This is a genomic window from Bradyrhizobium sp. Arg816 (assembly GCF_029989365.1).
In the GTDB taxonomy this organism is placed as follows: domain Bacteria; phylum Pseudomonadota; class Alphaproteobacteria; order Rhizobiales; family Xanthobacteraceae; genus Bradyrhizobium.
Genome location: NZ_JAPRAQ010000022.1, coordinates 1 through 112,774, shown reverse-complemented (window position 1 = coordinate 112,774; position 112,774 = coordinate 1). Strand labels below are relative to the sequence as shown.

Genomic DNA, 112,774 nt, shown 5'->3' with positions numbered 1-112,774 from the left:
TCCTTGCCCTTTTTCTTGCCGTTCTCAGTCAAATCCCGGTCTTTTCCGTTGCCGTTGTCCTTGCGGCGGTTGGTGAAGCGGGCATTGCCGAGCCCGGTGCCGATGGTCAGCACGCCCCAGCGATCGACGTCCTGCATGAACGGCACCTCGGAGAGGCCCTGAACCACGCCGTCATTGTGCATCAGGATCGCGGTGTCGTGCTCGCCGATCACGGGGATGCCCTCGATCAGGCTCGCCGGCAGGTTGAACTTGCTGCTCTCCCAATTGCCCGGCAGGTTCTGTGCGCCCTTCTCGATCGAGCCGTCCGCGTTGATAACGCCGGGACAGGCGATGCCGATGAACGGCGCGAGCTTGAAGCCCTCTTTCTCGGCCTCGGTGATCAGCCCCTTCAGCATCTTGATGAGCCGCTTCACCGCGCCCTCGCGGGTCGGCTCGTCATCGGCATGACGCCACAGCTCGGATTTCACGACCTTGGCCTTCGAGAGGTCCTTGGCCTTCTTCCAGCCGGTCTCCACCAGGCCGCAGCGGATGTTGGTGCCGCCGATGTCGACGGCGAGGATGCTGTCATGGGCCTCGAAGATCCATGACGGCGCCAGATGCAGCGTGCCGAGCAGGCCGGCTTCGTCGGGGTGATGGCGGATCGGCACCATGTCGATCTTGAAGTCCTCGGCCTTGAGGATGATCTCGGTGCGCGCGATCGCGAGCTCGCCGAGCCGGGAATCGCGGAAGCCGCCGCCGACGACGATGCGCTCGGTCTTGGCCCAGGCCTTGCTCTTGAGGAAGCGACGGGTGACGTAAGCGAGCTCCTGGGCAAAGTCCTCGATGGCGCTATGCACCACGGCCCAGGCCTCGGTGTCGTCGCCGACCAGGATGGCGTCCAGCGTCTTCTTGCTGATGTTTTCCGAGGGCTCCTTGCCGAACGGGTCCTCCCCGGTCTTGCGCAAGGGCTTGCGCCAGCGCTCGAGGATCTCGCGAAACGCGCCCTTGCTGGCGCGGTCGCCGAGGAAGCCGTCCTCGTCCTTCATCTCGATGTTGAAACTGTCGACGTTCACCGAGGGCAGCCGCTCGGCGCCGTGGAGCGCGATGCCCGTCGTCTTGACCAACTCGTCCGTTGCCATGGAAAGCCCTTGCCCGTGTGCCAATTCGAGCGGGATAACGGCGCGGGAACCCGTAAGTTGCAAACCGGCTGCAGATTCGCCGGAGGGCCGGGAAGATGCCAAATCCTTCAAATCCGGGCCGTTTCCGGTGGTTTTCCTTGACTTGCAGCGTCCGGCGGCTATAAGTCCCACAACCGGCGCGGGGCGTTTCTCGCGCTGTTTGTTTTTGCGTGGGTTTTCAAAGGGATAACTCCCGCCCGCACAAAACGCGCATAAACCCATAGCGACTGACAAAAAGCCGGCCCGGACGATTCTCGTCGCGAGGCCGGGATTTGAACACGGAGAAAAAACGATGTTCGCAGTCATCAAAACCGGCGGCAAGCAATACCGCGTCGTGCCGGATGATGTTCTCGAAGTAGGCAAGATCGAAGGCGAAGTCGGCTCGATCATACAGCTGAATGAAGTTCTGGTGGTCGGCGGCGACACGCCGGTCCTGGGCATTCCGACGGTCGCCGGTGCGTCCGTTGCGGTCGAGGTGCTTGACCACAAGCGCGGACCCAAGGTCATCGCGTTCAAGAAGCGCCGCCGCAAGAATTCGCGCCGCAAGCGCGGCTATCGCGACGAGATTACGGTCCTCCGCATCTCCGAGATCCTGACGGACGGCGCCAAGCCCACCAAGGGCCCGCGTCCGAAGCGGGAGAAGGTCGCGAAGGAAGCCGACAAGGAAGCCGACGCCGCATAAAATCGATCACGCCAATTCACGAATTGATGCGTGACAGATTTTGAAATGATTCCGTCAAGGAATTGACCTAGAACTACGTAGGATTTCGGAGACGAGCTATGGCTCACAAAAAAGCAGGCGGTTCATCGCGCAACGGTCGCGATTCCAAGGGTAAGCGCCTCGGCATCAAGGCGTTCGGCGGGGAAGTTGTGATTCCCGGCAACATCATTGCGCGTCAGCGCGGCACCACTTGGCATCCCGGCCTCAATGTCGGCATGGGCACGGACCACACTCTGTTCGCCAAGATCGAGGGTCGCGTCACGTTCCAGGCCAAAGCCAACGGCCGCACCTTCGTATCGGTGCTCCCGCTCGCCGAGGCGGCTGAATAGACGGTGGACCAAATTTGGAGTCCGCCGGGTCCTTGACCGAACCGGCGGAGTCCACAAGACGGCTCCAGGGGAGGCAGGGAAACCGGCCTCCCCTTTCGTTTGACTTGCTCACTTTTCACTTAGTGACTTTGACGGAGCCGGACATGTTGCAGGATTTCTCGAGCGCGACCTTGCGGGAGGCGAGACCTGATGTCGTCGCCACCGAGCGGCTGACGTTGCGGCGCCCGACTCTCGCCGACGTCAGGACCATCGCCCACCTCGCCAACGACCGCCGTGTCGCGGAAAACACCCGCCGCCTTCCCCACCCCTATTCGCAGGACGACGCCGTCGAATTCGTCCGCGCCACCGCCGCGCTCGGCAGCGAGACCGTGTTCCTGATCGAGCACGACACCGGGCCGGTCGGCATCGTCGGCATCGACCGCTCCACGCCCGACAATGCCGAGCTCGGCTACTGGCTCGGCGTCGAGCATTGGGGCCAGGGCTTTGCCACCGAGGCCGCGCGCGGCGCGATCGACTTCTTCTTCGAGGAGTTCGAGGAGGATAATCTCTATGCGGGCGCGCGCGTCACCAATCCGGCCTCGCGCAACGTGCTGGAGAAGTGCGGCTTCCAGTGGAGCGGCGTCCAGCTGCATCGCTTCCTCGCGCTGGGCTCGTCCACGCCGGTCGATTGCTTCCGCCTGTCGCGCGGCGTGTGGTCGTCGCTGAAGAACTGGAGCAGTGCGCGACGGATGAGGTAGGGCGCGGTGACACCCTCCCCTGGAGGGGTCCGAGACGAGCGTAGCTCGCTCGTGGGTCGATGCGCATGCAGCGAAGCGGAATGCGCAGCGGGGTGGGGTGCAGCCACAGCAATGGTCTCACCCTATCACTGCCGACCGAAACACCATCTTCGCGGAGAGACCGTCACCCCACCCCGCTCGCGCTTCGCGCGCGCGACCCTCCCCCTCCAGGGGAGGGTAAGGGCTACGCCGGCGGATTGACCTCAGCGCTCGGGCGGCCGAGATCGCGTTCGCGCAGGTAAATGTAGAACCCGGCGCCGATGATGATGGCGGCGCCGATGATGGTGGCAATCGACGGCACGTCGCCGAACACGACGAAGCCGAAGATCACGGCCCAGACGATCATCGAATATTGGTAGGGCACCACGACGCTGGCCGGTGCCAGCTTGAGCGAGCGGTTGACGCAGAACAGCGCCGTCACCGAGACGCAACCCGCCATTGCGAAGATCACGAGGCTGCCCGGTGTCGGCGGCACCCAGTGGAATGCCGACAGCACAGCACCCAGCGAGAACGTGCCGATGAATTGCGACGACGCCATCACGATGTCGGGCGTCTTGCGCAGGCTGCGCGTGATCAGCATCAGCGTCGCAAACGACAGACTGCCGCCGAGCGCAATCAGCGCCGGCAGGCTGACCGTCTGCGCCGACGGCCGCAGCGCGATCAGCACGCCGCAGAAGCCGATCAGGATCGCCGTCCAGCGCCGCCAGCCGACCTTCTCGCCCAGAAAGATCGCCGACATCGCGGTGACGAAAATGGGGCCCGCGAGATAATAGGTGATGACGTCGGCGAGCGGCAGATAGACTGCCGCGAGGAAGAAGGCGGCCACTTCCAGCGTCGACAGCACGACGCGAAACAGCTGCAGGCCCGGCCGCTCCAGATGCAGGAACTGGTGACGCTGCCGCCAGACCAGCGGCGACAGCAGCAGCAGCGCCGCGCAGGCGCGCAGGAACAAGAGCTGCCCCACGGAATACGTCCCGACCAGGAACTTGCCCATGGCGTCGCCGAACGAGAACATGAAGATCGACAGCACCATCAGCGCGATGCCGGCAAGGCGCGCGGAGCGATCGTCATAGGCGGAGAGATTCTTGAAGAAGGGCATCGGCGTCGTTTTAATCACGTGGGCGCGCCGGACAAGCCCGCATCTGCAGATTGAACGGATTGTCGCACTCTTCGCGGCGCGATAGCGATAGGCGCCTCCCCAACGAAAGAGCACGGACATGACCGACTTCGACCCGACCCGGCATCGCATGATCCCCGCGCAACGCTGGTTTGAGGATTTCGTGGTCGGCGAGCGCTTCGTGCTGCCGAGCCGCACCCAGACCTCGGCGGTGTTCGCCGCGTTCCAGACCGCGAGCGGCGACACCCATCCCGTGCATTACGACGTGGAATATTGCCGCAGCCGCGGCATGCCGCATCTGCTCGCCCATGGCTTCCAGACCTTGATCCACACGGCACCCGGCGCAGGCCTGTTTCCGTTCATGGTCGAGGACTCCCTGGTCGGCTTCCTCGAGCAATCGAGCCGGTTCCTCAAACCGGTGTTCGCCGACGACACCATCTATCCCGCGCTCGAGGTCACCGAGCTCGTGCCGGGTCGCACGACCGGCGTGGTGACGCTCAAAAGCACCGTATTCAACCAGCGCAAGGAGCTGGTGCTGGAGGGGATGCAGAAATTCCTGATCCGGAGACGGCCTGCAGGTTAAGCACGGGGCCAAATTCGCAGGATTTCGGCCGATTCAGGGATAAGTCCGGGTTGCCGCGCGGGACCGCCTGCCCTACCTATGGCCCATGAAATTCCTCGACGAAGCAAAGGTCTATATCCGCTCCGGTGACGGCGGGAACGGCTGCGTGGCGTTCCGCCGCGAGAAGTTCATCGAATTCGGCGGTCCTTCCGGCGGCAATGGCGGCCGCGGCGGCAATGTGATCATCGAGGTCGCCGACGGCCTCAACACGCTGATCGACTACCGCTACCAGCAGCATTTCAAGGCCCAGAAGGGCGAGAACGGCTCGGGCTCGGACCGCCATGGCGCCAACGGCAAGGCGATCGTGCTGAAGGTGCCCGTGGGCACGCAGATCTTCGATGAGGATCGCGAGACCCTGATCCACGACTTCACCAATGTCGGCGAAAAATTCGTGCTGGCCGAGGGCGGCAATGGCGGCTTCGGCAATGCGCATTTCAAGTCCTCGACCAATCGCGCGCCGCGCAACGCCAATCCCGGCCAGCCCGGCGAGGAGCGCTGGATCTGGCTGCGGCTGAAACTGATCGCGGATGCCGGTCTTGTCGGCATGCCCAATGCCGGCAAGTCGACCTTCCTTTCCAAAGTCAGCGCGGCGCGGCCCAAGATCGCCGACTATCCCTTCACCACGCTGCATCCGCAGCTCGGCGTCGTGAACGCCGACGGTCGCGAATTCGTGCTGGCGGACATTCCGGGTCTCATCGAAGGCGCGCATGAAGGCACAGGTCTCGGCGATCGCTTCCTCGGCCATGTCGAGCGCTGCCGCGTGCTGCTGCATCTGATCGACGCAACCTGCGAGCATGCCGGCAAGGCGTACAAGACCGTGCGCAAGGAGCTCGACGCCTATGGCGGGCTGCTCACCGACAAGATCGAGATCGTCGCGCTGAACAAGATCGACGCGGTCGAGCCGGACGAGTTGAAGAAGCAGAAGGACCGACTGAAGCGCGCCGCCAAGAAGACACCGCTGCTGCTCTCCGGCATCACCGGCGACGGCGTGAAGGAAGCGTTGCGCGCGCTCGTCGAAGTGATCGGCGAGGCCCCGGTATCGGCCAAGGCGAAGAGCGCGGCCGAAGCGGAGCCGTGGTCGGCGTAATCCGACCCGCTCACGCGGCCCGCTTGTCTTCGCTGGCGCGATAGCGCAGCATCAAAAGATCAAGAAACGGCAGGGGCGAAGCATGGCGCGCGCGAAGAACGTTCTCTGGATCATGTGCGACCAGCTTCGCTACGACTATCTCGGCTGCACCGGCCATCCCACGCTGAGAACGCCCAACATCGACGCCATGGCCAAGCGTGGCGTGCTGTTCAGCAAGGCGTATGTGCAATCGCCGATCTGCGGCCCGTCGCGGATGTCGTTCTACACCGGACGCTACATGCGCTCGCACGGCTCGCACTGGAACGGCTGGCCGCTGCGCGTCGGCGAGCCCACGCTCGGCGACCACCTCAAGAAGATCGGCGTGCGCAACGTGCTGGTCGGCAAGACCCACATGGCGCCCGACCTCGAGGGCATGAAGGCGCTCGGCATCCCGCCGGAATCGATGATCGGCGTGCACGTCGCCGAATGCGGGTTCGAGCCTTATGAGCGTGACGACGGCCTGCACCCGACGGGACGGCCGCGCCCGAAATACGATGAATATCTGCGCCAGCAAGGTTTTGAAGCGACCAATCCCTGGGAGCATTGGGCCAATTCGGGCGCAGCGGACGACGGCTCGCTGCAGAACGGCTGGCTCCTGGTGCATGCCGACAAGGCCGCGCGCGTGCCGGACGAGCATTCCGAGACGCCCTACATGACGCGGCGCGCGATGGACTTCATCAGCGAGGCCGAGACCGACGGCAGGCCGTGGTGCCTGCATCTGTCCTACATCAAGCCGCACTGGCCCTATATCGCGCCCGAGCCCTATGCCAGCATGTATTCGACCGATGACATGATCCCGGCGATCCGCTCCGCGCGCGAACGCCAGAATCCGCATCCGGTGTTCGGCGCCTACATGGACATGCGCTACTCCCGCAACATGGCGCGCGACGAGGCCCGCGAGAAGGTGATCCCGACCTATATGGGCCTGATCACCCAGATCGACGACCAGATGGGCGTGCTGATGAAGTTTTTGGAGGAGCGCGGCCTGCTGGACACCACCATGATCGTGTTCACCTCCGATCACGGCGACTATCTCGGCGATCACTGGATGGGCGAGAAGGATCTGTTCCACGAGCAGTCGGCGAAAATTCCGCTGATCGTCATCGATCCGTCGAAGGAAGCTGACACCACGCGCGGCACGCGCAACGACGCGCTGGTGGAAGGCATCGATCTCGCGCCGACCTTCGTCGATTATTTCGGCGGCAAGGTGCCGGGCCACATTCTCGAAGGACGTTCGCTGCTGCCGCTGCTGCGCGGGCCGACACCGAGCGATTGGCGCAAGGTGGCGTTCTCCGAATACGACTACGCCATGCAGGACGTCCGGCTGAAGCTGCACCAGCCGATCGAGCGCTGCCGCTTGTTCATGGCGTTCGACGGCCGCTGGAAATACATCCACGCCTCCGGCTTCCGCCCGATGCTGTACGACCTCGAAACCGATCCGGAAGAGTTTTTGGATCGCGGCGACGATCCGGAGTGTGCCGGCATCATCGCACGGTTGCAGGCGGAGCTGTTCGACTGGGCGCTGCATCCCAACGACCACATCACGACGCCGCGCGAGAAGATCGCGAGCTATGCCGACAACCAGCTCCAGGTGAAGGGCGGGATCCTGATCGGTGTCTGGGACGAAGCCGAGCTTGCGGCGATTAAGGACGGCATCGCGCAGCGCGCGAAGCTCTAGAACCCTCATGGTGAGGAGGCGCGCAAGCGCCGTCTCGAACCATGAAGGCCCCGCTGCTACAGCCGGGCCTTTCATCCTTCGAGATGCCGCTCCGCGGCTCCTCAGGATGAGGGGATAGAGTAGCGCGCGGCGTTCAATTCTCGATCTTGTACCCCGTCGCCTTCACGATCGGCTGCCAGAACGCCGTGTTCGCGGCGAGCTCCTTGGTCAGCCCATCCGCGGTGCTGCCGACCGGAATCAGCCCGATCGCGGTGAGCTTCTCCTTCACCTCCGGCTTCGCAAGCGCAGCGCTTGCGGCGGCGCCGAGCTTGCTCGCGAACTCCGGCGGGCTGCCGGCGGGAAGCCACATGCCGTACCAGGCATCCGCAACGAGATCGATGCCGCTCTCCCTCAGCGTCGGGACCTCGGGCGCGAACGGCGAACGCTCGGCGCTCGCGACCGCGATGATCTTCACGCCCTTGGCGCGATGCTGCGGCAGCGCATCGGCCAATGTCACGATGCCGAACGACAGATGGCCGCCGATGAGATCGTTGAGGATAGGCGCGCTCCCGCGATAGGGCACGCGGGTCAAGGGAATGCCGAGATCCTTCTCCAGTTTGGAGCCGGCGAAATGCGGAATGGTGCCGTTGCTCGGCACGCCGAACGACGTCTTGTCCGGATGCGCCTTCAGCCACGCCACGAATGACTTGAAATCCGCGGCATCGATCCCCGGACCGATCACCAGCGCGAATTCGAACCGCGCCAACAGCGACACCGGCATAAAATCCTTGGCCGTGTCGAAGCTCGGAATCGTCTCCACCATCGGCAGTAGGTACATGGTCGGCCCGGTCGTCACCAGCACCATGCTGCCGTCGGCACTCGCGCCCTTCACGGCCTTGATACCGATCAGGCCGTCGCCGCCGGTACGGTTCTCGACCACGATGGTCCGCTGCAGCGCCGGCGCCATCTCCTGCGCGATCAGCCGGCACAGCGTGTCGCCGCCCGCGCCCGCGGCGAACGGGAAGATCATCTTTGTCAGCCCGGCCTGCGCTTGCGATCCGCCCGCCTGCGCCGACAGCGGCAACCCCAGACACCCGGCGATGAAGTTGCGACGATCCATCGGTTTCCTCTTTGAGCCCGTTATAGTTGGCAACAGTTAGAGCCAGGCGAGCGTCCCGGACAAGCACCGTTTACCATGCCCGCCGCCTTGCGCCGGCCATCGTCCTGCTGCAAAAGCAGGCCTTAACCGGCGCCGCTTATTTGCTCCGCCGTTCCCGAGCCCGAGCAATTCGTCACACGCGCCAACACATACTCACATGGCCAGCCCCGAACTCAGTCAATTCCGCCGCATCGTCGTCAAGGTCGGCTCCGCCCTGCTGGTCGATTCCGACAAGGGCGAGGTGCGCGCCTCCTGGCTCGCCGCGCTCGCCGACGACATGGCCAAGCTGCATCGCGAAGGACGCGATGTGCTCGTGGTGTCCTCGGGCTCGATCGCACTCGGCCGCAGCCGCCTCAAGCTGCCGCGCGGCCCGCTGAAGCTGGAGGAGAGCCAGGCCGCCGCCGCCGTCGGCCAGATCGCACTGGCGCGGATCTGGTCGGAGGTGCTCGGCGCCCACGGCATCGGTGCGGGGCAGATCCTGGTGACGCTCCAGGACACCGAGGAGCGCCGCCGCTATCTCAATGCGCGCTCCACCATCGGCAAGCTGCTGGAATGGCGCGCGATCCCCGTCATCAACGAGAACGACACGGTCGCCACCAACGAGATCCGCTACGGCGACAATGACCGCCTCGCCGCGCGCGTCGCCACCATGGCGAGCGCCGATTTGCTGGTGCTGCTGTCCGACATCGACGGGCTCTACGACGCCCCGCCGAAGAACAATCCGAACGCAAAACTCATTCCCGTGGTCGACAGCATTTCCTCGGAGATCGAGGCCGTGGCAGGCGACGCCGAGTCCGAGCTGTCGCGCGGCGGCATGCGCACCAAGGTCGAGGCCGCGAAGATCGCCACGACGGGCGGCACCCATATGCTGATCGCCTCCGGCAAGATCGAGCATCCCCTGCAGGCGATCGCGGACGGCGGCCGCTGCACCTGGTTCCTGACGCCGGCCAACCCCATCACCTCGCGCAAGCGCTGGATTGCGGGCACGCTGGAGCCGAAGGGCACCCTGACCATCGATGCCGGCGCCGTGACGGCGCTGCGTGCCGGCGCCAGCCTGCTGCCGGCAGGCGTGATCAAGGTGGAAGGCCAGTTCGCCCGCGGCGATGCCGTGGTTGTGCGTGGTCCTGATACCAGCGAGGTCGGCCGCGGCTTGATCGCCTACGATGCCGAGGTCGCCGAGCGGATCAAGGGCCGCTCCTCCCCGGACGTGATGGCCATCTTGGGCATCAGCGGGAGGTCCGAGATGATCCACCGCGACGATCTGGTGGTGGGCGGGTAAGGGCCGCGCCGGCCCTTTTCGCTGAATTTGCTGGGCCAATGACCCAACCGGCGCCTCGCCGGAGAGACCAGCCATACCCTCCCGACCCTTCGCAGACGCGGGATTTCCATGCTAGGACATCGCCTTAGCAGAAGGTTGAACTCCCCATGGCCGCCCCCCTCAAAGCCGTCGACGGCAACGCCGATCTCCAGGCGCTGATGTCCGATCTCGCCGCCCGTGCCCGCGCTGCCGCGCGCGTGCTGGCGCAGGCGCCGCCGGAGCAGAAGAACCGGGCGCTCGAAGCCATGGAGCGGGCGATCCGCGCGAACTCTGCCGCGATCCTTGCCGCCAATGCCGAGGACGTCGCGGAGGCCCGCGCCTCCGGCAATGCCACCTCCTCCTTCATCGACCGCCTGACCCTGACGCCGGCGCGCGTCGAAGCCATGGCCGAGGGCATCGGCATCGTGCGCGGCATCGCCGATCCGGTTGGCATCGTCACCGAGAGCTGGCAGCGGCCGAACGGCATGACCATCGAGCGCGTGCGCGTGCCGCTCGGTGTCGTCGGCGTGATCTTCGAGAGCCGGCCGAACGTTGCGGCGGATGCCGGCGTGCTGTGCCTGAAATCCGGCAATGCCGTGATCCTGCGCGGCGGCTCCGACAGTTTTCGTTCGTGCCGCGCGATCCATGAATGTCTGGTGCAGGGCCTGCGTGAAGCCGGGCTCCCCGAAGCGGCGATCACGCTGGTGCCGACGCGCGACCGCGCGGCGGTCGGCATGATGCTGTCAGGGTTGAACGGCGCCATCGACGTGATCGTGCCGCGCGGAGGCAAGAGCCTCGTCGCGCGCGTCGAGCAGGAAGCCCGCGTGCCCGTGTTCGCACATCTCGAAGGCGTCAACCACGTCTATATCGATGCCAGCGCCGACCTCGCCATGGCGAAGTCGATCGTACTCAACGCCAAGATGCGCCGCACCGGCGTCTGCGGCGCGGCCGAGACGCTGCTAGTCGATCGCGCCGCCGCCGCCAAGAACCTGAAGCCGCTGGTCGAGATGCTGATCGAGGCCGGCTGCGAAGTGCGCGGCGACGACGCCGTGCAGAAGACCGATGCGCGCGTCAAGCCTGCCAACGAGGATGATTGGGACACCGAATATCTCGACGCGATCATCGCGGCGAAGGTGGTGGACGGTATCGACGGCGCGATCGCGCATATCCAGAACCACGGCTCGCATCACACCGACGCGATCGTGAGCGCGGATGAGGCGAACGCGAAGAAATTCCTGAGCGAGGTCGATTCCGCGATCGTGCTGCACAATGCCTCGACACAGTTCGCCGATGGCGGCGAGTTCGGTTTCGGCGCCGAGATCGGCATCGCCACCGGCCGATTCCACGCCCGTGGTCCTGTTGGCGCCGAGCAGCTCACGAGCTTCAAATATCGCGTCCACGGCACAGGTCAGACGCGGCCGTAAGTCATGTCGCGAGGCGTGGGGCATTGAGTAACAATTTCGTCGCGCCACGTTTCTTCGCGCAGGCCATTCCGCCCTACACCGAAGGCATGCGCATCGGCCTGCTCGGCGGCTCGTTCAATCCGCCGCACGAGGCGCATCGCGCCATCAGCCAGTTCGCACTGAAACGCCTCCAACTCGACCGCGTGTGGTGGCTTGTGACGCCGGGCAATCCGCTGAAGGAGAACGGCACGCTGCATGAGCTCGGCGCGCGCATGCAGGCCGCGCGCGACGTTGCCGACGATCCCAGGATCGAGGTGAGCTGTCTCGAATCCGTCATTCGTACGCGCTACACTATAGACACGATCAACACCCTGCGCCGCCGTCTCAGTGGCTTGCGCTTTGTCTGGATCATGGGCGCCGACAATCTCGCTCAATTCCATCGTTGGCAGCACTGGCGGCGCATCGCCGACCAGGTGCCGATTGCGGTCATCGATCGCCCGCCGCAGAGTTTTCGCGCCCTCGCCTCGCCCGCTGCCCAGGCCCTCGCACGTTACCGCGTGCCCGAGACGGACGCGGCATTGCTTCCGGATCGCCCGGCGCCGGCCTGGGTCTTTCTGACGGGATTGAAACTGAACCTGTCCTCGACCGGCTTGCGGAACCCGGACGGGAGCTGGAAAGGTCCGAAGTGAGACGGAGTGTGTGAACGTTGTGGGGATTTCGGGCTGTCTGGCATATTGAAACCCTTAACCCCACATGATGTAGTGTAACCAGTGAGCGTCGGATTCGGCGTTCGCGATACAGTGAAAGGAATGGTCCCTGACCACATCTGTATTGTCCAAGTCTGTTTTACCCAAGGTAGCGAAACCGGCGCGTAAAACATCGACCAAAGCTGCGGCCTTGAAGGCGCAACCCGACGCCGACAAGACGCTGAGCCTGATCCTCTCCCGCCTCGACGACATGAAGGCGGAAGAGACGGTCACCATCGACCTTCGCGGCAAATCGGCGTACTCCGACTACATGATCGTCACCACCGGCCGGGTGAACCGGCACGTCGGCGCGATCGCGGACAACGTCGCCAAGGGCCTCAAGGAAAACGGCATCAAGAACATCCACGTCGAGGGCTTGCCCAATTGCGACTGGGTGCTGATCGATTCCGGCGATGTGATCGTGCACGTGTTCAGACCCGAGGTCCGCGAGTTCTACAATCTCGAGAGATTGTACACGCAGGGCCCAGGGGCGGCGAAGGCGATCTAGGCTCATCGAGCCGATTTCGAATCGGCTGACGCGCATGCTAGCGTCGTGCGCGCGCATATTGCGCGCGGTCTCGAAACACGACCTGAAGATATCATGCGCGTTGCTGTCATTGCGGTGGGCCGGCTGAAGCAGGGCCCCGAACGGGAACTTGCCGACCGCTATTTCGAGCGGTTCGACGAAGCCGGCCGCAAGCTCGGATTCCGCGAGCTCACCATCCACGAAATCCCCGAAAGCCGCGCGCGCGACACCGCGACCAGGATGGCCGAAGAGGCCGCGGCGATCGGTGCGCACATCCCGGAAAAATCGATCCTGGTGGCGCTGGACGAGCGCGGCCAGAATCTCGACTCCACCGTATTCGCACGGCACCTCGGGCGCTGGCGCGACGAGGGTGCCGGACATACTATCTTCGTGATCGGAGGGGCGGACGGACTTTCGCCCGAATTGCGCCGTAAGGCCAAGCTCGCGATCGCGTTCGGCTCTGCGACCTGGCCGCACCAAATGGTCCGCGTCATGCTTCTGGAACAGCTTTATCGGGCCGCCACCATTCTGGCCGGCCACCCCTATCACCGCGCGTGATGCGCGCACAACGAGCACCTTTGCGTAAAGCGATGCGAGCGCCGATCCTCAACCTGCTGCTGATCGCCGGCGTTACGGGCGCAAGCCTCGCGCAAGGTCAGACGCAAGGTCAGACAATTGCGCCCGCGCCACAGACGGCGGCCGTCTCGCCCGATGCGATCAAGCAGCGCGAGCAGGAGCTCGAGGCCGCCCGCGCGAGGCAGAAGAGCGCCGAGGAAGCGCAGGCCAAGCTCAAGGCCGAGATCACCTCGCTCGGCCAGGACCGTACCCAGCTCAATCAGCAGCTGATCGATACCGCAGCCAATGTGCGGACCGTCGAGACCAAGATCGACGAAGCCGAAGCGCGACTGCGCTCGCTCAACGGTCGCGAGCAACAGATGCGCACCTCGCTGGAGTCGCGCCGCGCCGACATCGTCGAGGTGCTGGCAGCCTTGCAGCGCGCCGGCCGGCGCACGCCGCCGGCGCTCTTGGTGCGGCCCGAGGATGCGCTGCAATCACTGCGCACCGCCATGCTGCTCGGCGCCGTGGTGCCGGAATTGCGCGGCCGCGCCGAGAAGCTCGCGGGCGACCTCGGCGAGCTCGTGGCCTTGCGCAGGAACATCGCCGCCGAACGCGACCAGCTTGCCACCGACCGCGACAAGGTCCGCAACGACCAGACCCGGCTCACCGCCCTGGTCGACGAGCGGCAGCGCCAGCAGGCGTCGCGCGAGAAAGACCTCGACGCCGAGAACTCGCGCGCCATCGCGCTCTCCAGGCAGGTCGGCGATCTCCAGGGGCTGATCACCAAGATGGAGCAGGATCTGCAGAGCGCCGCCAAGGCCGCCGAGAAGGCGGCTGAGGCCGCCAAACAGGCCGAGGCCAAGGCGGCCGCCAGCGCCAAGCCCGGTCCGGGCACTTTCAAGGACCGGTCCCGGACCACCCCGGCGATCGCCTTCGCGTCGGCCAAGGGGCTCCTGCCGCTGCCGGTTAACGGTAACAAGATCAGGGATTTTGGCGGTTCCGACGGGGTCGGCGGTGTCCAGAAGGGCATTTCGCTGGCAAGTCGGCCCGGCTCCCAGGTCACGACGCCGTGTGATGGCTGGGTTGTCTATTCCGGCCCGTTCCGCAGCTATGGACAACTCTTGATCCTCAACGCCGGGGGCGGGTATCATGTCCTGATCGCCGGGATGGAGCACATTTCGGTTAACATCGGTCAGTTTGTGCTCACGGGGGAGCCGGTCGCGACCATGGGGTCGACCTCTCAAGTCGCCTCCATTCTCGCCACGAACGCGAGTCAACCTGTGCTCTATGTCGAGTTCCGTAAGGACGGCACTCCAATCGATCCAGGCCCATGGTGGGCCGCAAATGAAGGCGAGAAGGTTCGCGGATGATGCGCAAGACTTCAGTTATCCTCCTCAGCGCGGCCACCGGTGCTGCGCTGACGCTGTTCGTGACCCAGCCGCGCGCGGTCTTCATGGGCTCCAGCGCGCGAGCCGCAACTGCAGACACCTATCGCCAGCTCAATCTGTTCGGCGATGTGTTCGAGCGCGTGCGCTCGGACTATGTCGAGAAGCCCGATGACACCAAGCTGATCGAATCCGCGATCAGCGGCATGCTCACCGGCCTCGATCCGCATTCGAGCTACATGGACGCGAAGAGCTTCCGCGACATGCAGGTGCAGACCCGCGGTGAGTTCGGCGGCCTCGGCATCGAGGTCACGATGGAGGACGGCCTGATCAAGGTGGTCTCGCCGATCGACGACACCCCCGCTTCGCGCGCCGGCGTCATGGCCAACGACATCATCACCAATCTCGACGACGAAGCCGTGCAGGGCCTGACCCTGAACCAGGCGGTCGAGAAGATGCGCGGTCCGGTCAACACTAAGATCAAGCTCAAGATCATCCGCAAGGGCCAGGACAATCCGATCGACGTCACCCTGGTGCGTGACAACATTCGCGTCCGCTCGGTGCGCGCGCGCATCGAGGCCGACGACATCGCCTATATCCGCATCACCACCTTCAACGAGCAGACCACCGAAGGCCTGAAGCGCGAGGTTGCCAACCTCTCGAATCAGATCGGCGACAAGTTGAAGGGCTACATCATCGACCTCCGCAACAACCCGGGCGGCCTGCTCGAGGAAGCGGTGACGGTCTCCGACTCGTTCCTGGAGAAGGGCGAGATCGTCTCGACCCGCGGCCGCAATGCCGAGGAGACCCAGCGCCGCACCGCGCATGCGGGCGACCTGACCAAGGGCAAGCCTGTCATCGTGCTGGTCAATGGCGGTTCGGCCTCGGCGTCGGAAATCGTCGCCGGCGCGCTGCAGGACCACAAGCGCGCGACCATCGTCGGCACGCGCTCGTTCGGCAAGGGCTCGGTGCAGACCATCATTCCGCTCGGCTCGGGCAACGGCGCACTGCGTCTGACCACGGCGCGCTACTACACGCCGTCGGGCAAGTCGATCCAGGCCAAGGGCATCGTGCCCGACATCGAAGTGCTCCAGGACGTGCCGGACGAGCTGAAGTCGCGCACCGACACCAAGGGCGAGGCTTCGCTGCGCGGCCATCTCAAGAACGACGGCGACGAGAAGACCGGCTCGCAGTCCTACGTCCCGCCGGACGCCAAGGACGACAAGGCGCTCAAGCTCGCGGACGACCTGCTCCACGGGATCAAGAACAGCGCCTCCGCGGCGCCGACGCCGGGCGACAACAAGGCCACGACCGACAAGCCCAAAGCGGCGAACTAAGTCGGCGCGTCACCTCATCTCTCGAAAAGGGCGGCTCCGGGAGCCGCCCTTTTTGCTTGGGGCTCCTGCTACCCCGGCCTATCCCGGCCTGCCGCCGCTTGACCTCGGCGTGGTATCGTCGGCGGGAGTGATTCGGGATCTCGCATGACTGAAACGGCCGATGATCTGAGCGCCCCGCTCGGACAGGACAAGCCGCGCCGGAAACGGCGGCTGCGGCTGCCGTTCACAGCCATGCAGGCCGTCGCTGTCATGCTCGGCCTGTTCTTGGTCGCCTTCGCCGGCTTCGCCATCTTCAACAAGGATCCGCTCGGCGGTGAGCCGATGACGCGGATTGCGATCCGTGAACCCAGGGCCACCGACGAGAAGCCGGCCGCCGCGGGCCATGGCCAGGACAGCAAGCAAGAGAGCAAGCACGAGGCCAAGGAAGCGCCGAAGCAGGCGGGCGAGCAGAAGACCGTCACCATGATCGACGGTTCCACCGGCACGCGCCACGACGTGGTGATCGGCGGCGGCGATGCCGCCGACAAGGGCGACGCGGCGGCCGCCTCCGCGCCACCGCCCGTGATGGCCGGGATCGACCCAAAGCTGCTGGAAAAATCGCGCTACGGCATGATCCCCGTGACGGTCGAGGGCGCGAAGCCGTTCAACGTCTACGCGGCGGATGCCGACCGCGCCAAGGCGGCAAAAATGCCCGTGGTCGCGATCCTGATCGGCGGCCTCGGCGTCGGCGCGGCCAAGACCACCGACGCGATCATGCGGCTGCCGCCGGCGGTGACGCTGGCCTTCACGCCCTATGGCGCCGACCCCGGCAAGCTCGCCGAGCGGGCCCGCGCCCAGCGCCACGAGATCTTCCTCCAGATCCCGATGGAGCCCTACGATTTCCCGGACAACGACCCGGGCCCGCAGACGCTGCTGACTTCGCTCACCGCCGACCAGAACATGGACCGCCTGTACTGGCACCTGAGCCGGATGCAAGGCTATGCCGGCCTCACCAATTTCATGGGCGCCCGCTTCGTGGCGACCGACGCCGCGATGCAGCCGATCATCCGCGAGGCGGCCAAGCGCGGCCTCGGCTTCTTCGACGACGGCTCCTCGCCGCGCAGCATCGCGCCCCAGGCCGCGGCCAGCCAGGCGATGCCGTTCGGCAAGGGCGACATCGCGATCGACGTGGTGCCGACCCCGGCGGAGATCGACCGCGCCCTGAACAAGCTCGAATCGACGGCGCGCGAGCGCGGCGTCGCAATCGGCACCGCGTCCGCCCTGCCGGTCTCGATCGAGCGCATCGGCAGCTGGACCAAGACATTGAGCGACCGTGGTATCCTTTTGGTGCCATTGACAACCGCGATGCTGAAATCAAGATCCAGCTAAATCAACGGATTGGTACGGCACTGGCCCTCGAGGCCGGCATACCCACCAAAAGCACGCGAGAGGTCTGGCGGAATGGCGCGTTACGAGGATCTGCCCTACCGTACTTGCGTCGGTGTAATGCTGATCAACACGAAGGGTCTGGTGTTCATCGGCCGACGCGCCGGCGGCATCGAGCATGTCGACGACGCCCATGTCTGGCAGATGCCGCAGGGCGGCGTCGATCCCGGTGAGGACACCTGGGAGGCCGCCAAGCGCGAGCTCTATGAGGAGACCAGCGTGCGCTCGGTCGAGCGGCTCGGCGAGGTCCCGGACTGGCTCGTCTACGACATTCCGCGCACGGTTGCAGGGCGCGCCTGGAAGGGCCGCTATCGCGGCCAGCGCCAGAAATGGTTCGCGGTCCGGTTCACCGGCAAGGACAGCGAGATCAATGTCGAGAAACCCGGCGGCGGCCACAAGGCCGAGTTCGTGAGCTGGCGCTGGGAGCCGATGAAGAACCTGACCGGGCTGATCATCCCGTTCAAGCGCCCGGTCTATGAGCGCGTGGTGAAGGAATTTTCCACGCTGGCGGAGGAATAAATCAAATCGTCATCCCGGGTTCGGTGCTAATGCATCGCCGGAAATGACGATGAAAGACGCGCGCGTGACCAACCAGAAGCCCTACCGTCCCAACGTGGGGATCGCCCTCTTCAATGCCGATGGCCGCGTGCTGATCGGCCACCGCTTCAAGGGCGATGGCCCCGAGATCATCCTGCCGGGCCTCGACTGGCAGATGCCGCAAGGCGGTGTCGATGAGGGCGAGAACCTGCGCGATGCGGCGCTGCGCGAGCTTTGGGAAGAGACCAGCGTCAAGAGTGCGGACTATCTCGGCGAGACAGACTGGTTGACTTACGAGTTCCCGCCCTATGACGGGCCGCAGACGCACCGGCTGGCGAAATTCCGCGGGCAGCGCCAGAAATGGTTCGCGCTGCGCTTCACCGGCCGCGACGACGAGATCGATCCGCTGACGCCGCGCAACGAACAGCCCGCGGAGTTCGACGCCTGGCGTTGGGAGCGGCTCGACCGCGTCGCCGATCTCGTGGTGCCGTTCCGCCGCGACGTCTACCGCGCGGTCGCGCAGCAGTTTGCGGCGTTCGGAGACTAAAACTGCGAAAACAACCCCATGCACAGTAGAACGGGGTTGAATTCATGAGAGATTTTTCGTCGGAATTTTGCGTGTGAGGAGCCGTTCTCGTCAGCGGGAACGTCACCGCTTGCTCCGCTGCGCTCCCTCCCCCCTTGCGGGGGAGGGTTGGGGAGAGGGGTGGCTCCGGGCGAGGTCTGAGTTCGTGGCTACCCCTCTCCCTAAAGCGCGATGAGATTGAGATGAATCGTCATCGCGCTTTAGGTTGCTGTTTGAGCATGATCTTTTCGGAAAACCGCTACGCACTTTTCCGGATCATGCTTTAGTCCTCCCCCGCAAGAGGGGAGGGAACCGACCTCCGTCGGGGCGCTAGTGAAGTCTCATTGCCTCAGTTCGTCGGTCCCACCGTGAACGGGCCGACCGCGATGACGTGGCAATCGCGGTCGCGCTTGGCGCAGTCGGCGAGCGCGGAGTTGACGGCGGTCTGCTCGTCCGCGGCCTTCAGGCCGAGGCCCGGCCGGCCCGCGGTCCCGACCGCGACTGCGTTCCAGCCCATGCCATCGGCGAGCTTGCGCACGACCTCGGCGCGCGCGTCGGCGACGATCGAGGCGTTGGACGCCGCATGGAAGAAGCCGGTGATCCTGAGCAGGGTCGGGATCGGCACGACGAAATTGTCGTCGACTGCGACGATCAGACAGGCCACGCCGGCGATGGCGCCGCACGATTCCAGCGAGCGCCGCGCCGAATCGTCGACGGATGACGCGCCCAGCACCATGAAATATTGACCGCCCGGGCCGAGCGCGATCGCGCGGGATTTCGCCGCCGGCACGAACATGTTCTCGAGCCGGACCTTTGCCGGATCGCGCACCATCGGAAAATCTTTCGGCGCGAAGGCCCGCTCGGTCATGGCGTCGTGGCGCACCCAGGGCTGCGGCGGCATCGGCGGCTTGCCGTGCGTGTAGACGACGTCGTTGCCGACCGCATAGAGCTCGCAGCGCCGCGGCGATTGCGCGGCATCGGCGCGCTTCTGGCACTGCTCGAGCGCCATGTTGCGCGCGGCTTCCTCGGTCGGCTGGTTCAACGCCGCGCCTGTGAAGCCGCCGATATTGAGCGCGAAGGCCTTGTAGTCGCCGGAGGCGGAATAGTCGCCGGCCAGATAGCTGCGGATGCGCTCGTTGATGAAGGGCACGCTATCGGCGGCAAGCTTGCCCGATAGCGGCGCGGCGGATGGTGAGGGCGCGGGCATCGGTGCCATCGCGGCGGCGGCTGGGCTCATCGGAGCCATCGGCGCTTTTGCCATCTGGGTCGGCATCGGGCTCGGCGCCACGGCATTTGCCGCTGGCGCAGCACTTGGTATTGCAGCACTTGGCGTCGCAGCCGGCGCGACTGCGGCGGTGACCGTCTGCTTGAGCTTGGTGTTGTAGAGGAAGCCGGTGACAAGGATGGCGACGACCGAGACGACGGCGACCACCAGCGGCCACATCCAGACCGGTGCCGCGGCCAGCTTGGAGGCGGGCTTCTTCACTTTCGGCGTTGCGTAAGTGCCGTCCTCGCGCCGCATCGCCACCATGTAGGCGTGCACCGGCGTCGGGATGTTCTTGACCTCCTGCGCGCCGATGTCGGCGAACTGCACCGACAGCTTGTTGGCGACCTGCTCGTGCACGGCGCGGGAAACGCAGATGCCGCCGACCTCGGCGAGGCCTTCGAGCCGGGCGGCGATATTGACGCCGTCACCGAGCAGATCGCCGTTGCGCTCGACTACGTCACCGATGGTGATGCCGATACGGAACGACATCTGCCGGCTCGGCGGATAGGCCATGTTGCGGGTTCGCAGGGATTCCTGGATGTCGATCGCGCAGCGCACCGCATCGACCGCGCTCGGAAATTCCGCGAGCACGGCGTCGCCCGCCGTATTGAAGATGCGTCCGTTGGCCTTCGCGATGAAGTCGTCGATGACCTCGCGATAGGAGGCGAGACGCCGCAGCGTCTCCTCTTCGTCTTCCGCGACCAGTCTTGAATAACCGGCAATATCGGCTGCGAAAATCGCTGCGATCTTGCGTTTCATCTGCTGCCAGCCCCGAAACAAATTCGCGGGCGCAGAATGCCGCTATCGGCGGCGCGGTGCAACAAAGTTTCAGCGCCCGCCACTTCCGTGACGAGCGCTGAACCTGTTCAGGAATTTGTAGCTTGAGCCCCGGAGCGGTGCCCCGGGGCTTAGTGCATCGCCGTCGTATTGAGCTCGTGCTGGATGCTCTTGTAGTTGTCGAGCCGCGTGATCGCGAGGTCGAGTTCGTGACCTTCCTTCTCGGACAACTTTTCCTCCATCTCAGCGACGGTATCAGCAAACTGGGTCCGATCGATCTCCTCGATCGAGGTGGCGACGTCTGCAAGAACCGTCAGGCGATTGTCAGAGACTTCCGCCAGTCCACCGAGCACGATGACCTTCTGCTTCTGGCCGCCCGCAATGATGGTGAGAATACCCGGCCGCACCGCGGCGACGACGGGCGCATGCCCGGCGAGCACACCGAAATCACCTTCCCAGCCAGGAATGTCGACCTGATCGACCTCGCCGGAGAACGCGAGCTTTTCGGGAGAGACGAGATCGAAGTGGAAGGTGGCCATGGAGAACCTGCGAATGGTGAGTGGCGAATGGCGAGGAGCGAGGACTGGGAGCAGCTATTCGCCACTCCCTATTCGCTAATCGCTAGCTTAGGCGGCCTCGGCCGCCAGCTTCTTGCCCTTCTCGACCGCCTCTTCGATGGTGCCGACCATGTAGAAGGCGGCTTCCGGCAGGTGGTCATACTTGCCTTCGCAGAGGCCGCGGAAGCCCTTGATGGTGTCCGCGAGGTCGACGAACTTGCCGGGCGAGCCGGTGAAGATTTCGGCGACGTGGAACGGCTGCGACAGGAAGCGCTCGATCTTGCGGGCGCGGGCCACCGTCAGCTTGTCCTCTTCCGAAAGCTCGTCCATGCCGAGAATGGCGATGATGTCCTGGAGCGACTTGTAGCGCTGCAGCACCTGCTGGACCTGACGCGCAGTGTCGTAGTGCTCCTGACCGACGACGAGCGGCGAGAGCATGCGCGAGGTCGAGTCGAGCGGATCAACCGCCGGGTAGATGCCCTTTTCCGAGATCGCGCGGTTCAACACCGTGGTCGCGTCCAAATGCGCGAACGAGGTCGCGGGCGCCGGGTCGGTCAAGTCGTCGGCCGGAACGTAGATGGCCTGCACCGAGGTGATCGAGCCCTTCTGCGTGGTGGTGATGCGCTCCTGGAGCGCGCCCATGTCGGTGGCGAGCGTCGGCTGATAACCCACCGCCGAAGGAATACGGCCGAGCAGCGCCGACACTTCCGAGCCTGCCTGGGTGAAGCGGAAGATGTTGTCGACGAAGAACAGCACGTCCTGGCCCTGGTCGCGGAAGTGCTCGGCGACGGTGAGACCGGTGAGGCCGACGCGGGCGCGCGCGCCCGGCGGCTCGTTCATCTGGCCGAACACCAGCGCGCACTTGGACTTCACGCTCGGATCCGGATTGTGCGGATCGGCGTTGACCTTGGACTCGATGAACTCGTGATAGAGGTCGTTGCCTTCGCGGGTGCGCTCGCCGACGCCGGCGAACACGGAGTAACCACCGTGCGCCTTCGCGACGTTGTTGATGAGCTCCTGAATCAGCACGGTCTTGCCGACGCCGGCGCCGCCGAACAGGCCGATCTTGCCGCCCTTCGCATACGGAGCAAGAAGATCGACGACCTTGATGCCGGTGACGAGAATTTCGGCTTCGGTCGACTGGTCGGTGTAGGTCGGCGCTTCCTGGTGGATGGCGCGCAAGCCTTCGGACTTGATCGGACCGGCTTCGTCGATCGGCTCGCCGATCACGTTCATGATGCGGCCGAGCGTACCGTCGCCCACCGGAACCGCGATCGGCTGGCCGGTGTCGGTCACTTCCTGGCCGCGCACCAGACCTTCGGTCACGTCCATCGCGATCGTGCGCACGGTGGACTCACCGAGATGCTGCGCAACTTCCAGCACGAGGCGGATGTTGCCGTTCCGGGTTTCCAGCGAATTGAGAATGGCGGGCAGGTGACCCTCGAACTGCACGTCGACGACGGCGCCCATGACCTGGGTAACGCGACCGACCTGCTTAGCTGCTGTAGCCATGAATAGCTCTCCTTCGAAATTCTGGACTTGAACGACCGTCGTTTGGTTCGTGCGTCAGACCGCCTCGGCGCCGGAGATGATCTCGATCAGCTCCTTGGTGATCTGGGCTTGACGGGTTCGGTTGTAGATCTGGGTTTGCTTGCGAATCATTTCACCCGCGTTGCGGGTGGCGTTGTCCATCGAGCTCATCTGCGCGCCATAGAACGACGCGTTGTTTTCCAGCAGCGCGCGGAAGATCTGCACCGCGACATTGCGCGGCAACAGGCGGGGAAGGAGCTCGTCCTCCTCCGGCTCGTATTCGTAGGACGTCGTCGGCGCGTTCGCCGCCTTTTCCTCGACGACCAGCGGGATGATCTGCTGCGCGGTCGGGATCTGGGCGATCACCGACTTGAACTGCGCGTAGAACAGCGTGCAGACGTCGAACTCACCGTTGTCGAAACGGGCCAGCACCTTCTTGGCGATGTCCTCGGCGTTGACAAAGCCGAGCTGGCGAACGCTGCGCAGGTCGAGATGCTCGACGATCTGCTTGTCGAACAGACGGCGGAGCTGCTCGTAGCCCTTGCGGCCGACGCAGAAGAATTTGACTTCCTTGCCCTGCGCGATCAGCGCCTGGGCGCGCTCGCGGGCGAGGCGCACGATCGAGGAGTTGAAAGCGCCGGACAGGCCGCGCTCGCCGGTGCAGACCAGCAGTAGGTGGACCTGGTCCCTGCCGGTGCCGGCCAGCAACCCGGGCGCGCCGGGCGAACCCGCGGCAGCGCTGGCGATGTTGGAGATCACCGCGCTCATCTTGTCGGCGTAGGGCCGCGCCGCCTCGGCCGCTTGCTGGGCACGGCGCAATCTCGACGCCGCGACCATCTGCATCGCCTTGGTGATCTTCTGCGTCGCCTTGGTGGAGGCGATGCGGACGCGCATGTCTTTAAGTGACGCCATTCTTCGTCCCCGACGATCCGACCCTTTGGCCTGATCGCAAACCTATCCAGTCGTCATGCCCGGGCTCGTCCCGGGCATCCACGTGGTACCTCACACGCCGATAGACGTGGATGGCCGGGACGAGCCCGGCCATGACGGCACTTACGCGAAGCTCTTCGCGAAGCCTTCGACCACCGACTTCAGCTTGGCGGCGCTGTCGTCGGAGAGATCGCGGCTGTCGCGGATCGCGTTGAGGATCTCGGCGTTCTTGCCGCGCAGCAGCGACAGCAGACCGTCCTCGAACGCGCGCACCTTGTTGAGCGGGAGCGGATCGAGATAGCCGTTGGTGCCGGCCCAGATCACGCAGACCTGCTCTTCCATCTTCAGCGGCGCGAACTGCGGCTGCTTCAGCAGCTCGGTCAGGCGCGAACCGCGGTTGAGCAGGCGCTGGGTCGAGGCATCGAGATCGGAGCCGAACTGCGCGAACGCCGCCATTTCGCGGTACTGCGCGAGCTCGCCCTTGATCTTGCCGGCGACCTTCTTGGTGGCCTTGGTCTGCGCGGACGAACCGACGCGCGACACCGACAGACCGACGTTCACCGCGGGGCGGATGCCCTGGAAGAACAGGTCGGTTTCCAGGAAGATCTGGCCGTCGGTGATCGAGATGACGTTTGTCGGAATGTAGGCCGACACGTCGTTGGCCTGGGTTTCGATGACCGGCAGCGCCGTCAGCGAGCCCGAGCCCTGGTCCTTGTTCAGCTTCGCCGCGCGCTCGAGCAGGCGGGAGTGCAGATAGAACACGTCGCCCGGATAGGCTTCGCGGCCCGGCGGGCGGCGCAGCAGCAGCGACATCTGGCGGTAAGCGACGGCCTGTTTGGACAGATCGTCATAGATGATGACCGCGTGCATGCCGTTGTCGCGGAAGTACTCGCCCATGGTGCAGCCGGTGAACGGCGCGATGTACTGCATCGGCGCCGGGTCCGAGGCGGTGGCGGCGACGATGATCGAGTATTCGAGCGCGCCCTGCTCTTCCAGCACCTTCACGAACTGGGCGACGGTCGAACGCTTCTGGCCGATCGCGACGTAGACGCAATACAGCTTGATGTTCTCGTCCGGCTGCGCGTTGAGCGGCTTCTGATTCAGGATGGTGTCGAGCGCGATCGCGGTCTTGCCGGTCTGACGGTCGCCGATGATCAGCTCGCGCTGGCCACGGCCAATCGGGATCAGGGCGTCGATCGCCTTGAGGCCGGTCGCCATCGGCTCGCTCACCGACTTGCGCGGAATGATGCCGGGCGCCTTGACGTCGACGCGCATGCGCTTGTCGGCCTGAATCGGGCCCTTGCCGTCGATCGGGTTGCCGAGCGCGTCGACGACGCGGCCGAGCAGGCCCTTGCCGACCGGCGCGTCCACGATGGCGCGGGTGCGCTTGACGGTCTGGCCTTCCTTGATCTCGCGGTCGGCGCCGAAAATAACGATACCGACGTTGTCGGTCTCGAGGTTCAGCGCCATGCCGCGGGTGCCGTTCTCGAACTCGACCATTTCACCGGCCTGGACGTTGTCCAGACCGTAGACGCGGGCAATACCGTCGCCGACGGACAGCACCTGTCCGACTTCGGAGACTTCAGCTTCCTGGCCGAAATTCTTGATCTGGTCCTTGAGGATCGCGGAAATTTCCGCGGCGCGGATGTCCATCAGCCTGCCTCTTTCATCGCGTGCTTGATCGAATTGAGTTTGGTGCGAAGCGAACTATCGATCATGCGGCTGCCGAGCTTGACGACGAGGCCACCGATGATCGAGGGATCGACATTCACGTTGAGCGCGACGTCCTTGCCGGTCACCGACTTCAGGGCAACCTTGAGGGCGTCGAGATTCTTGTCCGAAAGCGCTTCCGCCACGGTGACGTCGGCCGTCACCTCGCCCTTGAGCCTGGCGACGAGGGCGCGATAGGCACGAATGACGTCGGCCACCGCGAACAGGCGGCGGTTGGCGGTCAGGACTTTCAGGAAATTGGCGGAGATGCCAGCGATGCCCGCCTTGTCCAGCACGGCCGAGAGGGCCCTGGATTGAGTATCGGCCGCGAACACCGGGCTGCGGACGAGGCGCTTCAGATCGGCGCTTTCGTTCAGCAACCCCTCGAATTTGTCGAGATCGGCTTTGACCTCGTCGACCACATTCTGGTCGCGGGCCAGTTCAAACAAGGCCGTTGCATAACGGCCCGACACACCGGAAACGGACGTATCTTCTGCAGCCACAGACGCGCTCTTTTTGCTGTCAAACTCGCAAGGGAAAAACCGTCGCCACAAAGCGGCGCCAAGCGATCCAAGCCCTTGGAATTCAAGCGGGACTTCGATTTTCGGCCGACACGGGAGGTGCCGGGTCCGTTAAAATCGCGGCTTTGCTAACATAGCAGGCGCGCACGTGCAACATGACGCCAAATTAAAGGCACGACCTTCTGTCGCCAGTTCGTCGCAGCCGACGGCGCCGCGATAGCGGCCTGCCACGTCGCGGAATGACGCGCCGCCTCGGCGGCATCTCGACCTTTCGTTCCTGCCCTCAGCGCATAGCGGCCATGAACACGGCTCGCTGAGGCGTGAGTTCGACGTGACGAGCGGCCTCCCCTGAATACTTTCCTAATTCTAAACACGAAGTATAATGACCTCGTTTTACAGTATTAATGAGTAATAAGATAGTTAAAGAATTGTTAAAGCGAAAGACTCCAGAACATTGGCTGCAACATTGATGCCAATCACAGAATATTTCATGACGACACAGAACGGATTTACTGCCTAATTCACGCCTCATTAGGAATCGAAACGCGATCCCGCTCACAAACTTACGGGGGCTGAACTTGCCACATATGTGGCAATACTAGATTAGGGACCACTAAATGCTGTCTTTGAAAACGCTGGGCTCCGTGACCCGGCCGCGCACGGCGATCGCTTTCGTTGCCGCCACTCTCCTCGTCGGGGGAACCGCCACCGAAGCTTCCGCCAAATCCCGGCATCACCAACGGCACCATCATCACCGCCACCACGCCCTGAACGATGCCAACACGACCTCCGATTGGCGCAACGCCAACGCGTCGATGACGCCGTCGTCGGGCACGGGTCGCAGCTTCTCCGGCATGGCCTCCTATTATGGCAACGAGTCCGGCAGCCGGACTGCGTCGGGCCAGCGCTTCAACCAGAACGCCATGACCGCAGCACACCGTTCGCTGCCGTTCGGCACCAAGCTGCGCGTCACCCATGGCGGCTCGAGCGTCATCGTCACCATCAATGACCGTGGCCCGTTCATTCGCGGCCGTGTTCTCGACCTCTCCACGGGCGCTGCCCGTGCCATCGGCCTCACCGGCGCCGGTGTCGGCCGCGTCACCGCGGAAGTGGTCTCGTAAGGCGCGACCAGCGCCTCACCGCACAAGCGCAGTTCCCGTCAGCGTCCGCATGGACCTGTGAGCGGCGGGATCAGCGCAGGTGAAGCAAGCCCGCTGTCTTGGGGGACAGCGGGCTTTTTGCTGCCCCGTCATTGCGAGCGCAGCGAAGCAATCCAGAATCTTTCCTCGGATAGACTCTGGATTGCTTCGTCGCTTTGCTCCTCGCAATGACGTGGATGGAGGGTACGCTGTGTTCCCTCCCCCCTTGCGGGGGAGGGAGCGCAGGGTGCCTTGTGGCACCAGCCTTACAAGAAGCTCTGCGGATCGACGTCGACTTCGAGCTTTTGATTGCCCTTCGGCTTCGGACACACCGCCAGCCAGTTCCGCAAATAGTCCGACAGATCAAACCCGCGCGCCGATTTCACCAGGATGCGGAAACGGTAGCGGCCCTTGATCACGGCGAGCGGGGCCTCCGCCGGTCCCAGCACCACGACGCGCTCGTCGCGCGGTGCGAGCGCAACGAGGCGGCGGCCCAAACCTTCGGCACTCGGACGGTCGCCCGCCGAAATGATCAGGCTCGCGAGCCGGCCGAACGGCGGATAGAGCGTGCGCTCGCGAAGATCGATCTCGCTGTCGTAGAAGGCCTCGCGGTCGCAGGCGATCAGCGCCTTCATCACGGGATGATCGGGCTGATGGGTCTGGAGATAGCCGACGCCGCGGCCCTGCTCGCGCCCGGCACGGCCGATCACCTGGTTGAGCAGCTGCCAGGTGCGTTCCGACGCGCGCGGATCGCCGTTGGACAGGCCCAGATCCGCATCGACCACGCCGACGAGATTGAGCCGCGGAAAGTTGTGGCCCTTGGCGACGAGCTGCGTGCCGATGATGATGTCGACGCGGCCCTCCGCGATCTCGGCGAGTTCGGAGCGCATCGTCTCGATCGAGGTGATGAGATCGCTCGACAGCACCATGGTGCGCGCCTCGGGGAACAGCGCGGCCGCCTCCTCCTGCAAGCGCTCGACGCCCGGCCCGACCGCGACCAGCGATTCCTCCGCCGCGCAGTGCGGGCAGGTCTGCGGGCGCGGCATCGAGAAGCCGCAATGGTGGCAGACGAGGCGCTGGCGAAAGCGGTGATCGACCAGCCAGGCATCGCAGATGGTGCAGGCGAAGCGATGGCCGCAAGCACGGCACAGCGTCAGCGGCGCATAGCCGCGGCGATTGAGGAACAGCAGCGCCTGCTCGCGCTTTTCAATCGCTTTTCTGATCTCGGAAGCCAGCCGCGGCGAGATGAAGCGGCCGCGCGCCGGCGGCTCGCGGCGCATGTCGATCGCCTCGATATGCGGCATGTGCTGGCCGCCGAAGCGCGAGGGCAGCGCGATGCGCTGATAGCGGTTCTTGCGCGCATTGACCTCGGACTCGACCGACGGCGTGGCGGAGGCCAGCACGATCGGGATCTTTGCGATATGCGCGCGCACCACCGCCATGTCGCGGGCATGATAATGCACGCCCTCGTCCTGCTTGTAGGCCTGGTCGTGCTCTTCATCGACCACGATGAGGCCGAGATTGGCGTAGGGCAGAAACAGCGCCGAGCGCGCGCCGACCACGACCGGCGCACTGCCTTCGGAGATCGCCGCCCAGTTGCGTGCGCGGGTGCGCGGCGTCAGCTCGGAGTGCCATTCCAGCGGCCGCACGCCAAAGCGCTGCGCGAAGCGGTCGAGGAACTGGCCAGTGAGCGCGATCTCCGGCATCAGGATCAGAGTCTGCTTGCCGCGGCGGATGGTCTCTGCAATCGCCTCGAAATAGACCTCGGTTTTGCCCGAGCCGGTGACGCCGTCGAGCAGCGCAACGTGAAAGGTGCCGTTGGCGGCGAGCGCGCGCATTGCATCCACCCCGGCGCGCTGGAGCGGTGAAAAATCCGGCTGGCCAAAATCCGGATCCGGTGCCGGCGGCGGCGGAGGCGGCGGCATCGGCTCAACCGTGAGCGTGCCTTCGTCGACGAGGCCGTCGATCACGCCGGCCGAGACCCCTGCTTCCTTCGCCGCCTCGGACTTGCCGTGCAGCAGCCGATCCGACAGCAGCTCGATCACGCGCTGCCGCGCCGGCGTCAGCCGCCGCGGCGGATCGCCGACCAGGCGCACGCCGGCGCGCACCCGCTCCGGGCCGAGATTCTCGCCCATGCGCAGGCACATCCGCAGCACCATGCCGCGCGGGCTCAACGTGTAATTGGCGACCCAGTCGACGACCGAGCGCAGCTCAGGCTTCAGCGGAGGAAGATCGAGCTTTTCGCTGACCTCCTTGAGCCGGTTGTGCAGGCGCGGGTCGGGATTGGCGTTCTCCGCCCAGACCACGGCCAGCACCTCGCGCGGGCCGAGCGGCACGCCGACGAGATCGCCCGCCTTCAGCTCCATCCCGCGCGGCACCTTGTAGGAATAGGTCTGGTCGAGCGCGACCGGCACCAGCACGTCGACCATGCGGGTCGCGTTGGCGGGGGTGGTCGTGCTGCGCGACGAATGATCCATCAAAGGTCTTTGGAGGGAGAATCGGAACCTTGGGGCCTTGAAGCTAACGCCCCCGGGCGGCCTTAGCTAAGAGTAAACGAGTGTGATGCGATATACTGAGTGGAATCACCACGTCCAGAGCGCATGAGCAAAGCGGCCGTACCCCAAATCGAGCTCGCCAGCGCCGATCCTGACATCGCGCAGGAGATGACGCGCTGGCTGTCGCATCTCGGCGCCGAGCGGCGGCTGTCGCCGAAGACGCTGGAGGCCTATGGCCGCGACTTGCGGCAATGCCTGGATTTCCTTTGCAATCATTGGGGCGAGCGCGTGACGCTGGCGCGCTTTGCCGCGCTGGAAGCCACCGACGTCCGCGCCTTCATGGCGATGCGCCGCGCCGACGACATCGCCGGCCGCTCGCTGATGCGCGCGCTGGCGGGCCTGCGCTCGTTCGGCCGTTTCCTCGAACGCGAAGGCAAGGGCAAGGTCGGCGCCTTGTCGGCGATCCGCGCGCCGAAAGTCGCAAAAAGCCTGCCGAAGCCGCTGCCGATGGCGTCGGCCAAACGCCTTGCCGACGCCGACGAGCGCGCCGGCGAGGAACGCGAGACCTGGGTTCTGGCCCGCGACGCCGCGGTGATGGCGCTCTTGTATGGCTCGGGCCTGCGCATCTCCGAAGCGCTGGGGTTGAAGCGCCGCGAGGTGCCGCGTCCCGGCGAGGGCGACGTGCTGATCGTGACAGGCAAAGGCAACAAGACCCGCATGGTGCCGGTGCTCCAGAACGTGCTCGCGCTCGTGCAGGAATACGTTGCGATGTGCCCCTATGCGCTGCCGGCGGACGGCCCGATCTTCCTCGGCGCGCGCGGCGGTCCCTTGAGCCCGCGCATCATCCAGCTCGCGATGGAGCGGCTGCGCGGCGCGCTCGGCCTGCCCGACAGCGCCACGCCGCATGCGCTGCGGCACTCCTTCGCCACGCATCTGCTCTCGCGTGGCGGCGATCTGCGCGCGATCCAGGAATTGCTCGGCCATTCCTCGCTCTCGACCACCCAGATCTACACCGGCATCGATTCGGAGCGGCTGCTCGAAGTGTATGCGAGCGCGCATCCGCGGCGGTGAAGCTGACATGAAGCTGTCATAGCGCGCGTGCCTCTTGCGCGGCGCCCGCGGTTCGGTCAATCGTTGGGAACCACAGCAGGAGGGGTTTATGAGCGCACATGAAAGCATGGAGCATGCCGAGCACGCCGAGCACGCGTCCGGCTCGAACAAGAAGATTGCCCTCCTGATCGCCGTGCTGGCTCTGTTCCTGGCGATCTCCGAGACGCTCGGCAAGGGCGCCCAGACCGAATCGATCAGCAAGAACGTCGAGTCCGCCAATCTCTGGGCGTTCTTCCAGGCCAAGACCATCCGCCGCACCGTGGTGCTGACCGCATCCGAGCAGGGCAAGCTCACGCTCGCCGCCGCCGACGAGGCTCAGAAGCCGGCGGTGCAGAAGCAGGTCGACGACTGGACCAAGACCGCGCAGCGCTACCGCTCCGAGCCCGAGACCGGCGAAGGCACCGAGCAGCTTGCCGAGAAGGCCAAGCACGCCGAGCACGAGCGCGACGAGGCGACCGCGAAATATCATCATTTCGAGCTGGCCTCCGCCGCCTTCCAGATCGGCATCGTGCTGGCCTCGGCCACCATCATCACCGGCATCATCGCGCTCGCTTATGTCGGCGGCATCCTGACGCTGGCCGGCCTCCTCATGACCGCGCTCGGCCTGTGGTGGCCGCATCTGGTGCATCTGCATTGAGGGGCTGATGCGGGGCGCATAAGGCCAACAACATCGACGGTGTCATGCCCCGCGAAAGCGGGGCATCCAGTACGCCGCAGCTTCTCCGTATTCGATTGACGTCTCTGGAATACTGGATCGCCCGGTCAAGCCGGGCGATGACACCAAGTATGCGGCGCCGTCACCACCGCGTTCAGCGCGCCTGGTGCACGCTCTTGCGAAAGCGCTGGATCAGGCGGAGCGTGCGGACGGACCAGCCCTCGCCGTTGCCGGCGATCAGCTCGCGGATGCGGTGCTTGATCGGGTCGACCAGCTCGGCGGCCCTGGCGCGCAGCTTCATCACGAGATCGTAGAGCCGCTCGAACCAGTGCATCTCCATCAGCTTGTCGCGCGTCACGTCGAACACGAACGCAGTGACGCCGACGCCGAGCAGCTTTGCGAACAGAAACGTGGATACGCCGGTCAGCCAGTATTCATGCGTGAGCAGATACAGGCCGATCAGCTTGAGCGGAAACAGCGGGATGATCGGCACCGCGAACACGATCAGCGTCATGGCCGGCGGCAGCGCATCGACGCGCTCCGTCAACCATTGCTTGAAACGTGCGAGCGGGATGGCTGCGACAACCCGCGCGACGATCGGCTCGAGATGGTCCCACAGCCAAGCTTCGATCAGGAAGATGATCGCCAGCAGGACCCAGACCGGTTGAAGTAGGCGGCGCAGCATGTGTTTCCCGCCCGATTCGGCTAGGCGCGTCGCCTACATATGGATGGCCCGCTTGCCCACCGCAAGCGCGGCTTCCTTGATGGCCTCCGAGCGGGTCGGATGCGCGTGGCAGGTGCGCGCGAGATCTTCCGCGCTGCCGCCAAACTCCATGAGAACGCAGGCTTCATGGATCATTTCGCCGGCTTCGATGCCGATAATGTGCACGCCGAGCACGCGATCGGTCTTCGCATCTGCGAGAATCTTCACGAAGCCGTCGGTGGTCTGGTTGACCTTGGAGCGGCCGTTGGCGGTAAAGGGAAACTTCCCGACGGTATACGCCTGACCGGCCTGCTTCAGCTCCTCCTCGGTCTTGCCGACGGAGGATACTTCCGGTGTGGTATACACGACGCCTGGGATAACGTCGTAGTTCACGTGGCCGGCCTGCCCTGCGATGATCTCCGCAACGGCTACGCCTTCATCCTCGGCCTTGTGCGCGAGCATCGGGCCCGCGACGACGTCGCCGATGGCATAGACGCCCTTCACGCTGGTGGCGAAATGCGGATCGATCTGCACGCGGCCGCGATTGTCCAGCGCCACGCCAGCTTCCTTCAGGCCGAGCCCATCCGTGTACGGCACGCGGCCGATGCAGACGAGAACGACGTCGGCTTCCAGTGTCTCCGCGGCTCCGCCGGCCGCGGGCTCGATGGTTGCCTTCAGCGACTTACCGGAAGTGTCGACGGCCGTGACCTTGGCGCCAAGCTTGAACGCAAAGCCCTGCTTTTCAAGGATGCGCTGGAATTGCTTGGCGATTTCGCCGTCCATGCCGGGCAGGATGCGATCGAGGAATTCGACGACGACGACTTCAGCGCCGAGCCGCTTCCACACCGAGCCGAGCTCGAGGCCGATCACGCCGGCGCCGACGATCAAGAGCTTGCCGGGGACCTTGTCCAGCGACAGCGCGCCGGTCGACGACACGATGCGCTTCTCGTCGATCTCGATGCCCTTGAGGCGCGCGATGTCGGAGCCGGTCGCAATCACGATGCTCTTCGTGTCGACCACCTGCGATTTGCCATCGGCGGACACTTCGACCTTGCCGGTGCCCAAAATCTTGCCGGTGCCCTTGAGCACGTCGATCTTGTTCTTCTTCATCAGGAACTCGACGCCCTTGACGTTGCCGTCGATGCCCTGCTGCTTGAAGTTCATCATCGCTGGAAGCTCGAGCTTCGGCGCGGAAACGGAAACACCCATCTTGGCGAAGGAGTGCCCGGCTTCCTCGAACATTTCGGACGCGTGCAGCAGCGCCTTCGACGGCATGCAGCCGACATTGAGACAGGTGCCGCCGAGCGTGGCGTTCTTTTCGACCACGGCGACCTTCATGCCGAGCTGGCTTGCGCGCACCGCGCAGACATAACCGCCCGGTCCGGTGCCGATGACGACGAGATCGTAGGTAGCCATGAGAGAAAGTCCCGTGAGTTTAGCGTGATGGGGATGTGTCAGCGTCCGCGCGGCGCGTCAGCGTCCACCGGACACATCGAGAATGGCCGAGGTGACATAGGAGGCTTCGTCCGACATCAGCCAGACGATGGCATTGGCGATTTCGTCGGCGGTACCGACGCGCTTCATCGGCACCATATGGGCCAGACGATGGGCGCGGTCGGGCTCGCCTCCGGCGGCGTGGATTTCGGTGTCGATCAGGCCTGGGCGGATGCCCGCGACACGAATGCCTTCGCCTGCGACCTCATAGCCGAGGCCGACGGTGAAGGAATCGATCGCGCCCTTGGACGCCGCGTAGTCGACATAGGTATTCGGCGCACCAAGTCTGGCAGCGACTGATGACAGATTGACGATGACGCCGCCCTGGCCGCCGTGCTTGGTCGACATCCGCTTCACCGCTTCGCGCGCGCAGAGGATCGAGCCGGTGACGTTGACCGCCATCACGCGCCGGATGCGCTCCGCCGACATCTCGTCGACGCGCACGCCACTCTGGCCGACGATGCCGCCATTGTTGACGAGCGCACCGAGCGTGCCGAACTTGTCGGCAGCCTTGAACAGCTCGATGATGTCGCTTTCCTCGGCGACATCGCATTTCACCGCGATGGCCTTGCCGTTGCTGGCGGCGATCTGCGCGACGACCTCGTCGGCGGCGGTCTTGTTGCTGGCATAGCCGACCACGACGCGAAAGCCGCGCGCGGCTGCCGCGATCGCGGTCGCCCGCCCGATGCCGCGGCTGCCGCCGGTGATGACAACGACTTTATCGGTCACGCGCGCCTCCATGGTTCGAGACGCGCCGTCGCACGATAAGGCGACGGCGCTCGCAGAGCTTTAGGGATCAGAGATCGAGCACCAGGCGCGCCGGATCTTCCAGGCTCTCCTTGACGCGGACCAGGAAGGTGACGGCTTCCTTGCCGTCGATGACGCGGTGATCGTAGGACAGCGCCAGATACATCATCGGGCGCACCTCGATCTTGCCGGCGACGACCATCGGCCGCTCCTGGATCTTGTGCATGCCGAGGATGCCGGACTGCGGCGCGTTCAGGATCGGGGTCGACATCAGCGAGCCGTAGATGCCGCCATTGGTGATGGTGAAGGTGCCGCCCTGCATCTCGTCGATCTTGAGCTGGCCGTCACGGGCGCGGCGGCCGAAATCGGCGATGCCCTTCTCGATGTCGGCGATCGACTTGTTGTCGCAGTCGCGCACCACGGGCACGACGAGGCCCTTGTCGGTGCCGACGGCGACGCCGATGTGGTAGTAGTTCTTGTAGATCAGATCGGTGCCGTCGATCTCGGCGTTGACCGCCGGGATATCCTTCAGCGCCTGCACGACGGCCTTGGTGAAGAAGCCCATGAAGCCGAGCTTCGAGCCGTGCTTCTTCTCGAACGCATCCTTGTAGTGGGCGCGCAGTGCCATGACGTTGGTCATGTCGACCTCGTTGAAGGTCGTCAGCATGGCCGCGGTGTTCTGCACGTCCTTGAGGCGGCGCGCGATGGTCTGGCGCAGGCGGGTCATCTTGACGCGCTCTTCGCGGGCGGCGTCATCGGCCGGCGACGGCGCGCGGACCTGGACGGCGGCGGCGGGCTGGTTGACCGGGGTCGGCGCCGAGGCCGCACGCTCGATCGCGGCGAGCATGTCGCCCTTGGTGACGCGACCGTCCTTGCCGGAGCCCGGAACGGTCGAAGCGTCGATGCCGGTCTCGGCCGACAGCTTTCGCACGGACGGGGCCAGCGGGGCGTCAGCCGGCGCCGCCTTCGCAGCAGCGGGAGCCGGCGCGGGAGCAGCTGCGGCCGGAGCGGCGGCGGGCTTCGCGGGAGCAGCAGCGGGCTTCGCAGCACCGGCACCATCCGTGATCTGGCCGAGCAGCGCGCCCACAGCAACGGTCGCGCCATCGGCGGCAACGATCTCGCTCAGCGTGCCGGCGGAGGGCGCCGGGACCTCGATGGTGACCTTGTCGGTCTCGAGCTCCACCAAGGGCTCGTCGACGGCGACGGGATCGCCGGCCTTCTTGAACCAGCGGCCGATGGTGGCCTCGGTGACGGATTCGCCGAGCGTCGGCACACGAATTTCAGTCATGGTCTTTTCCTTAAGGGATCGCCGGTGCGGTCAAAAATTCGGTCGTCATCGGCCTGCGAAAGGCAAGCCATCCAGCAAGCCGGACGTTCGTACTCTGCACGGACGTCGCGGCGTACCGGATGCCCCGCTCCAGTGCGCAATTGCGCACGAGGCGGGGCATGACGCGGTTCAGAAAGATCAGCTCAGTGCTTCGTCCAGGAACGCCTTCAACTGCGCCTGATGCTTGGACATCAGACCAGTGGCGGTCGCGGCGGAAGCGGCGCGGCCGACATAACGCGGACGCCGGCTCACACCGTTCACCTGGTTCAGCACCCATTCCAGATAGGGCTCGATGAAGTGCCAGGCACCCATGTTGCGGGGCTCTTCCTGGCACCACACCACTTCAGCCTTCTTGAAGCGCGACAGCTCGGCTACCAGCGCCTTCAGCGGCACCGGATAAAGCTGCTCGACGCGCATCAGGTAGATGTCGTCGATGCCGCGCTTCTCGCGCTCCTCGTAGAGGTCGTAATAGACCTTGCCGGAGCAGAGCACGATGCGGCGGACCTTCTCGTCGGGGACGAGCTTGATCGCCTCGTTCGGCAGCATCTGGGCGTCATCATAGAGGATGCGGTGGAAGGTCGTTCCCTTCGCGAGCTCCTCGAGACGCGACACCGCCCGCTTGTGGCGCAGCAGCGACTTCGGCGTCATCAGGATCAGCGGCTTGCGGATCTCGCGATGAAGCTGGCGGCGCAGCACGTGGAAGTAGTTCGCCGGCGTGGTCGGGTAGACCACCTGCATGTTGTCTTCGGCACACATCTGCAGATAACGCTCCAGACGCGCGGAGGAGTGCTCCGGTCCCTGACCCTCATAGCCATGCGGCAAGAGGCAGACGAGGCCGGACATGCGCAGCCATTTGCGCTCGCCCGAGGAGATGAACTGGTCGAACACGACCTGCGCACCGTTGGCGAAGTCGCCGAACTGGGCTTCCCACAGGGTCAGCGTGTTCGGCTCGGCGAGCGAGTAGCCGTATTCGAAGCCGAGCACGGCTTCTTCCGACAGCAGCGAGTTGATGACCTCGTAATGGCCCTGCTCGTGGCCGAGATGGTTGAACGGCGTGTAGCGGCTCTCGTCTTCCTGGTCGATCAGCACCGAATGGCGCTGCGAGAAGGTGCCGCGCTCGGAATCCTGACCCGACAGGCGGACATGGTGGTTCTCGTTGAGCAGCGTGCAGAACGCCAGTGCCTCGCCGGTCGCCCAATCGATGCCGGCGCCGGTGTCGATTGCCTTGGCGCGGTTGTCGAGGAAGCGCTGGATGGTGCGGTGGACGCGGAAGCCATCCGGCACCTTGGTGATCTTGCGGCCGATTTCCTTCAGCTCGGCGGTGTCGACGCCGGTGACGCCGCGGCGCGCATCCTCTTCCTGGTCGGCGATCTTGAAGCCGGACCACTTGCCGTCGAGCCAGTCGGCCTTGTTCGGCTTGTAGGAGGTGCCGGCCTCGAACTCGGCATCGAGGCGCGCGCGCCAGTCGGCCTTGGCCTTGTCGACCTCGCCCTCAGTCATCACGCCTTCGCTGATCAGGCGGCGGGCGTAGAGCTCGAGCGTCGACGGATGCGCCGCGATCCTCTTGTACATCACCGGCTGGGTGAAAGCCGGCTCGTCGCCTTCGTTATGGCCATGCCTGCGGTAGCAGAACATGTCGATGACGACGGGCTTGTGGAATTTCTGCCGGAATTCGGTCGCGACCTTGGCCGCGAACACGACGGCTTCCGGATCGTCGCCGTTCACGTGGAAGATCGGCGCGTCGATCATCTTCGCCACGTCAGACGGATAGGGCGAGGAGCGCGAGTAACGCGGATAGGTGGTGAAGCCGATCTGGTTGTTGACGATGAAGTGCACGGAGCCGCCGGTGCGGTAGCCCTTCAGGTCCGACAGGCCGAAGCATTCCGCGACCACGCCCTGGCCGGCGAACGCCGCGTCGCCATGCATCAGCAGCGGCATCACCGAGATACGCTGGTCCGGCGGATCGCCGTGCTGGTCCTGCTTGGCGCGGACCTTGCCGAGCACCACGGGATCGACGATCTCGAGATGCGAGGGGTTGGCGGTCAGCGACAGATGGATGCGGTTGCCGTCGAACTCGCGGTCCGAGGACGCGCCGAGGTGATATTTGACGTCGCCGGAGCCTTCGACCGCATCGGGGTTGGCCGAGCCGCCCTTGAATTCATGGAACAGCGCGCGGTGCGCCTTGCCCATCACCTGGGTCAGCACGTTGAGGCGGCCGCGATGCGGCATGCCGAGCACGACTTCCTTCACGCCGAGATTGCCGCCGCGCTTGATGATCTGCTCGAGCGCGGGAATCAGCGATTCACCGCCGTCGAGGCCAAAGCGCTTGGTGCCGGTGAACTTGGTGTCGCAGAACTTCTCGAAGCCTTCGGCTTCGACCAGCTTCGTCAGGATCGCGCGCCGGCCTTCGCGGGTGAACGAGATTTCCTTGTCCGGTCCCTCGATGCGCTCCTGGATCCACGCCTTCTGCGCGGCGTTGCTGATGTGCATGAACTCGACGCCGAGCGTCTGGCAGTAGGTGCGCTCGCAAATCGCAGTGATCTCGCGCAGCGTGGCGTATTCGAGACCCAGCACATGATCGAGGAAGATCTTGCGGTCGAAATCGGCTTCGCTGAAGCCGTAGGTGCGCGGGTCGAGCTCTTCGCGGTTGCGCGGGGCTTCGATGCCGAGCGGATCGAGCTTGGCGTGGAAGTGGCCGCGCATGCGGTAGGAGCGGATCAGCATCAGCGCGCGGACGGAGTCGCGCGTGGCCTGGAGCACGTCGGCGGACGAGAAATCAGCGCCCTTGTTGCCGGCCTGGGCCTGCGCCTTGGCGGCGATCTTGGCACCGACCGCCTTCTCGACCTGGGCCCAGTTGCCGTCGAGGGCGGAGGTGAGGTCGTCCTGCGGGGTCAGCGGCCAGTTGGCGCGCTCCCAGGACGGGCCTTCGGCGTTCTTGCTGATATCGCCGGGCTGGTCGTTGAGGCTCTTGAAGAACTCCTGCCACTCGGCGTCGACCGAGGACGGGTCCTTCTCGTAGCGGGCGTAGATTTCGTCGATGTAGGTGGCGTTGGTGCCCTGCAAAAAGGAGGAGAGGGCAAAGGCTGCGTTCGCGTCCTGGCGAGACATACTTGAGTTCCTGGCGATTTCGGTTCGCGCATAACAAACGGCGCTGGCGCTGAGCTCCCCGGCAGAGGCCCAGCGCGACAGGCACCATTTATCCTATTTGCTACGAAACTTCGCCCGGAAAAGTACGAAGAAGTGAATTAGCCTTTCAACTTTTCGGCAAGCGTGTGACCGAGGCGGGCGGGAGACGGCGACACTGTAATCCCAGCCGATTTCATCGCATCGGTCTTGGAACCGGCGTCGCCCTTGCCGCCGGAGATGATCGCGCCGGCATGGCCCATGCGGCGGCCGGGAGGCGCGGTGACACCGGCAATGAAACCGACCATCGGCTTCTTGCGGCCGCGCTTGGCCTCGTCCTTGAGGAACTGGGCGGCGTCCTCCTCGGCGGAACCGCCGATCTCGCCGATCATGATGATCGATTCGGTCTTGGGGTCGGCGAGCAGCATTTCCAGCACGTCGATGAACTCGGTGCCCTTGACCGGGTCGCCGCCGATGCCGACCGCGGTGGTCTGGCCGAGGCCTTCCTGCGAGGTCTGGAACACGGCTTCATAGGTCAGCGTGCCGGAGCGGGAGACGATGCCAACGCTGCCGGTCTTGAAGATGTTGGCGGGCATGATGCCGATCTTGCACTCGCCGGCGGTCATGACGCCCGGGCAGTTCGGCCCGATCAGGCGCGACTTGGAGCCGGCCAGCGAGCGCTTCACGCGTACCATGTCGACGACAGGAATGCCCTCGGTGATGCAGACGATCAACGGGATCTCCGCGTCGATGGCTTCGCAGATCGCATCGGCCGCGCCCGGCGGCGGCACGTAGATCACCGACGCATCGGCACCGGTCTTCTCACGCGCCTCGCGCACCGTGTCGAACACCGGCAGGCCCAGATGCGTGGCGCCGCCTTTGCCCGGCGAGGTGCCGCCGACCATCTTGGTGCCGTAGGCAAGCGCGGCCTCCGAGTGGAAGGTGCCGTTCTTGCCGGTGAAGCCCTGGCAGATGACCTTGGTGTTCTTGTCGATCAGGATGGACATGAGGTCTGCTTTCGCGAACTAACGAGTGAGAGGTCAGTGGATGCGGCGGTAGATGCCGGTGAGCACGTCGGCCCAGCCTTCCGCGTCCGGCGAGAACTGGATCTTCAACGAGTAGGAATCGTCGTCGATGATTTCGTAGACGTGGCGCGCATTGCCGCGGAGCGAGCCGCGCACCAGCGTCAGGGTCTTGCCGACCCAGCCGCCGGAGGCGGGCGAGGGCGGCGTGTAGCCAAGCGAGTCGTACCAGAACAACTTGTAGGTCCGGTCTTCACGATCGTAGGTGAAGAGGCCGTGGGTGGCGAAGACCTGCTTGCCGTCGCGGATCTGGACAGCATCCTGGATCAGGTAGAATCCGTTCAGGTCCATGCGGGCGACGACATGCGAAGTTGCCGGCCCACCCTCCGTCCAGCGTGACGGGAAGACCACCTCTTCGCCATTCCATTCGCCGGCGAACGCGGCGAGGCGCGTGTGCTCTGCAAGCGGAGATGATGCGGCGAGATGGTCCTGGGTCATGGCCTCAGCCTCCCTTGACGGCCTTCACGATCTTCTGCGCGGCGTCGTCGAGATTGTCGGCCGGCACCACGTTCAGGCCGGATTCGCGGATGATCTTCTTGCCGAGCTCGACATTGGTGCCTTCGAGGCGAACCACCAGCGGCACGCTGAGGCCGACCTCGCGCACGGCGGCCGTGACGCCTTCGGCGATCACGTCGCACTTCATGATCCCACCGAAGATGTTGACCAGGATGCCCTTCACGTTGGGATCGGCGGTGATGATCTTGAAGGCGGCTGCGACCTTCTCCTTGCTGGCGCTGCCGCCGACGTCGAGGAAGTTCGCCGGCGCCATGCCGTAGAGCTTGATGATATCCATCGTCGCCATGGCGAGGCCGGCGCCGTTGACCATGCAGCCGATGTTGCCGTCGAGGGTGACGTAGTTGAGGTCGTATTTCGACGCCTCGATTTCCTTGGCGTCTTCCTCGGTCTCGTCGCGCAGCGCGAGCACCTCGGGATGACGGAACAGCGCGTTGTCGTCGAACGACACCTTGGCGTCGAGCACGCGGAGCTGGCCCTGCTTGGTCACGACCAGCGGGTTGATCTCCAGCATCGACATGTCCTTGGCGACGAAGGCGGTGTAGAGCTGCGCGGTGAGCTTCTCGGCCTGCTTGGCGAGATCGCCGGAGAGTTTCAGCGCGTTGGCGACGGTGCGGCCGTGATGGCCCATGATGCCGGTCGCGGGATCGATGGAGAAGGTGACGATCTTCTCAGGCGTGTTGTGCGCGACGTCCTCGATGTTGACGCCGCCCTCGGTCGACACCACGAACGACACGCGCGAGGTCTCGCGGTCGACCAGGATCGAGAGGTAGAACTCCTTGTCGATGTCCGAGCCGTCCTCGATGTAGAGGCGGTTGACCTGCTTGCCGGCGGGGCCGGTCTGGATCGTCACAAGCGTGGCGCCGAGCATCTGCTTGGCGAATTCGGCGACCTCGGCGGCCGACTTGGCGATGCGCACGCCGCCCTTGTCGCCGGCCGAGGCTTCCTTGAACTTGCCCTTGCCGCGGCCGCCGGCGTGGATCTGGCTCTTCACCACCCAGACCGGACCCGGGAGGGCCTTGGCGGCGGCTTCCGCGTCCGCGGGCTTCAGGACGGGGACGCCCTTGGAGATCGCGACGCCGAACTCGTTCAGCAGCGCTTTGGCCTGATATTCATGGATATTCATATGGTCGCTCCCTGAACCCGCGGGCGGTGACCTCTTGGGCCCACCTCAGTCTTGTGGCTGGCATACCATATACCACAGGAACTGCAACCCGGATTCTTTGACATCGAGATCTCTGGACTGCCGAACCGGGCGCCTGCCCTGTCAAGCAGGCCCCAGAAGTGAAACCGCCGAAGACCGGATTTCGGTCTTCGGCGGGGATTTTTGCGCTTAGCGGCCGAGAAGATCGGGTGCGATCTTCTTGCAGGCATCGACCAGGCCCTGTACGGCGCCGACCGACTTGTCGAAAGCCTCGCGGTCCTTGCCGGTGAGCTCGATCTCGACGACGCGCTCGACGCCCTTGGCGCCGATCACGACGGGCACGCCGACATACATATCCTTCACGCCGTATTCGCCGTTGAGGTAGGCGGCGCTGGCCAGCACGCGCTTCTTGTCCCGCAGATAGCTCTCGGCCATCGCGATCGCGGAGGCGGCAGGCGCGTAGAAGGCCGAGCCGGTCTTGAGCAGATTGACGATCTCGGCGCCGCCGTTGCGGGTGCGGTCGACGATCTCGTCGAGGCGCGCCTGCGAGGTCCAGCCCATCTTGACGAGGTCGGGCAGCGGAATGCCGGCGACGGTAGAGTACTTCACCAGCGGCACCATGGTGTCGCCGTGACCGCCGAGCACGAAGGCGGTGACGTCCTCGACCGAGACGTTGAACTCGTCGGCCAGGAAGTAGCGGAAGCGCGAGGAATCCAGCACGCCGGCCATGCCGACGACCTTCTTGTGCGGCAGGCCCGAAGCCTTCTGCAGCGCCCACACCATCGCGTCGAGCGGGTTGGTGATGCAGATGACGAAGGCGTCGGGGGCGTATTTCTTGATGCCGGCGCCGACCTGCTCCATGACCTTGAGGTTGATGGAGAGGAGATCGTCGCGGCTCATGCCGGGCTTGCGCGGCACGCCGGCGGTGACGATGCAGACTTTGGCGTTGTCGAGGGCTTCGTACGAATTGGCGCCGGTATAGTGCGCGTCAAAACCGTCGACCGGCGAGGACTGGGCGATGTCGAGCGCCTTGCCCTGCGGCACGCCCTCGGCGATGTCGAACATCACCACGTCGCCCAGTTCTTTCAGGCCGATGAGATGAGCCAGCGTTCCGCCGATCTGACCGGAGCCAATCAAAGCAATCTTGTCGCGCGCCATGTGAACCTGTCCTTTAGACACGTTAAGGAGGGGAAAACTGAGACGGGTGGTTATCCCTTTCGCTCCCCCCGTTCAAGTCGGTGGATGCCCAATTGTCGGGCTTGGCGAATATTGAAGCGCATCCCTGTCATTCCGGGGCGCGACGAAAGTCGCGAGCTACGATGCGCAATTGCGCATCTGAGAATTCATAACCACCAGCGGGAGTACGGATTCCGGGCTCGTCGCTTCGCGACGCCCCGGAATGACAGCGCTGGCAAATAGGACTTAAGTCTCCACCAGGCCCTTGGTGGAGCCGCTGGCGGTGGAATCCTTGCGGCCGTGAGGCAGCGCCAGATAGGATTCCGAGCTCATTTCGATCAGGCGCGACGCCGTCCGCTTGAACTCCATGGCCTCGTTGCCCTCGTGGGCGAGGTAGAGCGAGATCGGATTGGCATCAGCCGAGGCCATCAGCTTCACGGCATTGTCATAGAGCGTATCGATCAGCGTGATGAAACGCTTGGCGGCGTTGCGCTGGGAAAAATCCATCACTGGAATATGGTCGACCAGGATGGTGTGATAGTCGTGCGCGAGGCGGAGGTAGTCGGACGCGCCGAGCGGTTTTTCGCAGAGATCCGCAAATCCGAACCGCGCCACACCATGGGCCGAGCACGGCACGTGCAGGATGCGGCCCTTGAACGAAATATTGCGCGACTTGCATTTGGCGCCGCCGGTCATCTTCGACCAGGCGCGGTCGAGGGCTGCGTCCGCATCGCCGTCGGCCGGCGTCAGCCACATCGGCACGCCCTGAAGCTTTTCCAGGCGGAAATCCGTGCGCGCATCGAGCCGCAGCACGTCCATGTGGTCGGTGATCTGCTTGATGAAGGGCAGGAACAGCGAACGGTTCAAGCCGCCTTTGTAGAGATCGTCGGGCGCAACGTTGGAGGTCGCGACGACCACGGTGCCGAGCTCGAACAGTTTTGCGAACAGGCGGCCGAGGATCATCGCGTCCGCGATGTCGGTGACGTGGAATTCGTCGAAGCAGAGCAGCCAGCTTTCCTCGAAGATCGCGTTCGCGGTCAGCGCGATGACGTCGCCATCGGCGATCTCGCCGCGCGAGATGCCCTGGCGATAATCGTAGATGCGCTCATGCGCTTCCGCCATGAACTCGTGGAAATGCGCGCGGCGCTTGTGCTCGACGGTACTGTGCTGGAAGAACAGATCCATCAGCATGGTCTTGCCGCGGCCGACTTCGCCATGGACGTAGAGCCCGCGCGGCGCCTCGTCCTTGTCGCCGCTGAACAGACGACTGAGCAGACCCTGCTTGCGCTGCGGCTTGTAATTCGCGAGCCGGTGGTCGAGGGCCGCATAGGCTTCGGCGATTTCGGCCTGCGCAGCATCGGGCTCGATCGCGCCGGACGCGATCTGGGCCTGGTACGCCTCGTGGAATGAGGAACTGGGGGTGGAGAGCATGGCTCTTTTCCGCCAGAGATGCGCGGAAATTGCAAGCCGTCAATTGGTGCGGGGCGCTATGCGTTCCGTGTCCCGGACGCGCTGCGGCACGCAGTGACGCTGCGCAGAGCCGGGACCCACTGTTTCGTTCATTGCCGTGTCGCGATGGGCCCCGGCTCTGCGGCGCACCGCTACGCGCTGCACCGCGTCCGGGGCACGAGAGCGGTGCTACTCACACAGCTCGTAGGCGTCCTCGACTACATAGGGGCCGCCGCCGGTCGATGCGCGTGACGAGAACAAGACAAAACGTTCGGCCATGAACGCCTTGCTCGGGAAGTAACCGCGCAGCGAGAGATAGTCGGCGACGTCGCGGTCGGACGCGTCGTGCAGCCGGGCCAGCGTGACATGCGGGGTGAACTTGCGGCCTTCAGGATCGAGGCCCATCCGCTGCATCATGCGTTCGAGCTCGGCCTGCAATTCCATCAGCGGCTTGCTCGGCGCGATGGTTGCGACCACCGCGCGCGGCTTGCGGCCGCCGAAGCTCGTGAGCCCCTGCACCTTCACCTCGAAGGGCTTGCGATCGACGCGAAACAGCATCGATGCGATCTCGTTGGCGGACATGCCGTCGATATCGCCGATGAAGCGCAGGGTAACATGATAATTTTCGGGATCGACCCAGCGGGCGCCGGGAAGGCCACCCCGCAAATTGGAAAGCGTCTGGCCGATCTCGGCCGGAATTTCCAGACCTGTGAACAGACGCGGCATCGTTTCGCACTCCCGATGCTTGGGCACGATCCCTGGGAAGGATCATATCCAAATTGTAGAGCCGGCGACGAATCACCGGTACCCTGATTCCTATCGCAGTTGTGTGACTCTGCGAAGCATCGCGCGCCTCACCCCGGTAAAACCCTGGGAATTACGGTTAGCGCTGCCCGCTTTTCAGCGGCGCTGCTCGCTTATGTTGCGCAAAAATGCCTCCACGGTGGGCATGATGTTGTTAACGATGATGTCGACGCCGGCCGCGGTCGGATGAATGCCGTCGGCCTGGTTGAGCTTGGCGTCGGCCGCGACGCCGTCGAGGAAAAACGGATAGAGCGGCACGTCGAATTTTTTCGCAAGATCCGGATAAATCGAATTGAAGCGCGTGGCGTAGTCCGCGCCGTAATTCGGCGGCGCCAGCATGCCGCACAGCATCACCGCGATCTTGCGTGCCTTCAATCGCTGGACGATGTCGGTCAGCGCGGTCCGCGTCAAATCGGGGTCGATGCCGCGCAGCGCGTCGTTGGCGCCGAGCTCGATGATCACGCCGTCGGTTCCGTCCGGGACCGACCAGTCGAGCCGGTCTCGGCCGCCGGACGAGGTGTCGCCGGACACGCCGGCATTGGTCATGTCGACCGCTATGCCTTTGGCCTGAAAGGATTTTTGAAGTTTTGTGGGGAATGCGTCCTGGGCCGGGAGGCCGAGGCCGGCGCTCAGGGAATCGCCGAGAACGACAAGCCTGACCGGCTTTGCCGCTTCGGCCCATGCCGGATCCGCCGCCGTCATCAAAGCGAACATCAACACGGCTATGTGCATGAACAATCCGTAACGCCTCTCGACCGCGTATGCGGAGTTGCCATATGACCGGACCATGGACAGTCGCATCGAAACCTCTTCGCTCGCCGGCACCGCGCCGGACACCATCGCCATCTCCAACGTCAATCTTTCATTGGGTACGGGCGCGGCACGCGTTCACATCCTCAAGGATATCAGCCTGCGGGTCGCCTCGGGCGAGACGATCGGCCTGATCGGCCCGTCAGGCTCGGGCAAATCCACGCTGCTGATGGTGATGGCGGGGCTGGAGCGTCCTGATAGCGGAGAGGTGGTGGTGTCAGGCACGCCTTTCAATGCCCTCGACGAGGACGCGCTGGCCCGCTTCCGCGGCCGCCAGGTCGGCATCGTCTTCCAGTCCTTCCATCTGATCCCGACCATGACGGCGCTCGAGAACGTCGCCGTGCCGCTCGAACTCGCCGGCAACCCTGACGCTGCAAGACGCGCGGCGCAGGAGCTGCAATCGGTCGGGCTCGGCGATCGCCTGCATCACTATCCGACGCAACTGTCCGGCGGCGAGCAGCAGCGCGTCGCGCTCGCCCGCGCGCTGGCGCCCGATCCCGCCATCCTCGTCGCGGACGAGCCGACCGGCAATCTCGACGAGGCCACCGGAAAACAGATCGTCGATCTTCTGTTCAACAAACACGCCGAGCGCGGCATGACGCTGGTGCTGGTCACGCACGATTCCTCGCTCGCACAGCGCTGCGATCGCGTGATCCGCCTGCGCTCCGGCCGCATCGACACCCAGTCTGCGCCGGCATGAGCATCGCGGCCGAACCGTTCGCGAAGCCCAACGGCGTCGCGCTGTCGCTGCGCTACGCGCTGCGCGAATTGCGCGGAGGCCTGCGCGGCTTCTATGTCTTCATCGCCTGCATCGCGCTCGGCGTGATGGCCATCGCCGGCGTCGGCTCGGTGTCGGCAAGCCTGAGCGACGGTCTCGCGCGCGAGGGCCGCACGCTGCTCGGCGGCGACGTCTCCTTCGTGCTGTTCCAGCGCGAGGCGAAGCCCGAGGAAGTCTCCTTCCTGCGCTCGCGCGGCACCGTCTCGACAGCCGCGACCTTGCGAGGCATGGCACGCTCCGCCGACGGCCAGCTCGCGCTGGTCGAGATGAAGGCGGTCGACGACACCTATCCGATGCTGGGTCAGCTGACGCTGGCGCCGCCGCTGCCGATGTCCGACCTGCTCGCGGAGCGCGACGGCGCGTTCGGTGCCGCCGCCGATCCGACGCTGCTGGCGCGGCTGTCGCTGAAGACCGGCGACCGCGTCACCATCGGAAGCGCGACCTTCCAGATCCGCAGCACTGTCGAAGCCGAGCCCGACAAGCTCGCCGGCGGCATCGGTTTCGGGCCGCGCTTCCTGATCAGCGAGGCGGGCCTGCGCGCCACCGGCCTGATCCAGCCCGGCAGCCTGGTGCGCTGGGTGTACCGGGTGAAGCTGCCTGACACCGGCAACAGCGAGCGCGCCACCGACGCCTTCATCGCGGACGCGCGCAACGCCGCGCCGCAGGCCGGCTGGGAGATCCGCAGCCGCTCCAATGCCTCGCCGCAGCTCGAGCGCAACATCAACCGCTTCACGCAATTCCTGACGCTGGTCGGCCTCGCCGCGCTCCTGGTCGGCGGCGTCGGCGTCGCCAATGCCGTCAAGAGCCATATCGACCGCCGGCTCGAGGTCATCGCGGCGTTCAAGGCGGTCGGCGCCACCGGCCGCGACGTGTTCGGCATCTATCTGGCGCAGGTCCTGCTGCTGGCGGGAATTGGCTCGGTGATCGGCCTTGCGCTCGGCGCCGCCATGCCGTTCGCCATCGTCGGCCTGTTCGGAAAGCTGCTGCCGCTGCCGGTGGTGCCGGCCATGCATGCCGACGAGCTCGCGCTGTCCTTCGTCTATGGCCTGCTCACGGCGCTCGCCTTCGGCCTGTGGCCGCTCGGGCGGGTGCACGACGTGCCGGTCGCCGCGCTGTTCCGCGACACCATCAGCTCCGAATGGCACCGGCCGCGCTGGAGCTATCTCGTGTTCATGGCCGGCGTGATCGCGCTGCTGATCGCGGTCGTGATCGGATTGTCCTTCGACAAGCGCATCGCCGCGGTGTTCGTGGCCTCCTCCGTCGTCGTGTTCGCCCTGCTCCGCGGCATCGCCGCCCTGCTGATGACGATCGCGCGCCGGCTGCCGCGCACGCGCCTGCCGATGCTGCGGCTGGCGATCGCCAACATCCACCGGCCGGGCGCGCTGACGCCCTCCGTCGTGCTGTCGCTCGGGCTCGGGCTCGCCGTGCTCGTCACCATCACCCAGATCGACGGCAATCTGCGCCGGCAGTTCCTTGCGGCCCTCCCCGAGCACGCGCCGTCGTTCTTCTTCATCGACATCCCGAGCACGCAGGCCGAGCAGTTCGACGGCTATCTGCGCCGGATCGCGCCGGGCGCAAAGGTCGAGGACGTGCCGATGCTGCGCGGGCGCATCGTCGCCGCGCGCGGGATCCGTGCCGAGGACCTCAAGCCCACCACCGATTCCGAATGGGTGCTGCAAAGCGACCGCGGCCTGACCTACACCGCCGAGCTGCCGAAGGGCTCCAAGGTGGTCGAGGGCGAATGGTGGAGCGCCGACTATTCCGGCCCGCTGCTGGTCTCGATGGAGAAGAAAATCGCCGACGGGCTCGGTCTCAAGCTCGGCGACGAGATCGTGGTCAACGTGCTCGGCCGCGACATCCCGGCCAAAATCGGCAATCTGCGCACCATCGACTGGCAGGGCATGGGCATCAATTTCGTGCTGGTGTTCTCGCCCAACGCCTTCAAGGGCGCGCCCCACACCCATATCGCGACGCTCACCGAGGCCGGCGGCACTGCGGCCGGCGACGGCAAGATCATCAAGCAGGTCGCCGACGCCTATCCGATGGTGACGAGCGTTCGCGTGCGCGAGGTGATGGAGACGGTCGGCTCGGTCGTGACCAATCTGGCGCTCGCGATCCGCGGCGCCAGCGCGGTGACCCTGATCTCGGCGATCCTGGTGCTGGGCGGCGCGCTCGCCGCCGGCCACCGCCACCGGGTCTACGATGCGGTGATCCTCAAGACCCTCGGCGCGACCCGGCTGCGGCTGCTCGGCGCCTATGCCCTCGAATACCTGCTGATCGGACTTGCCACCGCGGTGTTCGGCGTGATCGCCGGCAGCATCGCGGCCTGGATGATCGTGACGCGGCTGATGACACTGAGTTTCATCTGGCAGGCCGGCAGCGCGGCCGGCGTGGTCGCGGCGGCCCTGGTGGTCACGGTCGGACTTGGGCTCGCCGGGACGCTGCTGGCATTGAACAAAAAGCCCGCCACGGTGTTGCGGAATTTGTGACAAATGGTAGCGGGCGACCCCGCGATGTCGGAATCGCACGATTCCAGCGATTAACCACGTCTGCTCGCCAGGATTGCGGGCGAGGGCGACATTCAGCCGCGCGTGGACGGTTGCAGCGAATGTGTTAGTTTCCCACATATCCAATGGGTTCGGAGCCCCGATTATGAGCCAGAATTTAGTCGGCACAGATCGGTATCCGAGATAGAATTTGACGAACCGGCGGCATGGCGACCCTCATGCCGGACCGGGCTAACCAACGGGAATTCGACCATGTCGGACCTAGACCGTAACTACGCTTCTCCTTTCGGCAGGGCCGCCGGGCGTGTTGACGCCGCGACGGTCGATGCCGGCCTGCGCGCCTATATGCTGCGCATCTACAATTACATGAGCATCGGCCTCGCCATCACCGGCCTGGCCGCGCTCGGCGTCTATATGGCCGCCGTGACCGACGTTCCGACTCCGGAAGCCGTCCGCGTCGGCAAGCTGTTCCTGACGCCGTTCGGCTACGCGATGTTCGTCAGCCCCCTGAAGTGGCTGTTCATGCTCGCGCCGCTCGCAATGGTGTTCGTGATCTCGGCGGGCATCAACCGCCTCGCCCCCTCGACCGCGCAGATCCTGTTCTGGGTGTTCGCGGCGCTGATGGGCATCTCGCTATCCTCGATCTTCCTGGTGTTCACGCACACCTCGATCGTGCGGGTGTTCTTCATCACCGCGGCCACGTTCGGCGCGCTCAGCCTCTACGGCTACACGACCAAGCGTGACCTGACCGGAATGGGCTCGTTCCTGTTCATGGGCCTGATCGGCATCATCATCGCGAGCCTGGTCAACCTGTTCCTGGTGAGCTCGATGCTGCAGTTCATCGTGTCCGTGGTCGGCGTGCTGGTGTTCGCTGGCCTCACCGCCTGGGACACCCAGCGGCTGAAGAACGACTACATCTACGGCTACGCCTCGGCCGGCGGTGACATCGCAGAGCGTGCGGCCATTACCGGCGCGCTGTCGCTGTACCTGAACTTCATCAACCTGTTCACGCTGCTCCTGCAGCTCCTCGGCCAGCGCGACTAAGCGCTTCGACGAGGGAACGGATACGAACCCCGGCCGAGAGGCCGGGGTTTTTGTTTGGGCCGGGATGCGCCGCACGCCCGTAGCCCGGATGAAGCGAAGCGCAATCCGGGACAGGCCTATCTGCGGATACGACGGCCCCGGATTTCGCTGCGCTTCATCCGGGCTACGAGCGTCACCTCTCTCCTCGTCCTTGCGAGCGCAGCGAAGCAATCCAGGGACCCTCCGCGGGCGCATTTCTGGATTGCTTCGCTGCGCTCGCAATGACGGCGGCGAGGCGGCTTCGCCCCCTTCCAGCCGTCTCGGGAAGGCTCTAATCTTCCTCCCATGTCCGCACCTGAGATCAGGCCCGCCATTGAGGCCGACCTTCCCGCCATCACCGCCATCTACCAGCAGGCCGTTCGCGAGGGCACGGCGACGTTCGAGCTGGAACCGCCCGACCTCGCCGAGATGACGCGCCGCTACCGCGCATTGATCGACGGCGGCTATCCCTATTTCGTCGCCATCCTCGACGGCCGCGTCGCCGGCTATGCCTATGCCGGCGCCTACCGGCCGCGGCCGGCCTACCGCTTCACGGTCGAGAACTCGATCTATCTCGATCCCTCGTTCCACCGCCGCGGCATCGGCTCGTTGCTGCTGGAGCGGCTGATCACCGAATGCGAGGCGCGCGGCTTCCGCCAGATGATCGCGGTGATCGGCGATTCCGCCAATGCCGGTTCGATCGGCGTGCACACGCGCGGCGGTTTCAAGATGATCGGCACGCATCCCAATGTTGGCCTGAAATTCGGCCGCTGGCTCGACACGGTGATGATGCAACGCGACCTCGGCGAGGGCGCGAGCACCGTGCCAACCAAGTAGGACAGTCTCGTAGGGTGGGCAAAGCGACTTGTCCGCCGTAGCTCGGAGAGCGAAGGCGGAAGCGTGCCCACCATTTGCGACGACAGGGAAAGGACGTGGGCACGGCGTTTTGCGCCTTTGCCCACCCTACGGCACCGCTCGTGCGGCTACACCACCGCCAGCTTGCGATCGATCACCAGCAGCACGCGCTCGAGCTCGTGGCCGCGGCGCAGGATCAGGCCGGTCGCCGAGATCACGCTGTACATGCCCTGCTTGCGCGCCAGCCGCGGATCTTTCTCGATGCGGTAGATCGGCACCTCCGAGGCGCGGCGGAAGACCGAGAACACCGCACGGTCCTTCAGGAAGTCGATGGCATAATCGCGCCACTCGCCGTCGGCGACCATGCGGCCGTAAAGGTTGAGGATGCGGTTTAGTTCCAGCCGGTTGAATGTCACCCGGTTGGGTTGGGCATTCGCAGCGGCGGGGCGCGCCACTGCGCGCTGCTCGCTCGGATCGGCATCCTCCGGCGTCAGACTCATCGAGCGCCTCCTCATCTCGCGGCATGACCGCATCCGCGAAGACCGTCCCCGGAACCGCGGATCATGACAGTTGCATGATCGCGCCAACTGTTCCCCGCCGCAAGGGGCTCTTCACTCAACTCATTGAATCGGGTGCGAAACGGAGCACACGCAGGAGTGGAACTCTGTCGCGGCAAACCGTCACGGGATCGTTAGAAGGAATCTTGATATCGCCGCTTTTCCGCCAAGCGCCTGCCGCCCTGCATTGCGAAAAGACCTATGTGCGTTGACCCGGTCCTTTCGGTTCCGGATTCCTCAGCCCCCAGCCCCCCGGGGCCGTCGGGATCGGGTCTGTACGCGCGACAAGGAGGGCCAACGCAAGTTGGTCCTTTTTGGTTTGTGTCGGGACGTTTGCGGCACGACCTACCAACGCTCTCTCTCTCGTGTCAGCGCGAACACACTCTCCCCTCATCCTGAGGAGCCGCGAAGCGGCGTCTCGAAGGATCGAGGCCGAGTTTCAGCAGCGGGCCTTTCATGGTTCGAGACTGCGCGCGAGGGCGCACTCCTCACCATGAGGAGTTAGATTGAGTGCGGCGCTAAAGGGATAATCGGATCTAGTGGAGCGACGTGTAGGCTGCGCCGAGCATCGCACCCGGCTTCTCACGGCTGCCGTCCTGGACATAGACCACAGCGCCGTCGACGCCGTCGCGCGTGAGATTTTCCAACGGCACCGTCCAGCTTTCCGGACGTCCATTCCAGTCGCCGACCTTGAGCAGGTTGCGCACGACGTTGTGATAGGTGATCTGCTGTCCGCGATTTTCGCCGCGGCTGATTGCGATCGGCACCGATTTCGTGATCGAGCAGATCCAGACCTCGCCGTGCGAGACCGCCGACTCCTTGCTCGCCGCCACCGAGACGTTGATCTGCTTGCCGGCAAGCGACATCGTCACCGGCACGCTCATCACGCCCGTGCCCTTGTCGGTCTTGCCGATCGCGCTCTCGATGCCGACGCGATCGCTGCCGATGACATGCGTCGAACCATTGACCACGACTTGCGGCGTATAGACCTCGCGGTCGCCGCGCATGCGCGAATAGGCGCGCTGCCGCGCCGAGAAGCGCGAATCCGCAAGCGTGTCCTTCCAGCCGAGATAATCCCAATAGTCGATCGGCATGCTCAGCGCGATGATCGACGGGTCGTTGGAGAGATCGCCGATGACCTGGTCGGCGGGCGGGCAGGACGAGCAGCCCTGCGATGTGAAGAGCTCGACCACGGCGCGGGGATCAGCCTCGGCGGGACGGATGACGGCGACGATGGCACAGATGCCGAGCGCTCCCGACCAGAGTGCACCGGACCAGCGCGAAACCAGATTAGAAGCCATCATTGCAGTCATGTTGAACGTCACACCTCGCACGCGTGGGGGGGGGAATATCCTATCGCCTGATGGTCACCGTAGTCTTACGGGCATCGTACATTCAACCGTCCAGGGCGAGGTTTTCCGCCGGCCGGAGCCATCGGAGGCGTTGTCGCAACGCACGAAGGCGGCCTTGTGATAGGCCGCCCTCGTTTAACCTTCTACTCACGTCGCGGTGAGCCACCGTTCACAAATTCGCGCTTAGGCCGCGAGCTTGCGCAGCACGTAGTGCAGAATGCCGCCGTTCCGGTAGTAATCGAGCTCGTCCAGCGTATCGATGCGGCAAAGCAGCGAAACGCGCTGCAACGAACCGTCGCCGGAGACGATCTCCGCGGTCAGCTTCTGGCGCGGCTTCAGCTCGCCGACCAGGCCGCGCAGCGTGACCTTCTCGTCGCCCTTCAGGCCGAGCGAGGACCAGGAGGTGCCTTCCTCGAAGGTCAGCGGCAGCACGCCCATGCCGACCAGGTTGGAGCGGTGGATACGCTCGAAGCTCTGGCAGATCACGGCGCGGACGCCGAGCAGGCGCGTGCCCTTCGCAGCCCAGTCGCGCGAGGAGCCGTTGCCGTATTCGGCACCGGCGAACACCACCAGCGGCACTTGCTCCTGCTGGTACTTCATCGCGGCGTCGTAGATCGACATCTGCTCGCCGTCGGGCCAGTGCTTGGTGAGACCGCCTTCCGGGATATTTCCGTCAGCGCCCTTCAGCATGAAGTTCTTGATGCGGATGTTGGCGAAGGTGCCGCGCATCATCACTTCATGGTTGCCACGACGCGTGCCGTACTGGTTGAAGTCGGCCGGACGCACCTGGTGCTCGCTGAGATATTTGCCGGCGGGCGAGGTGAGCTTGATCGAACCGGCCGGCGAGATGTGGTCGGTGGTGATCTTGTCGCCGAACATGGCGAGGATGCGCGCCTCGACGATGTCGGTGACCGGCTCAGGCTCCTTCTTCATGCCGTCGAAATAGGGCGGGTTCTGCACATAGGTCGAGCTCATGTTCCAGCGATAGGTCTCGCTCTCGACGGTCTTGATCTTGCGCCAGTTGGTGTCGCCCTTGAACACGTCGGCATACTTCTTCTTGAAGATCGACGCGGTCACGAACTTCTTCATGAAGGCGTTGATCTCCTTCGTCGTCGGCCAGATGTCCTTGAGGTACACCGGCTTGCCGTCCTTGCCCTCACCGAGCGGCTCGACGGCGAGGTTCTTGGTGACGCTGCCCGCGAGCGCGTGGGCGACGACCAGCGGCGGCGAAGCGAGATAGTTGGCCTGCACGTCCGGCGAGACGCGGCCTTCGAAGTTACGGTTGCCGGAGAGCACGGCGGCCGCGACGATGCCGTTGTCGTTGATAGACTTCGAGATCTCCTCGGGCAACGGACCGGAATTGCCGATGCAGGTGGTGCAGCCGAAACCCACCAGGTTGAAGCCGACCTTGTCGAGATCGGACTGCAGACCGGAATCGGCGAGATAGGCCGCGACCACCTGGCTGCCCGGGGCGAGCGAGGTCTTCACCCACGGTTTAGCCTTGAGGCCCTTGGCGGCAGCGTTGCGCGCAAGCAGGCCGGCGCCGATCAAGACGCTCGGATTCGAGGTGTTGGTGCAGGAGGTGATGGCGGCGATCACGACGTCGCCATGACCGATCTCGAAGTTCTTGCCGTCGACGGCAAAGCGCTTCCCGGGTTCTTCGGTCTTCTTGTACTCGGTGCCGAGCGCGAGCGAAAAGCCTTCGGCGACCGACGGCAGCGCGATGCGGCCTTCGGGACGCTTCGGACCGGCCATCGAGGGAACGACGTCGCCGAGGTCGAGGGTCAGCGTTTCCGTGAACACCGGATCGGCCGACTTGGCGGTGCGGAACAGGCCCTGCGCCTTGGCATAGGCCTGCACCAGCGCGACGCGCGCCGGAGCGCGGCCGGAGGTCTTGAGGTAATCGAGCGCAGCAGCGTCGACCGGGAAGAAGCCGCAGGTCGCGCCATATTCGGGGGCCATGTTGGCGATGGTCGCCTTGTCGGCGACGGACAGGTGATCAAGGCCGGGGCCGAAGAACTCGACGAACTTGCCGACCACGCCGAGCTTGCGCAGCATCTGCGTGACTGTCAGCACGAGGTCGGTCGCAGTGACGCCTTCCTTCATCGCGCCCTTCAGCTTGAAGCCGACGACGTGGGGCAGCAGCATCGACAGCGGCTGACCGAGCATGCAGGCTTCGGCCTCGATGCCGCCGACGCCCCAGCCGAGCACGGCGAGACCGTTGACCATGGTGGTGTGGGAGTCGGTGCCGACCAGCGAGTCGGGATAGGCGACCTCGAAGGTGCCGGTCTTCTTGCCGACCGTCATCTTCTCCTTCTTGGTCCAGACCGTCTGGGAGAGATATTCGAGATTGACCTGATGGCAGATGCCGGTGCCGGGCGGCACGACGGAGAAGTTCGAGAACGCCTTCTGGCCCCACTTCAGGAACTCGTAGCGCTCCTGATTCTGCTTGTATTCCTCGGTGACGTTCTTGCCGAAGGCCTTGTTGTCGCCGAAGAAGTTCACGATCACGGAGTGGTCGATGACGAGGTCCACCGGCACCAGCGGGTTGATCTTCTCGGCATCGCCGCCGAGCTTCTGCATCGCGTTGCGCATCGCGGCGAGGTCAACCACGGCCGGCACGCCGGTGAAATCCTGCATCAGCACGCGGGCCGGGCGGAATGCGATCTCATGCTCCAGCGACTTCTTGCGCAGCCACTTCGACACCGCGACGATGTCTTCCTTCTTGACCGTGCGGCCGTCCTCGTTGCGGAGGAGATTTTCCAGCAGCACCTTCATCGAATAGGGGAGTTTCGAAATTCCCTTCAGACCATTCTTCTCGGCCGTGGGCAGGCTGTAATAGACATAGGTCTTGGCGCCGACCTTGAGGGTCTTTTTGCATTTGAAGCTGTCGAGCGAGGTCATGTAGGAAAATCCCAATTGTTAGTTATACCCGGCAAGGGGTATTTTAACACCGTCAGCGAGTCCGGCTGGTTCGCTTGCAGGGGCAGGTTGAGTTGCTGCATCAAGTAGTTCCGGGCTTATAGAAGCTTTCTAACCGCGCCGCCACAGCCACAATCGTGCCGCAGCAATCCGCGAGCCAAAAATTCCCATGCGCTACCCCAAGATTTCCTGAGGCCAGGCTTTGAGCGGATTGGACCAAGGCAAGATGCAGCTGTCCGGACGCGGGGTCGTCTGCGTGCGCGGCGGCCGCGAGGTGTTTTCCGGGCTCGATTTCGAGGCTGTCGCCGGCGAGGCCGTGGCGGTCGTCGGCCGCAACGGCTCGGGCAAGACCTCGCTGCTGCGGCTGATCGCAGGCCTGCTGATTCCGGCCGGCGGGACAATCGCAATCGACGGCGGCGATGCAGAGCTGACGCTGCCGGAGCAGTGCCACTATCTCGGCCATCGCGACGCCCTGAAGCCGGCGCTGAGCGTGGCGGAAAACCTGTCATTCTGGGCTGATTTTCTGGGCGGCGAGCGTTTTGAAGCCGCCAAGAGCCTCGCCACCGTCGGGCTCGACCATGCCACCCATTTGCCGGCCGCCTTCCTGTCCGCCGGCCAGCGCCGCCGCCTGTCACTGGCCCGGCTGCTGACCGTGCGCCGCCCGGTCTGGCTGCTCGACGAGCCGACCACGGCGCTGGACGTGGCCGGCCAGGACATGTTCGAGGGCCTGATGCGCGATCACCTCGCCCGCGGCGGCCTGATCATCGCGGCGACCCATGCGCCGCTGGGGATCGATTCGCGGGAGCTGCGGATTGGGGGTGCCGCATGATTCCGATGGACCCTCAGTTTTCCAAGCGGCCGAGCCCGGCTCTCTCCGTTCCCTCCCCCCTTGCGGGGGAGGGTCAGGGAGAGGGGTGCGGCACGGTAGGGCGATTCGGTTCTAGCGCTCGGGAGGCGAGCGCTCTGTTGCTCGCCGTCAGCCCTTCAAAAGCATCTCTCCCGGGGCGACCCCTCTCCCCCGCCCTCCCCCGCAAGGGGGGAGGGAGCGCAGTTTGCTTGGGGCACAAGTTGGGCTCTCATGGCCGCCTCGCCGTCGGAGCCGCCCCATGACCGCCCTGTCCGCGCTCATTCGCCGGGACATCCGGATCGCGCTCCGCGTCGGCGGTGGGGCGCTGATCGGCGTGCTGTTCTTCCTGACCGTGGTCGTGCTGATGCCGTTCGCGGTGGGGCCGGATCTGGCGCTGCTGTCGCGGCTGGGGCCGGCGATCCTGTGGCTCGGCGCGCTGCTGGCGAGCCTGCTCACCCTGGACCGGCTGTTCATGGCCGACCACGAGGACGGCTCGCTCGACCTGATCACGATGAGCCGGACGCCGCTGGAACTCGCCTGCGCCGCCAAGGCGCTGGCGCATTGGCTCGCTGCCGGCCTGCCGCTGATTGTCGCAACCCCGGTGCTCGGCCTGCTGCTCAACCTCGACATGGTCGCGACCGGCGCGGTGGCGCTGACGCTCCTGGCCGGTACGCCGGCGCTGACCTTCACCGGCATGATCGGCGCCGCGCTGGCGGTGACGCTGCACCGGGGCGGACTGTTGATGGCCGTGCTGGTGCTGCCGCTGTCGATCCCGGTGCTGATTTTCGGCGTCGCGGCCTCGCAGGCCGTGATCGTCGGTCCCGTGACGTTCGGCGCACCGTTCTCGATCCTGTGCGCGCTGTCGCTGGTCAGCCTGGTAATCGGCCCCTTCGCGGCGGCCGCGAGCCTGCGCCATGGTCTCGATTGAAATGGGCCGGATTGCCCTTGACCCCGATCAACTTTCGCTGCGCGCTTTTATGCTGATTGCGTGAGTGCCGACCTGTGATTATCAGAATACCATGACGCTGATCGACCTCGCCAATCCGACACGGTTCCTCGCGCTGACGGCGCGGGTGCTGCCGTGGCTTGTGGCCGCGACCGTCATCCTGCTCACCATCGGCCTCTACCAGTCTGCGCTTGCGCCCGACGACTACCAGCAGGGCGCGACGGTGAAGATCATGTTCATCCACGTGCCCAACGCCTGGCTGTCGATGTTCGTCTGGGGCGTGATGAGCATCGCCTCATTGGGCACGCTGGTGTGGCGGCATCCGCTCGCCGACGTCGCCGCGAAAGCCGCCGCGCCGATCGGCGCCGCCTTCACCTTCCTCGCGCTGCTCACGGGATCGCTGTGGGGCCGGCCGATGTGGGGCACCTATTGGGAATGGGACGCGCGGCTGACCTCGGTGCTGATCCTCTTCCTGATGTATCTCGGCCTGATGGCGCTTTGGCGCGCGGTCGAGGATCCCTCGCGCGCGGCACGCGCGGCCGCGGTGCTGACGCTTGTCGGCGCGATCAACCTGCCCATCATCAAATTCTCGGTCGATTGGTGGAACACGCTGCACCAGCCGGCGTCGGTGATGCGCATGGGCGGCTCGACGCTCGACAAATCGTTCCTGATCCCGCTGCTGCTGATGGCCATCGCGTTCACGCTGCTGTTCGTCACGTTGCAGCTGGCGGCGATGCGCAACGAGATCTTGCGCCGCCGCGTCCGCTCCTTGCAGATGATGCAAGCGAGCCAGAGGGCCGCATGACGATGTCACTTGGTCCCTACGCGTCCTTCATCGTGACGTCCTACGCCGCGGCCGCGCTCGTCGTCATGATCCTGATCGGCTGGATCGTGCTCGACTATCGCAGCCAGACCGAGCGCCTGCGCGAGCTCGACCGCAGCGGCGTCACGCGCCGCTCCGGGCGCGGCGCAACGGACACACCGTGAGCGATCAATCATGAGCGATCAACCGACTTCCGCTCCGCCGCAGCGCCGCACCTTCCTGATGGTGCTGCCGCTGATCGCCTTCATCGCCCTGGCGCTGCTGTTCTGGTTCCGGCTCGGCAGCGGCGATCCCTCGCGGATTCCTTCCGCGCTGATCGGGCGGCCGGCGCCGCAGACCGCGCTGCCGCCGCTCGAGGGATTGCAGGCCGACAATTCGCAGGTGCCGGGCCTCGATCCCGCCGCGTTCAAAGGCAAGGTCAGCCTGGTCAATGTCTGGGCGTCCTGGTGCGTGCCCTGCCATGACGAGGCGCCGCTCCTGACCGAGCTCGCCAAGGACAAGCGTTTCCAGCTCGTCGGCATCAACTACAAGGACGCGGCCGACAATGCGCGCCGTTTCCTCGGCCGCTACGGCAACCCGTTCGGCCGCGTCGGCGTGGACGCCAACGGCCGCGCCTCGATCGAATGGGGCGTCTATGGCGTGCCGGAGACGTTCGTCGTCGGGCGCGAAGGCACCATCGTCTACAAGCTGGTGGGACCGATCACGCCGGACAATCTGCGGACCGTGTTGTTGCCGCAGATGGAGAAGGCGTTGAAGGCGGGGAGCTAGCTCCGCTCTCGTGCAAACGAAGGCGTCGCCCCACACACCGCTGTCATGCCCCGCGAAGGCGGGGCATCCAGTACGCCGCGGCCTCTCCGTATCTCACTGCTGTCTCTGGAATACTGGATCGCCCGATCAAGTCGGGCGATGACAGTTGAGTGTGTGGCTGGTCTCAGCTCGCAATGACGGGTTGAGAGACCGTCACCCCTTCCTTACATCCCCCGCATCCGCCTCGCTCGCTTCCAGCGACGCCGGCTCGACGCCATAGCGCTTGGTCAGCGGCATCTGGGCAATCGCGAAGATCATCGTGATCGGCGTGACGCCGAACACCTTGAAATTCACCCAGAAATCCGTGCTCTGGGTGCGCCAGACGATTTCGTTGAGCACCGCCATGCCGGCGAAGAACAGCGCCCAGCGCAGCGTGAGGATGCGCCAGCCCTGCGGCGTCAGGTTGAACATCTGGTCGAACATCACGGCGATGAAGGAGCGACCGAACAACAACCCGCCGCCGAGGATCGCCGCGAACAGGCCGTAGATGATGGTCGGCTTGACCTTGATGAAGGTCTCGTCGTGCAGCACCAGCGTCAGCGTGCCGAACACCAGCACGATCACGCCTGTCACGATCGCCATGATCGGGATATGGCGCGTCACCACATAGGACGCGATCATCGCCGCCACGATCGCGACCATGAAGGCGCCGGTCGCGGCGAACAGATTGAACTTCGCATTCACGAAGAAGAACACGAGCAGCGGACCGAGCTCGGTCGCGAGCTTGAACAGCGGATGCGGCTGGGTCTTGTCCATTCTCAGCTTTCGATTCCGGCGATCGCGCGGGCGAAATCGCGCGCGGTGAACGGCGCGAGATCGTCGACGCCTTCGCCGACGCCGATGAAATGCACCGGCAGTTTGAATTTCTCCGCGAGCGCCACCAGAATGCCGCCGCGCGCGGTGCCGTCGAGCTTCGTCATCACGAGGCCGGTGACTCCCGCCGTGCGCTGGAAGGCCTCGACCTGCGACAGCGCGTTCTGACCGACAGTCGCGTCCAGCACAAGCAGCACGGCATGCGGCGCAGTGTCATCCACCTTGCGGATCACGCGCACGACCTTTTCGAGCTCGTTCATCAGCTCGGCCTTGTTCTGCAGGCGGCCGGCGGTGTCGATCAGGAGCACGTCGATGGCCTGCTCCTTCGCCGCCGTCAGCGCGTTGAAGGCGAGGCTTGCCGAATCCGAGCCCTGCGTGCCCGCGATGACCGGCGTCCTGGTGCGCTCGCCCCAGACCTTGAGCTGCTCGATGGCGGCGGCGCGAAACGTGTCGCCGGCGGCCAGCATCACCTTGCGGCCTTCGGATGCGAATTTTTGCGAGAGTTTTCCGATGGTCGTGGTCTTGCCGGAGCCGTTGACCCCGACGACGAGGATGACGAACGGCTTCTTGGCCGGATCGATCTCGAGCGGCTTTGCCACCGGCGCCAGCACCTTCTCGACCTCGGTGGCGACGACGTCCTTGACCTCGTCCGCCGAGATCGCCTTGTCGTAGCGCCCCGTGCCGACGGCGTCCGCGATCCGCACCGCGACCGACGTGCCGAGGTCGGCACGCAGCAGCACGTCCTCGATGTCGTCGAGCATGGCGCGGTCGAGCTTGCGCTTGGTGACGAGGTCGGCGACCGCGGTCCCGAGCGAGGACGAGGTGCGCTTCAGCCCGTTGGACAGGCGGCGCCACCAGCTCAGCTTGGGGGGATCTGACGTGGTATCGTTCATGGTGCTCGTGCCGCCGATTTGAAGTTCCTACTCTCTTGCCGCAAGTCCGGTTAGGAACTTCAAATTGAAGAGCGGCACGAGAAAATATTGTTGCCAGTGCGGCCCTGGATTTGGCATTCGCTTCGCGTTTCGCGGCTAGCGCTGAGCGAATGCCAAATCCACCGCACTGGTGTGTTAGCCGTTCCCGCTGTTAAACGAAAGTGTTGACCGAAAGTCTTGCAATTGCTCGATGTTCCCGAATTGACCGCCGACGAGATCCTGGCGCGCGTGCTCCATCGCGACGGGCTGATGTTGGTCATCGACAAGCCCGCCGGCCTGCCGGTGCATCGCGGCCCCAAGGGCGGGGCCAATCTGGAAACGTCGTTCGACGCGCTTCGTTTCGGCCTGCCGCGGCCGCCGGTGCTGGCCCACCGGCTGGACAAGGACACCTCCGGTTGCCTCGTGCTCGGCCGCCATCGCAAGGCGACCGCCTCGCTCGGCCTCCTCTTCAAGCACGGCAAGATCGGCAAGACCTACTGGACCGTGGTCGAGGGCGGCCCTGCCGAAGACGAAGGCACCATCGACATGCCGCTCGGCCGGCTCAATGCCGAGCGCGGCTGGTGGCAGAAACCCGATCCCGAGGGCCAGAAGGCGATCACAAATTGGAAGGTGATGGGCCGAGGCGACGGGCTGACCTGGCTCGCCATGGAACCGGTGACCGGCCGAACCCATCAATTGCGGGTGCATTCGGCCGCGACCGGCTGGCCGATCTTCGGCGATAACATTTACGGCAACGGCCCGCGCTTCGGCGAGCCGCGGCTGCACCTGCATTCCCGCGAGATCGTGGTGCCGATCTCCCGGAACAAGGAGCCGATCCGCGTGGTGGCGCCGGCCCCGCCCCACATGCACGAGAAGCTCCGCGCATGCGGGTGGAACGGGGAATAGCGCCGCCCCGGGTGCGTGGTTTACGAAACGTTCAGTGCTCGTCTCTAATGATTGCGATTGCTTAGAACAAGCTTCCGTCATCCGCTCAGGACGAGCAACGCGTCATGTCCACGGCCGAGTTTTCGATCATCGATGAAGTCGAATCCGCGATTCGGCTCGGCTCGGCGGAAAAGGGCCTGGAAACGGCCCGCCGCGTCACCGATCTGTTCCTCTCCTCCGCCGGAAGTTTTGATAACGAGCAGATCGCACTGTTCGACGACGTGCTCGAGCGCCTGATCGGCACCATCGAGCTGCGCGCCATCGCCGACATGGGCGCACGCGTAGCGCTGGCCGAGATCAGTGCGCAGCTTGCGCCGATCGCGCAGGCGCCGCCCTCCGTGATCCGCCGCCTCGCCAATAATGACGAGATTCGCATCGCCGGACCCGTGCTCCAGGAATCCGCGCGCCTCGACGATGGCGAACTGGTGAAGATCGCCTCCAGCAAGGGCGAGCCGCATCTGCTCGCGGTCGCCGGGCGCTGGTGGCTGAAGGAGATCGTCACCGATGCGCTGCTGGCGCGGCGCTATCCCAGCGTCAGCCGGCGGCTTGCCGCCAATCCCGGCGCGCGCGTTTCCGGAAACGGATTTGCCGTCATCGTCGGGCAGGCCGAGGCCGATCCCGAGCTCGCCGTGAGCGTCGGCGTTCGCGTCGACCTGCCGTCCGACTTGCGCCGCCGGTTGCTGCGTTCTGCGACGGATGCCGTGCGCACCCGGCTGCTGTCGCGCGCACCGCCGCATCTGTTCGAGGAGATCCAGGGCGCGATCGCCGCCGTGACCGTCGGTGTCGAGCGCGAGATGTCGGTCGTGCGCGATTTCGAAGGCGCCAAGCGGGCCATCGCAAATCTCAAGGCGACTGGCCAACTGACCGAAGCGACGCTGCTCGGCTTCGCCACGCAGCGGCGCTACGAGGAAGCCGTGGCTGCCCTGGCGGCACTGTCCGGATCGACCATCGAGGTGATCCGTCCGCTGATGCAGAGCCTGCGCGAGGACGGCCTGCTGGTGCCGTGCAAGGCGGCCCAGCTCAGCTGGGAAACCACAGCCGCCGTGCTCGAGAGTCGCTTTGCCACCGGCGCGATGAAACCCGCTGATATCGCGAGGGCGAAAAGCAATTACGCGCGAATGACGTCGGAGAACGCGCGGCGGACGCTGCGATTCTGGCAGGTGCGGGCGTTGTAGGCCCGCTGCTCATCACACACTCCGCCGTCATTGCCCGCGAAAGCGGGCAATCCAGTATTCCAGAGACGGCAGCGATAGAACCGAGGAGCCGCGGCGTACTGGGTCGCCCGGTCAAGCCGGGCGACGACACTGCCTATACGGTCAACCGCTCGCCATCGCTGCCGGCAATCATCAGCGGCACCACACGACCAACACGTTCGCCCGCGATCGCCATCGGCAGATAGTGCTCCGTGCGGCCCTGGCTGTCGCTCTCGATCAGCACGTCGCGCGTCATACCCACTTCCTCTTGCAGCCGCCGTCGTAGTGCCGCTTCGCCCGCCGCGCGCAGCCGTTTCGCGCGCTCCTTGATCGCACCGCCTGCCACCTGCGGCATCCGCGCGGCCGGCGTGCCGGGGCGTGGCGAATACGGGAAGACGTGCAGGAACGTCAGGCCGCACTCCTCCACGAGATCCAGCGAGCGCGAAAACATCTCCTCGGTCTCGGTCGGAAAGCCCGCGATGATGTCGGCGCCGAAGGCGATGTCCGGGCGCAGGCGGCGGACCTGGTCGCAGAACGCGATCGCGTCGTGGCGCGAATGCCGTCGTTTCATGCGCTTCAAAATCATGTCGTCGCCGGATTGCAGCGACAGGTGCAGATGCGGCATCAGGCGCGCATCGTCGCCGATGGCATCCAACAGATCGGCATCGGCCTCGATCGAATCGATCGAGGAGATGCGCAGGCGCTTCAGCTCCGGCACATGCCGCAAGATCTGCTTCGTCAGCATGCCGAGCCTCGGTGCACCCGGCAGGTCGGCGCCATAGCTGGTGAGGTCCACACCGGTCAGCACGATCTCGGCATGGCCGCGCGCGACAAGCGCCCGCACCTGATCGACCACCGCGCCCATCGGCACCGAGCGTGAATTGCCCCGGCCGTAGGGGATGATGCAGAACGTACAGCGATGGTCGCAGCCGTTCTGCACCTGCACGAACACCCGCGGCAGGCCACTCGCAAAGCCGTCGATCAGATGCGGCGCCATCTGCTTCACCGCCATGATGTCGCTGACGGCGATTTTTTCGCTCGCACCGAGATCGAACGCGGTACGCGCATCGCGCCAGGCTTCGCTGCGCATCTTGTCGTCATTGCCGAGGACGCGATCGACCTCGGCCATGTCTGCGAACATCCGGCTCTGCGTCTGCGCCGCACAGCCGGTGACGACGATGCGCGCACCCGGCCGTTCGCGCTTCAATTTACGGATCGACTGGCGCGCCTGCGCCACCGCTTCGTTGGTGACGGCGCAGCTGTTGATGACGATGGTGTCGGAAAGGCCCGCGCCCTCGGCCTCGCGGCGGATCAGCTCGGCCTCGAAGGCGTTGAGGCGGCAGCCGAAGGTGACGATGTCGACGGCCATCAGCCGACCGGCGCGAACAGCGCCGGATCGAAGGAGCCCTCGTATTCGAAGGTCGCGGGGCCCGTCATCAGGACGTGGTCGTCGCTTTCGCGCCATTCGATCCCGAGCTTGCCGCCGGGCAGCGTGATCTCGACATTGCGCTCGGTGCGCTTCAGCCGCGCGGCAGCAACCGCGGTCGCGCAGGCCGCCGAGCCGCAAGCTCTGGTCAGGCCCGCGCCACGCTCCCAGGTACGGATCGTGATGTGCTGGGGATCGACGATATGGGCGAGCGTGATGTTGGCGCGCTCGGGGAAGATCGGGTGATTTTCCAGCAGCGGACCGAAGCGCTCGAGATCGTAGGCGTTGACGTCCTCGACCCAGAAGATCGCATGCGGATTGCCCATGCTCGCCACCGAGGGCGAATGCAGGATCGGATTGTCGATCGGCCCGATCTGCAATTCGATGTAGCGGGTGTCGCGAAACTCTTCCGCCAGCGGAATGTCCTGCCAGCCGAATTTCGGCGCGCCCATATCGACGGTGTAGAGATCGGGTGCTGGGCCCTGCCAGCAATTGAGCAAGCCCGCGGCGGTCTCGAACGTTGCCGTGGTCTGCCCGGTCTTCTCGAAGATGCGCCGCACCACGCAGCGCATGCCGTTGCCACAGGCGCCGGCCTCGGAGCCGTCATTGTTGTAGATGCTGATGAAAGCCTCGGTGCCGTCGAACCGCGGCTTCCGGAGCACCATGAGCTGGTCGTAGGGCACGCCGCCCGGCGCGGACGCGACCGCGCGGGCGTCGTCCGGCGTCACCGGCGCGGCGGTATCACGCATGTCGACAACGACGATCTCGTTGCCGATGCCGTTCATCTTGGCAAATGCGTGGTTGGCCAGAGCGCTCATGAAATGTCCCGAATTTCGCCTGCCTTATATGGCGATCCTTGGTGGCTTGGCCAGTGATTTGCCGCCATGGCCATGACGCATCTGTCATGGGACGAATTCGGCACTCGCGTGTTAGAACGGCGCGGTTCGCGCGATCCGGGACGCGCGGCCGGCTCAAAGCCTTGAGGACGTAAGGCCTTGGCGGATAAGCCCTTGGGGAGAATAGAATGAATCGTTTTTGTCGCCTCGCACTGCTCGCGCTGATCCCGGCAGCGACCATGTCGTTTGGCGTGCCCGGCGCTCCGGCGCAGACCCCGAGCCCGGCGCCAGCCGCGTCGGCCAGCCCGTCGCCGGCTCCGTCGGCCTCGCCCTCCCCGGCCGCAAGTACCGCACCTGCGCCCGCGGCGGCACCCTCTCCGGCGCCCTCGCCTGCGGCCAGCGCTTCGCCCTCACCCGCTCCGGCGGCCCCACCGCCCGCTGCGGCCGCGACGCCTGCCCCGGTGCAGACCGCCGATCCCTTTGGCCTGGAGACCACGCTCGAGCCGAAGAAGGTCGTGATGGTCAAGGGCACCGCCAATTGGGATTCGGCCTTCGACACGCTGATCGACGCCTTCAAGGCGCTGAACACGCTGCTGGACAAGCAGGGCATCAAGCCCGCCGGCAATTCGATGATCGTCTACACCTCGACCGACGACACCGGCTTCACCTTCCTGGCCGAGATCCCGGTCGAGCAGGACCCGAAGAACCTGCCCAAGGACATGAGCATCGGCAAATCGCCGGAAGGCAAGGCATTGAAATTCGTCCATCGCGGCTCCTACGACAACATGGACAACACCTATGAGGCGATCACCAATCACCTCGACGACAAGAAGCTGGAAGCCAAGGACACCTTTGTCGAGGAGTACCTCACCGATCCCCTGAAGACGGCGGAGGACAAGCTCGTGATCAACGTGTTCGTGCCATTGAAGTGAGAGAGATGAAGAAGCCTGCCGTCCTTTTTACGTCTTTTGCCGCCGCTGTCGCCGCCACGCTGTTGGCAACGCCCGCGCTTGCCGACGATTTTCCATCCGCCATCACGGTGAGCGGCGAAGCCACGATCTCCGCGGCACCCGATCTCGCGCAGATCGATGCCGGCGTCGCCAACGACGCCAAGTCGGCGAAGGAAGCCTCCGACGCCAACAACGCCGCGATGGGCAAGGTGCTGCTGGCGCTGAAGGGCGCCGGTATCGCCGAGAAGGACTATCAGACCTCGCGCCTGTCCTTGCAGCCGCAATACGGCCAGAACAAATCCACCGGCGCCTCGCCCGTGGTCGGCTTCCGCGCCTCTAACCGCATCACCGTGAAGATCCGCGACGTGACCAAGGTCGCCGGCATCATCGACACGCTGGTCGGCGCCGGCGCCAACGACATCGGCAACATCTCCTTCGAGGTGACGCAGGCCTCAAAGCTGCTCGACGATGCCCGCGAACAGGCGGTCGTGGACGCCCGCCGCAAGGCCGAGATCTACGCCAAGGCCACCGGCGTCACGCTCGGCGCGCCGCTCAGCGTGTCCGAAGGCGGCGCTCCGGTGCCGCTGTTCAAGGCAAGAATGGCGACCGCGCCGATGGCGGCGCCCGCGGCAGTAGCGCCGGGCGAGGAAACGCTGTCGGTGACGGTGAATGTGAGCTGGGCGATCAAGCCCAAAGAGCAATAGCAGGCTTCGTAAGAGTCACACTGCCTGCTGCAAATACAGCTGTCGTCCCCGCGAAGGCCGGGACGACAGCGGAGATTGACGCTGAGTCTCCGCTAAATCTCCACCACCTGCCCCGGCCGCATCGCCACGAACCGCTCCTGCGGAATCTTCGCGGCATCGAGCGCTTCGACCAGCGCCTTCGCCGGCGCGTCGATCGCTTCATCCGTCAGCTGGAACGTGCCGTGATGATGCCCGAGCGCGGCTTGCGCGCCGCAATCGGCCAGCGCCTTCACGGCGTCTTCCGGATTCATGTGCTGGTCGCGCATGAACCAGCGCGGCTCGTAGGCGCCGATCGGAAGGATCGCCAGACGCAGCTTCCCGTGCTTCTCGGCGACGCGGCGAAAGTGCCCGCCGTCGCCATAACCGGAATCGCAGACGACGTAGATTTTCCCCGCCGGCGTCTCCAGCACGAAACTCGCCCACAGCGCCTTGTTGCGATCGAACATGCCGCGCGCCGACCAGTGCCGGGTCGGCACCAGCGTCACGGCGATGCCGCCGCCGAGCTCGACGCGGTCGTACCAGTCGAACGCCTCCGCCTTGATGGTGGAATCGGAACTGCGCATCGTCACGTCGTTGCCGAGCGGGGTGACCACGCGCGGCGCAAAATTCTTGGCGAGCCGCGACAGCGTCGCGACGTCGAGATGATCGTAGTGTCCGTGCGAGACCAGCACGACGTCGATCTTCGGCAGCTTGTCGAAGGCAATACCGGGATCGTTGTGCCGTTTCGGTCCGGCCCACCCCACCGGCGAGACCCGCGTCGACCAGACGGGATCGACGAGGATGTTGAGGCCGGCGGCCTGGATCAGCCAGCTGGCATGGCCGACGAAAGAGAGCCGCACCTTGTCGCCGTCGACGCGGGCCGGCGGCGTGTCGGCGTGAGAGTTCGTCACCCACTCGGGCCAGGTCTCGCGCTTCCGGCTGCCCCCGAACTGCCAGCGGAACACTTCGCCAAGCGATCTCGGCGGCGCCCCGTCGGGATCGAAGAAGTGCAGGCCGTCGAAATGATCGGAGACGGGACCGTCATAGGTTTTCATGCGGGACATCCAGAGGGACGAGACACCGACCAGCGGGGCACCACCGGCAAACAGTCCGAAAACGCGGCGGCGAGTGATCGGCACAAGCGGCTTCAGGGATGGTAACGGAGATCAGTCATCGGCTTCTATATGGGCGAAGCCCTGCGAAAAGGAACCGGCCACAAAAAGTTCCGTATTTTCAGAGCCTTGCCCTAGCAAAGGCACTCCGGCACCCTAACTTTCCTTGACTTTTGGGCGGGAGCGGCGTTTAACCCCGCCACTTTCTCGGAAAGGCTTTCTTTTCGACCCGCCGACTGGCCCTGGAGGCCAGAGGTCAACGCCCGACAGCGCTATGCGCCCTCGGGCGTAAAGGTGTTTGGAAGATCGCTTGCCAAGAAAGTGGTCATCGCCCGACTTGATCGGGCGATCCAGTATCCCAGAGGCCGCTCGGCTGAACCGAGGTGCCGCGGCGTACTGGATGCCCCGGTCAAGCCGGGGCATGACGGTGGTGAACGCGGCAACCCTGCGCGAGCAGGACAAAGGACAACGGCATTGTTCGACAGTCTGTCGGAACGGCTTGGTGGCATTCTCGATCGTCTGACGGGGCGCGGTGCGCTGACCGAAAAGGACGTCGACGCCGCGATGCGCGAGGTGCGTCGCGCGCTGCTGGAGGCCGACGTCGCGCTAGAGGTGGTGCGAAGCTTCACCGAACGCGTCCGCGAGCAGGCGATCGGCGCCACCGTCGTCAAGTCGGTCACGCCCGGCCAGATGGTGGTCAAGATCGTCCATGACGAGCTGATCAACACGCTCGGCGCCGAAAGCCAGACCATCGACGTCAATTCCGTGCCGCCGGTGCCGATCATGATGGTCGGTCTGCAAGGCTCCGGTAAAACCACCACCACTGCAAAGCTCGCCCGCCGCCTGGTCCAGCGCGACAAGCGCAAGGTGCTGATGGCTTCGCTCGACGTCTATCGCCCGGCGGCGATGGAGCAGCTGGCCGTGCTCGGCCGCGACCTCGACATTCCGACGCTCCCAATCGTTGCAGGCCAGCAGCCGCCGCAGATCGCGAAGCGCGCGATGGAGGCTGGCAAGCTCGGCGGCTACGACATCGTGCTGCTCGACACCGCCGGCCGCACCACGCTCGACGAAGACATGATGGCGGAAGCAGCGGCGATCAAAGCCGCCGCCAATCCGCATGAAGTGCTGTTGGTCGCCGATAGCCTCACCGGCCAGGACGCCGTCAATCTTGCGCGAGCCTTCGATCAGCGCGTCGGCCTCACCGGCATCGTGCTGACGCGTGTGGACGGCGACGGCCGCGGCGGCGCCGCGCTGTCGATGCGCGCCGTCACCGGCAAGCCGATCAAGCTGATCGGCACCGGTGAAAAGACCGACGCGCTGGAAGATTTCCATCCCGATCGTATCGCCGGCCGCATCCTCGGCATGGGCGACGTGGTTTCGCTGGTCGAACGTGCCGCCGCCAACATCGACGCCGAAAAGGCCGCGCGCACTGCCGAGCGCATGCGCAAGGGTCAGTTCGACCTCAACGACATGCGCGAGCAGCTGTTGCAGATGGCCAACATGGGCGGCATCAGCGGCCTGATGGGCATGATGCCAGGCATCGCCAAGATGAAGAACCAGATCGCGGCCGCCGGCATCGACGACAAGATCCTGAAGCGCCAGGTCGCGGTGATCGATTCCATGACGCGCGACGAGCGCCGTCATCCCGACCTGCTCAAGGCCAGCCGCAAGAAGCGCATCGCCGCAGGAAGCGGCCAGAGCGTCGAGCAGGTCAACAAGCTGCTCAAGATGCACCGGAACATGGCCGACGTGATGAAGGCCATGGGCTCGGGCAAGCGCGGCCCGCTCGCCGGCATCGCACAGGCGATGGGCTTTGGCGGCGGCATGAAGCCGCCCTCGCCCGAAGAGATGAAGGCGTTGCAGGAGAAGATGCAGAGCGGCGGCGGTGGCCTTCCGAATCTGCCGAAAGATTTGCCGGCTGGTCTGCGCACCGGCCTGCCGAACGTTCCCGGACTGACCGGGCTGAGCGGCAAGCCAATGCTGCCGGGCCTCGGCGGTTTTCCGGGCAAGAAGAAATGAGGAATTCGTCGCACGGGATCGTCAGCATCTCGCGCAACGCGGAATACCAATCAACCGAACAAACTGTACTTTGAAGGAGAACTAAATGTCCGTCGTTATCCGCCTCGCTCGTGCAGGCACCAAGAAGCGCCCCGTCTATCACGTCGTCGTCGCCGATTCGCGCTTCCCCCGCGATGGCCGCTTCATCGAGCGTCTCGGTTATTTCAACCCGCTGCTGCCGAAGGACAACGAGGCCCGCCTCAAGCTCGACATGGACAAGGTGAAGGCCTGGGTCGCCAAGGGTGCGCAGCCGTCGGACCGCGTGGCGCGTTTCCTCGACGCCGCCGGCGTCAAGAAGCGCGAAGCGCGCAACAACCCGCAGAAGGCCGTGCCGCGCAAGGAGCGCAAGGCGCAGGCCGAAGCCGCCGCGAAGGCGTAAGGTCAGATCATGTCGGCGCTGGTCTGCGTCGCGCGGATCGGCGCCGCGCATGGTGTGCGCGGTGCGGTCAAGCTGTGGACCTTCACCGAAGATCCCTTTGCCATCAAACGCTACGGTCCGCTTCTCGCCAAGGACGGCAAGCGCCAGTTCGAGGTCGCGCAGGCGCGCGAAGCGAAGGATCATCTGGTCGCGACGTTCAAGGGCGTCACGACCCGCGATGAGGCCGAGCGCCTCAACGGCATCGAACTCTACGTCGCGCGCGAAAAGCTGCCCGCGACCGATGCGGACGAATATTACCACACCGACCTGATCGGGCTCGCCGCCGTCACCACCGACGGCGACGCGCTCGGCCGCGTGCTCGCGATCCACAATTTCGGCGCCGGCGACATCATCGAGATCGCACCGCCCAAAGGATCTGCAAAGGGCACGACGCTGCTGCTGCCGTTCACAAACGCGGTGGTGCCGGAAGTCGATCTCACAGGCGGCCGCGTCGTGATCGCGCTGCCGCAGGAGGTCGAGGGTGAGGACGAAGGCAACGATCCCTCCCCGAGTCGTCCCCGCGAAAGCGGGGACCCATAACCACGAGACATGGTTTTTGGCTAAGCTGCTGGCTCCAGCCATCGCAAAACTGGCTGCGGTGGTTATGGGTCCCGGATCTGCGCTTCGCTTGTCCGGGACGACAAGAACTGAGATCCGATGACAAACCCCTCACCCTGGCGCGCGACGGTGCTGACGCTGTTTCCGGAGATGTTTCCGGGGCCGCTCGGCGTGAGCCTGGCCGGCCGGGCGCTGGCTGGCGGGCTCTGGGAGCTCGAGGCGCGCGACATCCGGGCCTCTGCCACCGACCGGCATCGGAGCGTCGACGACACCCCCGCGGGCGGCGGACCGGGCATGGTGCTGCGGGCCGATGTTCTGGCGGCGGCGATCGATGCCGTCGAGATCAGCCCGGACCGGCCGAAACTGCTGATGAGCCCGAGGGGTCGGCCATTGACCCAGGCCCGGGTGGTGGAGCTGGCCGAGGGTCCGGGTCCCCTGATCGTCTGCGGACGGTTCGAGGGGGTGGACCAGCGGGTGATCGACGGACGGGGCCTGGAGGAGATCTCGATCGGCGACTACGTGCTGTCCGGGGGCGAAATCGCCGCACTGGCCCTGATCGACGCCTGCGTCCGGCTCCTGCCCGGCGTGATGGGCAAGGAGGCCTCGGGAACCGAGGAAAGCTTCTCTGAGGGCCTCCTCGAATACCCCCAATACACCCGTCCGCAGCTGTTCGAGGGGGCTCCGATCCCGGAAACCCTGACCTCCGGCGACCACGCCAAGGTTGCAGCCTGGCGGCGGGCGCAATCCGAGGCCCTGACCGCGGCCCGGCGGCCTGATTTATGGGCCCAAATCCCGGCCAAAGCCCCGAATCGGGCCGGACGCCAAAAAACGCCAAAAAACAAGACAGACGGGTGACAAACCCTCCAGCTTGCCTTATAGGAGCGGCCACATCCGCAATAGCTGGATCAACGAATTTCGCGCAGCCCCCGTCCTGCGGCTGGGCGCGCCGATGGAGATTTACCCATGAACCTGATCCAACAGCTCGAAAAAGAGCAATTCGACAAGCTCTCCGCCAGCAAGGAGATTCCGGAATTCGGTCCCGGTGACACCGTGATCGTGAACGTGAAGGTCGTCGAAGGCGACCGTACCCGCGTGCAGGCCTATGAAGGCGTCTGCATCGGCCGTTCCGGCGGCGGCCTCAACGAGAGCTTCACCGTTCGCAAGATCTCCTATGGCGAGGGAGTCGAGCGCGTGTTCCCGCTGCTCTCCCCGATGATCGACTCGATCAAGGTGGTGCGCCGCGGCAAGGTCCGTCGCGCCAAGCTCTATTACCTCCGCAACCTTCGCGGCAAGTCGGCCCGTATCGTCGAGAAGACTGAGCACGCCAAGGCCGTCAACGAGTAAGCACCGCTACCAGACGAGTTCTAGAGAGCGCGGGGCAAAACCCCGCGCTTTTTTGTTGCGTCAGCCGTGCGCGTCAAAGCACTCGCGCTTCCAAATCGGCCTGCTATATATTCTTGGAATGTTTCCAGATCAGACCAGCCTCGCCCCCGTCACGCGCATCGTCATCGACGATCGCTCGCGGCTGCCTGGCCGGTTCTTCGGACGCTTCGCGACCTCGGCAACGTCAGAGCTTACGCGCGCAGCCTAAAAGCTGCGCTGACGATTTTGTTGCCCGCGCGTGACCGCGCATATCCGCACACAACATTCCTGGAGCTGAAGCTCATGTCCAAGCCGACCACATTGTACGACAAGATCTGGAACGACCATCTGGTGCACGAAGCCGACGACGGCACCTGCCTGCTCTATATCGACCGCCATCTGGTGCACGAGGTGACCTCGCCGCAGGCGTTCGAGGGTCTGCGCGCCACCGGCCGCAAGGTGCACTCGCCGGAAAAGACGCTCGCCGTCGTCGACCACAACGTGCCGACCACCGATCGCACCAAGCCGAATCCCGATCCGGAGAGCATCGAGCAGATCAAGGCGCTGGCCGAGAACGCCAAGGAATTCGGCATCGAATATTACGACGAGTTCGACAAGCGCCAGGGTGTCGTCCACGTCATCGGCCCCGAGCAGGGCTTTACCCTGCCCGGCACCACCATCGTCTGCGGTGACAGCCACACCTCGACGCATGGCGCGTTCGGCGCGCTCGCGCACGGCATCGGCACCTCCGAGGTCGAGCACGTGCTGGCGACGCAGACGCTGATCCAGAAGAAGGCGAAGAACATGCGCGTCACCGTCGACGGCAAATTGCCTGAAGGCGTGACGGGCAAGGACATCATCCTCGCCATCATCGGCGAGATCGGCACTGCCGGCGGCACCGGCTACGTGCTGGAATACGCCGGCGATGCGATCCGCGCGCTCAGCATGGAAGGCCGCATGACGGTCTGCAACATGTCGATCGAGGGCGGCGCGCGCGCCGGCCTGGTTGCGCCCGACCAGAAGGCGTTCGACTTCCTGCGCGGCCGCCCGAAGGCGCCGAAGGGCGCGGACTGGGACGCGGCGATGCGCTATTGGGAGAAGCTGCGCTCCGACGACGGCGCGCATTTCGACCACGAGCTGCGCCTCGACGCTGCCAAGCTGCCGCCGATCGTGACCTGGGGCACCTCGCCCGAGGACGTCATCTCGGTGACCGGCTTCGTGCCTGATCCGGACAAGATCGAGGAAGAGGCCAAGCGCCTCTCCAAGCATCGCGCATTGAAGTACATGGGACTGACCGCGGGCACCAAGATCACCGACATCAAGCTCGACCGCATCTTCATCGGCTCCTGCACCAACGGCCGCATCGAGGATCTGCGCGCGGCGGCGAAGATTGCTGAAGGCAAGACCGTTTCAGCACATGTCAACGCCATGGTCGTGCCGGGCTCCGGCCTCGTGAAGGAGCAGGCCGAAGCCGAGGGTCTGGACAAGATCTTCATCAAGGCCGGCTTCGAATGGCGCGAGCCCGGTTGCTCGATGTGCCTCGCGATGAACCCGGACAAGTTGGCTCCGGAAGAGCGCTGCGCCTCGACCTCGAACCGCAACTTCGAGGGCCGCCAGGGCTTCAAGGGCCGCACGCATCTGGTGTCGCCGGCGATGGCGGCAGCCGCCGCGATCGCGGGTCACTTCGTCGACGTCAGGGAGTGGCGGTAAGCCGCTCCCTGCAATTTGAGCTAAAGCGGCAAACGGCCGTTAATCAGCATCGCCGACACTGCGTCCTCGCGACGGTTTCGCGGGGACGCGCGCCATGGCCAACAAGCCTGAATATGTCGATCTGATCAGCGCTGCGACGCGCCAGCACCGGCGGCGCGCGACGCCCTTGCCCATCGTCGCCAAGCCCGAGGTCGAGGAGACCTCGAAGCTCAGCCGCTGGCCGCCGGCGATGATCAAGCAGTGGAAGCTCGAGAACCTGACGCGGTGGAAGCCGGCGTCGTGGAAATTGAAGGATTGGCTCTAGGCCACACGAACAAAGGGCGCCATCGAGGCGCCCTTTTCATTTCGATCGCGTTTACCAATAACGGTACGGATAGTGCCAGCGATGCCAGCGGCAGACGCGGCGCGGGCCGTAATAGGTCCAGATCACCCGGCAGCGGCGCGGATAGTGGTAGTAGGGATAGTAGCCGCCGTAATAATAGCGCCGGTGGAAGTGGCGATAGCCGTAATGGGGACGATAGATCCCGTAACGATGATAACCGCCATAATGGCGAAATCCGCCGTAGCGATAGCCGCCACCGTGAAAGGCCGGCGCGGCGCGGAAGCCACCGCCGCGGAAGCCGCCGATATGGCCGCCGTGAAAGCCGCCGCCGCGGAAACCGCCGATATGTCCTCCGCCACCGTGGAAACCACCACCACGAAAACCGCCGCCGCCATGAAAGCCGCCACCATGTCCGCCACCGCCACCGCCGTGGCGAACCTGGGTGACGAGGTCGTCGGTCGCAGCCTTCGTCGCGGGTGACGTTGCCGGATTGATCAAGCTCAGCGCTTCAGCACGACGCGAGGTCCCGGCCGACAGCATCAGCGTCGTGGCAGCCGCAATCCCGAGCAAGCGCATGGGGCCTGCCCTGAGACCCAGTATCCTCAGCATGGAATCCTCCTTGAGTCCGGACAGCGGAGTTGCGACGCTCGCTGCCAGCCCGCGTCATCCCTGTTCACTGACAGTCGCTCCCTACATTAAATTAGGGACAGCGACGTGAATGCCCCATGAATGAAGACATTTCTGCGACGTGCAGCGCAGGCGCATATACGATTGCGATGCCGACAAGAGGAATTCGAGAGATGACCGTCTACGCGATCGCGCAACTGAAGATGACGGACCGCGCGGCCTATGACCGCTATCAGGCGAGGTTCTTCGACGTGTTCAGAAAATACAATGGACGGCTGCTCGCCGCCGACGAACAGCCGCGCTGTGATCGAAGGCCCATGGCCGTTCGACAAGCTCGTTATGATGTCGTTTCCTGACGAGGCCGCGTTCCTCGCCTTCTCGAATTCACCGGACTACGAAGACATCTCGCGCGATCGCAAGGCGGGCGCGCAGGCAACCGTGCTGCTGGTCAGGGGATTTGCGCCGGCGGGTTAACGCGGTGGCGTCACCACCACGGTCCGAAGCCGAACACGAAGGGCGCCGGCACGCCGTAGGGATAGGGACGGTAGTAGACGGGTCGCGCGTAATAATGCGGATCATGGGGCGCTGAGCGCCGCGCAACGTCATGGTGTCTTGCGTGCCGTCTCGCATCGAAAATCGCTGTCCCGGCCGAGGCATCCGACTTCGTCACACTCTGCGCGGTTGAAGCGCGAGGCAAACCCGCTGCGAGCCCGGCGACAACGGCCAATGCAATCCATCTCGTCATGACGAACTCCGCCCTCAAGATGCGGGCATCACACGGCCGTTGAGGCGCGTCAGCCCCGCCGCCAGTAGCAGCTCATATGCGGCACGATCACCGTGCCGCTCGGCCGATATTCCTGCACATAGGTGGCGTTGCACTCGCGCACCGCGTCGGGACCCGGATTGTAGCGCGGATAGACGCCGTCCGGAGCGTAATAGGGCGTGACGCGCAGCCGGGCGGGCGGCCGCCTGCGCGGCGGGGGAACGTCGTCTGGCGAGGCCGCCTGGGCCAGCCTGACGCCGGCGCCGGCCGTCTGGGCTTCAGCACCGACGCAAAATTGCGAAAACAACCCCATGCAAAGTAGAACCAGTATTGCTGTTCCTGCCCGCATCGCACCACCACCCACCTGAGCCATCCCCTTGAGGCGCCGTACGCTCCCCGTTTTCGCGCGCGGCGTCAACTCTTCGTAGCCTCCTATAAAGCCGGATGCATCGCCACGGAACCCGCGCTAAGAAAAGCCCATGTGGACGGAATTGAAAGCGCCCTCGCTGGCCGAGATGGAAGCGACGGCGCACGACATCTTCGAGCGCCTGCCGGCGGAATTTCGCGGCCTCTGTGAGGGCGTGATCCTCCGTGTCGACGACTTCCCAACCGAGGAAGTCATGGACGAGATGGAATGCGAGAGCGAGTTCGACCTGCTCGGCCTGTTCCAGGGCGTCGGCCTGCCCCAGCAGAGCCTGGGCGATGTGGCGCGGCTGCCCAACATGGTCTGGCTCTACCGCCGGCCGATCCTGGATTACTGGGCCGAGCACGACGAGAGCCTCGGCCACATCGTCCGCCACGTCCTGATCCACGAGATCGGACACCATTTCGGCCTCTCGGACGACGATATGGCGGCGATTGAGGCTCAGGCGGAGTAGGACGTCATCGGTTGCGGATGGTTGGCGCAGCGAGAAGCATCGTCAGTCGATAGTCGGACCAGCCCGCGAGAGACAGCGACACCTGCTGATAGTGCAGCAGTCCCATGGTCGGATGATCGAACGCACGCTCGCCGCCTTCGCGTGCCAGAACCCCCTGCGTCTCCCAGCAGCGTTCGAAGTCAGGGCTTCCAACTCTCAGTTCCTCGACGAGCCGGCGAATGTCCGGATCGTCGGAATAGGCTGTAACAGCGGCTCGGAATTCTGCGACGACGCGTTGCGCGCGTGAGGTCCAGTCGAGGATCAGTGTTCGCGCCTCGGGCCTGAGGAAGATGTAGCGCAGAAGATTTTTTTCGCCGTCAGCATCGAGCCATCCGGCAAACAACCGGGACGCTTTCGCATTCCAACGACGCGCGCCCCATGTGCGATCGAGAATGTAGGCCGGCCCATCGATCGCATCGACGCAGGCCAGCACCTCCTCAGGCGGATCATCCCTGTGGCCGAGACGCTCGGGATCGCGCTTGCCCCCAACTTCGAACAGGTAGCTGCGCTCCGCTCGTGACAGGCGCAATCCGCGTGCGAGGCGCGCAAGTGTCGAAGCCGAGACGGAGACATCGCGACCCTGCTCGATCCACGTGTACCAGGTGACGCTCAATCCGCAGAGCTGAGCGACCTCCTCGCGCCGGAGGCCGGGCGTGCGCCGCCGTGCTCCGGCGGCGAGGCCGAATTCTGCAGGAGACTGGCGCTCCCGGAGCGCCCGCAAAAACGCACTGAGCGAGAGAGCCGGAGCGATCGGGTCTGATCCTTTCATGGTGGTTTTTATACCAGCATAAAATGCATTCTTAAACGGGTATATAAGACCTGGTAGGTCTTTGTCGCGGCGGCAGCGCTGCGGAAAGGACGGGTGGCATGGGCAGGCAATTCGCAAAGATCGAACCCGAGCACAGGGCTTTCATCGAGCGGCAAAAAATCTTCTTCGTCGCCAGCGCCCCGCCGAAGGGGCGCATCAATGTGTCCCCCAAAGGCCTGTCGTCGTTCCGGGTATTGGGAGAGAGCGACGTCGCCTACCTCGATTGCACCGGCAGCGGCAGCGAGACCCGCGCGCACCTGATCGCATCTGATGACAAGCGGCTGACCATCATGTTTTGCGCCTTCGAAGGCAATCCGGTGATCCTGCGGCTCTATGGCCAGGGGCGATCACTGATGCGCGGGACGCCGGAGTACGCCGATCTCGCCCCTCGGTTCGAGGACATGGCGGGGGCGCGCCAGATCGTGCGCCTCTCGGTCGATCTCGTGCAGACATCGTGCGGTATGGGCGTGCCGCTGTTCGACTACCGGCAAGAGCGCGGCAGCCTCGTGCGCTACTGGACGGCGCAGGGCGTCAACAATCTGCGAAAATACTGGGGTCTGAAGAACATGAAGAGCATCGACGGCCTGCCGACCGGCTTTGCCCCTGACCGCATGGCTCCGTCAGGCTGATGACGAACCTCGATTTACGCCCCTTAGGCCTGCCGAATCCGGCCTAGGATTTGTGTGCCAACCGGGCTAAATAGCCTTCCCCTGACGTCAAACCGGGAAGCCTGAAATGGACAAGTTCACCACGCTGGAAGGCGTCGCGGCGCCGCTGAAGATCATCAATGTCGACACCGACATGATCATTCCGAAGCAGTACCTCAAGACCATCAAGCGCACCGGCCTTGGCAAGGGGCTCTTCTCCGAGCAGCGCTACAAGGACGACGGCAGCGAGAACCCGGATTTCGTCCTCAACCAGCCCGCCTATCGCAATTCGAAGGTGCTGGTCGCCGGCGACAATTTCGGATGCGGCTCGAGCCGCGAGCATGCGCCCTGGGCGCTGCTCGACTTCGGCATCCGCTGCGTGATCTCGACCTCGTTCGGCGACATCTTCTACAACAACTGCTTCAAGAACGGCATTCTGCCGATCCGCGTCTCGCAGGAAGACCTCGACAAGCTGTTCGACGACGCCGAGCGCGGCGCCAACGCGACGCTGACGATCGACCTGCCGAACCAGGAGATCCGCGGCCCCGACGGCGGCAAGGTCAAGTTCGAGATCGACCCGTTCCGCAAGCACTGCCTGATCAACGGCCTCGACGACATCGGCCTGACGATGGAGAAGAAGGCCTCGATCGACACCTACGAGGACAAGCTCAAGCGCGAACGCGCCTGGGCCTGAGATCGAGCTCCAGTTCGAGCCCCGGTGCGACGAGCGCCGGGGCTTTTTCTTTGCCCCGATTAACCCCTAAATTGACGCGCATGCTGCCCGACATCGTCACCTTCTGGCACGGCCCGATGGACGCACTGCGCCAGACCTGTCTGCGCTCGCAGCTAGCTGCCGGCCACAAGGTCACGGTCTACAGTTTCGACACCATTCCCGGCCTGCCCGCGGGCATCGGGAACGCGGACGCCGAGGCGATCCTGCCGCACGCGTTCTCCGAACGATTGCGACCGCCGCAGCCGGACGGAAGCTGGCGCGACTGGACCACGCTGCAGTTCAGCGACTTCTTCCGCATGAAGCTGATGGCGAAGAACCTCGGCCTCTGGCTCGATGCCGACGTGCTGCTCCTGAAACCCGTCGAGATCGACCCGGCAAAACCCTACTTCGCCTGGGAGCGGCCGCGCCAGCTCGGCAATTCCGTGATCTATCTGCCGGCGGAGCACGGCATCGTTGCCGCCTTCGAGGAGCTGATGGAGCAGGAGGAGCTGACGCCGAACTGGCTGTCGGTGCGCCATCGCATCACCTTCATGATGCGTCGCCTGCGCGGGGGCTCGAACCGTCTCTCGGACATTCGCGTCGCGATCTTCGGGCCGGCGGCGCTGACCGCGCTCGCGCGCCGCACCGGTGAACTACAGGCCGCACTGCCGAAGCAATCGTTCTACGCCGTGCATGCCGAGCCAAAACTGTTCTTCGATCCCTCGAGCTATCTCGGCCTCGTCACCGACCCCGAGATCATCGGCCTGCACATCTCGCCCAAGGGCCGCGGCGGCGAAAAGCCGATCCCGGGCAGCCTGTATGCGTGGGCGACGGAGCGGTTCGCGTAACGCTCGTGCCCCGGATGCAGCGCAGCGCTTTTTCAGCGGTGCGCTGCTGAGCTGGGGGCCAGAGATGCGGCACGATGGGTCCCGGCTCTGCGCAGCAGCGTTTCACGCTGCGGCGCGTCCGGGACACGAGCGCAGTTCCTTGACCCATTCTCAATTTGATCCAGCGCAACGCGCTCCTGCAGCATCTTGCCTAATCTCGCTCCAATTCCACGACCCAAACGGAGCTTCGCATGAGCACCGCAAGCAGGCCTTATCCCATCGTTCAGGACCTCATCGAGTCCTTTGCCGCCTGGCTGAAGCATCGCCGCGAGATGAACGAGATGCGGCAGCTTGATCGCGCCGATTTCGACCGGATCGCGCAAGATCTCAGGATCGCGCCTGACGATCTGGAAGAGCTGGTCCGCCACGGCAAGCATGCCGCCGACGAGTTGCCGAAGATGCTGGAACAGCTCGGCATCAGTGCCGAAGGGCTCGGCCGCGCGCAGCCGCTGCTGCTGCGCGACATGGAGCGGGTCTGCTCGCTCTGCAATCACAAGGGAGAGTGCGACCGCGATCTCGCTGAGGGCACCGCCGCGGAGAACTATCACGGCTATTGCGGCAACGCCGCGACGCTGGAATCGCTCGATCGGGCCGACGTCGCCCCGCGCTGACGCGATGTCTGGATCGAAAGATCAGATCGCGCCGTTTCGTGCGCAAGCGTCGCGCTGGGCAAATCCTTTCACGAGCTTTCTGCACGCACGATAGCGCTCTTCCATGCTCGCTCCGTCGGCATGCCCCGGAAGGCCAGGTTCAGCCGCGCTCTCTTTCTTGACTGCATGCGCTCGTGCAGCCTTATCGCGTTTGGTCGGAGGTTCGGTATCCTCGGGCACCGGCACAAGCTGCCAGACCGGACGAAGCTCGATAGTCGCGGTCTCCGACGGCTTCTCCTTATTGACGGACGACAGGGCAAGGACGTTCTTGTCCAGCTTGGCCGTGACGGGCGTTCCATTGATGGAGAATTTATCGTTCGCAATGTATTCGGCGAACGATTTGTATCCCGCCACATCCTTCGCCCACGATTGTTTCGTGGGCGGCCCCCAGAGATAGTATCCTCTGGCCAATCCCGTCGCGGAGACCTCCGTGATGATCAGCATGGCGTAGCGTCCTTTGCCATTGGTCCACCCACGCTTGTTGGACCACACGCCGACAAACCTGGAATTGGCGTTGAATGGATCGTTCTGATCGGACGAAATGGTGAAGCTCGGCAATTCGAGTTGCTGAGCTGCCGCGATGACAGAGATTTTTTTGGTGTCGTCGGGCGTAAATGGATTTCTTACGGCGCGCTTGGCATCAGCGTCCTGGCGTCCGTTCGCATCCGATTTCGGAGCAGCAGCCGAAGACGATAGCGCCGCGACCTCGTTGGCCTTGAGATCCTTGATTCGTTGGCGGGCTTCGACGGCGTGGTCGCTGCGGGGGTATCTGGCGAGGAATTCCTCAAAGAGAGCTGCCATCGTCGACGTCCGGACAGCCTGCCAGAATTTCTCGTCTTCCGCGGGAGCTGCGGGCGCCGGAGTTGATACAGCTGGTGCCTGAGCGGCGACGGCAGGGGCCTTGAGGTAAATCTCTTCCTTCGACAAGGAGCCATACACGAAAGGCTGCTGTTCGCGCCTGGTTGCCGCCATCACGTCGTCACGAACCCGGCGAAACAGAAACGATATCTCCAGGCCGGGTGTCTCGATGTGGCGAAGCAGCGACGTCGTGAAGGGGCTGTTCCGGCCGTCGCCGTCGCTTGCCGTGGTGCCGTCCCGGGCGGCATACGCGATCAGGACGTTGTCGGACGGCTCCGTCGGCGCGAGCCCGCGAGCCACCGCCCGGGTGCTCAACGCGCGCTTCATCTTCGCGGCAAAAGGGTTGTTGCGGCACGCGTCAAGTATCACGAGGCCCAGCTTCCGTGCCTTCGAGACCTGAAGGCTCACCGAACGCAGGCTGATCGCCTCGCTTTCGGCGTCGGTATCGCTGCGCAGCTCTGCGCTGACTGGAATCAGCCAATTCTCGCCGCCGACTTCCATGCCGTGCCCGGCGTAGAACACGACGGCGATGTCGGACATTTCGGCGGACCGGCCGAACTCGACGACGGCCTTCCTCATCTCTTGCGCGGTGGCGTTCTTGACTAGAGTGACCTTGAAATCCAGCCGCTCCAGCGCGCGGCCGATGTCGGCCGCATCGCGAGTCGGGTTCGGCAACTCGGGCACCTTCTCGTAGGCGCCATTGCCGATGACGAGCGCAACCCGCGCCTGCGCAAGGGCGGGCTGAGCGGACAAAAGCGACGTGACGAGAAAGACAGCTGCCCCAAAAAAACGCATCAATAGATTGCCCAGACCCACCAATGGCTTCGAGGGTAGCACCCCTGTTCACCACCGCAACGGGAAAAGCCGAGATCGTGGACTTTGGCGAAGCGGCCGTTGTCGGGACGAACCGGCGACGAGCTGCCGACGATGCCGGTTACAGCTCGGCATCGTCGCGGAAGGGCTGGCGCCCCAGGGGCAGACTCACGCGCTGCCGCAACAATCACTGGTCGATCACCACGTGTGGCACCTCGCCGAGTAGCAAAGGTCGTCAATAGTATGATGTATGCAGGGCCCCGTTTGCGCGGCGAGGATGCCGGCAAGGTTTCCGCAATTGTCCGTGCTTGATCTCGACGAACGGCTCTGTTTGGATGGTTGCCCTTCCGCAATTCGTATTTCGGATAATCATGGCAAACGAAATAGATGGTTACCGTCGTTCGTTGAGTGCTCGTTCACAGGAAAGCGCCATGACCGTCCACCGCACGGGCATCGGGAACCGGCTATTGGCGGCGTTGCCGCCGGCGGATCTCGGTTTGCTCACGCCCTACTTCCAGAAGGTCTCGTTCGAACCCGATGCCATCCTGGTGCGGTCGGGCGATGAACTCGACCCGGTTTATTTTCCCCATAGCGGCGCCATCGCCTTCATGCTCGATATGCCGGACGGGCAAACGGTCGCAACCACCTTGATGGGACGGGAAGGCGCCTTGGCCTCGTTCTCCGTGCTCGGCCCGTCGCTGTCATCCGTGACCGCGATTGCCCGCATCGCCGGCACAGCATCGCTGATTTCCGCCGCCAAGTTTCGCGCGGCCTTTGCGCAAAGCGCAGCCATCAGGAACGTCGTGCAAGTCCACGCCCGCGCGCTGTTGTTGCAGCTCCAGCACGTGGCCGCCTGCAACGCGCTGCACCGGGTGGATGGCCGCATGGCGCGCTGGCTCCTGCAGCTTCACGACCGCGTTCCCGATGACCGGCTTCCGGTGACGCACGAGGCGCTTGCGCAATTGCTTGGGGTGCGACGGACGACAGTGACCCTGACGATGAGCAAGCTACGCGATGCCGGCGCCGTCCCGTCCGACCGGCGCGGGTTCGTCGAGATCCATCGGGCGCGGCTCGAGGGTGTCGCATGCGATTGCTATGCGCTCATGCAGCGCAAGATCGATCAGATGTATTGCCAGGAATTGGCGGCGCCGCAGCCTGTCGATGCGCCGTCCCGCGGAAGCGCCATCGTCGCGGGTAGCGAATCCAGAGCTGCTTCACCGGCGGGAAAATAGACGATCGGGACTGACCGTCGCGATGACCGTTTGGGTCACAAGCGGCAATCCTCCTGACGTCGAGAAGATTTCCGCCTGGCGGGGACAAGCGGATATCGCTTCTTCGAGTTGACGCCTCAGCCCTTGCTCATCGCTGCGATCGCGTCCGCGATCTCGATCGTGCGCCGCGCCATGTCGGCGTGCAGACGCTCCACCATTGCGCCATCGAGCCGGATCGCGCCGCGCGAGACGTTCTCAGGCAGCTCGAACGCGGCAATGATCTTTCGCGCGCGCGCGACTTCCTCTTCGGGCGGCGTGAAGATCGCGTTGCAGGCCTCGATCTGCGACGGATGGATCAGCGTCTTGCCGTCGAAGCCGAGGTCGCGGCCCTGTGCGCATTCGGTGGCAAAACCGTCGGAATTGGCGATGTCACTGTAGGGGCCGTCGAGGATTTCGAGGCCATGGGCGCGCGTCGCCAGGATGCAGTGGGTGATCATCGGGATCATCGCCGCGCGGCCCGGCAGCATCTTGATGCGCGTCTCACGCGAGATGTCGTTCGGGCCGAACACGAAACCGGAGAGGCGCGTCTTGGGATCGCGGCCCGCGGCGGCCAGCTCCTCGGCATGCAGCACGGCGCGCGCGGTCTCGATCATCGCCCAGACCTTCACCGTCGGCGCGGCGCCGAGCTCGGCGAGGCGAGCGCCGATCGCCTGGAGATCCTCGATGCTTGAAACTTTTGGAACCAGAATGCCATCGGGCGAGGCCTTGGCGGCCATCGCGACGTCATCGGCCCACCAGGGCGTGTCGAGGCCGTTGGTCCGGATCAAAATCTCGCGCTTGCCGAACCCCTCGTCCGCGATCGCAGCGGCGATGCCGTCACGCGCCACCCCTTTGAGGTCGGGGGCGACGGAATCTTCCAGATCGAGGATCAGGCCGTCGGCGGCGAGATTTCGCGCCTTTTCCAGCGCGCGGGGGTTGGAGCCGGGCATGAACAGATGGCTGCGGCGCGGGCGGGTCATGCGAGCATTCCTTCCAGTTTCCTCAGGTGTATTCTGAAGCATGATCCCGGAAAAGTGTGCGGCGGTTTTCCGAAAGGACCATGCTCGAACAACAAGCCAAGCCGATAGCATCTGGCCTGCCTATTCGAAAGGCTTGTTCGCCCCTCTGGTCTATGGTTAGGCATAGGCCATGATCACATTCCCGAAGCATTTGCTGGAAGGCTACAAGGCCTTCGCCACCCAGCGGCTGCCGACCGAGCAGAGCCGCTATCGCGAGCTGTCGGTGAAGGGGCAGTTCCCGGAAGTGATGGTGATCGGCTGTTGCGACAGCCGCGTCTCGCCCGAGGTGATCTTCGACGTCGGCCCGGGCGAACTGTTCGTCGTCCGCAACATCGCCAATCTGGTGCCGGTGTATCAGCCCGACGGCAATGCGCACGGCGTCTCCGCGGCGCTGGAATATGCCGTGACGGTGCTGAAGGTGAAGCACATCGTCGTGCTCGGGCACGCGCAATGCGGCGGCATCCGCGCCTTCGTCGACAAGATCGAGCCGCTCACGCCGGGCGACTTCATCGGCAAATGGATGCAGATGTTCATCAAGCCGGGCGAAGTGGTCGAGCAGCGCGACCACGAGACCATGGCGCAGTTCGTCGAGCGCATCGAGAAGGCCGCGGTGTTCCGCAGCCTGGAAAACCTGATGACGTTTCCGTTCGTGCAGAAGGCGGTGGATTCGGGCCAGATGCAGACCCACGGCGCCTATTTCGGCGTCGCGGAGGGGTCGCTGTTCGTGCTGGATAAGGCCGCGAAGGAATTCAAGAACGCGCGATAACCGACAGGCGAGCAGCGGCGACCGATTCTCCCATGTCGTGCCCGCTCCGGTTGTGCTAATGTAGCCGGATATTGCAGAACGAAAATCGGGATTGAGATCCTGATATCGGCAAGCCGGTACGAATGCCAATGCGATATTTGGTGCTCTGGGCGTGTGCGGCGGCGGGACTCGGCTGCGATGCAGTCACGCCACCTGACACGTCGGCAATACAGGCCGCTTATCAGCGCGAAGCGTCAAGCGGCAGCCAACTGCACAGTGAGAACCTGCGGATCGTGGACGCCACGTGCAATCCCGCGAAGGACGATCGTTTCCTCTGCCAAGTGACCTTTTTCTCGACTGATGATGCCACTCAGCGACTCTATTTCGACGTTGTCGCTGCCGCTTGGAACGGCGAACGCTGGGAGCTCAAGAGCGGTCTGTGCCGCCGCTGATTTTTGCTGATCGGTATCCCGAGGCTTCAATCTCGCGGCGCTTCGGTACGAAAATCCGTCAAACCCACGAGCCTTGCGATGAGGTCGCACTCGACAACTTTCCGGCTTCTGGTGGCAACGCTCGTGGCCGCGCTGGGCGCGGCTGCGACCGTCTTTTCTACGCCAGACACGCGCGCGGATCGAAAACCGGCGCCAGCGAACGCGGCGATCCAGATTGCACAGGCGGCGCCGACCATCACCGGCCTATCACCGGAATCGGGACGCATCGGCACGCTGATCACGCTGCGAGGGAGCGGCTTCACGCTCGAAAACATGATTCATTTTCGCGGCGACGTCGATTCCTTCGATGTCGGCCCGATCCGGTCCGACGACGGCGCGACCCTCCAATTCGAGGTCAACACCTGCCCACCTTACCAGCCCCGTTGTCCCGCCCGCTATCTCACCCCAGGGCCCTATGGCGTCACCGTCAGCAATAGCAATGGCCGCAGCCAGGAGGTGAGGTTCGTCCTCACTGCGCGCGCCGGCTGATGCGCAATGATTGACAACAATAAACGTGTGGTTGTATTTATCTACACATTGATCGACTTCGGCTCAAAAGGTCGCGCTATTTCAAGCGACCGCGCCACTTGCAATTGATTTCATTCGACCTTCAAGGCCGCCCAGATACATTTCCGGAGGGAAAAATGACCCCGATCGGCAAGTCCGCTCTCGCATCATTCCTCACGGCGACATTGACCATCACGATGGTCTCCGCGGAGCCGGCGCAGCGCCCGCAATTGCCGCTTTCCTACGGCCACGTGCAGCAGTTGAAGAACAATCCGGAGGAAGCCAAACGTCTCGGCGCCAGCCTGCCGCCCGTTGCAGCCGAGCCCGGCCTGCCACCGGCCGCGCCGCTCAGGGCGCCGGCGGGAAGCGCGCCGGCCTCCTTCTCGCGCGAGCAGGCGCCCGAGGGAACATGGTCAAATCTGACCAACATCCCGCCGGGCGGTCCCTATAATTTCGGCAATCCGCTCCTGCTGACGGATGGCACCGTCATCATCCATCGCACCGATACGCCCGACTGGTACAAGCTCACTCCAAATGCAAGCGGCAGCTATATCGACGGCACCTGGACGAAGATCGCGTCGATGCAAGCCGGGTATGGGCCGAAATTCTTCGCCTCCGCCGTCCTGCCCGATGGACGCGTGATCGCCGAAGGCGGCGAATACAACATGGGAGGCGCAGCGGATTGGGGTCTCGGCGGCTCGATCTACGATCCAATGGCTGGTCCTCTCGGCACGTGGACGCCCGTGCAACCTCCCGCAGGCTGGGCCACCATCGGGGATGCCCAATCCACCGTGCTGGCAAATGGCAAGTTCATGCTGGCCAGTTGCTGCGATACGCCTTCACGCGCCGCCATCTTCAATCCCGCCAACCTGACCTGGACCACGACTGGCGCGAACAAGGCCGACCGCTACGACGAGGAAAGCTGGTCCCTGCTCCCCGACGGTACCGTTCTCACGATCGATGCCTATACGACACAGATTGGCGGGGTATCTTGTGGTCTCGGCACCGAGCGATACGATCCCTCGACAGGAAAATGGTCTTCCGCAGGCAACATTCCCAAGCAGCTTTCCGACTGCAACAATGCCAATACCGAAGGTGGCAGCAGCCCCTCCTTTGAGATCGGCCCGCAAGTGCTGATGTACAATGGAAAGGTCATCGCGTTTGGCGGCACCACCGCGAACGTGGCGCATACCGCGCTCTATGACACCACGAAGAACCCGCCGAACGCCTGGTCAGCGGGGCCCGACCTGCCCTCGACCTGCACGCTGACGCAAGACGACGGCACCGTGAAGCCGAACATGCCCTGCACGATGGCTGACGCCCCGGCGACCCTGCTGCCCAATGGCAAAGTGCTCCTGGTCGCCAGCGCCGGAAAGTTTCACACCCCGGCCAGCTTCTTCGAATACGACCCCGCGACCAACGCTTTTACCGGCATCCAGGGGACGTCGGACGCAAACGGCATCACATCGTTCTACGTCAACTTCGTCACGCTTCCGACCGGTCAGATCCTGGCGGTCGAGACCTACACGTCGACAATCCAGATCTTCACGCCGAGCGGCACCTACCAGTCAGCGTGGCAACCGGTCATCGATAAAGCGCCGCCCTGCGTCCAGCTCAGACAGAACTATGTCGTGAGCGGCAAGCAACTCAACGGACTGTCGCAAGGCGCGAATTATGGCGACGACCAACAAGCCGCGACCAACTATCCCTTGGTCAGGATCGTGAACAACAACTCCGGCCACGTTTTCTATGCGCGCACGTCCGGCCATAGCACCATGACGGTGATGCCGAACGCTCCCGGCTCGACAGACTTCAATGTTCCGGCAAATACCGAGACCGGCCCAAGCAAGCTCTACGTCGTGGCGAATGGCATCCCGTCCCCGGGCAAGGACGTCACGGTGTCTTCAGGGGCGTGCCCGGTCCCTGTCGCGGGAGCAGCACAGGGCAGACGCAGCAGCAATTGACGGAGGCCGCGACGATGTCGGGCCTCCAACCAAACGTCGTCCGGTTGCGTTGGTGCCGGCTGCTTGCGGCAGCCGCCACCTTGATCTCTGCGATGCCGGCAGCCCAAGCCGACCCACTGGCGGAGCCGGCCGTATTCGCCAGCTCCAATGGGCTGCTCGACCTTTTGATGATCGCCAGGCCGAAGCCGGTGTCGGCCATTCAGTTCGTTCCGCGCAACAGCGGCGCTGCGATTAATCCGGTGGCGTGGATCTACGAGGTCTGCAAGCGACCGCCGTCCGGCAATCAGTGTCCCGCAGATTCGACGACCGCCGCCGATTATGGCGGCGTGCGCCTCAAGCTGAAGGCGGGCGATACTCTGAAGATCCGGCTCGTCAACCGGCTGCCGGCGCTGGACAAGGCCAAGGTGAAGCACGCCACCGAACCCGGCATGTCCAATCTTCCGCGCAATCCGACCAATCTGCACACGCACGGCCTGATCGTTCCGCCGCGTACGCCCACGATGCAGGATCCGACATTCGGAGATTACGTCTTCCTGGAGCTCTACAATCCTGCCAACGGCACACCAGAGCCCACCCCCACACCGACGGCACATGGTCATGGCGAGATCAAACTGGATTTCGTCGACTACCGTATCGATATCCCGGCGGATCATCCATCGGGTCTGTTCTGGTTTCATCCGCATATCCACGGCTTGTCGCTCAACCAGGTCTCGGCAGGCATGGCGGGCATCATTACGATCGGCGACGTCGGAGATTACATCGAGGCTCCGCCATCGACCGTCCGTCACCTGATCCTGAGGGATATGCAGGTGCTGGCCGCGGGAACGCTGCAATATGATAGTGGCCCCGTGACGGTTACGGATGGCGAAGTCCAGAATCAGCAGATCGCGGATTTCTGCGAGCAGCGCGACACCGGCGGGCCGAATGCGCGGCTCGGCTTCTGCGAGGGAGAACCCGACGAGCATGGTACCGGCAACAGTTTCATTGGCTCGCGCTGGTATTTCACGGTCAATGGTCAGGTTTTCCCGACGATCCGCGTCGCATCGTCGGCCGGCGAAATCTGGCGGCTGACCAATGCGTCGGCGCAGTTCACATATTTGCTCAACCTTGCCGACGACCATAGCGGCAAGTCGATCGCCATGCAGTTGCTCGCCGTCGACGGCGTCAGCATTACCGTGCCGCCTGGAACTCCGGCCAATACCGTAATGAAGATCGCGGCCAACAGATTCACGATCGTCAATTGTCCAACTGGCGCCAATGCAGGCTCGGTTTGCGTCAAGGATTTGACGATGATGCCGAGTTCGCGGGCGGAGATTTGGGTCAGCTATCGAAATGCGAACGGAGAAGTCGTTGCGCCGCCTGCCGGTGCAACCGCAACTCTCAAGCAAGGCGTCGTCAACCTGGGACCCGCAGGCGAGGCCTGGCCCTCGTTCAAGCTCGCCAGGATCGAATTCGGCAATCCGGCCAGCGACAAGAATACGCTCACGGTCAAGGCGACGGAGATGCCGACGGCCCGCGCCATGGTACGACCCGCGGCCATGGCACAAGCCGCCGCTCCCGCGACATCTCGATGTCCGCCACTGGCCAGCGGCCACCGCCGCAGAATTTTCTTCGGCATGGTCGACCCTACTGATGAAAACAGCCAGTTCGGCCTCGGATATGAGGAAGTCGATCAGAACGGCGCAGTGGTTGCCGGCACGCAAAAGAACGTCGCGGCGTTCGATTCCAACAACGACGCGGTCTGCTTGCCGCTCGGGCCCGGCTCGTCACCCGTCCACGAGACCTGGGAATTGGTGAACCTCGCGACCGAGGTGCACAATTTCCACATGCACCAGACCAAGTTCAGAGTCCTTGAGGCATCCGGACTCGCGGGGACTTCGGCTCCGCCAGCAGCTACGGGCGCAGCGGTGATCCTGGAAGACAATGTACCGCTTCCATTCGCATCATCGAGCATCCCTCAGGTCATCGAGGAGCAGCAGAATGGCTATTGCACGATCGCGCAATGGCGCGACGGCACCTGCGTGGCACCGCGTATCGTGCTCGATATTCCGTTTTCGCAGCCTGGCACCTTCGTCTTCCACTGCCATATCCTCGAGCATGAGGACAATGGCATGATGGCGAGGATCAGTGTCGTCGGCCCGTAAGGCCGCTTACGCCGCTTTCTTCTTCGCGCTGATCAGCTTGCGGTTGATCAGGACTTCCGCGATCTGGATGGCGTTGAGCGCCGCGCCCTTGCGCAGATTGTCGGACACGCACCACAGCACGAGGCCGTTCTCCACCGTCGCGTCCTCGCGGATGCGGCTGATATAGGTGGCGTCCTCGCCGGCGGCTTCATACGGCGTGGCGTAGCCACCGGGCTCCTGCTTGTCGATGACGAGGCAGCCCGGCGCCTTGCGCAGGATGTCGCGTGCCTCGTCCGCCGTGATCGGATTCTCGAACTCGATGTTGACGGCCTCGGAGTGGCCGACGAACACCGGCACGCGCACGCAGGTCGCGGAGAGCTTGATCTTGGGATCAAGGATCTTCTTGGTCTCCGCCATCATCTTCCACTCTTCCTTGGTGTAGCCGTCCTCCATGAAGACGTCGATGTGGGGGATGACGTTGAAGGCGATGCGCTTGGGGAATTTCTTCGCGATCAGCTCGTCATTGGTGTAGACGGCCTTGGTCTGCGAGAACAATTCGTCCATCGCATCCTTGCCGGCGCCCGAGACCGATTGATAGGTCGAGACCACGACGCGCTTGATCGTCGCCTTGTCGTGCAGCGGCTTCAGCGCGACCACGAGTTGCGCGGTCGAGCAGTTCGGATTGGCGATGATGTTCTTCTTCTTGAAGCCGGCCGTCGCGTCCGCGTTCACCTCGGGCACGATCAGCGGCACGTCCGGATCCATGCGCCAGGCGGACGAGTTGTCGATCACGACCGTGCCGGCGGCGCCGATCTTCGGCGACCATTCCTTCGACACCGAGCCGCCGGCCGACATCAGGCAGATATCGACATCGGAGAAGTCGTAGTGCTCGAGCGCTTTGACCTTCAGGGTGCGGTCGCCATAGGAGACCTCGACGCCGACGCTGCGGCGTGACGCCAGGGCCACGACCTCGTCCGCGGGGAATTTGCGCTCATCGAGGATGTTGAGCATTTCCCGTCCGACATTGCCGGTCGCGCCGACGACTGCGACTTTGTAACCCATCGTTCACTCTCCGATGAAAAAGCCCGTTCCTGAAGCTGACGCTTAAACAGGAAGAGCAGCGCTTCTATGCGAGAACCGGCCTCAAGACAACGTTGGACCATGCCTGAAGGCCATGGATGCAGTCGCCAGAGGCCAGGACGGCCGCAACCCCTACCCAGATCCATCTGGCGCTCGCAGCCTTCGCCGACGAAGTCGTCGGCACGCTGGCGCGCCTGTTCGCCTATGTGGGGGCGCTGGTCCTGTTTGCCATCCTCGCCCTCGCGGCGTTCGACCTGCTGCCCAGCCTGCGTGACGATGAGCCCGCTTCGAGGCCGGGGTGGAGCGTGGCCGACCGCTCGCAACCGGCCTTCGCCCTCAGCCGGCTCGATTCATCAGAAAAAACAGCCTCTTACGTCATTCTCAGGCATCCCGAAGGCGGCCGCAGGGACGTGATGCGCTGGACCGGCGAGGCGGACAAGCCCGTGGCGGAGCTCGAGATCTACCGCGAAGGCGGCGAATTCGACGTGACCCGCCCGGCGACAGCGGACCTGGCGGTCCACATGGGCCTGGGGGAGGCAACGACGCTCGAGCAGGCCGGCCTGATCGACACGAAATTCGGTCCCGTCGCCCTGTTCCGGCCCACCGGCACGGCGGAGGCCGCGCGGGCGTGCCTCGGCTACCTCAAGCGCAGCGAGGAGCCGGCGCTCCAGATCTCCGGCTTCTCCTGCCAGGGCGACACCCTGCCCGCCCGGCGCGCGGCGATCGCCTGCACGCTGAACCGGCTGACGCTCCTGACCTCGGGCAACGAGCCGAAGCTGGCGGAATTGTTCGCTCATGCGGAGCTGAAGCGCCGCTCCTGCGCGCCCCAGGGTTCGTCGGACTGGCTGCTGGGCGCGGCGAATGCGCAATTGCGCGGGGCGCTCTAACCGGCATCAAGCTCAAGTGGCTGGTATTGATGCAACTTTTGCCAGCGCGCACGATTATTCCGGTCTGGTGTGACCCAATAGACCTAGTTGCGGCCACCCTTGCCGGGCTAGTATGGGGATGAAATCGATTGGCGGCTTGCCGCCTGAAGGGGACGTGATGAGCTCGAATTTCTCTGCCGCGAACAAACTGGCGATGTGGCTTGCGGCCGGCGCCGTGATTGCCATGTCCTCAGCCTTCGCGACACCGGCTTCGGCCGACACCAAGAAGCAGCGTTATGACAACAGCCGTCCCTATAACGGCCCGAGCGGTCCCAACGCGGTCTATCAGCAGGGCCGCACCCGCCTTTATGTGAGCAAGCGCTCCTGGCTCGACGGCGGCACCGAGGTCAATCCGGGCGACCGCAAGTTCTCCGACTACGCTTTCCCGCCGGCGATCGGCTATCCGACCTTCGCGCGCGAAAACCTCAACCGCCCGATCGATCGCCAGCCGCTGAGCACGCCGGCCGACGTCGGCGGCTACCCACGGAATTTCCCGCTGTACTGAGCGGAATGATCGACCGAATCAAAATGGCCGGGCTCGTGTCCGGCCGTTTTTGTTTGTGAGAGATACGTCCGCTTTACGCGTTGGCCGCCGGGTCGTAGCGCCTGCAAAATTCTTCGATCGCCTCGGAGCGGAAATCGCCCAGGCGCTCGAAGATCTGCTCGTTCGGCCAATCCCACCAGGCAATGCGGCGCAGGCTTGCGGCGACCGAATCGTCAAAGCGCTTGCGGATGGCACGCGCGGGAACGCCGCCGACGATCGTGTAGGGCTCGACATCGCGGCTGACGACCGCGCCCGCGGCAATCACCGCGCCGTCGCCGACGCTCACGCCCGGCAGCAGGATCGCGGCGTGGCCGATCCAGACATCATTGCCGACGATGACGCGATCTCCGCGACGATCCGCAAAGAAGTCGCGGTCACGCGTCGCACTCGCCTCGTAATATTCCGGGACATAGGTGAAGCGATGCTGGGACGGACGGCCCATCGGATGATTGGGCGCGCCGATCCGCACCGAATTGGCGATCGCCGTGAATTTTCCGATCACCGCGTCGGCGACCTCGCAGTTCTCGCCGAGATAGGAATAGTCGCCGAGCGAAGCATATTCGATGCGGGTGTTGGCGAGGATTTCGCAGCGGCGCCCGATCTGCGCTTCGCGCTGACGCACCGTTTCATGGATGATGGTTTCCGCGAGCTTGGGGCGGGGCGAGGCATCCATGAGGTGGCTTCCTTGAGGTCGTCAGCAGCGCGTAGCCCGGATGGAGCGAAGCGCAATCCGGGAAGGTCTGTCTGCAGGCGAGAACCCGGATTTCGCTTCGCTCCATCCGGGCTACGACTCCTGCGCTTACGCGTGCAGCTTCTGCAATTCCTTCAGGATCGCTTCGCCCATCTGCGTGGTCGAGGCGGCCGTGGTGCCCTCCGACTTGATGTCGGCGGTGCGCAGGCCGCTGGCGAGCACGGCGGCGATCGCGGCATCGACCTTGTCGGCGAGATCGCCCATGTCGAAGGAATAGCGCAGCGCCATGCCGAAGGACGAGATCATCGCGATGGGATTGGCGAGGCCTTGGCCTGCGATGTCAGGCGCCGAGCCGTGCACGGGCTCGTACAGCGCCTTGCGCTTCTTGCTCTTCACATCGACTTCGCCGAGCGAAGCCGAGGGCAGCATGCCGAGCGACCCCGTCAGCATTGCCGCGATGTCGGAGAGCATGTCGCCGAACAGATTGTCGGTGACGATGACGTCGAACTGCTTCGGCGCCTTCACCAGCATCATGCCGCCGGAATCGGCGAGCTGGTGCTCGAGCGTGACGTCAGGATATTCGCGCTTGTGGACCGCCGTCATGACCTCGTTCCAGAGCACGCCCGACTTCATGACGTTGCGCTTCTCCATCGACGTCACCTTGTTCTTGCGCTTCCTGGCAAGCTCGAAGGCGACGCGGCCGATACGCTCGATCTCATAGGTGTCGTAGACCTGGGTATCGACGGCACGCTTCTGGCCGTTGCCGAGATCGGTGATGGTCTTGGGCTCGCCGAAATAGACGCCGCCGGTGAGCTCGCGCACGATGACGATGTCGAGGCCCTCGACCGCCTCGCGCTTCAGGCTCGAGGCATCGGCCAGCGCCGGATAGCACACCGCGGGGCGGAGGTTGGCGAACAGGCCGAGATCCTTGCGCAGGCGCAGCAGGCCGGCTTCGGGGCGGACCTCATAGGGCACCGCGTCCCACTTGGGACCGCCGACCGCACCGAAGATGATCGCGTCGGCATCCTTGGCCTTGGCCATGTCGCCCTCGGAGATCGACTCCTTGTGCGCGTCATAGGCGGAGCCGCCGACGAGGCCGGTATCGGTCTCGAATTTGGCGATCCCTGCCGAATTGAGCCAGTCGATCAGCCGCTTCACCTCGCCCATCACCTCGGGGCCGATACCGTCGCCGGGGAGCAGCAGCAATTTGTGGGTCGCCATGGTCGTTTCCTCTGAGATCGAATTCGGCCGGAGTGCTAGAGCGGCGTTGCGCGCTTGGCAAGACACCATTGCCGCCTCGCGGCTGTGCAAGACCCGCGGGGCCTGCCACAGTGCGGGACGCCGGAGTATCCCTTGCGCGCACCTGATCGTCCCCCGCCCGACGCACATCCCGCGCGGCTGATCCTGACCCTGTCGCTGGCGGCGACGGTCGGGCTCGGCATCGGCCGCTTTGCCTATGCGCTGGTGCTGCCCGATATGCGGGAGGACCTCGGCTGGTCCTACTCGGCGGCCGGTTTCATGAACACCATCAATGCCGTCGGCTACCTCGTGGGGGCGCTTGTCGCGTCCCGGCTGATCCAGCGCGTCGGCTGGTCGGCGGCGATCCGCGGCGGAACCCTCGCCTGCGTCGCCGCGCTCGCCACCTGCGCGCTATCAGGAAATTTCGTTGCGCTGAGCCTCGCACGCCTCGTGCTGGGCTTAGGGGCCGCGGCCGGCTTCGTCGCCGGCGGTGCGCTGGCCGCGGCTATCGCGCAGTCGCGCCCGGAACGGGCCAATTTCCTGCTCAGTCTGTTCTATGCCGGGCCCGGAATCGGGATTCTCGCCTCCGGGCTGATCGCCCCGTTCACGCTGCAATATTTCGGGCCGGGCTCGTGGTGGCTGGTGTGGTGGGCGCTGACGCTGCTGTCCGTCGTGATGACCGTGCCGCTGTTCCTGATCCGCATCGAGAGCGGGGTGCGTTTCTCGGAAGGCAGCCACGCCGCCTTCGCGATTCTGCCCGTGCTGATCTATCTCGCCGGCTACTTCCTGTTTGGCGCCGGCTACATCGCCTACATGACCTTCATGATCGCGTATGTGCGCGACGGCGGCGGCGGGGCCGCGGCGCAGGCCGCGTTCTGGAGCCTGATCGGCCTCAGCGCCTTCGTCACGCCCTGGGTCTGGCGCGGGGTGCTGGCGCTCGACCGCGGCGGTCTTGCCACCGCCATCATCCTCGGCACCAACGCGTTAGGTGCGGCCTTGCCGATGCTGGGGCATTCGCCGGCGTGGCTTGCGGTCTCGGCCGTGGTGTTCGGCGTCGCCTTCTTTGCCGTGGTCGGCTCGACCACGGCCTTCGTCCGCTTCAACTACCCGCCGGAGGCGTGGCCGACCGCGATCGCGGCGATGACGATCTCGTTCGGCGTCGGCCAGACGCTCGGCCCGATCGTCGTCGGCGCGATCACGGATGCGCTGGGGAGCCTGAGTTACGCGCTGAATGTGTCGGCGGCACTGCTGGCGCTGGGGGCGGTGGCAGCGTTGTGTCAGCGGAAGGTAGGGCCGGTCAAAGAACCGGTGCCGTAGGGTGGACAAAGGCGCAAAGCGACGTGCCCACCATGATCGCTGCCGTGGATGCATTGGTGGGCACGCTTCGCTTTGCCCACCCTACGGCAGCGGGGCTGGCGTCAGCTCCCGCTGAACGAATTGTAGCCCTGGTCCTCCCAGTAGCCGCCCTTGTAGTCGTTGGTGACTTCCATCGAGACGACATATTTCGGGTTCTTGAATCCGAGTTTCGTCGGCACGCGGATCTTCATCGGGAAACCGTAGGCGCGCGGAAGGATTTCGTTCGCGTATTTGAACGTCATCTGGGTCTGCGGATGCAGCGCGCTGCGCATGTCCAAGGGCGAGTTGTAACCGTCCTTGTCGGCGCACTGGAACCAGACGTATTTCGCGCGCGTATCGGCGCCGATCAGCTTGAGGAAATCGCGGAGCGGCGTGCCGGTCCAGCTTCCGATCGCGCTCCAGCCCTCGACGCAGATATGGCGGGTGATCTGCGTGACCTGCGGCAGCTTGTAGAGCTCGTCCAGGGTCCAGGACTTCTTGTTGTCGACGAGACCACGCACCTCGAGCTTCCAGTCGGCGCCGTCGACATCGGGTGCATCGTCGAGATCGTAATAGGCATTGAACGGAAACGGTTTCGTGATCGCGCTCTCGGGGAAAGTCGGCGCCAGCGCGTCGGGATTGAAGATGAAGGCCTGCACGGAGTCGTTGAATTTCGAAACTTGCTTCAGCATGTCCTCGGCCGAGGACGAGTCGATCACGTCGCAGCCGGTGAGCAGCGTCAGCGCGCCGAGGCTGGCGCCGCCCGCAATGAAGCGGCGGCGGCTGACGTCGGGCATCGTCTTGATGGAGTCCTTGATCAGCAGCCGCTTGTCGACGCCGGGGATCAGGAATGAGCGCTTGGCCATAACGGGTCTCCTAATCAGCGGCCAATGATCATCGCGCGCAGGCTCTTCGGCACCAGCAGCGCGAGCAGGACATGAATGACGAGGAAGGCGCAGATCGCGGCCATGCAGAAGAAGTGCACGTAGCGCGCGGTCGGATAGTCGCCGAACAGCATCACGAGCCAATGCAGTTGTACCGGCTTCCACATCGACAGGCCCGACAGCACGATCAGCACGCCGACTACGATGATGCCGGCGTAGAGTGCGCGCTGCACGTAATTGTAGACGGTGAGATCGTCGTGGCCGAGCTTGAAGGTCAGCGCAGCCCTGACGTCGTGGAGCACGCCGGATGGCGTGATCGGCAGCAGTTTTTTGCGGAAGCGGCCGGTGGCGAAGCCGGTGACGAGATAGGCGAGGCCGTTGATCATCAAGAGCCACATCGCCGCGAAGTGCCAGAGCAAGCCGCCGCCGAGCCAGCCGCCAAGCGTGTATTCGCGCGGAAAACTGAAGCCGAACAGCGGTGAGGCGTTGTAGATCTGCCAGCCCGACAGGATCATCAGGATCATGGCGACCGCGTTGGTCCAGTGCATGACACGGACCCAGGCCGGCTGGATCACTTTGGCGGGGGTGGCGCTGACCTGCTCGTCGCTGACTGTGAGGCTCGACATGATGGTTCCGTCCTGAAGGTCGTCTGACACCGAATATACGCCGATACTTCCGCTTTCGTTACGCCCCCGCACGACGGCGAATCGAGTCTGCGGGCGACCGTAGTCACAATAAAGCGAGCCGGGTGGCCCCGGCTCGCCGTTACGTCGCACCCTGTCGGGGATGAAACAGGAGGGCGCGGTGTTACGTCGCCGGCATCAGCACGGTATCGACCACATGGATCACGCCGTTCGACTGGTTGACGTTGGAGATCGTCACCATCGAGGTGCCCCCCTTGGCATCGACGATCCAGACCTTGCCGTCCTGCTTCTTCACGGTCAGCTCCTCGCCTTCGGCGGTCTTCATCTTCTTGCCGTCGGTGAGGTCGGAGGCCTCGAGCTTGCCGGGCACGACATGGTAGGTGAGGATCTTGGTCAGGGTCGCCTTGTTCTCGGGCTTGACCAGATTGTCGACGGTGCCGGCCGGCAGCTTGCCGAAGGCCGCGTTGGTGGGCGCGAACACCGTGAACGGACCCTTGCCTTCCAGCGTCGGCACCAGGCCGGCGGCCTTCACCGCCGCCACTAGCGTGGTGTGATCCTTGGAGTTGACGGCGTTCTGGACGATGTTCTTGGACGGGAACATCGCGGCGCCGCCGACCATGACGGTCTTCTCCTCGGCGCGGACAGGCGCGACGACGGTCGCGGTGATGGCCAGGGCGCTGAAGGCGGCGGCAGCGAGATAGGCAATACGCTTCGACATGGAGAGTCTCCCGATTGAATTGTGACCGGCAATGGCCGGCGTTTGCGTTGGGGCAACAACGGCACCTGCGACCTTTTGGCGTGAAGCAGCAGTGCCGTCGTTGGTCCCAACTACGGGAGGGTTTGCGAAGTGGTTTCGGGAAATAATTTATCGTGATGCGTGAAACTAAGCGCGGGGACGTTCGTGTGTGAGCGAGCGCCGAGCGGACGGTGCCGTAGGGTGGGCAAAGGCGCGAAGCGTCGTGCCCACCATCTCTCTCCATTTGGTTTTGGTGGGCACGCTTCGCTTTGCCCACCCTACGGCAGTGTGCCCGTTGCGGCAGTGTGCTCGTCTCAATCCCTGTTGTTCGGCGTCTGAATGAATCCGCGATTGTGCGTCGGGCTGATCAGCAGCTCGTTGATGCAGACGCGCGGCGGCATTGACGCGATGAACGCGATGGTGCGCCCCAGATCCTCCGATTGCAGCATCTTGGCCTGCTCCGCCTCGCTCGGCACCACCGGGCGCAGCTTCAGGATCGGGGTCGCCACCTCGCCCGGCATCAGGCAGCAGGCGCGCAGGCCATTGACGCATTCGTCCATGTTGAAGGAATGGGTCAGCGCCAGCACAGCGTGCTTGGTGGTGGTGTAGGCTGGGCCCGGCATCTTCGAGACGTGGCGGCCGGCCCAGGACGAGACGTTGATGATCGAGCCGTCCTGTTGCTTGCGCATCGTCGGCAGCACCGCGCGCATGCAATACAGCACGCCGTTGAGATTGACCTGGACGAGCTGGTCCCAGCCCTCCAGTTCCATGTCCTTCCAGCTTCGCTTGGGGACATTGATGCCGGCATTGTTCACGAGCAGGTCGATCCGGCCGTGCTTCGCGACGATGTGGTCGGCCGCCTTCTGGGCCTCAGTGGCGTCGGACACATCCAGCGCAATGGCCTCCGCCGCCCCGCCTGCCCCAGCAATCTTGGCAACCACGGTATCCAGGGCGTCCTTGCGGCGGCCCGAGACCACCACCGTCCAACCGTCGGCCGCGAGCGCCTCGGCGCCGGCCTCCCCGATCCCGCTGCCGCCGCCCGTCACCCAGGCCACGCGTTTCCCGTTTTTGGTCATGCAAACTGTCTCCGTTGCTTCATTGGGGCGGTTTTTGCTAATCCAGCCCTCGGTTTTGACCGGCCTTGTTTGCCTTGCGGTCGAGGAAATCTTGCATGAACCAAGCTGCCAACGCCAACCTGTTTTCCCGCCTGTTCGACGGCCTGGACGATCCCAAACGCCTCGCGATCGAGACCCAGGACGGCGCCCATATCAGCTATGGCGATCTGATCGCGCGGGCCGGGCAGATGGCGAACGTGCTGGTCGCGCGCGGCGTGAAGCCCGGCGACCGCGTCGCGGTGCAGGTGGAGAAATCGGTTGCCAATATCGTGCTCTATCTCGCCACGGTGCGGGCCGGCGCGGTCTATTTGCCGCTGAACACGGCCTATACGCTGAACGAGCTCGACTACTTCATCGGCGATGCCGAGCCGTCGCTGGTGGTCTGCGATCCCTCCAAGGCCGAGGGCCTCGCCCCGATCGCTGCCAAGGTGAAGGCCAAGGTCGAGACGCTCGGGCCCGACGGCAAGGGCTCGCTGACGGAAGCCGCCGACAAGGCCAGCAGCGAATTCGCGACCGTCTCACGGGCAAACGACGATCTCGCCGCGATCCTCTACACGTCGGGCACCACCGGCCGCTCCAAGGGCGCGATGCTGACGCACGACAATCTCGCGTCGAACTCGCTCTCGCTCGTCGGCTATTGGCGCTTCACCGACAAGGACGTGCTGATCCACGCGCTGCCGATCTACCATACGCACGGCCTGTTCGTGGCGACCAACGTGACGCTGTTTTCGCGGGCGTCGATGATCTTCCTGCCGAAGCTCGACCCTGATCTCATCATCAAGCTGATGGCGCGCGCCACGGTGCTGATGGGCGTGCCGACGTTCTATACCCGTCTGCTCCAGAACTCCGCGCTGTCGCGCGAGACCACAAAGCACATGCGGCTGTTCATCTCGGGCTCCGCGCCGTTGCTCGCCGAAACCCATCGCGAATGGTCGGCGCGCACGGGCCATGCCGTGCTCGAGCGCTACGGCATGACCGAGACGAACATGAACACGTCGAACCCGTATGACGGCGAGCGCGTGCCTGGCGCGGTCGGCTTTCCCCTCCCCGGCGTCTCCGTGCGCGTGACCGAGCCCGAGACCGGCAAGGAGCTGCCGCGCGAGGAAATCGGCATGATCGAGGTGAAAGGCCCGAACGTGTTTAGGGGTTATTGGCGCATGCCGGAGAAGACCAAGTCCGAATTCCGGCCCGACGGCTTCTTCATCACCGGCGACCTCGGCAAGATCGACGACAAGGGCTACGTCCACATTCTCGGCCGCGGCAAGGATCTCGTGATCTCCGGCGGCTTCAACGTCTACCCCAAGGAAATCGAGAGCGAGATCGACGCCATGCCCGGCGTGGTCGAGTCCGCCGTGATCGGCGTGCCGCATGCCGATTTCGGCGAGGGCGTCACGGCGGTTCTGGTCTGCAACGAGGGCGCCGACGTTACCGAGGCCGCGGTGCTGAAGGCGCTCGACGGAAGGCTGGCAAAGTTCAAGATGCCCAAGCGCGTCTTCGTCGTCGACGAATTGCCGCGGAATACGATGGGCAAGGTGCAGAAGAACGTGCTGCGCGATACATACAAGGATATTTACGCGAAGAAGTAGGGCGGCGTCGCTCTCTCGCCGTCATTGCGAGGAGCCTCTGCCCAGTACGCTGTCATGCCCCGCGAAGGCGGGGCATCCAGTACGCCGCGGCCTCTCGGATCAATCACCGGCGCTGGTGGAATACTGGATCGCCCGCCTTCGCGGGCGATGACAGCGGAGTATGTGGCGCAGGCTCAGGCGTCTACTGCCCGCCCACCAAGCTCATCACAAACCGGCTGCCGACGATAAATAGATAGCAGCCGAACGCGACCTCCAGCGTGCGCTTCGACATCGCATGCGCGGCCCTCACGCCGAGCGGCGCTGTCACGAGGCTCATCGGCATCACAAGCACGGCGCCGATCAGCGAGACGTAACCGAGCGCGAACGGGATTTGCAGCGCTGCGACGGCGGGATAGGTCGCAGCCGCCGGCCAGCCGGCATAGATGTAGCCGAGCGCGCCGGGGATCGAGATCAGCACCGCGAGCGCCGACGAGGTCGCCACCGCCTGGTGGATGGGCCGGCCGTAGAACGTCATCAGCAGGTTCGAGAACAGGCCGCCGCCGATGCCCATCAGCGTCGAGAGGATACCGACGCAGAAGCCGTAGACGCGCATCAGCGGGCCTTTCGGCAGATCATCGCCGAACTTCCAACTCTCGCGCGCGAAGATGAGACGTGCCGACGCGGAATAAGCGACGCAGACGAACACGATCTTGAACAGCTTCTCGGGCGCATAACGCGCGATGACGCTGCCGGCGATGACACCGAACACGATCGGCAGCCACCACGCGCAGGATCGACATGTCGACGGCGCCGCGCTTGTAATGTGCCTGGAACGAGCGGATCGAGGTCGGGATGATCACCGCGAGCGAGGTGCCGATGCAGAGCGGCATGCGCACTTCGAGCGGTACGCCGGCGATGCGGAAGCATTCGTAAAACACCGGCACGAGAATCGCGCCGCCGCCGATCCCGAACACGCCGGCCAGGAATCCCGAGAGCGCGCCGGTTGCGATCAGCAACAGCGCGAGCTCGACGATCTCCTTGATATCAAGACCTGCAATCACCCCTGACCTGCCCCGGCGACTGGTCGCAGCTTCTCCGAAACATGCGTTCGGAAAGCTGCGTGCGGAGCATTAGGCGATCTGATTCGCGCGGTCGACACGCCACGTCTTGCGGCTGGGGTGGAATGCAAGGTGCGCATATCCGGACAAGGGGCAAACCGGGCCGTAGCGGGAGCGAGTTAATGCCGTCCGAATGGCGTTAACCGCTCAAAAGACCGGCCCCGGGCAGGTTTGGACGGCATGGTCCGTTTAGAGGCGTTCCAATAGCAATTTCAACGCGCATCGGTCCCTTCGAAATAAATGAACTGATATTCCTTCCTTCGTTGGCGGACCGAAGTGCTGGTATACCAAGCCACTGATTGGCCTTGCATCATCAACGCTCTAGAGCTGAACCACGGTTCGATTTATGGCGATTTGGTGATTGCGCAGGCGAAATCGACTCCGTAAATAGAGCCGACCTTCCGCGATCCCCGCGTGCCCCCTGCTGGGCCGCAATAAACATCAAAAGCCCATGACCGCACGGATCGAACGACCGCTTTCCCCCCACATGCAAGTCTACCGCTGGACGCTGACGATGGCTCTCTCCATCGTCCATCGCGCCACCGGTATCGCGCTCTACGTCGGAACCCTGCTGCTGGCCTGGTGGCTGATCGCGGCGGCTTCCGGCCCCGCCGCCTATTCCCACGTCCAGGCCTTCACCGGCAGCATCATCGGCCGGCTGATCATGTTCGGCTACACCTGGGCGCTGATGCACCATATGCTGAGCGGTATCCGGCACTTCGTGTGGGACCTCGGCTACGGCTTCAAGGCCAATGAGCGCGAAGCGCTGACCTGGGGCGCACTGATCGGCGGCATCGTGCTGACGGTGCTGATCTGGATCATCGCCTATGCGATCGGAGGCGGACGATGAGCACGGCCGATACGCCGAAGCGCAGCATGCGCACCCCGCTCGGCCGCGTCCGCAACCTTGGCGCGGCGCATTCCGGCACGTCCGATTTCTGGCGCCAGCGCTTGACTGCAGTGGCGATGGTCCTGCTGATGATCCCCGTGATCGTCGTCATCATGATGCTGCTCGGCCGCAACCAGGCCTATGCCAAGCAGATCCTCGGCTCGCTGCCGATCGCTATCATCATGGTGCTCTTCATCATCGCCAGCGCCTGGCACATGAAGATCGGCATGCAGGTCGTGATCGAGGACTATGTCCACAACGAAAAGCTGAAGCTCGCGTCGATCATGCTCAACAATTTCTTCTCGATCGCGGTCGCGCTCGCGTCGATCTACGCGATTCTCCAACTGTCATCCGGAGTGTAACCCATGGCCAATGCGACGAATGGCAAGGGCAACGGCGCTCCCGCCACCAACGGCAAAGCCTATCCGATCGAAGACCACACCTATGACGTCGTCGTGGTCGGCGCCGGCGGCGCGGGCCTGCGCGCCGTGGTCGGCTGCAGCGAAGCCGGTCTTCGCACCGCCTGCATCACCAAGGTGTTTCCGACCCGCTCGCATACGGTCGCAGCCCAGGGCGGCATCTCGGCCTCGCTCGGCAACATGCACAAGGACGATTGGCGCTGGCACATGTACGACACCGTGAAGGGGTCGGACTGGCTGGGCGACCAGGACGCGATCGAATACATGGTGCGCAACGCACCCGAGGCCGTCTACGAGCTCGAGCATTGGGGCGTGCCGTTCTCGCGCACCGAGGACGGCAAGATCTACCAGCGCCCGTTCGGCGGCATGACCATGGACTACGGCAAGGGCCAGGCGCAGCGCACCTGCGCCGCCGCCGACCGCACCGGCCACGCCATGCTGCACACGATGTACGGCCAGTCACTGCGCCACGCGGCCGAGTTCTTCATCGAGTTCTTCGCCATCGACCTGATCATGGACGACCAGGGCACCTGCCGCGGCGTCATCGCGCTCAAGCTCGACGACGGCACGCTGCACCGCTTCCGCGCCCAGACCGTGATCCTGGCAACCGGCGGCTACGGCCGCGCCTACGCCTCCTGCACCTCGGCGCACACCTGCACCGGCGACGGCGGCGGCATGGTGCTGCGCGCCGGCCTGCCGATGCAGGACATGGAGTTCGTGCAGTTCCACCCGACCGGCATTTACGGCTCGGGCTGTCTCGTCACCGAAGGTGCGCGCGGCGAAGGCGGCTATCTCGTCAATTCCGAGGGCGAGCGCTTCATGGAGCGCTATGCGCCGTCGGCGAAGGACCTCGCATCGCGCGACGTCGTCTCGCGCGCGATGACCATCGAGATCCGCGAAGGCCGCGGCGTCGGCAAGAAGAAGGACCACATCTTCCTGCATCTCGACCATCTCGATCCCGCGGTGCTCGCCGAGCGCCTGCCGGGCATCTCCGAATCCGCAAAAATCTTCGCAAATGTCGACGTGACGCGCGAGCCGATCCCGATCGTGCCGACCGTGCACTACAACATGGGCGGCATCCCCACGAACTATCACGGCGAAGTCCTGACCAAGAAGGACGGCGACGACAACGCCATCATTCCCGGCCTGATGGCGATCGGCGAAGCCGCCTGCGTCTCCGTGCACGGCGCCAACCGCCTCGGCTCCAACTCGCTGATCGACCTCGTGGTGTTCGGCCGCGCCGCCGCGCTCCGCCTGGCCGAAAAGCTTACGCCGAACGCCAGTCAGCCGGAGCTGCCGGCGAACTCATCCGAGCTCGCGCTCGGCCGCCTCGATCACTACCGCTACGCCTCCGGCGGCACGCCGACCGCGAAGCTGCGCGAAGGCATGCAGCACGTGATGCAGAACAATTGCGCGGTGTTCCGCACCGGCGACATCCTGAGCGAAGGCCAGAACCTGATCGAGAAGGTCCACAGCGGCATCACCGACATCGCCGTGTCGGATCGCTCACTGGTGTGGAATTCCGATCTCATCGAGACGCTGGAGTTCGACAATCTGATCTCGCAGGCGGTGGTGACGATGGACTCCGCCGCCAACCGCACCGAGAGCCGCGGCGCGCATGCCCGCGAGGACTTCTCCGCGCGCGACGACAAGAACTGGATGAAGCACACGCTGGCCTGGCTGGACGAGTCCGGCAAGGTCAAGATCGAGTACCGTCCCGTTCACGACTACACCATGACCAACGACGTGCAGTACATCCCGCCGAAGGCGCGGGTGTACTGAGCGAACAGCGAAGGCCTTAATCGAAATGGTTGAATTCGCACTTCCGAAGAACTCCAGGATCACCGGCGGCAAGACCTGGCCGAAGCCCGCGGGCGCGACCGACGTTCGCGAATTCCGCGTCTATCGCTGGAATCCGGACGACGGCAAGAATCCGAGCGTCGACACCTATTACGTCGACACCCATGATTGCGGTCCGATGGTGTTGGACGGCCTGATCTGGATCAAGAACAACATCGATCCGTCGCTGACCTTCCGCCGCTCCTGCCGTGAAGGCGTCTGCGGCTCCTGCGCGATGAACATCGACGGCCAGAACACGCTCGCCTGCACCCGCTCGATGCACGACGTCAAGGACGGCGCGGTCAAGATCAATCCGCTGCCGCACCAGCCTGTCGTGAAGGACCTCGTTCCCGACCTGACCAATTTCTACGCGCAGTACGCCTCGGTCGAGCCGTGGCTGAAGACGACCTCGCCGACGCCGCAGAAGGAATGGCGCCAGAGCCATGAGGACCGCGAGAAGCTCGACGGCCTCTACGAGTGCATCCTGTGCGCCTGCTGCTCGACCTCGTGCCCGAGCTATTGGTGGAACAGCGATCGCTATCTCGGCCCGGCCGCCCTGCTCCAGGCCAACCGCTGGGTCTCCGACTCCCGCGACGAGGCGACCGGCGAGCGCCTCGACAATCTCGAGGACCCGTTCCGCCTCTACCGCTGCCATACCATCATGAACTGCGCCAAGGCCTGCCCGAAGGGTCTCAACCCGGCGGAAGCCATCGCCGAGCTCAAGCTCAAGATGGTCGAGCGCCAGATCTAGGCCTCGTTCATGCTACGGCCCCCGGCCGCGACGGCCGGGGCATTCTACGATCAACCTCAGTTTGAGTAGAATTTGCCATAGCCCGCACCGCGGGCGAACGTCCGGATTGCAACCTCCGGTTCCATCGACAAGCCGCTTCCTTCCCAGCGGGAGTTTCAAGTAAGCTCTCCGGTCAGGGACCGGAGCGACTGTGCAGGGTGCGCAACGCAACTCGCTGAGACTGTTGCAGTGGATGATGGCGGCATCCCTGGCGCTGCCGATTGCACTGTTCGTCTTCACCTCCACGATCTCCTACACATCGACAAAGGACATCGCCGACCGCGAGATCGAGCGCACGCTCGATGTCGCCCATGAGCACGCGCTCAAGGTGTTCGAGACCATCGACCGCAGCCTTGCCGAGCTCAACGAGGTCGTGCGCGGCCTTCCCGACGACGTCATCCGTTCGCGCGAACCGGCGCTGCATCGCCGCCTGAAACGGCTGACCGATGCGCTGCCGCAGCTCAAATCGGCCTGGATCTTCGACGCGAACGGGAAATCGCTGGTCAACAGCCTCGTCTCGCCACCGCAGGATCTGAGTTTTGCGGACCGTGACTACTTCTACGCCCATGTCGACCAGAACATTGGCACGTTCGTCGGCGCAGCCCTGACGCCGCGTCCGCCCTATCAGGGGGCACGCTTCTTCGGCATGAGCCGGCGCCGCGAAGCCGACGATGGCAGCTTCATCGGCGTCATCCAGGCCTCCGTCCTGCCGGAATATTTCGAGAGCTTTTATGCCAGGATCGGCTCCGATCCCGGCAGCTTCTTCGCCATGGGACGCACGGACGGCGTGGTGCTCACCCATTTTCCCCGGCTCGACCGCGACTTCCGGCTCGATCCGACCGGACCGGTCGGGCAGCAGATCGCCGCTCACCCCGAGCACGGCCTCATCACCATCGCCTGGCCCTCGGACGGAATCGAGCGGCGCGTCGGCTACAGGCGCGTCGCCGAATATCCGATCTATGTCAGCGCCGGGCTCGAGACCTCGGCGATCCGCGCGCGCTGGCTCGCCACCATGGGCCAGCATCTGGTGTTCGGCGTGCCCGCCACCGCACTCCTGTTCGTGCTGCTGGCGCTGGCGTTCCGGCGCACCCAGCACCTCCAGACCGAGGCTGCAAAGCGACGCGAGGCCGAGGAGGCGCTCAAGCACAGCCAGCGGCTGGAAGCGCTCGGCCAGCTCACCGGCGGTGTCGCGCACGACTTCAACAATCTCCTCACCGTGATCCGCGCCTCGGTCGACCTGTTGAACCGGCCGCAGCTGAGCGAGGAGCGGCGGCAGCGCTACATCAATGCCATTGCGGACGCGGTCGCGCGCGCCGCCAAGCTGACCTCGCAGCTGCTGGCGTTCGCGCGGCGCCAGACCCTGAAACCGGAAGTGTTCGACGTCGGGGAGCGGATGCAGTCGCTGCACGACATGCTCGCCACGCTGCTCGGGCCGGCGATCGAGATCGGAATCCGGCTGCCGACCGAGCCCTGCCTCGTCAAGGCCGATGCCGGCCAGTTCGAGACGGCTCTGATCAACATGGCGACCAATGCGCGCGACGCCATGCAGGGCAAAGGCAGGATCACCTTCGCCGTGCAGGCGGCGGCGTCCGTACCCGATACATTGGTGCACGTCTCGGGCGGCCATGATCTTTCAGGCAGCGATGGCTTCGTCAGCGTCGCCGTCAGCGACACCGGCATCGGCATTCCCGCCGCACGATTAGGCCGCATCTTCGAGCCGTTCTTCACCACCAAGCAGGTCGGCCAGGGCACCGGTCTCGGCCTGTCGCAGGTGTTCGGCTTCGCCCGGCAATCCGGCGGCGAGGTCACCGTCGCGAGCGAGGTCGGCCAGGGCAGCACCTTCTCACTCTATCTGCCGCGCGTGCCCGCGGACCTGCTGCCGCAACGGCAGGCGCCCAACACCGCGCCGGCAGTGGCCGGCAGCGGCATGTCGGTGCTGTTGGTCGAGGACAATATCGAGCTCGCCAATTTCGCTGCCGACGGCCTCACCGAGCTCGGTTACAGCATCACTTTGGTCGACAACGCCACCGACGCGCTTGCCGAGCTCACCGTCGACGCAGATCGCTTCGACGTCGTATTCTCCGACGTGGTGATGCCCGGGATGACCGGGCTCGATCTGGCGCAGGCGATCCGCGACCGCGGCATCCGCGTGCCGATCGTGCTGACCACGGGCTACAGTCAGGCCCTGTCACAAGATGGCGCCGCCGGCTTCGATCTCGTGCAGAAGCCCTATTCGATTGAGGAATTGTCGCGGGTTCTGCATCGGGCCGCGAGGCTCCGGCCGGTCCGCGATGGCGCCGCCGAGTAAGGCTGGCACGGAACCAACGGGAACCGATTGATTTGGTTCGCGTTATCCGCGCATGCACAAGCCGGCCGCAAAGCGCGAACAGGGCAGGAAGCCGCCCATTGTCGAGATCGAGGGCGAGAATGGCGATGCGGTCGCGCCGCCGCCGCCGGAGGTTATTGAGCCCGATCCCGAACTCTCGCCCGAGGAGGCTGAGCAAGCTCGCAAGGACTATCTGCTGACGCGGTTCTGGATCAGCGCACGCGGCTTCTGGGGCCGCAACGGCGACCGGCTGGCGTGGCTCTACTCGATCGGCCTCGTCGTGTTGATCGTCCTCACCGTCGGCTTTCAATACGGCATCAATGTCTGGAATCGCGCGATCTTCGACGCCATCGAGAAGCGCGAGGCGGCCACCGTCTTCCATCTCACGGCGGTGTTCTTCCCGCTCGCGATCGGCAGCATCGTGCTCGGCGTCGCGCAGGTGTTCGCGCGGATGGGAATTCAGCGCCGCTGGCGCGCCTGGCTCACGGCAAGCGTGCTGACGCGCTGGCTGGCCAACGGGCGCTATTATCAGCTCAACCTGGTCGGCGGCGACCATAAGAACCCGGAATATCGCATCGCCGAGGATCTGCGCGTGGCGACCGATTCCCCGGTCGATTTCCTCGCCGGCGTGACATCGGCGCTGCTGTCGGCGGTCACGTTCATCATCGTGCTCTGGACCATCGGCGGCGCGCTCACGGTCACGCTTGCGGGATCGACCATGACCATCCCCGGCTTCCTCGTCATCGCCGCGATCCTTTATGCAGCGATCGCCTCCGGTTCGATCCTGGTGATCGGCCGGCGCTTCGTGCAGGTCTCCGAGGACAAGAACCAGGCCGAGGCCGATTTCCGCTACACGCTGACGCGCGTGCGCGAGAACGGCGAGAGCATCGCGCTGCTCGGCGGCGAGGAGGAGGAGCGCGGCGGCATCGACCGCAATTTCACCAACGTGCTGCGGCAGTGGGCGCGTTTGGCCGGCCAGCACATGCGCACGACGCTGGTCTCGCAAGGCTCGAGCCTTGTTGCGCCCGTGGTCCCTCTTCTGCTCTGCGCGCCAAAATTCCTCGACGGCAGCATGACACTCGGGCAGGTGATGCAGGCGGCCTCCGCCTTCACCATCGTGCAGAGCGCGTTCGGCTGGCTGGTCGACAATTATCCGCGGCTTGCCGACTGGAATGCCTGCGCGCGTCGCATCGGCTCGCTGATGATGTCGCTCGATGGCCTGGAGCGCGCCGAGCAGGGCGACGGCCTCGGCCGCATCAAGCGCGGCGAGACCAGCAACGAGGCCATGCTGGAGATGAAGGATCTCTCCGTCACACTCGACGACGGCACCGCCGTGGTCGGCGAAACCGAGGTGGTGATCGAGCCGGGCGAGCGGCTGCTAGTCGCCGGTGAATCCGGCACCGGCAAGAGCACGCTGGTGCGCGCCATTGCGGGGCTCTGGCCCTGGGGCGGCGGCAGCGTCAATTTCCATCCCGACCGGCGGCTGTTCATGCTGCCGCAGCGGCCTTACGTGCCGTCCGGCAGCTTGCGCCGCGCCGTCGCCTATCCCGGCGCGGAGGACGACTGGACCATCGATGAGATCGGCGAGGCCCTGCGCAAGGTCGGCCTCGACCACCTCAAGGAGAAGATCGAAGAAGAGGGACCGTGGGACCAGACGTTGTCAGGCGGCGAGAAGCAGCGCCTCGCCTTCGCGCGGCTGCTCCTGCACAACCCCGACATCGTCGTGCTCGATGAAGCGACCTCCGCGCTCGACGAGAAGAGCCAGGACAAGATGATGCAGATGGTCACCGACGAGCTGCCGAAAGCGACCATCGTCAGCGTCGCCCATCGCGTCGAGCTGGAAGCCTTCCACAGCCGCAAGATCGTGCTGGAACGCCGCAAGGGCGGCGCCAAGCTCGTCAGCGATATCGACCTGATCCCGCGCAAGGGCAAACGCAAGCTGCTCGGGCGATTCCTGAGGCAGCGCAAGGCCGCTCCAAAAAAGGCGGCGTAAGGTCCGTAGCCCGGATGGAGCGAAGCGCAATCCGGGACGGTCTATTAGAGCGGCGAGAACCCCGGATTTCGCTGCGCTCCATCCGGGCTACATTCTTTTCCCGCAACATTGGAGTCCTCATCAAAACCGGCTATGCATGCGCCGCTTGCAACGAGGACCACCTGCTTGACGCCCGACAACGCCCCTTCGACCGCGCCGTTCGGCGCGTTTGCGCCGAACGCGGCGCAGGCTGCGATCATCCGCCTTGCGCAACAGTCGGGGCTGAAGCGCGGTGCGTTCCGCCCGTGGATGTCGCGGCTGGTCAACCTGATGCGCGGCGGGCCGATCGATGTGCAGTACCAGGGCGCCTCGTTCCGCTTCTACCACCAGGGCAGCGCGACCGAGCGCGGCGCGCTGTTCAATCCCGACTACAATCTCGACGAGCTCGATTTCCTGCGCCAGCACACGCCGGCAGGCGGCGTGTTCGTCGACGTCGGCGCCAATGTCGGCACCTTTGCCTTGGTGATGGCGCAGCAGGTCGGCACCCATGGCAAGGTGGTCGCGATCGAACCGCATCCGATGACGTTTGGACGGCTCTCGTTCAACCACGCCGCGTCGAAGACGGCGCAGGTTCGTTTGGTGCAGGCTGCCGCCGGTGACAGCGACGGCGAGCTGATGATCGAGAGCGGCGGCGGCAATCTCGGCGCCACGCACGTCGTCACCGGCGCGGCCAGCGCGGAGGCGATCAAGGTCCCATCACTGCGGCTGACGCGCATTCTGGATGAGGCCGGCGTCGGCCAAGTCGATTCGCTCAAGATCGACGTCGAAGGGTTTGAGGACCGCGTGCTGATCGGCTTCTTCCGCGACGCGCCGCAATCGCTGTGGCCGCGCGCGGTGGTGATCGAGCATCTGTCACAAAACGAATGGCAGCAGGATTGTATCGCTGACATGGTCGCGCGCGGCTTTGCGATCGCGCGCAAGACACGGAGCAATACGTTCCTGTCGCGCTGACAGGGACCAACAACGGAGGTTGCGATGATCGACCATTTGGGTTTCTCCGTCTCCGACTATGAGCGCACGAAAGCGTTCTATGCCAAAGCGCTTGCGCCGCTCGGCTACGGCCTGATCATGGAAGTGACGGCGGAGCAGACCGGCCACGCTCCGGCCGCAGGCTTCGGCGCCGACGGCAAGCCGGACTTCTGGTTCGGGGCCGAAGGCGCCATGAACAAGCCGGTGCATGTCGCGATCGTCGCGAAGGACCGCGCCACGGTCGACGCCTTCTACAAGGCAGCCATGGCGGCCGGTGGCCGCGACAACGGCGCGCCCGGCATCCGCCCGCATTATCATGCGAACTACTATGGCGCGTTCGTGCTCGATCCCGATGGCCACAACATCGAGGCCGTTTGCCACGCGCCGGAATAGGGCGCGCTCCAAGACGACGCGACAAGGAACATCGGCGCGGCATCATCGTTGTCGTTCTCCCGACAACTGACCTTGATGATGCTGATGCCGATCGAACCGCCCGAGATTCCGCCGTCGACGCCCGGCACGCCCACGGAGCCGCCGCCTGGAATTCCGCCGGGCAATCCGCAGCCTGAAATCACGCCGCCGGTGCGCGAACCCGGCGAATCACCACAGCCCGACGAATTGCCGGGCCACATGCCGGAAGAGATTCCATCGCGCGGACCGAACGGACCGCTCACGCCGAATCCCGCGACGGATGCAGGTTCGTTGCGCGATCACACATGAGGCGAAGCATCACATGTGAGGCAATTGCAACCTGCGTCTGAATGCGCAATGAACGTCACCATAGTGAGGTGATTTGCGTGCAGAAATAAATCGGGCCGCGACCTCTTCGCCCGCCACATTCCGGCCTAACGCGTAGCCGTTCATCCCGACACTTCGTCAAAGAACCTTCCGGGGAAGTTCACCATCATGACCAACCTTCGTTTCGTGCTGCTTGCAACGACGGCTCTAACCGCGATGCAATTCGCAAGCTCCGCATCGCATGCGCAAAGCGCGCCGCCGCTCGTGGTCGCGCAGGCGCAGACACAACCACCAGAGAACGACAAATCGAAGCAGCCTCCTCCGAAGGAAGCACCGAAGGGACCGCCGCCTGGCGCACGCCCTGCCGCACCACCTCCTCCTGCCGCAGCACCGCCCGCAGCTCCTGCGCACCCCACGGCGCCGCCGCCCGCAGCAGCACCTCCGCATCCTCCCGCTCCGCCGCCGCCGGCTGCCGCGCCGTCGCGCCCGACACCACCACCGCCTCCTCCGCCTGCGGCACGTCCGGCACCTCCGCCTCCGCCGCCACCCCCGCCGCCGGCAGCTCCCAAGCAGCCGTCGCCGCCTCCGGCTGCGGCACCCCAGCAGCATGCGCCTGCGCCAACTCCGCCGCCCCCGGCCGCGCAGCATCACACGCCGACGCCGCCTCCCGCAGCAGCTCCGCCTGCCGCGCGTCCCGCTCCGACTCCGCCGGCAGCGGCAACGCCGCCCGCAGCAGCACCCGCACGTCCGGCGCCGGCACCTGCGGCTACGCCGTCGCCTTCGCCGGCCGCGCCTGCGGCCCGACCTGGCGCGGCT

At 64.7% G+C, this 112,774-nt stretch carries 107 protein-coding genes and 2 pseudogenes (1 of these 109 cut by a window edge); 64 read left to right on the top strand and 45 right to left on the bottom strand.

What is annotated here, in order from left to right:
• Positions 1–1,118: the 5' portion of an ROK family protein gene (locus OWC48_RS35775; RefSeq protein ID WP_282524203.1), read on the bottom strand. Its footprint begins 25 nt before the window's first position; the window shows 1,118 of its 1,143 coding nt (coding positions 1–1,118); its start codon is at positions 1,116–1,118; its stop codon lies beyond the left edge, outside the window.
• A gap of 331 nt (positions 1,119–1,449) precedes the next feature.
• Between OWC48_RS35775 and rplU the strand changes: the two genes are divergently transcribed.
• The 3 genes from rplU to OWC48_RS35760 all read left to right on the top strand — a co-directional run bounded on the left by rplU (position 1,450) and on the right by OWC48_RS35760 (position 2,944).
• The gene (gene rplU / locus OWC48_RS35770; protein WP_129269769.1) at positions 1,450–1,839 is read left to right on the top strand and encodes a 50S ribosomal protein L21; all 390 of its coding nucleotides are present in this window, start codon (positions 1,450–1,452) and stop codon (positions 1,837–1,839) included.
• Between the two features lie 98 nt (positions 1,840–1,937).
• Positions 1,938–2,207 carry a 50S ribosomal protein L27 gene (gene rpmA / locus OWC48_RS35765; protein ID WP_008137923.1) on the top strand — a complete coding sequence of 90 codons (270 nt, stop codon included), beginning with the start codon at positions 1,938–1,940 and terminating at the stop codon, positions 2,205–2,207.
• A gap of 143 nt (positions 2,208–2,350) precedes the next feature.
• Complete coding sequence (locus OWC48_RS35760; protein WP_282524202.1) at positions 2,351–2,944, top strand: GNAT family N-acetyltransferase; 594 nt, start codon at positions 2,351–2,353, stop codon at positions 2,942–2,944.
• A gap of 223 nt (positions 2,945–3,167) precedes the next feature.
• Here OWC48_RS35760 and OWC48_RS35755 read toward each other — a convergent pair whose 3' ends face one another.
• The gene (locus OWC48_RS35755; RefSeq protein ID WP_282524229.1) at positions 3,168–4,082 is read right to left on the bottom strand and encodes a DMT family transporter; all 915 of its coding nucleotides are present in this window, start codon (positions 4,080–4,082) and stop codon (positions 3,168–3,170) included.
• Positions 4,083–4,200: 118 nt separating this feature from the next.
• Here OWC48_RS35755 and OWC48_RS35750 point away from each other — a divergent pair, with 118 nt between their 5' ends.
• The 3 genes from OWC48_RS35750 to OWC48_RS35740 all read left to right on the top strand — a co-directional run bounded on the left by OWC48_RS35750 (position 4,201) and on the right by OWC48_RS35740 (position 7,526).
• Positions 4,201–4,683, top strand: a complete 483-nt coding sequence (locus tag OWC48_RS35750; protein ID WP_282524201.1) for a MaoC family dehydratase — start codon at positions 4,201–4,203, stop codon at positions 4,681–4,683.
• 85 nt (positions 4,684–4,768) lie between these two features.
• A complete protein-coding gene (obgE, locus tag OWC48_RS35745) occupies positions 4,769–5,809 on the top strand; it encodes a GTPase ObgE (protein WP_282524200.1) in 1,041 nt (346 codons plus the stop codon).
• An 82-nt stretch (positions 5,810–5,891) separates the two neighbouring features.
• The gene (locus OWC48_RS35740) at positions 5,892–7,526 is read left to right on the top strand and encodes an alkaline phosphatase family protein (protein ID WP_282524199.1); all 1,635 of its coding nucleotides are present in this window, start codon (positions 5,892–5,894) and stop codon (positions 7,524–7,526) included.
• 133 nt (positions 7,527–7,659) lie between these two features.
• Here OWC48_RS35740 and OWC48_RS35735 read toward each other — a convergent pair whose 3' ends face one another.
• Entirely contained in the window at positions 7,660–8,625 is a 966-nt protein-coding gene (locus OWC48_RS35735) for a Bug family tripartite tricarboxylate transporter substrate binding protein (protein WP_282524198.1), read from the bottom strand.
• Between the two features lie 196 nt (positions 8,626–8,821).
• Between OWC48_RS35735 and proB the strand changes: the two genes are divergently transcribed.
• From proB to OWC48_RS35685, 10 genes are all read left to right on the top strand, one after another.
• Positions 8,822–9,943, top strand: a complete 1,122-nt coding sequence (gene proB / locus OWC48_RS35730) for a glutamate 5-kinase (protein ID WP_028169669.1) — start codon at positions 8,822–8,824, stop codon at positions 9,941–9,943.
• 146 nt (positions 9,944–10,089) lie between these two features.
• Positions 10,090–11,385 carry a glutamate-5-semialdehyde dehydrogenase gene (locus tag OWC48_RS35725; protein WP_282524197.1) on the top strand — a complete coding sequence of 432 codons (1,296 nt, stop codon included), beginning with the start codon at positions 10,090–10,092 and terminating at the stop codon, positions 11,383–11,385.
• A gap of 23 nt (positions 11,386–11,408) precedes the next feature.
• Positions 11,409–12,053 (top strand): nicotinate-nucleotide adenylyltransferase, encoded by a 645-nt coding sequence (locus OWC48_RS35720; RefSeq protein ID WP_282524196.1) that lies wholly within the window; start codon positions 11,409–11,411, stop codon positions 12,051–12,053.
• 208 nt (positions 12,054–12,261) lie between these two features.
• Positions 12,262–12,618, top strand: a complete 357-nt coding sequence (rsfS, locus tag OWC48_RS35715; RefSeq protein ID WP_282524195.1) for a ribosome silencing factor — start codon at positions 12,262–12,264, stop codon at positions 12,616–12,618.
• 93 nt (positions 12,619–12,711) lie between these two features.
• Positions 12,712–13,194, top strand: a complete 483-nt coding sequence (gene rlmH / locus OWC48_RS35710; RefSeq protein ID WP_014490595.1) for a 23S rRNA (pseudouridine(1915)-N(3))-methyltransferase RlmH — start codon at positions 12,712–12,714, stop codon at positions 13,192–13,194.
• 32 nt (positions 13,195–13,226) lie between these two features.
• Positions 13,227–14,564: a murein hydrolase activator EnvC gene (locus OWC48_RS35705; protein ID WP_282524228.1), complete on the top strand. Its 1,338-nt coding sequence runs from the start codon at positions 13,227–13,229 to the stop codon at positions 14,562–14,564.
• A complete protein-coding gene (locus tag OWC48_RS35700) occupies positions 14,561–15,916 on the top strand; it encodes a S41 family peptidase (RefSeq protein ID WP_014490597.1) in 1,356 nt (451 codons plus the stop codon). The genes OWC48_RS35705 and OWC48_RS35700 overlap by 4 nt, the downstream gene beginning before the upstream one ends.
• A 144-nt stretch (positions 15,917–16,060) precedes the next feature.
• Positions 16,061–17,284, top strand: a complete 1,224-nt coding sequence (locus OWC48_RS35695; protein ID WP_282524194.1) for a divergent polysaccharide deacetylase family protein — start codon at positions 16,061–16,063, stop codon at positions 17,282–17,284.
• Positions 17,285–17,356: 72 nt separating this feature from the next.
• Complete coding sequence (locus OWC48_RS35690; protein ID WP_282524193.1) at positions 17,357–17,860, top strand: RNA pyrophosphohydrolase; 504 nt, start codon at positions 17,357–17,359, stop codon at positions 17,858–17,860.
• Positions 17,861–17,924: 64 nt separating this feature from the next.
• The gene (locus tag OWC48_RS35685) at positions 17,925–18,425 is read left to right on the top strand and encodes an RNA pyrophosphohydrolase (protein ID WP_282524227.1); all 501 of its coding nucleotides are present in this window, start codon (positions 17,925–17,927) and stop codon (positions 18,423–18,425) included.
• A 367-nt stretch (positions 18,426–18,792) separates the two neighbouring features.
• On the opposite strand, the gene OWC48_RS35680 is transcribed toward OWC48_RS35685, so the two are convergent.
• The 6 genes from OWC48_RS35680 to OWC48_RS35655 all read right to left on the bottom strand — a co-directional run bounded on the left by OWC48_RS35680 (position 18,793) and on the right by OWC48_RS35655 (position 25,717).
• Positions 18,793–20,469 (bottom strand): adenylate/guanylate cyclase domain-containing protein, encoded by a 1,677-nt coding sequence (locus tag OWC48_RS35680; protein WP_282524192.1) that lies wholly within the window; start codon positions 20,467–20,469, stop codon positions 18,793–18,795.
• Positions 20,470–20,618: 149 nt separating this feature from the next.
• On the bottom strand, positions 20,619–21,026 hold the full coding sequence (locus OWC48_RS35675) for a F0F1 ATP synthase subunit epsilon (protein WP_282524191.1): 408 nt from the start codon (positions 21,024–21,026) through the stop codon (positions 20,619–20,621).
• A gap of 87 nt (positions 21,027–21,113) precedes the next feature.
• On the bottom strand, positions 21,114–22,556 hold the full coding sequence (gene atpD, locus OWC48_RS35670) for a F0F1 ATP synthase subunit beta (RefSeq protein WP_282524190.1): 1,443 nt from the start codon (positions 22,554–22,556) through the stop codon (positions 21,114–21,116).
• A 54-nt stretch (positions 22,557–22,610) separates the two neighbouring features.
• Positions 22,611–23,486: a F0F1 ATP synthase subunit gamma gene (locus OWC48_RS35665; RefSeq protein WP_282524189.1), complete on the bottom strand. Its 876-nt coding sequence runs from the start codon at positions 23,484–23,486 to the stop codon at positions 22,611–22,613.
• A 141-nt stretch (positions 23,487–23,627) separates the two neighbouring features.
• Positions 23,628–25,157, bottom strand: coding sequence for a F0F1 ATP synthase subunit alpha (gene atpA, locus OWC48_RS35660; RefSeq protein ID WP_282524188.1), 1,530 nt, complete (start codon positions 25,155–25,157; stop codon positions 23,628–23,630).
• On the bottom strand, positions 25,157–25,717 hold the full coding sequence (locus OWC48_RS35655) for a F0F1 ATP synthase subunit delta (protein ID WP_282524187.1): 561 nt from the start codon (positions 25,715–25,717) through the stop codon (positions 25,157–25,159). Before OWC48_RS35655 ends, atpA begins: the two co-directional genes overlap by 1 nt.
• Positions 25,718–26,352: 635 nt before the next feature.
• On the opposite strand from OWC48_RS35655, the gene OWC48_RS35650 reads away from it, so the two are divergent.
• On the top strand, positions 26,353–26,856 hold the full coding sequence (locus OWC48_RS35650) for a septal ring lytic transglycosylase RlpA family protein (RefSeq protein ID WP_282524186.1): 504 nt from the start codon (positions 26,353–26,355) through the stop codon (positions 26,854–26,856).
• A gap of 284 nt (positions 26,857–27,140) precedes the next feature.
• Here OWC48_RS35650 and OWC48_RS35645 read toward each other — a convergent pair whose 3' ends face one another.
• Positions 27,141–29,351: a primosomal protein N' gene (locus OWC48_RS35645; protein ID WP_282524185.1), complete on the bottom strand. Its 2,211-nt coding sequence runs from the start codon at positions 29,349–29,351 to the stop codon at positions 27,141–27,143.
• 123 nt (positions 29,352–29,474) lie between these two features.
• Between OWC48_RS35645 and OWC48_RS35640 the strand changes: the two genes are divergently transcribed.
• Together OWC48_RS35640 and OWC48_RS35635 are read left to right on the top strand one after the other, a co-directional pair.
• Positions 29,475–30,440, top strand: coding sequence for a tyrosine recombinase XerC (locus tag OWC48_RS35640; RefSeq protein ID WP_282524184.1), 966 nt, complete (start codon positions 29,475–29,477; stop codon positions 30,438–30,440).
• A gap of 88 nt (positions 30,441–30,528) precedes the next feature.
• On the top strand, positions 30,529–31,116 hold the full coding sequence (locus OWC48_RS35635) for a DUF4337 domain-containing protein (protein ID WP_282524183.1): 588 nt from the start codon (positions 30,529–30,531) through the stop codon (positions 31,114–31,116).
• A 172-nt stretch (positions 31,117–31,288) separates the two neighbouring features.
• On the opposite strand, the gene OWC48_RS35630 is transcribed toward OWC48_RS35635, so the two are convergent.
• The 12 genes from OWC48_RS35630 to OWC48_RS35575 form a co-directional block, all read right to left on the bottom strand.
• Positions 31,289–31,819 carry a hypothetical protein gene (locus OWC48_RS35630; RefSeq protein WP_282524182.1) on the bottom strand — a complete coding sequence of 177 codons (531 nt, stop codon included), beginning with the start codon at positions 31,817–31,819 and terminating at the stop codon, positions 31,289–31,291.
• Between the two features lie 33 nt (positions 31,820–31,852).
• The gene (lpdA, locus tag OWC48_RS35625; RefSeq protein ID WP_282524181.1) at positions 31,853–33,253 is read right to left on the bottom strand and encodes a dihydrolipoyl dehydrogenase; all 1,401 of its coding nucleotides are present in this window, start codon (positions 33,251–33,253) and stop codon (positions 31,853–31,855) included.
• A gap of 57 nt (positions 33,254–33,310) precedes the next feature.
• Entirely contained in the window at positions 33,311–34,072 is a 762-nt protein-coding gene (locus OWC48_RS35620; RefSeq protein ID WP_094183824.1) for an SDR family oxidoreductase, read from the bottom strand.
• Between the two features lie 55 nt (positions 34,073–34,127).
• The gene (gene odhB / locus OWC48_RS35615) at positions 34,128–35,366 is read right to left on the bottom strand and encodes a 2-oxoglutarate dehydrogenase complex dihydrolipoyllysine-residue succinyltransferase (RefSeq protein WP_282524180.1); all 1,239 of its coding nucleotides are present in this window, start codon (positions 35,364–35,366) and stop codon (positions 34,128–34,130) included.
• Positions 35,367–35,543: 177 nt separating this feature from the next.
• Positions 35,544–38,513: a 2-oxoglutarate dehydrogenase E1 component gene (locus OWC48_RS35610; protein WP_247306796.1), complete on the bottom strand. Its 2,970-nt coding sequence runs from the start codon at positions 38,511–38,513 to the stop codon at positions 35,544–35,546.
• Positions 38,514–38,650: 137 nt separating this feature from the next.
• Entirely contained in the window at positions 38,651–39,535 is an 885-nt protein-coding gene (sucD, locus tag OWC48_RS35605; RefSeq protein WP_014490620.1) for a succinate--CoA ligase subunit alpha, read from the bottom strand.
• A gap of 33 nt (positions 39,536–39,568) precedes the next feature.
• A complete protein-coding gene (locus tag OWC48_RS35600) occupies positions 39,569–40,048 on the bottom strand; it encodes a DUF1579 family protein (protein WP_166053462.1) in 480 nt (159 codons plus the stop codon).
• A gap of 4 nt (positions 40,049–40,052) precedes the next feature.
• The gene (gene sucC / locus OWC48_RS35595; protein WP_282524179.1) at positions 40,053–41,249 is read right to left on the bottom strand and encodes an ADP-forming succinate--CoA ligase subunit beta; all 1,197 of its coding nucleotides are present in this window, start codon (positions 41,247–41,249) and stop codon (positions 40,053–40,055) included.
• A gap of 207 nt (positions 41,250–41,456) precedes the next feature.
• Positions 41,457–42,425: a malate dehydrogenase gene (mdh, locus tag OWC48_RS35590; protein WP_063980412.1), complete on the bottom strand. Its 969-nt coding sequence runs from the start codon at positions 42,423–42,425 to the stop codon at positions 41,457–41,459.
• Between the two features lie 264 nt (positions 42,426–42,689).
• Positions 42,690–43,874, bottom strand: coding sequence for a cell division protein ZapE (gene zapE, locus OWC48_RS35585; protein WP_282524178.1), 1,185 nt, complete (start codon positions 43,872–43,874; stop codon positions 42,690–42,692).
• A 207-nt stretch (positions 43,875–44,081) separates the two neighbouring features.
• Positions 44,082–44,618 carry an RNA 2',3'-cyclic phosphodiesterase gene (gene thpR / locus OWC48_RS35580; protein ID WP_282524177.1) on the bottom strand — a complete coding sequence of 179 codons (537 nt, stop codon included), beginning with the start codon at positions 44,616–44,618 and terminating at the stop codon, positions 44,082–44,084.
• Between the two features lie 174 nt (positions 44,619–44,792).
• Positions 44,793–45,428: an arylesterase gene (locus tag OWC48_RS35575; protein WP_282524176.1), complete on the bottom strand. Its 636-nt coding sequence runs from the start codon at positions 45,426–45,428 to the stop codon at positions 44,793–44,795.
• A gap of 55 nt (positions 45,429–45,483) precedes the next feature.
• Here OWC48_RS35575 and OWC48_RS35570 point away from each other — a divergent pair, with 55 nt between their 5' ends.
• From OWC48_RS35570 to OWC48_RS35555, 4 genes are all read left to right on the top strand, one after another.
• On the top strand, positions 45,484–46,206 hold the full coding sequence (locus tag OWC48_RS35570; RefSeq protein WP_071908649.1) for an ABC transporter ATP-binding protein: 723 nt from the start codon (positions 45,484–45,486) through the stop codon (positions 46,204–46,206).
• On the top strand, positions 46,203–48,773 hold the full coding sequence (locus OWC48_RS35565) for an ABC transporter permease (protein ID WP_282524175.1): 2,571 nt from the start codon (positions 46,203–46,205) through the stop codon (positions 48,771–48,773). Before OWC48_RS35570 ends, OWC48_RS35565 begins: the two co-directional genes overlap by 4 nt.
• A 270-nt stretch (positions 48,774–49,043) precedes the next feature.
• On the top strand, positions 49,044–49,835 hold the full coding sequence (locus OWC48_RS35560; protein ID WP_282524174.1) for a Bax inhibitor-1/YccA family protein: 792 nt from the start codon (positions 49,044–49,046) through the stop codon (positions 49,833–49,835).
• Positions 49,836–50,159: 324 nt separating this feature from the next.
• Entirely contained in the window at positions 50,160–50,690 is a 531-nt protein-coding gene (locus OWC48_RS35555; RefSeq protein WP_282524173.1) for a GNAT family N-acetyltransferase, read from the top strand.
• 146 nt (positions 50,691–50,836) lie between these two features.
• On the opposite strand, the gene OWC48_RS35550 is transcribed toward OWC48_RS35555, so the two are convergent.
• From OWC48_RS35550 to acnA, 3 genes are all read right to left on the bottom strand, one after another.
• On the bottom strand, positions 50,837–51,208 hold the full coding sequence (locus OWC48_RS35550; protein ID WP_014490631.1) for a DUF2794 domain-containing protein: 372 nt from the start codon (positions 51,206–51,208) through the stop codon (positions 50,837–50,839).
• Between the two features lie 593 nt (positions 51,209–51,801).
• On the bottom strand, positions 51,802–52,578 hold the full coding sequence (locus OWC48_RS35545) for a thioredoxin family protein (RefSeq protein WP_282524172.1): 777 nt from the start codon (positions 52,576–52,578) through the stop codon (positions 51,802–51,804).
• 222 nt (positions 52,579–52,800) lie between these two features.
• On the bottom strand, positions 52,801–55,521 hold the full coding sequence (gene acnA, locus OWC48_RS35540; protein ID WP_282524171.1) for an aconitate hydratase AcnA: 2,721 nt from the start codon (positions 55,519–55,521) through the stop codon (positions 52,801–52,803).
• A 244-nt stretch (positions 55,522–55,765) separates the two neighbouring features.
• Between acnA and ccmA the strand changes: the two genes are divergently transcribed.
• The 5 genes from ccmA to OWC48_RS35515 all read left to right on the top strand — a co-directional run bounded on the left by ccmA (position 55,766) and on the right by OWC48_RS35515 (position 58,923).
• A complete protein-coding gene (ccmA, locus tag OWC48_RS35535; RefSeq protein ID WP_282524170.1) occupies positions 55,766–56,368 on the top strand; it encodes a heme ABC exporter ATP-binding protein CcmA in 603 nt (200 codons plus the stop codon).
• A gap of 277 nt (positions 56,369–56,645) precedes the next feature.
• Complete coding sequence (ccmB, locus tag OWC48_RS35530) at positions 56,646–57,314, top strand: heme exporter protein CcmB (protein ID WP_282524169.1); 669 nt, start codon at positions 56,646–56,648, stop codon at positions 57,312–57,314.
• 91 nt (positions 57,315–57,405) lie between these two features.
• Positions 57,406–58,137 (top strand): heme ABC transporter permease, encoded by a 732-nt coding sequence (locus OWC48_RS35525; RefSeq protein WP_282524168.1) that lies wholly within the window; start codon positions 57,406–57,408, stop codon positions 58,135–58,137.
• The gene (ccmD, locus tag OWC48_RS35520) at positions 58,134–58,319 is read left to right on the top strand and encodes a heme exporter protein CcmD (protein ID WP_282524167.1); all 186 of its coding nucleotides are present in this window, start codon (positions 58,134–58,136) and stop codon (positions 58,317–58,319) included. Before OWC48_RS35525 ends, ccmD begins: the two co-directional genes overlap by 4 nt.
• A 10-nt stretch (positions 58,320–58,329) precedes the next feature.
• Positions 58,330–58,923: a DsbE family thiol:disulfide interchange protein gene (locus OWC48_RS35515; protein WP_282524166.1), complete on the top strand. Its 594-nt coding sequence runs from the start codon at positions 58,330–58,332 to the stop codon at positions 58,921–58,923.
• Positions 58,924–59,115: 192 nt separating this feature from the next.
• Here the strand turns inward: OWC48_RS35515 and OWC48_RS35510 are convergent, their stop codons facing one another.
• Entirely contained in the window at positions 59,116–59,718 is a 603-nt protein-coding gene (locus tag OWC48_RS35510; RefSeq protein ID WP_282524165.1) for a septation protein A, read from the bottom strand.
• 2 nt (positions 59,719–59,720) lie between these two features.
• Positions 59,721–60,668: a signal recognition particle-docking protein FtsY gene (gene ftsY, locus OWC48_RS35505; RefSeq protein WP_282524164.1), complete on the bottom strand. Its 948-nt coding sequence runs from the start codon at positions 60,666–60,668 to the stop codon at positions 59,721–59,723.
• A 222-nt stretch (positions 60,669–60,890) separates the two neighbouring features.
• Between ftsY and OWC48_RS35500 the strand changes: the two genes are divergently transcribed.
• On the top strand, positions 60,891–61,592 hold the full coding sequence (locus tag OWC48_RS35500) for an RluA family pseudouridine synthase (RefSeq protein WP_028150500.1): 702 nt from the start codon (positions 60,891–60,893) through the stop codon (positions 61,590–61,592).
• A 104-nt stretch (positions 61,593–61,696) separates the two neighbouring features.
• Complete coding sequence (locus OWC48_RS35495) at positions 61,697–62,806, top strand: DUF2336 domain-containing protein (RefSeq protein ID WP_282524163.1); 1,110 nt, start codon at positions 61,697–61,699, stop codon at positions 62,804–62,806.
• Positions 62,807–62,939: 133 nt separating this feature from the next.
• On the opposite strand, the gene mtaB is transcribed toward OWC48_RS35495, so the two are convergent.
• On the bottom strand, positions 62,940–64,193 hold the full coding sequence (gene mtaB / locus OWC48_RS35490; protein WP_282524162.1) for a tRNA (N(6)-L-threonylcarbamoyladenosine(37)-C(2))-methylthiotransferase MtaB: 1,254 nt from the start codon (positions 64,191–64,193) through the stop codon (positions 62,940–62,942).
• On the bottom strand, positions 64,193–65,068 hold the full coding sequence (gene dapF, locus OWC48_RS35485) for a diaminopimelate epimerase (RefSeq protein WP_282524161.1): 876 nt from the start codon (positions 65,066–65,068) through the stop codon (positions 64,193–64,195). The genes mtaB and dapF overlap by 1 nt, the downstream gene beginning before the upstream one ends.
• Before the next feature lie 206 nt (positions 65,069–65,274).
• Between dapF and OWC48_RS35480 the strand changes: the two genes are divergently transcribed.
• Together OWC48_RS35480 and OWC48_RS35475 are read left to right on the top strand one after the other, a co-directional pair.
• On the top strand, positions 65,275–66,018 hold the full coding sequence (locus OWC48_RS35480) for a GyrI-like domain-containing protein (RefSeq protein WP_282524160.1): 744 nt from the start codon (positions 65,275–65,277) through the stop codon (positions 66,016–66,018).
• A gap of 5 nt (positions 66,019–66,023) precedes the next feature.
• Positions 66,024–66,740 (top strand): SIMPL domain-containing protein, encoded by a 717-nt coding sequence (locus OWC48_RS35475; RefSeq protein WP_282524159.1) that lies wholly within the window; start codon positions 66,024–66,026, stop codon positions 66,738–66,740.
• A 92-nt stretch (positions 66,741–66,832) separates the two neighbouring features.
• On the opposite strand, the gene OWC48_RS35470 is transcribed toward OWC48_RS35475, so the two are convergent.
• Positions 66,833–67,897 (bottom strand): MBL fold metallo-hydrolase, encoded by a 1,065-nt coding sequence (locus OWC48_RS35470; RefSeq protein ID WP_282524158.1) that lies wholly within the window; start codon positions 67,895–67,897, stop codon positions 66,833–66,835.
• Between the two features lie 447 nt (positions 67,898–68,344).
• On the opposite strand from OWC48_RS35470, the gene ffh reads away from it, so the two are divergent.
• The 7 genes from ffh to OWC48_RS35435 all read left to right on the top strand — a co-directional run bounded on the left by ffh (position 68,345) and on the right by OWC48_RS35435 (position 74,280).
• Complete coding sequence (gene ffh / locus OWC48_RS35465; RefSeq protein ID WP_282524157.1) at positions 68,345–69,889, top strand: signal recognition particle protein; 1,545 nt, start codon at positions 68,345–68,347, stop codon at positions 69,887–69,889.
• An 85-nt stretch (positions 69,890–69,974) separates the two neighbouring features.
• Positions 69,975–70,307, top strand: a complete 333-nt coding sequence (rpsP, locus tag OWC48_RS35460; RefSeq protein WP_014490649.1) for a 30S ribosomal protein S16 — start codon at positions 69,975–69,977, stop codon at positions 70,305–70,307.
• 9 nt (positions 70,308–70,316) lie between these two features.
• Positions 70,317–70,886 (top strand): ribosome maturation factor RimM, encoded by a 570-nt coding sequence (gene rimM / locus OWC48_RS35455; RefSeq protein WP_282524156.1) that lies wholly within the window; start codon positions 70,317–70,319, stop codon positions 70,884–70,886.
• 117 nt (positions 70,887–71,003) lie between these two features.
• Positions 71,004–71,759 (top strand): tRNA (guanosine(37)-N1)-methyltransferase TrmD, encoded by a 756-nt coding sequence (gene trmD / locus OWC48_RS35450; RefSeq protein WP_282524155.1) that lies wholly within the window; start codon positions 71,004–71,006, stop codon positions 71,757–71,759.
• Between the two features lie 108 nt (positions 71,760–71,867).
• Positions 71,868–72,248, top strand: coding sequence for a 50S ribosomal protein L19 (gene rplS, locus OWC48_RS35445; protein WP_063980390.1), 381 nt, complete (start codon positions 71,868–71,870; stop codon positions 72,246–72,248).
• A gap of 321 nt (positions 72,249–72,569) precedes the next feature.
• Complete coding sequence (gene leuC / locus OWC48_RS35440) at positions 72,570–73,976, top strand: 3-isopropylmalate dehydratase large subunit (RefSeq protein WP_282524154.1); 1,407 nt, start codon at positions 72,570–72,572, stop codon at positions 73,974–73,976.
• Between the two features lie 94 nt (positions 73,977–74,070).
• Positions 74,071–74,280: a hypothetical protein gene (locus tag OWC48_RS35435; protein ID WP_282524153.1), complete on the top strand. Its 210-nt coding sequence runs from the start codon at positions 74,071–74,073 to the stop codon at positions 74,278–74,280.
• A gap of 51 nt (positions 74,281–74,331) precedes the next feature.
• Here OWC48_RS35435 and OWC48_RS35430 read toward each other — a convergent pair whose 3' ends face one another.
• Positions 74,332–74,907 carry a hypothetical protein gene (locus OWC48_RS35430; RefSeq protein WP_282524152.1) on the bottom strand — a complete coding sequence of 192 codons (576 nt, stop codon included), beginning with the start codon at positions 74,905–74,907 and terminating at the stop codon, positions 74,332–74,334.
• Between the two features lie 191 nt (positions 74,908–75,098).
• On the opposite strand from OWC48_RS35430, the pseudogene OWC48_RS35425 reads away from it, so the two are divergent.
• Positions 75,099–75,399, top strand: a pseudogene (locus OWC48_RS35425) (DUF1330 domain-containing protein).
• A 10-nt stretch (positions 75,400–75,409) separates the two neighbouring features.
• Here the strand turns inward: OWC48_RS35425 and OWC48_RS35420 are convergent.
• Together OWC48_RS35420 and OWC48_RS35415 are read right to left on the bottom strand one after the other, a co-directional pair.
• Positions 75,410–75,670: a hypothetical protein gene (locus OWC48_RS35420; RefSeq protein WP_282524151.1), complete on the bottom strand. Its 261-nt coding sequence runs from the start codon at positions 75,668–75,670 to the stop codon at positions 75,410–75,412.
• Positions 75,671–75,719: 49 nt separating this feature from the next.
• Positions 75,720–76,001: a hypothetical protein gene (locus tag OWC48_RS35415; RefSeq protein ID WP_014490658.1), complete on the bottom strand. Its 282-nt coding sequence runs from the start codon at positions 75,999–76,001 to the stop codon at positions 75,720–75,722.
• Between the two features lie 166 nt (positions 76,002–76,167).
• Here OWC48_RS35415 and OWC48_RS35410 point away from each other — a divergent pair, with 166 nt between their 5' ends.
• A complete protein-coding gene (locus tag OWC48_RS35410) occupies positions 76,168–76,566 on the top strand; it encodes a metallopeptidase family protein (protein ID WP_071908668.1) in 399 nt (132 codons plus the stop codon).
• 4 nt (positions 76,567–76,570) lie between these two features.
• On the opposite strand, the gene OWC48_RS35405 is transcribed toward OWC48_RS35410, so the two are convergent.
• Positions 76,571–77,374, bottom strand: a complete 804-nt coding sequence (locus OWC48_RS35405; RefSeq protein ID WP_282524226.1) for a helix-turn-helix transcriptional regulator — start codon at positions 77,372–77,374, stop codon at positions 76,571–76,573.
• Positions 77,375–77,472: 98 nt separating this feature from the next.
• On the opposite strand from OWC48_RS35405, the gene OWC48_RS35400 reads away from it, so the two are divergent.
• From OWC48_RS35400 to OWC48_RS35385, 4 genes are all read left to right on the top strand, one after another.
• Entirely contained in the window at positions 77,473–78,042 is a 570-nt protein-coding gene (locus OWC48_RS35400; protein WP_282524150.1) for a pyridoxamine 5'-phosphate oxidase family protein, read from the top strand.
• A gap of 106 nt (positions 78,043–78,148) precedes the next feature.
• On the top strand, positions 78,149–78,754 hold the full coding sequence (leuD, locus tag OWC48_RS35395) for a 3-isopropylmalate dehydratase small subunit (protein ID WP_028174900.1): 606 nt from the start codon (positions 78,149–78,151) through the stop codon (positions 78,752–78,754).
• 80 nt (positions 78,755–78,834) lie between these two features.
• Positions 78,835–79,620: a hypothetical protein gene (locus tag OWC48_RS35390; RefSeq protein WP_282524225.1), complete on the top strand. Its 786-nt coding sequence runs from the start codon at positions 78,835–78,837 to the stop codon at positions 79,618–79,620.
• Between the two features lie 230 nt (positions 79,621–79,850).
• Positions 79,851–80,270, top strand: a complete 420-nt coding sequence (locus OWC48_RS35385; protein ID WP_282524149.1) for a hypothetical protein — start codon at positions 79,851–79,853, stop codon at positions 80,268–80,270.
• A gap of 21 nt (positions 80,271–80,291) precedes the next feature.
• On the opposite strand, the gene OWC48_RS35380 is transcribed toward OWC48_RS35385, so the two are convergent.
• Positions 80,292–81,983 carry a caspase family protein gene (locus OWC48_RS35380; RefSeq protein WP_282524148.1) on the bottom strand — a complete coding sequence of 564 codons (1,692 nt, stop codon included), beginning with the start codon at positions 81,981–81,983 and terminating at the stop codon, positions 80,292–80,294.
• Between the two features lie 428 nt (positions 81,984–82,411).
• Here OWC48_RS35380 and OWC48_RS35375 point away from each other — a divergent pair, with 428 nt between their 5' ends.
• Complete coding sequence (locus OWC48_RS35375) at positions 82,412–83,212, top strand: Crp/Fnr family transcriptional regulator (RefSeq protein ID WP_282524147.1); 801 nt, start codon at positions 82,412–82,414, stop codon at positions 83,210–83,212.
• A 116-nt stretch (positions 83,213–83,328) separates the two neighbouring features.
• Here the strand turns inward: OWC48_RS35375 and OWC48_RS35370 are convergent, their stop codons facing one another.
• Positions 83,329–84,210, bottom strand: a complete 882-nt coding sequence (locus OWC48_RS35370) for a CoA ester lyase (RefSeq protein ID WP_282524146.1) — start codon at positions 84,208–84,210, stop codon at positions 83,329–83,331.
• Between the two features lie 169 nt (positions 84,211–84,379).
• Here OWC48_RS35370 and OWC48_RS35365 point away from each other — a divergent pair, with 169 nt between their 5' ends.
• From OWC48_RS35365 to OWC48_RS35345, 5 genes are all read left to right on the top strand, one after another.
• Positions 84,380–85,015, top strand: coding sequence for a carbonic anhydrase (locus tag OWC48_RS35365; RefSeq protein WP_282524145.1), 636 nt, complete (start codon positions 84,380–84,382; stop codon positions 85,013–85,015).
• A gap of 128 nt (positions 85,016–85,143) precedes the next feature.
• A complete protein-coding gene (locus OWC48_RS35360) occupies positions 85,144–85,446 on the top strand; it encodes a hypothetical protein (RefSeq protein ID WP_282524144.1) in 303 nt (100 codons plus the stop codon).
• A 123-nt stretch (positions 85,447–85,569) separates the two neighbouring features.
• Positions 85,570–85,974, top strand: a complete 405-nt coding sequence (locus tag OWC48_RS35355) for an IPT/TIG domain-containing protein (protein ID WP_282524143.1) — start codon at positions 85,570–85,572, stop codon at positions 85,972–85,974.
• Positions 85,975–86,129: 155 nt separating this feature from the next.
• Positions 86,130–87,956, top strand: a complete 1,827-nt coding sequence (locus OWC48_RS35350) for a hypothetical protein (protein ID WP_282524142.1) — start codon at positions 86,130–86,132, stop codon at positions 87,954–87,956.
• Between the two features lie 14 nt (positions 87,957–87,970).
• Positions 87,971–90,100 carry a multicopper oxidase family protein gene (locus OWC48_RS35345; protein WP_282524141.1) on the top strand — a complete coding sequence of 710 codons (2,130 nt, stop codon included), beginning with the start codon at positions 87,971–87,973 and terminating at the stop codon, positions 90,098–90,100.
• A 6-nt stretch (positions 90,101–90,106) separates the two neighbouring features.
• Here the strand turns inward: OWC48_RS35345 and OWC48_RS35340 are convergent, their stop codons facing one another.
• Complete coding sequence (locus tag OWC48_RS35340; RefSeq protein ID WP_282524140.1) at positions 90,107–91,141, bottom strand: aspartate-semialdehyde dehydrogenase; 1,035 nt, start codon at positions 91,139–91,141, stop codon at positions 90,107–90,109.
• A gap of 116 nt (positions 91,142–91,257) precedes the next feature.
• Between OWC48_RS35340 and OWC48_RS35335 the strand changes: the two genes are divergently transcribed.
• Both OWC48_RS35335 and OWC48_RS35330 read left to right on the top strand, forming a co-directional pair.
• Positions 91,258–92,046 (top strand): hypothetical protein, encoded by a 789-nt coding sequence (locus OWC48_RS35335; protein ID WP_282524139.1) that lies wholly within the window; start codon positions 91,258–91,260, stop codon positions 92,044–92,046.
• Positions 92,047–92,203: 157 nt separating this feature from the next.
• A complete protein-coding gene (locus OWC48_RS35330; RefSeq protein WP_282524138.1) occupies positions 92,204–92,590 on the top strand; it encodes a hypothetical protein in 387 nt (128 codons plus the stop codon).
• A 73-nt stretch (positions 92,591–92,663) separates the two neighbouring features.
• Here OWC48_RS35330 and OWC48_RS35325 read toward each other — a convergent pair whose 3' ends face one another.
• Entirely contained in the window at positions 92,664–93,302 is a 639-nt protein-coding gene (locus OWC48_RS35325; RefSeq protein ID WP_282524137.1) for a DapH/DapD/GlmU-related protein, read from the bottom strand.
• A 126-nt stretch (positions 93,303–93,428) separates the two neighbouring features.
• Positions 93,429–94,541, bottom strand: coding sequence for a 3-isopropylmalate dehydrogenase (gene leuB, locus OWC48_RS35320; protein ID WP_282524136.1), 1,113 nt, complete (start codon positions 94,539–94,541; stop codon positions 93,429–93,431).
• Positions 94,542–94,673: 132 nt separating this feature from the next.
• Between leuB and OWC48_RS35315 the strand changes: the two genes are divergently transcribed.
• A complete protein-coding gene (locus OWC48_RS35315; protein WP_282524135.1) occupies positions 94,674–95,876 on the top strand; it encodes a YbfB/YjiJ family MFS transporter in 1,203 nt (400 codons plus the stop codon).
• 101 nt (positions 95,877–95,977) lie between these two features.
• Here the strand turns inward: OWC48_RS35315 and OWC48_RS35310 are convergent, their stop codons facing one another.
• The 4 genes from OWC48_RS35310 to OWC48_RS35295 all read right to left on the bottom strand — a co-directional run bounded on the left by OWC48_RS35310 (position 95,978) and on the right by OWC48_RS35295 (position 99,234).
• Positions 95,978–96,760, bottom strand: coding sequence for a molybdopterin-dependent oxidoreductase (locus tag OWC48_RS35310; RefSeq protein WP_282524134.1), 783 nt, complete (start codon positions 96,758–96,760; stop codon positions 95,978–95,980).
• 14 nt (positions 96,761–96,774) lie between these two features.
• Positions 96,775–97,404 (bottom strand): cytochrome b/b6 domain-containing protein, encoded by a 630-nt coding sequence (locus OWC48_RS35305; RefSeq protein WP_282524133.1) that lies wholly within the window; start codon positions 97,402–97,404, stop codon positions 96,775–96,777.
• A 181-nt stretch (positions 97,405–97,585) separates the two neighbouring features.
• Entirely contained in the window at positions 97,586–98,140 is a 555-nt protein-coding gene (locus OWC48_RS35300; RefSeq protein ID WP_282524132.1) for a fasciclin domain-containing protein, read from the bottom strand.
• A gap of 332 nt (positions 98,141–98,472) precedes the next feature.
• The gene (locus tag OWC48_RS35295) at positions 98,473–99,234 is read right to left on the bottom strand and encodes an SDR family oxidoreductase (protein WP_282524131.1); all 762 of its coding nucleotides are present in this window, start codon (positions 99,232–99,234) and stop codon (positions 98,473–98,475) included.
• Between the two features lie 95 nt (positions 99,235–99,329).
• On the opposite strand from OWC48_RS35295, the gene OWC48_RS35290 reads away from it, so the two are divergent.
• On the top strand, positions 99,330–100,859 hold the full coding sequence (locus OWC48_RS35290; protein WP_282524130.1) for a malonyl-CoA synthase: 1,530 nt from the start codon (positions 99,330–99,332) through the stop codon (positions 100,857–100,859).
• A 181-nt stretch (positions 100,860–101,040) separates the two neighbouring features.
• On the opposite strand, the pseudogene OWC48_RS35285 reads toward OWC48_RS35290, so the two are convergent.
• Positions 101,041–101,899 (bottom strand): annotated as a pseudogene (locus OWC48_RS35285) (sulfite exporter TauE/SafE family protein).
• Positions 101,900–102,407: 508 nt separating this feature from the next.
• Here OWC48_RS35285 and sdhC point away from each other — a divergent pair.
• The 9 genes from sdhC (at position 102,408) to OWC48_RS35240 (ending at position 111,940) form a co-directional block, all read left to right on the top strand.
• A complete protein-coding gene (gene sdhC, locus OWC48_RS35280; RefSeq protein WP_282524129.1) occupies positions 102,408–102,806 on the top strand; it encodes a succinate dehydrogenase, cytochrome b556 subunit in 399 nt (132 codons plus the stop codon).
• Positions 102,803–103,207, top strand: a complete 405-nt coding sequence (gene sdhD, locus OWC48_RS35275) for a succinate dehydrogenase, hydrophobic membrane anchor protein (RefSeq protein WP_282524128.1) — start codon at positions 102,803–102,805, stop codon at positions 103,205–103,207. Before sdhC ends, sdhD begins: the two co-directional genes overlap by 4 nt.
• 3 nt (positions 103,208–103,210) lie before the next feature.
• The gene (gene sdhA / locus OWC48_RS35270) at positions 103,211–105,046 is read left to right on the top strand and encodes a succinate dehydrogenase flavoprotein subunit (protein WP_282524127.1); all 1,836 of its coding nucleotides are present in this window, start codon (positions 103,211–103,213) and stop codon (positions 105,044–105,046) included.
• A gap of 25 nt (positions 105,047–105,071) precedes the next feature.
• Positions 105,072–105,854 carry a succinate dehydrogenase iron-sulfur subunit gene (locus OWC48_RS35265; RefSeq protein ID WP_282524126.1) on the top strand — a complete coding sequence of 261 codons (783 nt, stop codon included), beginning with the start codon at positions 105,072–105,074 and terminating at the stop codon, positions 105,852–105,854.
• A gap of 190 nt (positions 105,855–106,044) precedes the next feature.
• Positions 106,045–108,201 carry a hybrid sensor histidine kinase/response regulator gene (locus OWC48_RS35260; protein WP_282524125.1) on the top strand — a complete coding sequence of 719 codons (2,157 nt, stop codon included), beginning with the start codon at positions 106,045–106,047 and terminating at the stop codon, positions 108,199–108,201.
• Positions 108,202–108,253: 52 nt separating this feature from the next.
• The gene (locus OWC48_RS35255; RefSeq protein ID WP_282524124.1) at positions 108,254–110,212 is read left to right on the top strand and encodes an ABC transporter ATP-binding protein/permease; all 1,959 of its coding nucleotides are present in this window, start codon (positions 108,254–108,256) and stop codon (positions 110,210–110,212) included.
• A 165-nt stretch (positions 110,213–110,377) separates the two neighbouring features.
• Entirely contained in the window at positions 110,378–111,202 is an 825-nt protein-coding gene (locus tag OWC48_RS35250) for an FkbM family methyltransferase (protein WP_282524123.1), read from the top strand.
• Positions 111,203–111,226: 24 nt separating this feature from the next.
• Entirely contained in the window at positions 111,227–111,613 is a 387-nt protein-coding gene (locus OWC48_RS35245) for a VOC family protein (RefSeq protein WP_282524122.1), read from the top strand.
• Between the two features lie 84 nt (positions 111,614–111,697).
• Entirely contained in the window at positions 111,698–111,940 is a 243-nt protein-coding gene (locus OWC48_RS35240) for a hypothetical protein (RefSeq protein ID WP_282524121.1), read from the top strand.
• 184 nt (positions 111,941–112,124) lie between these two features.
• On the opposite strand, the gene OWC48_RS35235 is transcribed toward OWC48_RS35240, so the two are convergent.
• A complete protein-coding gene (locus OWC48_RS35235; RefSeq protein ID WP_282524120.1) occupies positions 112,125–112,580 on the bottom strand; it encodes a hypothetical protein in 456 nt (151 codons plus the stop codon).
• Between the last annotated feature and the right edge of the window lie 194 nt (positions 112,581–112,774).

What these genes read in the sequence shown, in the direction of transcription:
- OWC48_RS35480 (WP_282524160.1), top strand. Translation starts at nt 65,275, where the DNA reads ATGAATCGTTTTTGTCGCCTCGCACTGCTCGCGCTGATCCCGGCAGCG.
- sdhA (WP_282524127.1), top strand. Translation starts at nt 103,211, where the DNA reads ATGGCCAATGCGACGAATGGCAAGGGCAACGGCGCTCCCGCCACCAAC.
- rplS (WP_063980390.1), top strand. Translation starts at nt 71,868, where the DNA reads ATGAACCTGATCCAACAGCTCGAAAAAGAGCAATTCGACAAGCTCTCC.
- OWC48_RS35405 (WP_282524226.1), bottom strand. Translation starts at nt 77,374, where the DNA reads ATGAAAGGATCAGACCCGATCGCTCCGGCTCTCTCGCTCAGTGCGTTT.
- OWC48_RS35370 (WP_282524146.1), bottom strand. Translation starts at nt 84,210, where the DNA reads ATGACCCGCCCGCGCCGCAGCCATCTGTTCATGCCCGGCTCCAACCCC.
- OWC48_RS35415 (WP_014490658.1), bottom strand. Translation starts at nt 76,001, where the DNA reads ATGGGGTTGTTTTCGCAATTTTGCGTCGGTGCTGAAGCCCAGACGGCC.
- acnA (WP_282524171.1), bottom strand. Translation starts at nt 55,521, where the DNA reads ATGACCTCGCTCGACAGCTTCAAATGCAAAAAGACCCTCAAGGTCGGC.
- OWC48_RS35740 (WP_282524199.1), top strand. Translation starts at nt 5,892, where the DNA reads ATGGCGCGCGCGAAGAACGTTCTCTGGATCATGTGCGACCAGCTTCGC.
- OWC48_RS35510 (WP_282524165.1), bottom strand. Translation starts at nt 59,718, where the DNA reads ATGGACAAGACCCAGCCGCATCCGCTGTTCAAGCTCGCGACCGAGCTC.
- OWC48_RS35305 (WP_282524133.1), bottom strand. Translation starts at nt 97,404, where the DNA reads ATGTCGAGCCTCACAGTCAGCGACGAGCAGGTCAGCGCCACCCCCGCC.
- OWC48_RS35360 (WP_282524144.1), top strand. Translation starts at nt 85,144, where the DNA reads ATGCGATATTTGGTGCTCTGGGCGTGTGCGGCGGCGGGACTCGGCTGC.
- OWC48_RS35620 (WP_094183824.1), bottom strand. Translation starts at nt 34,072, where the DNA reads ATGGAGGCGCGCGTGACCGATAAAGTCGTTGTCATCACCGGCGGCAGC.
- OWC48_RS35390 (WP_282524225.1), top strand. Translation starts at nt 78,835, where the DNA reads ATGCTGCCCGACATCGTCACCTTCTGGCACGGCCCGATGGACGCACTG.
- rplU (WP_129269769.1), top strand. Translation starts at nt 1,450, where the DNA reads ATGTTCGCAGTCATCAAAACCGGCGGCAAGCAATACCGCGTCGTGCCG.
- OWC48_RS35755 (WP_282524229.1), bottom strand. Translation starts at nt 4,082, where the DNA reads ATGCCCTTCTTCAAGAATCTCTCCGCCTATGACGATCGCTCCGCGCGC.
- OWC48_RS35240 (WP_282524121.1), top strand. Translation starts at nt 111,698, where the DNA reads ATGCCGATCGAACCGCCCGAGATTCCGCCGTCGACGCCCGGCACGCCC.
- OWC48_RS35640 (WP_282524184.1), top strand. Translation starts at nt 29,475, where the DNA reads ATGAGCAAAGCGGCCGTACCCCAAATCGAGCTCGCCAGCGCCGATCCT.
- OWC48_RS35675 (WP_282524191.1), bottom strand. Translation starts at nt 21,026, where the DNA reads ATGGCCACCTTCCACTTCGATCTCGTCTCTCCCGAAAAGCTCGCGTTC.
- OWC48_RS35725 (WP_282524197.1), top strand. Translation starts at nt 10,090, where the DNA reads ATGGCCGCCCCCCTCAAAGCCGTCGACGGCAACGCCGATCTCCAGGCG.
- OWC48_RS35255 (WP_282524124.1), top strand. Translation starts at nt 108,254, where the DNA reads ATGCACAAGCCGGCCGCAAAGCGCGAACAGGGCAGGAAGCCGCCCATT.
- OWC48_RS35570 (WP_071908649.1), top strand. Translation starts at nt 45,484, where the DNA reads ATGGACAGTCGCATCGAAACCTCTTCGCTCGCCGGCACCGCGCCGGAC.
- OWC48_RS35290 (WP_282524130.1), top strand. Translation starts at nt 99,330, where the DNA reads ATGAACCAAGCTGCCAACGCCAACCTGTTTTCCCGCCTGTTCGACGGC.
- trmD (WP_282524155.1), top strand. Translation starts at nt 71,004, where the DNA reads ATGACAAACCCCTCACCCTGGCGCGCGACGGTGCTGACGCTGTTTCCG.
- OWC48_RS35705 (WP_282524228.1), top strand. Translation starts at nt 13,227, where the DNA reads ATGCGAGCGCCGATCCTCAACCTGCTGCTGATCGCCGGCGTTACGGGC.
- OWC48_RS35340 (WP_282524140.1), bottom strand. Translation starts at nt 91,141, where the DNA reads ATGGGTTACAAAGTCGCAGTCGTCGGCGCGACCGGCAATGTCGGACGG.
- OWC48_RS35325 (WP_282524137.1), bottom strand. Translation starts at nt 93,302, where the DNA reads ATGGATGCCTCGCCCCGCCCCAAGCTCGCGGAAACCATCATCCATGAA.
- OWC48_RS35525 (WP_282524168.1), top strand. Translation starts at nt 57,406, where the DNA reads ATGACGCTGATCGACCTCGCCAATCCGACACGGTTCCTCGCGCTGACG.
- OWC48_RS35690 (WP_282524193.1), top strand. Translation starts at nt 17,357, where the DNA reads ATGGCGCGTTACGAGGATCTGCCCTACCGTACTTGCGTCGGTGTAATG.
- OWC48_RS35610 (WP_247306796.1), bottom strand. Translation starts at nt 38,513, where the DNA reads ATGTCTCGCCAGGACGCGAACGCAGCCTTTGCCCTCTCCTCCTTTTTG.
- OWC48_RS35310 (WP_282524134.1), bottom strand. Translation starts at nt 96,760, where the DNA reads ATGGCCAAGCGCTCATTCCTGATCCCCGGCGTCGACAAGCGGCTGCTG.
- OWC48_RS35600 (WP_166053462.1), bottom strand. Translation starts at nt 40,048, where the DNA reads ATGACCCAGGACCATCTCGCCGCATCATCTCCGCTTGCAGAGCACACG.
- ccmB (WP_282524169.1), top strand. Translation starts at nt 56,646, where the DNA reads ATGACCGCCCTGTCCGCGCTCATTCGCCGGGACATCCGGATCGCGCTC.
- OWC48_RS35245 (WP_282524122.1), top strand. Translation starts at nt 111,227, where the DNA reads ATGATCGACCATTTGGGTTTCTCCGTCTCCGACTATGAGCGCACGAAA.
- OWC48_RS35335 (WP_282524139.1), top strand. Translation starts at nt 91,258, where the DNA reads ATGCAGTCGCCAGAGGCCAGGACGGCCGCAACCCCTACCCAGATCCAT.
- proB (WP_028169669.1), top strand. Translation starts at nt 8,822, where the DNA reads ATGGCCAGCCCCGAACTCAGTCAATTCCGCCGCATCGTCGTCAAGGTC.
- OWC48_RS35760 (WP_282524202.1), top strand. Translation starts at nt 2,351, where the DNA reads ATGTTGCAGGATTTCTCGAGCGCGACCTTGCGGGAGGCGAGACCTGAT.
- obgE (WP_282524200.1), top strand. Translation starts at nt 4,769, where the DNA reads ATGAAATTCCTCGACGAAGCAAAGGTCTATATCCGCTCCGGTGACGGC.
- OWC48_RS35265 (WP_282524126.1), top strand. Translation starts at nt 105,072, where the DNA reads ATGGTTGAATTCGCACTTCCGAAGAACTCCAGGATCACCGGCGGCAAG.
- OWC48_RS35375 (WP_282524147.1), top strand. Translation starts at nt 82,412, where the DNA reads ATGACCGTCCACCGCACGGGCATCGGGAACCGGCTATTGGCGGCGTTG.
- OWC48_RS35635 (WP_282524183.1), top strand. Translation starts at nt 30,529, where the DNA reads ATGAGCGCACATGAAAGCATGGAGCATGCCGAGCACGCCGAGCACGCG.
- OWC48_RS35495 (WP_282524163.1), top strand. Translation starts at nt 61,697, where the DNA reads ATGTCCACGGCCGAGTTTTCGATCATCGATGAAGTCGAATCCGCGATT.
- thpR (WP_282524177.1), bottom strand. Translation starts at nt 44,618, where the DNA reads ATGCCGCGTCTGTTCACAGGTCTGGAAATTCCGGCCGAGATCGGCCAG.
- OWC48_RS35410 (WP_071908668.1), top strand. Translation starts at nt 76,168, where the DNA reads ATGTGGACGGAATTGAAAGCGCCCTCGCTGGCCGAGATGGAAGCGACG.
- OWC48_RS35420 (WP_282524151.1), bottom strand. Translation starts at nt 75,670, where the DNA reads ATGACGAGATGGATTGCATTGGCCGTTGTCGCCGGGCTCGCAGCGGGT.
- OWC48_RS35345 (WP_282524141.1), top strand. Translation starts at nt 87,971, where the DNA reads ATGTCGGGCCTCCAACCAAACGTCGTCCGGTTGCGTTGGTGCCGGCTG.
- dapF (WP_282524161.1), bottom strand. Translation starts at nt 65,068, where the DNA reads ATGAGCGCTCTGGCCAACCACGCATTTGCCAAGATGAACGGCATCGGC.
- OWC48_RS35700 (WP_014490597.1), top strand. Translation starts at nt 14,561, where the DNA reads ATGATGCGCAAGACTTCAGTTATCCTCCTCAGCGCGGCCACCGGTGCT.
- rlmH (WP_014490595.1), top strand. Translation starts at nt 12,712, where the DNA reads ATGCGCGTTGCTGTCATTGCGGTGGGCCGGCTGAAGCAGGGCCCCGAA.
- ccmD (WP_282524167.1), top strand. Translation starts at nt 58,134, where the DNA reads ATGACGATGTCACTTGGTCCCTACGCGTCCTTCATCGTGACGTCCTAC.
- OWC48_RS35575 (WP_282524176.1), bottom strand. Translation starts at nt 45,428, where the DNA reads ATGCACATAGCCGTGTTGATGTTCGCTTTGATGACGGCGGCGGATCCG.
- OWC48_RS35665 (WP_282524189.1), bottom strand. Translation starts at nt 23,486, where the DNA reads ATGGCGTCACTTAAAGACATGCGCGTCCGCATCGCCTCCACCAAGGCG.
- OWC48_RS35515 (WP_282524166.1), top strand. Translation starts at nt 58,330, where the DNA reads ATGAGCGATCAACCGACTTCCGCTCCGCCGCAGCGCCGCACCTTCCTG.
- rpsP (WP_014490649.1), top strand. Translation starts at nt 69,975, where the DNA reads ATGTCCGTCGTTATCCGCCTCGCTCGTGCAGGCACCAAGAAGCGCCCC.
- ftsY (WP_282524164.1), bottom strand. Translation starts at nt 60,668, where the DNA reads ATGAACGATACCACGTCAGATCCCCCCAAGCTGAGCTGGTGGCGCCGC.
- OWC48_RS35735 (WP_282524198.1), bottom strand. Translation starts at nt 8,625, where the DNA reads ATGGATCGTCGCAACTTCATCGCCGGGTGTCTGGGGTTGCCGCTGTCG.
- OWC48_RS35435 (WP_282524153.1), top strand. Translation starts at nt 74,071, where the DNA reads ATGGCCAACAAGCCTGAATATGTCGATCTGATCAGCGCTGCGACGCGC.
- OWC48_RS35300 (WP_282524132.1), bottom strand. Translation starts at nt 98,140, where the DNA reads ATGTCGAAGCGTATTGCCTATCTCGCTGCCGCCGCCTTCAGCGCCCTG.
- odhB (WP_282524180.1), bottom strand. Translation starts at nt 35,366, where the DNA reads ATGACTGAAATTCGTGTGCCGACGCTCGGCGAATCCGTCACCGAGGCC.
- OWC48_RS35555 (WP_282524173.1), top strand. Translation starts at nt 50,160, where the DNA reads ATGTCCGCACCTGAGATCAGGCCCGCCATTGAGGCCGACCTTCCCGCC.
- sdhC (WP_282524129.1), top strand. Translation starts at nt 102,408, where the DNA reads ATGACCGCACGGATCGAACGACCGCTTTCCCCCCACATGCAAGTCTAC.
- mtaB (WP_282524162.1), bottom strand. Translation starts at nt 64,193, where the DNA reads ATGGCCGTCGACATCGTCACCTTCGGCTGCCGCCTCAACGCCTTCGAG.
- OWC48_RS35365 (WP_282524145.1), top strand. Translation starts at nt 84,380, where the DNA reads ATGATCACATTCCCGAAGCATTTGCTGGAAGGCTACAAGGCCTTCGCC.
- sucC (WP_282524179.1), bottom strand. Translation starts at nt 41,249, where the DNA reads ATGAATATCCATGAATATCAGGCCAAAGCGCTGCTGAACGAGTTCGGC.
- rimM (WP_282524156.1), top strand. Translation starts at nt 70,317, where the DNA reads ATGTCGGCGCTGGTCTGCGTCGCGCGGATCGGCGCCGCGCATGGTGTG.
- OWC48_RS35385 (WP_282524149.1), top strand. Translation starts at nt 79,851, where the DNA reads ATGAGCACCGCAAGCAGGCCTTATCCCATCGTTCAGGACCTCATCGAG.
- OWC48_RS35560 (WP_282524174.1), top strand. Translation starts at nt 49,044, where the DNA reads ATGTCGGACCTAGACCGTAACTACGCTTCTCCTTTCGGCAGGGCCGCC.
- leuD (WP_028174900.1), top strand. Translation starts at nt 78,149, where the DNA reads ATGGACAAGTTCACCACGCTGGAAGGCGTCGCGGCGCCGCTGAAGATC.
- rpmA (WP_008137923.1), top strand. Translation starts at nt 1,938, where the DNA reads ATGGCTCACAAAAAAGCAGGCGGTTCATCGCGCAACGGTCGCGATTCC.
- zapE (WP_282524178.1), bottom strand. Translation starts at nt 43,874, where the DNA reads ATGCTCTCCACCCCCAGTTCCTCATTCCACGAGGCGTACCAGGCCCAG.
- OWC48_RS35550 (WP_014490631.1), bottom strand. Translation starts at nt 51,208, where the DNA reads ATGAGTCTGACGCCGGAGGATGCCGATCCGAGCGAGCAGCGCGCAGTG.
- OWC48_RS35695 (WP_282524194.1), top strand. Translation starts at nt 16,061, where the DNA reads ATGACTGAAACGGCCGATGATCTGAGCGCCCCGCTCGGACAGGACAAG.
- OWC48_RS35680 (WP_282524192.1), bottom strand. Translation starts at nt 20,469, where the DNA reads ATGAAACGCAAGATCGCAGCGATTTTCGCAGCCGATATTGCCGGTTAT.
- OWC48_RS35350 (WP_282524142.1), top strand. Translation starts at nt 86,130, where the DNA reads ATGACCCCGATCGGCAAGTCCGCTCTCGCATCATTCCTCACGGCGACA.
- leuB (WP_282524136.1), bottom strand. Translation starts at nt 94,541, where the DNA reads ATGGCGACCCACAAATTGCTGCTGCTCCCCGGCGACGGTATCGGCCCC.
- lpdA (WP_282524181.1), bottom strand. Translation starts at nt 33,253, where the DNA reads ATGGCTACCTACGATCTCGTCGTCATCGGCACCGGACCGGGCGGTTAT.
- OWC48_RS35475 (WP_282524159.1), top strand. Translation starts at nt 66,024, where the DNA reads ATGAAGAAGCCTGCCGTCCTTTTTACGTCTTTTGCCGCCGCTGTCGCC.
- OWC48_RS35645 (WP_282524185.1), bottom strand. Translation starts at nt 29,351, where the DNA reads ATGGATCATTCGTCGCGCAGCACGACCACCCCCGCCAACGCGACCCGC.
- mdh (WP_063980412.1), bottom strand. Translation starts at nt 42,425, where the DNA reads ATGGCGCGCGACAAGATTGCTTTGATTGGCTCCGGTCAGATCGGCGGA.
- sucD (WP_014490620.1), bottom strand. Translation starts at nt 39,535, where the DNA reads ATGTCCATCCTGATCGACAAGAACACCAAGGTCATCTGCCAGGGCTTC.
- leuC (WP_282524154.1), top strand. Translation starts at nt 72,570, where the DNA reads ATGTCCAAGCCGACCACATTGTACGACAAGATCTGGAACGACCATCTG.
- ccmA (WP_282524170.1), top strand. Translation starts at nt 55,766, where the DNA reads ATGCAGCTGTCCGGACGCGGGGTCGTCTGCGTGCGCGGCGGCCGCGAG.
- OWC48_RS35545 (WP_282524172.1), bottom strand. Translation starts at nt 52,578, where the DNA reads ATGACTGCAATGATGGCTTCTAATCTGGTTTCGCGCTGGTCCGGTGCA.
- OWC48_RS35400 (WP_282524150.1), top strand. Translation starts at nt 77,473, where the DNA reads ATGGGCAGGCAATTCGCAAAGATCGAACCCGAGCACAGGGCTTTCATC.
- OWC48_RS35295 (WP_282524131.1), bottom strand. Translation starts at nt 99,234, where the DNA reads ATGACCAAAAACGGGAAACGCGTGGCCTGGGTGACGGGCGGCGGCAGC.
- OWC48_RS35750 (WP_282524201.1), top strand. Translation starts at nt 4,201, where the DNA reads ATGACCGACTTCGACCCGACCCGGCATCGCATGATCCCCGCGCAACGC.
- OWC48_RS35330 (WP_282524138.1), top strand. Translation starts at nt 92,204, where the DNA reads ATGAGCTCGAATTTCTCTGCCGCGAACAAACTGGCGATGTGGCTTGCG.
- atpD (WP_282524190.1), bottom strand. Translation starts at nt 22,556, where the DNA reads ATGGCTACAGCAGCTAAGCAGGTCGGTCGCGTTACCCAGGTCATGGGC.
- atpA (WP_282524188.1), bottom strand. Translation starts at nt 25,157, where the DNA reads ATGGACATCCGCGCCGCGGAAATTTCCGCGATCCTCAAGGACCAGATC.
- OWC48_RS35430 (WP_282524152.1), bottom strand. Translation starts at nt 74,907, where the DNA reads ATGCTGAGGATACTGGGTCTCAGGGCAGGCCCCATGCGCTTGCTCGGG.
- sdhD (WP_282524128.1), top strand. Translation starts at nt 102,803, where the DNA reads ATGAGCACGGCCGATACGCCGAAGCGCAGCATGCGCACCCCGCTCGGC.
- OWC48_RS35565 (WP_282524175.1), top strand. Translation starts at nt 46,203, where the DNA reads ATGAGCATCGCGGCCGAACCGTTCGCGAAGCCCAACGGCGTCGCGCTG.
- OWC48_RS35650 (WP_282524186.1), top strand. Translation starts at nt 26,353, where the DNA reads ATGCTGTCTTTGAAAACGCTGGGCTCCGTGACCCGGCCGCGCACGGCG.
- OWC48_RS35630 (WP_282524182.1), bottom strand. Translation starts at nt 31,819, where the DNA reads ATGCTGCGCCGCCTACTTCAACCGGTCTGGGTCCTGCTGGCGATCATC.